95 protein-coding genes, 1 other RNA gene and 1 pseudogene (2 of these 97 only partly in view) are annotated in these 115,343 nt (G+C 27.0%); 49 read left to right on the plus strand and 48 right to left on the minus strand.

The window, feature by feature from the left end; genetic code table 4:
- Both dnaE and EXC66_RS01265 read right to left on the minus strand, forming a co-directional pair.
- Positions 1-1,784, minus strand: partial view of a DNA polymerase III subunit alpha gene (gene dnaE / locus EXC66_RS01260; protein WP_006886902.1) — the 5' portion only. It extends 1,189 nt beyond the left edge of the window; only the first 1,784 of its 2,973 coding nucleotides appear in the window; it begins with the start codon at positions 1,782-1,784; its stop codon lies beyond the left edge, outside the window.
- A 108-nt stretch (positions 1,785-1,892) separates the two neighbouring features.
- Positions 1,893-4,373: an MAG1360 family OppF-related protein gene (locus EXC66_RS01265; protein WP_006886903.1), complete on the minus strand. Its 2,481-nt coding sequence runs from the start codon at positions 4,371-4,373 to the stop codon at positions 1,893-1,895.
- Positions 4,374-4,530: 157 nt separating this feature from the next.
- Between EXC66_RS01265 and EXC66_RS01270 the strand changes: the two genes are divergently transcribed.
- The 6 genes from EXC66_RS01270 (at position 4,531) to EXC66_RS01295 (ending at position 10,562) form a co-directional block, all read left to right on the plus strand.
- A complete protein-coding gene (locus EXC66_RS01270) occupies positions 4,531-5,208 on the plus strand; it encodes a potassium channel family protein (RefSeq protein WP_006886904.1) in 678 nt (225 codons plus the stop codon).
- Positions 5,209-5,337: 129 nt separating this feature from the next.
- Entirely contained in the window at positions 5,338-5,769 is a 432-nt protein-coding gene (locus tag EXC66_RS01275) for a division/cell wall cluster transcriptional repressor MraZ (RefSeq protein WP_112579143.1), read from the plus strand.
- A gap of 2 nt (positions 5,770-5,771) precedes the next feature.
- A complete protein-coding gene (rsmH, locus tag EXC66_RS01280) occupies positions 5,772-6,677 on the plus strand; it encodes a 16S rRNA (cytosine(1402)-N(4))-methyltransferase RsmH (RefSeq protein ID WP_006886906.1) in 906 nt (301 codons plus the stop codon).
- Between the two features lie 18 nt (positions 6,678-6,695).
- On the plus strand, positions 6,696-7,868 hold the full coding sequence (locus tag EXC66_RS01285) for an MAG3720 family protein (RefSeq protein ID WP_006886907.1): 1,173 nt from the start codon (positions 6,696-6,698) through the stop codon (positions 7,866-7,868).
- Between the two features lie 14 nt (positions 7,869-7,882).
- Positions 7,883-9,208 carry a cell division protein FtsZ gene (ftsZ, locus tag EXC66_RS01290; RefSeq protein WP_006886908.1) on the plus strand — a complete coding sequence of 442 codons (1,326 nt, stop codon included), beginning with the start codon at positions 7,883-7,885 and terminating at the stop codon, positions 9,206-9,208.
- Positions 9,209-9,467: 259 nt separating this feature from the next.
- Entirely contained in the window at positions 9,468-10,562 is a 1,095-nt protein-coding gene (locus EXC66_RS01295) for a zinc-binding dehydrogenase (RefSeq protein ID WP_006886909.1), read from the plus strand.
- 446 nt (positions 10,563-11,008) lie between these two features.
- Here the strand turns inward: EXC66_RS01295 and EXC66_RS01300 are convergent, their stop codons facing one another.
- On the minus strand, positions 11,009-12,757 hold the full coding sequence (locus EXC66_RS01300) for a coiled-coil domain-containing protein (RefSeq protein ID WP_129622320.1): 1,749 nt from the start codon (positions 12,755-12,757) through the stop codon (positions 11,009-11,011).
- A 164-nt stretch (positions 12,758-12,921) separates the two neighbouring features.
- Here EXC66_RS01300 and efp point away from each other — a divergent pair, with 164 nt between their 5' ends.
- From efp to EXC66_RS01315, 3 genes are all read left to right on the plus strand, one after another.
- The gene (efp, locus tag EXC66_RS01305) at positions 12,922-13,482 is read left to right on the plus strand and encodes an elongation factor P (protein ID WP_006886911.1); all 561 of its coding nucleotides are present in this window, start codon (positions 12,922-12,924) and stop codon (positions 13,480-13,482) included.
- Between the two features lie 2 nt (positions 13,483-13,484).
- Positions 13,485-13,787 carry an MMB_0454 family protein gene (locus EXC66_RS01310; protein ID WP_006886912.1) on the plus strand — a complete coding sequence of 101 codons (303 nt, stop codon included), beginning with the start codon at positions 13,485-13,487 and terminating at the stop codon, positions 13,785-13,787.
- A gap of 178 nt (positions 13,788-13,965) precedes the next feature.
- Positions 13,966-15,105, plus strand: a complete 1,140-nt coding sequence (locus EXC66_RS01315) for a hypothetical protein (protein WP_006886913.1) — start codon at positions 13,966-13,968, stop codon at positions 15,103-15,105.
- Between the two features lie 100 nt (positions 15,106-15,205).
- On the opposite strand, the gene EXC66_RS01320 is transcribed toward EXC66_RS01315, so the two are convergent.
- Positions 15,206-18,607, minus strand: a complete 3,402-nt coding sequence (locus EXC66_RS01320; RefSeq protein ID WP_006886914.1) for a hypothetical protein — start codon at positions 18,605-18,607, stop codon at positions 15,206-15,208.
- A gap of 222 nt (positions 18,608-18,829) precedes the next feature.
- Here EXC66_RS01320 and EXC66_RS01325 point away from each other — a divergent pair, with 222 nt between their 5' ends.
- Complete coding sequence (locus EXC66_RS01325) at positions 18,830-20,461, plus strand: hypothetical protein (RefSeq protein ID WP_006886915.1); 1,632 nt, start codon at positions 18,830-18,832, stop codon at positions 20,459-20,461.
- A 229-nt stretch (positions 20,462-20,690) separates the two neighbouring features.
- On the opposite strand, the gene EXC66_RS01330 is transcribed toward EXC66_RS01325, so the two are convergent.
- From EXC66_RS01330 to EXC66_RS01350, 5 genes are all read right to left on the minus strand, one after another.
- On the minus strand, positions 20,691-22,634 hold the full coding sequence (locus EXC66_RS01330; RefSeq protein WP_006886916.1) for a hypothetical protein: 1,944 nt from the start codon (positions 22,632-22,634) through the stop codon (positions 20,691-20,693).
- Between the two features lie 139 nt (positions 22,635-22,773).
- The gene (locus EXC66_RS01335) at positions 22,774-24,708 is read right to left on the minus strand and encodes a hypothetical protein (protein ID WP_006886917.1); all 1,935 of its coding nucleotides are present in this window, start codon (positions 24,706-24,708) and stop codon (positions 22,774-22,776) included.
- Positions 24,701-25,597, minus strand: coding sequence for an ABC transporter permease (locus EXC66_RS01340; RefSeq protein WP_006886918.1), 897 nt, complete (start codon positions 25,595-25,597; stop codon positions 24,701-24,703). The genes EXC66_RS01335 and EXC66_RS01340 overlap by 8 nt, the downstream gene beginning before the upstream one ends.
- The gene (locus tag EXC66_RS01345; RefSeq protein ID WP_006886919.1) at positions 25,590-26,450 is read right to left on the minus strand and encodes an ABC transporter permease; all 861 of its coding nucleotides are present in this window, start codon (positions 26,448-26,450) and stop codon (positions 25,590-25,592) included. The genes EXC66_RS01340 and EXC66_RS01345 overlap by 8 nt, the downstream gene beginning before the upstream one ends.
- Positions 26,434-27,810: an ABC transporter ATP-binding protein gene (locus EXC66_RS01350; RefSeq protein ID WP_006886920.1), complete on the minus strand. Its 1,377-nt coding sequence runs from the start codon at positions 27,808-27,810 to the stop codon at positions 26,434-26,436. The genes EXC66_RS01345 and EXC66_RS01350 overlap by 17 nt, the downstream gene beginning before the upstream one ends.
- A 421-nt stretch (positions 27,811-28,231) precedes the next feature.
- Between EXC66_RS01350 and EXC66_RS01355 the strand changes: the two genes are divergently transcribed.
- The 5 genes from EXC66_RS01355 to EXC66_RS01375 are packed head-to-tail and all read left to right on the plus strand — an operon-like array spanning position 28,232 to position 35,145.
- Positions 28,232-30,043 carry an ABC transporter ATP-binding protein gene (locus EXC66_RS01355; RefSeq protein WP_006886921.1) on the plus strand — a complete coding sequence of 604 codons (1,812 nt, stop codon included), beginning with the start codon at positions 28,232-28,234 and terminating at the stop codon, positions 30,041-30,043.
- A gap of 36 nt (positions 30,044-30,079) precedes the next feature.
- On the plus strand, positions 30,080-31,942 hold the full coding sequence (locus EXC66_RS01360) for an ABC transporter ATP-binding protein (protein ID WP_006886922.1): 1,863 nt from the start codon (positions 30,080-30,082) through the stop codon (positions 31,940-31,942).
- Positions 31,943-31,954: 12 nt separating this feature from the next.
- Positions 31,955-33,499: a hypothetical protein gene (locus tag EXC66_RS01365; RefSeq protein ID WP_129622322.1), complete on the plus strand. Its 1,545-nt coding sequence runs from the start codon at positions 31,955-31,957 to the stop codon at positions 33,497-33,499.
- A 32-nt stretch (positions 33,500-33,531) separates the two neighbouring features.
- Positions 33,532-33,849, plus strand: coding sequence for a hypothetical protein (locus EXC66_RS01370; protein ID WP_129622324.1), 318 nt, complete (start codon positions 33,532-33,534; stop codon positions 33,847-33,849).
- A 45-nt stretch (positions 33,850-33,894) separates the two neighbouring features.
- Positions 33,895-35,145 (plus strand): GumC domain-containing protein, encoded by a 1,251-nt coding sequence (locus EXC66_RS01375; protein WP_040544605.1) that lies wholly within the window; start codon positions 33,895-33,897, stop codon positions 35,143-35,145.
- A gap of 83 nt (positions 35,146-35,228) precedes the next feature.
- Here the strand turns inward: EXC66_RS01375 and EXC66_RS01380 are convergent, their stop codons facing one another.
- The gene (locus EXC66_RS01380; RefSeq protein WP_006886925.1) at positions 35,229-36,212 is read right to left on the minus strand and encodes an NAD(P)-dependent oxidoreductase; all 984 of its coding nucleotides are present in this window, start codon (positions 36,210-36,212) and stop codon (positions 35,229-35,231) included.
- Between the two features lie 10 nt (positions 36,213-36,222).
- Entirely contained in the window at positions 36,223-37,332 is a 1,110-nt protein-coding gene (locus tag EXC66_RS01385) for an AEC family transporter (RefSeq protein ID WP_006886926.1), read from the minus strand.
- Between the two features lie 225 nt (positions 37,333-37,557).
- Between EXC66_RS01385 and EXC66_RS01390 the strand changes: the two genes are divergently transcribed.
- The 5 genes and pseudogenes from EXC66_RS01390 (at position 37,558) to EXC66_RS01410 (ending at position 41,210) form a co-directional block, all read left to right on the plus strand.
- Positions 37,558-38,745, plus strand: coding sequence for a phosphopentomutase (locus EXC66_RS01390; protein WP_006886927.1), 1,188 nt, complete (start codon positions 37,558-37,560; stop codon positions 38,743-38,745).
- A gap of 191 nt (positions 38,746-38,936) precedes the next feature.
- Positions 38,937-39,263, plus strand: a complete 327-nt coding sequence (locus EXC66_RS01395) for a hypothetical protein (RefSeq protein ID WP_006886928.1) — start codon at positions 38,937-38,939, stop codon at positions 39,261-39,263.
- Between the two features lie 18 nt (positions 39,264-39,281).
- Positions 39,282-39,716: a transposase gene (locus EXC66_RS01400; RefSeq protein WP_006886929.1), complete on the plus strand. Its 435-nt coding sequence runs from the start codon at positions 39,282-39,284 to the stop codon at positions 39,714-39,716.
- A 19-nt stretch (positions 39,717-39,735) separates the two neighbouring features.
- Positions 39,736-40,746, plus strand: a pseudogene (locus EXC66_RS01405) (nicotinate phosphoribosyltransferase); the annotation flags it as partial.
- 2 nt (positions 40,747-40,748) lie between these two features.
- Positions 40,749-41,210 carry a NanQ anomerase/TabA/YiaL family protein gene (locus tag EXC66_RS01410; RefSeq protein ID WP_006886931.1) on the plus strand — a complete coding sequence of 154 codons (462 nt, stop codon included), beginning with the start codon at positions 40,749-40,751 and terminating at the stop codon, positions 41,208-41,210.
- A gap of 161 nt (positions 41,211-41,371) precedes the next feature.
- Here EXC66_RS01410 and asnS read toward each other — a convergent pair whose 3' ends face one another.
- The 6 genes from asnS to EXC66_RS01440 all read right to left on the minus strand — a co-directional run bounded on the left by asnS (position 41,372) and on the right by EXC66_RS01440 (position 47,240).
- Complete coding sequence (asnS, locus tag EXC66_RS01415) at positions 41,372-42,721, minus strand: asparagine--tRNA ligase (protein ID WP_006886932.1); 1,350 nt, start codon at positions 42,719-42,721, stop codon at positions 41,372-41,374.
- Between the two features lie 237 nt (positions 42,722-42,958).
- A complete protein-coding gene (locus EXC66_RS01420; protein ID WP_165166778.1) occupies positions 42,959-43,765 on the minus strand; it encodes an IS30 family transposase in 807 nt (268 codons plus the stop codon).
- Positions 43,766-43,832: 67 nt separating this feature from the next.
- A complete protein-coding gene (locus EXC66_RS01425) occupies positions 43,833-44,129 on the minus strand; it encodes a hypothetical protein (protein ID WP_112579139.1) in 297 nt (98 codons plus the stop codon).
- Positions 44,130-44,311: 182 nt separating this feature from the next.
- Positions 44,312-45,328 carry an HNH endonuclease signature motif containing protein gene (locus EXC66_RS01430; protein ID WP_006886177.1) on the minus strand — a complete coding sequence of 339 codons (1,017 nt, stop codon included), beginning with the start codon at positions 45,326-45,328 and terminating at the stop codon, positions 44,312-44,314.
- On the minus strand, positions 45,329-46,399 hold the full coding sequence (locus tag EXC66_RS01435) for a hypothetical protein (RefSeq protein WP_006886176.1): 1,071 nt from the start codon (positions 46,397-46,399) through the stop codon (positions 45,329-45,331).
- A gap of 169 nt (positions 46,400-46,568) precedes the next feature.
- Positions 46,569-47,240, minus strand: coding sequence for a recombination protein O N-terminal domain-containing protein (locus EXC66_RS01440; RefSeq protein ID WP_006886175.1), 672 nt, complete (start codon positions 47,238-47,240; stop codon positions 46,569-46,571).
- Between the two features lie 69 nt (positions 47,241-47,309).
- On the opposite strand from EXC66_RS01440, the gene EXC66_RS01445 reads away from it, so the two are divergent.
- The 9 genes from EXC66_RS01445 (at position 47,310) to EXC66_RS01485 (ending at position 58,529) form a co-directional block, all read left to right on the plus strand.
- Entirely contained in the window at positions 47,310-47,621 is a 312-nt protein-coding gene (locus EXC66_RS01445) for a hypothetical protein (RefSeq protein ID WP_006886174.1), read from the plus strand.
- Positions 47,614-49,245: a DAK2 domain-containing protein gene (locus tag EXC66_RS01450; RefSeq protein WP_006886173.1), complete on the plus strand. Its 1,632-nt coding sequence runs from the start codon at positions 47,614-47,616 to the stop codon at positions 49,243-49,245. The genes EXC66_RS01445 and EXC66_RS01450 overlap by 8 nt, the downstream gene beginning before the upstream one ends.
- On the plus strand, positions 49,245-50,246 hold the full coding sequence (plsX, locus tag EXC66_RS01455; RefSeq protein WP_006886172.1) for a phosphate acyltransferase PlsX: 1,002 nt from the start codon (positions 49,245-49,247) through the stop codon (positions 50,244-50,246). Before EXC66_RS01450 ends, plsX begins: the two co-directional genes overlap by 1 nt.
- Before the next feature lie 72 nt (positions 50,247-50,318).
- Entirely contained in the window at positions 50,319-51,017 is a 699-nt protein-coding gene (rnc, locus tag EXC66_RS01460) for a ribonuclease III (protein WP_006886171.1), read from the plus strand.
- A complete protein-coding gene (locus EXC66_RS01465; RefSeq protein ID WP_006886170.1) occupies positions 51,017-53,965 on the plus strand; it encodes an AAA family ATPase in 2,949 nt (982 codons plus the stop codon). Before rnc ends, EXC66_RS01465 begins: the two co-directional genes overlap by 1 nt.
- A 37-nt stretch (positions 53,966-54,002) precedes the next feature.
- Positions 54,003-55,823, plus strand: coding sequence for an aminotransferase class V-fold PLP-dependent enzyme (locus EXC66_RS01470; protein ID WP_006886169.1), 1,821 nt, complete (start codon positions 54,003-54,005; stop codon positions 55,821-55,823).
- Positions 55,813-56,577, plus strand: a complete 765-nt coding sequence (mf1, locus tag EXC66_RS01475; RefSeq protein WP_006886168.1) for a diacylglycerol cholinephosphotransferase Mf1 — start codon at positions 55,813-55,815, stop codon at positions 56,575-56,577. Before EXC66_RS01470 ends, mf1 begins: the two co-directional genes overlap by 11 nt.
- Before the next feature lie 80 nt (positions 56,578-56,657).
- Positions 56,658-58,304, plus strand: coding sequence for a PTS transporter subunit EIIC (locus EXC66_RS01480; protein ID WP_006886167.1), 1,647 nt, complete (start codon positions 56,658-56,660; stop codon positions 58,302-58,304).
- 3 nt (positions 58,305-58,307) lie between these two features.
- Positions 58,308-58,529: a hypothetical protein gene (locus EXC66_RS01485; RefSeq protein WP_006886166.1), complete on the plus strand. Its 222-nt coding sequence runs from the start codon at positions 58,308-58,310 to the stop codon at positions 58,527-58,529.
- Here the strand turns inward: EXC66_RS01485 and EXC66_RS01490 are convergent.
- The gene (locus tag EXC66_RS01490) at positions 58,516-59,262 is read right to left on the minus strand and encodes a MurR/RpiR family transcriptional regulator (protein WP_006886165.1); all 747 of its coding nucleotides are present in this window, start codon (positions 59,260-59,262) and stop codon (positions 58,516-58,518) included. The two genes, EXC66_RS01485 and EXC66_RS01490, sit on opposite strands and share 14 nt — an antisense overlap.
- 48 nt (positions 59,263-59,310) lie before the next feature.
- On the opposite strand from EXC66_RS01490, the gene EXC66_RS01495 reads away from it, so the two are divergent.
- The 7 genes from EXC66_RS01495 to EXC66_RS01525 all read left to right on the plus strand — a co-directional run bounded on the left by EXC66_RS01495 (position 59,311) and on the right by EXC66_RS01525 (position 72,488).
- A complete protein-coding gene (locus EXC66_RS01495) occupies positions 59,311-60,153 on the plus strand; it encodes a histidinol-phosphatase (protein ID WP_006886164.1) in 843 nt (280 codons plus the stop codon).
- 176 nt (positions 60,154-60,329) lie between these two features.
- Positions 60,330-66,950: an MGA_1079 family surface serine endopeptidase gene (locus tag EXC66_RS01500; protein ID WP_112579136.1), complete on the plus strand. Its 6,621-nt coding sequence runs from the start codon at positions 60,330-60,332 to the stop codon at positions 66,948-66,950.
- 201 nt (positions 66,951-67,151) lie between these two features.
- Positions 67,152-67,856: a purine-nucleoside phosphorylase gene (gene deoD / locus EXC66_RS01505; RefSeq protein ID WP_006886162.1), complete on the plus strand. Its 705-nt coding sequence runs from the start codon at positions 67,152-67,154 to the stop codon at positions 67,854-67,856.
- 2 nt (positions 67,857-67,858) lie between these two features.
- Positions 67,859-69,154, plus strand: coding sequence for a pyrimidine-nucleoside phosphorylase (locus EXC66_RS01510; protein ID WP_006886161.1), 1,296 nt, complete (start codon positions 67,859-67,861; stop codon positions 69,152-69,154).
- 8 nt (positions 69,155-69,162) lie between these two features.
- The gene (gene deoC / locus EXC66_RS01515; RefSeq protein WP_006886158.1) at positions 69,163-69,825 is read left to right on the plus strand and encodes a deoxyribose-phosphate aldolase; all 663 of its coding nucleotides are present in this window, start codon (positions 69,163-69,165) and stop codon (positions 69,823-69,825) included.
- A gap of 44 nt (positions 69,826-69,869) precedes the next feature.
- On the plus strand, positions 69,870-70,904 hold the full coding sequence (locus EXC66_RS01520) for an endonuclease (RefSeq protein ID WP_112579134.1): 1,035 nt from the start codon (positions 69,870-69,872) through the stop codon (positions 70,902-70,904).
- Between the two features lie 93 nt (positions 70,905-70,997).
- Entirely contained in the window at positions 70,998-72,488 is a 1,491-nt protein-coding gene (locus EXC66_RS01525) for a phospholipase D-like domain-containing protein (RefSeq protein ID WP_006886156.1), read from the plus strand.
- Positions 72,489-72,715: 227 nt separating this feature from the next.
- On the opposite strand, the gene EXC66_RS01530 is transcribed toward EXC66_RS01525, so the two are convergent.
- Genes EXC66_RS01530 through EXC66_RS01540 form a run of 3 tightly spaced genes read right to left on the minus strand, consistent with a single transcriptional unit; the run spans position 72,716 to position 75,220 of the window.
- On the minus strand, positions 72,716-73,993 hold the full coding sequence (locus tag EXC66_RS01530) for an MFS transporter (protein WP_006886155.1): 1,278 nt from the start codon (positions 73,991-73,993) through the stop codon (positions 72,716-72,718).
- Positions 73,993-74,424 (minus strand): NINE protein, encoded by a 432-nt coding sequence (locus tag EXC66_RS01535; protein ID WP_006886154.1) that lies wholly within the window; start codon positions 74,422-74,424, stop codon positions 73,993-73,995. Before EXC66_RS01535 ends, EXC66_RS01530 begins: the two co-directional genes overlap by 1 nt.
- Complete coding sequence (locus EXC66_RS01540; protein WP_006886153.1) at positions 74,417-75,220, minus strand: alpha/beta fold hydrolase; 804 nt, start codon at positions 75,218-75,220, stop codon at positions 74,417-74,419. Before EXC66_RS01540 ends, EXC66_RS01535 begins: the two co-directional genes overlap by 8 nt.
- 113 nt (positions 75,221-75,333) lie before the next feature.
- On the opposite strand from EXC66_RS01540, the gene EXC66_RS01545 reads away from it, so the two are divergent.
- Entirely contained in the window at positions 75,334-76,746 is a 1,413-nt protein-coding gene (locus tag EXC66_RS01545) for a hypothetical protein (protein WP_006886152.1), read from the plus strand.
- Between the two features lie 14 nt (positions 76,747-76,760).
- Here the strand turns inward: EXC66_RS01545 and EXC66_RS01550 are convergent, their stop codons facing one another.
- The 3 genes from EXC66_RS01550 to EXC66_RS01560 all read right to left on the minus strand — a co-directional run bounded on the left by EXC66_RS01550 (position 76,761) and on the right by EXC66_RS01560 (position 79,635).
- Positions 76,761-77,636 (minus strand): MurR/RpiR family transcriptional regulator, encoded by an 876-nt coding sequence (locus EXC66_RS01550; RefSeq protein ID WP_112579130.1) that lies wholly within the window; start codon positions 77,634-77,636, stop codon positions 76,761-76,763.
- A 113-nt stretch (positions 77,637-77,749) separates the two neighbouring features.
- Positions 77,750-79,384, minus strand: a complete 1,635-nt coding sequence (locus EXC66_RS01555; protein WP_006886614.1) for a PTS transporter subunit EIIC — start codon at positions 79,382-79,384, stop codon at positions 77,750-77,752.
- Positions 79,384-79,635: a hypothetical protein gene (locus tag EXC66_RS01560; protein ID WP_006886615.1), complete on the minus strand. Its 252-nt coding sequence runs from the start codon at positions 79,633-79,635 to the stop codon at positions 79,384-79,386. Before EXC66_RS01560 ends, EXC66_RS01555 begins: the two co-directional genes overlap by 1 nt.
- A 239-nt stretch (positions 79,636-79,874) precedes the next feature.
- On the opposite strand from EXC66_RS01560, the gene EXC66_RS01565 reads away from it, so the two are divergent.
- From EXC66_RS01565 to EXC66_RS01590, 6 genes are all read left to right on the plus strand, one after another.
- Entirely contained in the window at positions 79,875-80,723 is an 849-nt protein-coding gene (locus tag EXC66_RS01565; RefSeq protein WP_006886616.1) for an N-acetylmuramic acid 6-phosphate etherase, read from the plus strand.
- Entirely contained in the window at positions 80,717-81,826 is a 1,110-nt protein-coding gene (gene nagA / locus EXC66_RS01570; protein WP_006886617.1) for an N-acetylglucosamine-6-phosphate deacetylase, read from the plus strand. Before EXC66_RS01565 ends, nagA begins: the two co-directional genes overlap by 7 nt.
- A 2-nt stretch (positions 81,827-81,828) precedes the next feature.
- Positions 81,829-82,551 (plus strand): glucosamine-6-phosphate deaminase, encoded by a 723-nt coding sequence (gene nagB, locus EXC66_RS01575; protein WP_006886618.1) that lies wholly within the window; start codon positions 81,829-81,831, stop codon positions 82,549-82,551.
- A 41-nt stretch (positions 82,552-82,592) separates the two neighbouring features.
- Positions 82,593-83,030, plus strand: coding sequence for an SsrA-binding protein (gene smpB, locus EXC66_RS01580; RefSeq protein ID WP_006886619.1), 438 nt, complete (start codon positions 82,593-82,595; stop codon positions 83,028-83,030).
- A 1-nt stretch (position 83,031) separates the two neighbouring features.
- Positions 83,032-83,417: a transfer-messenger RNA gene (ssrA, locus tag EXC66_RS01585) on the plus strand.
- Positions 83,418-83,526: 109 nt separating this feature from the next.
- Positions 83,527-85,386 (plus strand): MATE family efflux transporter, encoded by a 1,860-nt coding sequence (locus tag EXC66_RS01590; protein WP_006886621.1) that lies wholly within the window; start codon positions 83,527-83,529, stop codon positions 85,384-85,386.
- A gap of 217 nt (positions 85,387-85,603) precedes the next feature.
- On the opposite strand, the gene EXC66_RS04300 is transcribed toward EXC66_RS01590, so the two are convergent.
- Complete coding sequence (locus EXC66_RS04300) at positions 85,604-85,741, minus strand: hypothetical protein (RefSeq protein WP_006886622.1); 138 nt, start codon at positions 85,739-85,741, stop codon at positions 85,604-85,606.
- Between the two features lie 565 nt (positions 85,742-86,306).
- On the opposite strand from EXC66_RS04300, the gene EXC66_RS04305 reads away from it, so the two are divergent.
- Both EXC66_RS04305 and EXC66_RS04310 read left to right on the plus strand, forming a co-directional pair.
- Positions 86,307-86,528, plus strand: coding sequence for a DUF6788 family protein (locus tag EXC66_RS04305; RefSeq protein WP_006886623.1), 222 nt, complete (start codon positions 86,307-86,309; stop codon positions 86,526-86,528).
- A 116-nt stretch (positions 86,529-86,644) separates the two neighbouring features.
- Positions 86,645-86,788 carry a hypothetical protein gene (locus EXC66_RS04310; RefSeq protein WP_006886624.1) on the plus strand — a complete coding sequence of 48 codons (144 nt, stop codon included), beginning with the start codon at positions 86,645-86,647 and terminating at the stop codon, positions 86,786-86,788.
- A gap of 1,032 nt (positions 86,789-87,820) precedes the next feature.
- On the opposite strand, the gene EXC66_RS01600 is transcribed toward EXC66_RS04310, so the two are convergent.
- From EXC66_RS01600 to nadE, 3 genes are read right to left on the minus strand one after another with little or no spacing between them, the layout of a single operon-like run.
- Entirely contained in the window at positions 87,821-88,831 is a 1,011-nt protein-coding gene (locus EXC66_RS01600; RefSeq protein ID WP_006886625.1) for a ZIP family metal transporter, read from the minus strand.
- Between the two features lie 2 nt (positions 88,832-88,833).
- The gene (locus EXC66_RS01605) at positions 88,834-89,568 is read right to left on the minus strand and encodes a YebC/PmpR family DNA-binding transcriptional regulator (RefSeq protein WP_006886626.1); all 735 of its coding nucleotides are present in this window, start codon (positions 89,566-89,568) and stop codon (positions 88,834-88,836) included.
- A gap of 10 nt (positions 89,569-89,578) precedes the next feature.
- Positions 89,579-90,376 (minus strand): NAD(+) synthase, encoded by a 798-nt coding sequence (gene nadE / locus EXC66_RS01610; RefSeq protein ID WP_006886627.1) that lies wholly within the window; start codon positions 90,374-90,376, stop codon positions 89,579-89,581.
- Between the two features lie 131 nt (positions 90,377-90,507).
- Here nadE and mnmG point away from each other — a divergent pair, with 131 nt between their 5' ends.
- A complete protein-coding gene (mnmG, locus tag EXC66_RS01615) occupies positions 90,508-92,337 on the plus strand; it encodes a tRNA uridine-5-carboxymethylaminomethyl(34) synthesis enzyme MnmG (protein ID WP_006886628.1) in 1,830 nt (609 codons plus the stop codon).
- A complete protein-coding gene (locus tag EXC66_RS01620; protein WP_006886629.1) occupies positions 92,327-92,764 on the plus strand; it encodes a 23S rRNA (pseudouridine(1915)-N(3))-methyltransferase RlmH in 438 nt (145 codons plus the stop codon). Before mnmG ends, EXC66_RS01620 begins: the two co-directional genes overlap by 11 nt.
- On the opposite strand, the gene EXC66_RS01625 is transcribed toward EXC66_RS01620, so the two are convergent.
- Positions 92,765-93,235, minus strand: a complete 471-nt coding sequence (locus EXC66_RS01625; RefSeq protein WP_006886630.1) for a hypothetical protein — start codon at positions 93,233-93,235, stop codon at positions 92,765-92,767. It lies immediately after the preceding gene.
- A gap of 291 nt (positions 93,236-93,526) precedes the next feature.
- Here EXC66_RS01625 and EXC66_RS01630 point away from each other — a divergent pair, with 291 nt between their 5' ends.
- Both EXC66_RS01630 and EXC66_RS01635 read left to right on the plus strand, forming a co-directional pair.
- Positions 93,527-95,953: a hypothetical protein gene (locus tag EXC66_RS01630; RefSeq protein ID WP_129622329.1), complete on the plus strand. Its 2,427-nt coding sequence runs from the start codon at positions 93,527-93,529 to the stop codon at positions 95,951-95,953.
- Positions 95,954-96,027: 74 nt separating this feature from the next.
- On the plus strand, positions 96,028-97,566 hold the full coding sequence (locus EXC66_RS01635) for a TrkH family potassium uptake protein (RefSeq protein WP_112579128.1): 1,539 nt from the start codon (positions 96,028-96,030) through the stop codon (positions 97,564-97,566).
- A 48-nt stretch (positions 97,567-97,614) separates the two neighbouring features.
- Here the strand turns inward: EXC66_RS01635 and atpC are convergent, their stop codons facing one another.
- From atpC to EXC66_RS01730, 19 genes are all read right to left on the minus strand, one after another.
- Entirely contained in the window at positions 97,615-98,031 is a 417-nt protein-coding gene (gene atpC / locus EXC66_RS01640) for an ATP synthase F1 subunit epsilon (RefSeq protein ID WP_006886633.1), read from the minus strand.
- Position 98,032: 1 nt separating this feature from the next.
- Positions 98,033-99,436, minus strand: coding sequence for a F0F1 ATP synthase subunit beta (gene atpD, locus EXC66_RS01645; RefSeq protein WP_006886634.1), 1,404 nt, complete (start codon positions 99,434-99,436; stop codon positions 98,033-98,035).
- Between the two features lie 11 nt (positions 99,437-99,447).
- A complete protein-coding gene (gene atpG / locus EXC66_RS01650) occupies positions 99,448-100,302 on the minus strand; it encodes an ATP synthase F1 subunit gamma (RefSeq protein WP_112579124.1) in 855 nt (284 codons plus the stop codon).
- Positions 100,303-100,304: 2 nt separating this feature from the next.
- Positions 100,305-101,873: a F0F1 ATP synthase subunit alpha gene (gene atpA, locus EXC66_RS01655; RefSeq protein ID WP_112579122.1), complete on the minus strand. Its 1,569-nt coding sequence runs from the start codon at positions 101,871-101,873 to the stop codon at positions 100,305-100,307.
- Positions 101,874-102,419 carry an ATP synthase F1 subunit delta gene (gene atpH / locus EXC66_RS01660; protein ID WP_006886636.1) on the minus strand — a complete coding sequence of 182 codons (546 nt, stop codon included), beginning with the start codon at positions 102,417-102,419 and terminating at the stop codon, positions 101,874-101,876.
- On the minus strand, positions 102,419-103,015 hold the full coding sequence (gene atpF, locus EXC66_RS01665) for a F0F1 ATP synthase subunit B (RefSeq protein ID WP_006886637.1): 597 nt from the start codon (positions 103,013-103,015) through the stop codon (positions 102,419-102,421). The genes atpH and atpF overlap by 1 nt, the downstream gene beginning before the upstream one ends.
- Before the next feature lie 8 nt (positions 103,016-103,023).
- On the minus strand, positions 103,024-103,311 hold the full coding sequence (gene atpE / locus EXC66_RS01670; RefSeq protein WP_006886638.1) for an ATP synthase F0 subunit C: 288 nt from the start codon (positions 103,309-103,311) through the stop codon (positions 103,024-103,026).
- An 8-nt stretch (positions 103,312-103,319) separates the two neighbouring features.
- Positions 103,320-104,066 (minus strand): F0F1 ATP synthase subunit A, encoded by a 747-nt coding sequence (locus EXC66_RS01675; RefSeq protein ID WP_006886639.1) that lies wholly within the window; start codon positions 104,064-104,066, stop codon positions 103,320-103,322.
- Positions 104,066-104,518: a hypothetical protein gene (locus EXC66_RS01680; RefSeq protein ID WP_006886640.1), complete on the minus strand. Its 453-nt coding sequence runs from the start codon at positions 104,516-104,518 to the stop codon at positions 104,066-104,068. The genes EXC66_RS01675 and EXC66_RS01680 overlap by 1 nt, the downstream gene beginning before the upstream one ends.
- 117 nt (positions 104,519-104,635) lie before the next feature.
- Positions 104,636-105,904: a serine hydroxymethyltransferase gene (gene glyA / locus EXC66_RS01685; RefSeq protein ID WP_006886641.1), complete on the minus strand. Its 1,269-nt coding sequence runs from the start codon at positions 105,902-105,904 to the stop codon at positions 104,636-104,638.
- 8 nt (positions 105,905-105,912) lie between these two features.
- Positions 105,913-108,084 carry a phenylalanine--tRNA ligase subunit beta gene (locus tag EXC66_RS01690; RefSeq protein WP_006886642.1) on the minus strand — a complete coding sequence of 724 codons (2,172 nt, stop codon included), beginning with the start codon at positions 108,082-108,084 and terminating at the stop codon, positions 105,913-105,915.
- A gap of 9 nt (positions 108,085-108,093) precedes the next feature.
- A complete protein-coding gene (locus EXC66_RS01695; protein WP_006886643.1) occupies positions 108,094-108,753 on the minus strand; it encodes a uracil-DNA glycosylase in 660 nt (219 codons plus the stop codon).
- Positions 108,743-109,699 carry a phenylalanine--tRNA ligase subunit alpha gene (gene pheS, locus EXC66_RS01700; protein WP_006886644.1) on the minus strand — a complete coding sequence of 319 codons (957 nt, stop codon included), beginning with the start codon at positions 109,697-109,699 and terminating at the stop codon, positions 108,743-108,745. The genes EXC66_RS01695 and pheS overlap by 11 nt, the downstream gene beginning before the upstream one ends.
- Positions 109,700-109,701: 2 nt before the next feature.
- A complete protein-coding gene (locus tag EXC66_RS01705; protein ID WP_006886645.1) occupies positions 109,702-110,922 on the minus strand; it encodes a replication-associated recombination protein A in 1,221 nt (406 codons plus the stop codon).
- Between the two features lie 94 nt (positions 110,923-111,016).
- Complete coding sequence (locus tag EXC66_RS01710) at positions 111,017-111,766, minus strand: ABC transporter ATP-binding protein (RefSeq protein WP_006886646.1); 750 nt, start codon at positions 111,764-111,766, stop codon at positions 111,017-111,019.
- Positions 111,759-112,730: a hypothetical protein gene (locus EXC66_RS01715; protein WP_006886647.1), complete on the minus strand. Its 972-nt coding sequence runs from the start codon at positions 112,728-112,730 to the stop codon at positions 111,759-111,761. The genes EXC66_RS01710 and EXC66_RS01715 overlap by 8 nt, the downstream gene beginning before the upstream one ends.
- Positions 112,731-112,824: 94 nt before the next feature.
- A complete protein-coding gene (locus EXC66_RS01720; protein WP_006886648.1) occupies positions 112,825-113,796 on the minus strand; it encodes a bifunctional oligoribonuclease/PAP phosphatase NrnA in 972 nt (323 codons plus the stop codon).
- 15 nt (positions 113,797-113,811) lie between these two features.
- A complete protein-coding gene (locus tag EXC66_RS01725; protein ID WP_112579120.1) occupies positions 113,812-115,188 on the minus strand; it encodes a M17 family metallopeptidase in 1,377 nt (458 codons plus the stop codon).
- A 6-nt stretch (positions 115,189-115,194) separates the two neighbouring features.
- Positions 115,195-115,343, minus strand: partial view of a YigZ family protein gene (locus tag EXC66_RS01730; RefSeq protein WP_006886650.1) — the end only. Its footprint extends 217 nt past the window's final position; only the last 149 of its 366 coding nucleotides appear in the window; its start codon lies off the right edge, out of view; it ends in the stop codon at positions 115,195-115,197.

The raw sequence follows: 115,343 nt of genomic DNA on the forward strand, positions 1-115,343 counted from the left end.
TAAATGGGGTGGATTAATTCGATTTTATTTGGATTTTTTTTATTTAAAGCATATTCTTTAATGTATTCCATTGGACCAGGTCTAAAAAGTGAAATGATAGCAAAAAGATCGTTGAAAGTGTCGATCCCAACATTTGAAATAGTGCGTTTCATTCCCGGACTATCAATTTGGAAAATACCTTGTGAAAGTGTTGAATTTAAGCACATTAATGTTTTTTGATCTGAATAGATATTTGGTGTTGTTGATGCTATATAATCAAAACAGTTTTCATAATTTAGGTCTTTTTCAATATTTTGAATTATAGTTAAAGTTTTTAAGCCTAAAAAATCTATTTTTATTAATCCAAATTTCTCAATATAGTCAAGAGTTAAGTCGACTTGATTTATTTTTTCAGTTGAAAATGAAATTGGCATAATATCAATTATTGGAGTATCAGATATAATAATTCCAGCTGGATGAACACCTTTTTGGCGAGGTAAACCTTCGATATTTTTTGATAATTCTAGTAATTTAGGATATTTTTCAATAGCTATTCTGAAACGAGAATTATTTTGATATCCTTCTTCAATACTTTGACCATCAGCAAGAGTTTTAGATATTTTATCAATTTCACTCAAGTTAATATTTAAAACTCTTCCAACATCCCGAATTGAGTTTTTAGCCCCCAGGGTTTGAAATGTTGTAATTAACGCGCAATTTTCAATTCCATATTTATCAACAATATAGTTTATTACTTCTTCTCTTCGATTATCCTGGATATCAATATCAATATCAGGTAAGCTGACACGTTCTGGGTTAAGAAAACGTTCAAAATATAAATTGTATTGTAAAGGATTAACCTCTGTTATTTTTAATAGGTATGAAATAAGAGAACCTGATGCACTTCCACGACCAGGTCCGACTGCTATTCCATTTTGTTTTGCTCAATTAACAGCATCAGCGATAATTAAAAAATAATCAATAAAATCTAGCTTTGAAATAGTTTCTAATTCATAATTAATTCTTTGGTTTATTATTTCAATTGAAAAATTCTTTAAGCTTAAAATTCTGTCATTTAAACCTCTATCAATTAATTCGATAATTTTTTTGTATGATTCTTCTCTAGTTTTAAATAGCTTAGCAATTCTAGGTTTATTTGATGGAAATTCAAGGGAAATTTGTGAAACTAAATTTAAGGTATTATCAATTACTTTCTGATCTAATCCATTTTGATCAATTTCAAAATAATCACTATTTTGAAAAATTAGCTCAGCATTAGTACTTGAGTTTATTTTACGTAATGTAATTAAAGTTTCAGTTTCACTACTAAAGAGCATTTCTCTAGTTGGTGCATAAATTGTGTTTTCAAAAATAGCCACTTTATTGTTATAGTAAAAATTAGTTAATTTTGGTGCAGCAATTTTATTAGCAAAAAACCCATTCTCCAAATGATCAATAACAAAAATATCATCAGATTCTAACATTTCGACGGTTATGGTAACAGCTTTTGAAATTAAGTAATTTATTTGATAAATTTTATGCAATCCGTCTTTATTTTTTGCATGCAAAATTACTTTAACTCCATTTAACTCAATTTCCAAACCAATCAAAGGAGTAATTTTATATTTTTCACATAAACTTAAAAAATGACCTAAACCATATAAACTATTTTTGTCGGTTAGAGCTAAAAACTTAGCGTTTTTTTTAGCCGCCAATTTAAATAGTCTTTCTAGTCTAATGGTTGAGTTTAAAAAAGAATATTCAGAATTTGAATGTAAAAAAACAAAAGGATTATTATTTAACATATCTATATTTTAATTCAGTTTAACTATTTTTATATGAATATAAAAATATTTATATGTGTAAAGTGCAAAATAAACCATAAAAAAATGGACAGATGTCCATAATTATTTTTATTCTATGTCTTCATCAATAAAATGATTAGTTTTATTAACAGAATCAATTTCAGTATTTGAAGCTTGTTTTCATAATTTTAAGTTAGTGTAGTCCATATTGAATAAGTTTGATTTAGATATAACTTTTTTATTAACAGGATCATACGAAGTCATTGAGGTTTCTAAGTTTTCATTTTGAATCTTGTAAAATTGATCGATCTCTTCAGATTCAAAAGTTATACCACTAACCTTATCTAAATTAGATTTAACTTTAAGTGTTTCGATATTGTTTCAAGAAGTTCATTTTTGATAATTTTCAAAATTTGCATATAAATAGTGTTTTTTATCTTTGTCAATTTCATAAACTTCTGAATAAATTCAAGAGTAATCATCATTATGATCTTTAATAAAGTTTAAATCTGTTTCAGATAGAGCATGTTTAGAATAAGGGTGCTTTGAATTATTAATTAACTCTTGAACTTCACCAGACTCAACCAATGTATTTCTGCAGAAAATATGTACAGTATCACAAATTTTCTTAACTAATTTTACATCAGCTGTAACTAGTACGTAACTAAGCGAATACTCATTAGAAATTTTATTTAATACTCTAATAAATTCAAATCTAGTTTCATTATTATTTTTATCAAAAGTATCTTTAATGAATAAAACTGATGGATTATTCAATACTAATTTCAATAATTTAAGCTTAATTTTACTAATAACTTTTAACTTATCATATGCAGTTAAATACTCTCCAAAGTTAACAGAAATATAACTCATTGAATCAATAATTTTTTTTATAATTAAAAAAGTTCTGCTAAATTGATTGATCGTTTGATTTTTGTTCATAATAAACGCAAAAATAGAGTTAGCAAATTCGCCAATTGTTTCATTTTTTTCATATTTCTTAATGTTTTCAACATTACGGATTAGTTCGTAATTATCATTAAATTCATTTCTACGAGAATTAGAATTTTGCCTCTTTTTGATTGATTCATTAATTATAGCTAAATTGTTAATTTGGTGTCTAATCACCTCGTTATTACTATATATAAATCTTTTAATTTTTCTTTGAAAGTTTTTAAGTGTTGTTTGGAATAACTTATTTGATGAGTATTTATTTCAGCGATCTTCAGCTTGATTTAATTTTATTCATGCATCAAATTTGTTTTGTTCAACTATTTTGTTAAAATCTGGAACTTTTTCAAATTTGATTTTGTTTAAGTTCTTGATTTTTTCTTTTTTGCTTTCAATGATTTTAACTATTTCATGTTTATTTTCCACAGAAGTGTTACTATAGTTAACAAAACTGTAATAGAATTGTTGTTTTATTGCCTTTTTAATTTTTAGCTTAGTTCATTTTCGTCCCGGCTTATTCAAACTATTTAATGTATTATTGATAAACATTTTTGATTGTAATATCAAATCACTAAAAATTTCGGTAATTTTATTTTTTTCTAAATAACATAAACTATATTTATTTTTAGCTCATATTCAATAAAGTTTTTTAGTCATTAATAACTCTTTGTATAAGTCTAAATTTTCGATGCTTAATTCGGTTACATAAGACATTTTCTCTTTTATGATCAAAATTGATTTTTGCAATTTATATTGCAAATAGTTCATATATTTGATGTTGTTGTTTTTTGTGTTTTTAAGTAGTTTTTTATAAAAGTCAATTTCTAGATTTATATCACGAATAATGAAGTTATTCTCAACCTTTTTAATCGAAGAGTTATTAATGTCATTAATGTATTTAAGCCTTATTTCTACATTTTTGATTTGTTCGCTTTCAGCAATTGAATCAGGACTTTTTTCTCTTTCAATTAGTTGATTATAAACATTAAAAATTTCTTGATATAACTTAAAGTAAAATTCAAGAGAATCTCTTTTGTGTTCTTCTAGTAATTCATTAATATTTAAAATAGTATTACTAAAATCTGCTTCATTCATTAAGAATCAGTCATTTTTAATTTTTTTGGCATAGTTACTTAATTCACGAGAGAAGTTTTGATTTTCAGGAACAATTTTTTCAAGATAGAAGTGCAAAATCCTAAAAATTTGACTCTTAAATTGAATTTCATATTTTTTTGTGATCTCTTCAAAAGTTCTAAATTCATTTGGGTTAATATTAATGTTTTTAAAGCCCATATTTCAAATATCATAAATAGGAATCTCTGTATCTCTAATTTCAAGTTCATCTAAGTCAAAGAATTCAACTTTAGAAAAAATTTGCTTATTTCTGTATTCGATTTCTTCTGTCAAGGATTTAACATCATGAGAAGTATTTAAAAATGTAGTATAAGGATTACTCTTAAATCTATCTCAAAATTTACTATTTCAGAAAGTTGACTCTTTTGGATTGATCAAAATTGCACTTCTTTCTCTATAATAAATTGGCAAATACGGAATGCAAACATTATTAGCAACTCCATTTTCTAAAACGTGAATAAAAAAGTTTTCGACCTCAAAAATTTTCTTTAAGTTTTTTTGCATATTTATATTTTATAAAATTTAATTGCTTTTGTTAGATTAAGCATTTAAAATTTATGTTTAAGTTATTGGTTTGATTTTATATTTAATAAATCGTAGTTTCTAAATTAACTAATATAACTAGAATTTGTTAAAATTACATTAATGTATTGAGGTAATTATGGTAATTAAACATAAGAAAGATATTTGTGTTATTGGACTTGGAAGATTTGGGCAAGCTGTTGTTTCTCAACTAATTAAGATGAACAAGAGTGTGTTTATAATTGATGCTAAAGAAGACAATGCAAAAATATTTGATAATGAAGTTCAAAGAATTGCTATTGCAGACGCAGCAGATATGAAAGCACTAAAATCAATGAATATCGAACAGATGGAAACAGTTGTTGTTGCCTGTCCGGATAATATTGAAATAGTGGCAGCTCTATTAGAACTTAATATTAAAAATATTATTGCTCGAGCTACTAGCGCTAGACATGCTAGGGTATTAAAACAAATTGGTGTAACTCAAATAATCAGACCTGAACATGAATCAGGAATTAGAACAGCATTAATTGCAGCTAATGAAAACTTAATTCGTTTTTCTGAAAATTTACAAGAACTCAGTGATAACTTTGTAGTAGGTACAACTACAATTAAGAACCCTGATTTATCTAAAATGAAAATTAAAGATTTGGATTTTAATAAAAGAAAAATTACTATTATTCTTATTAAAAGAAACGGTAGAGTTTTAAGACCTAGTGGGGATGTTGAATTAGAAATTGATGATATTGTTTCACTTGTGGGTGAAGTTAGTGATGTTACAGCAGGTTTAGGTTGATTAAATCAACAAGGTAAATAAATTTACACAGCAACTTTATGAAAAGTTTTCATATAAGTTGCTGTTTTTATTTTTTAATCAAAAAATTTTCAATATTTTTACAAAAAAATATTAAATCATGTAAAATAGTGGTGGATAGTGGGAGGAAGTGTGTTCGGTACAGTCGAGAGAAAAATTGATGATAAAAATCGTATTGTACTTCCAACAAACTTTAGAGATTTGTTAGGAAGTGATTTTTATCTTACTATTGGTTTTGACGGTAATGGTGAACTTAGAAGTAAAGAGAACTTCATCGAATATACTAGAACTATTGAACAGCAAAGTATGTTTAACAAAAATGCAAGAGCTCTTCGCAGAAGTATTCTTGGGAGAGCTATAAACATAACGCTTGACTCTTCTGGTAGATTTCTATTACCAAAGAACATATTAGAAAACTTAGCTATCCAAAAAGATGTAGTTTTTGTTGGAGTAGGATCAATAGTTGAAATTTGATCCAAAGAACGCTACGATGAATTTGAATCAACTTATGATGATGATACAATTTCACAAATCGCACAAGAATTATCTAACCTAGAAAGTTAATTATGAATCAGAATTTACATTATTCAGTTCTTTTAAAAGAAACTATAGAGAGTTTAAATATAAAAGAAGATGGAATTTATGTTGATTTAACACTTGGCATGGGTGGTCACTCAGCTGAGATTCTCAAAAGGTTAAATAAAAATGGTTTCTTGATTGCTTTTGATAAAGATGACTTCGCAATTAAAAAAGGAAGCGAAGTTCTTAGTCAAATTAGTGATCGCTTTGCTATTATCAAAAGTGACTTTAGATATATTAAACACGAATTAGCAAAACTTGGTATTACACAAGTTGATGGAATCATAGCAGATTTAGGAATAAGTTCTCCTCAAGTTGATGATGCCTCACGTGGTTTTAGCTACAATAAAGATGCAAAACTTGATATGCGTATGGATCAAGAACAAGGTCTTGATGCTCATTATATTGTTAATAATTATACTGATGTGCAATTAGCCAACATCTTCACAAAATACGCTGATGTAAAACTTGCTATGCGAGTTGCGAAGGCAATTGTAAAGTGTAGACCAATTGATACAACTTTAGAATTAGTTGATGTTATAAAGAGTGCATATCCCGCTGCTCTACTTAGAGCAAAAAATCCTGCAAAAGCAGTATTCCAAGCTTTACGAATTGAAACTAACAGTGAATTCGAGTCGCTTGAACTCATGCTTAAAGATGCTGTTGCTTTATTAAAAAACAACTCATCATTAAGTATTATTACTTTCCACTCTTTAGAAGATCGTATCGTTAAGAATTTTTTTAAAGATTTGATTACAAGCAATCTTCCAATTAAGATGCCGATTATAGAAGAAAAAAAATATACTGCCAAACAGATAATTCCTTCACAACGTGAACTAGAAGAAAATAAACGCTCACGAAGTGCTAAATTAAGAATTTTAAGCAAGATTTAACTTGGAAGGGAGGTGGTTATGAGAAAATATTTTTTAGATTTTAGAGTTAGTAAAAATTATATTAGTTGAACGGTTCTGGAAGACTGTGATACTAAACAAAAAACAGTTAGAGCTACTGAAAAGTTAATTCCAGTTAGCTCTTCAGATATCTCTAATATGTTTAGCTCAATTAAAAAATATATTAATAATCTCCCTTTGAATAAAAATGTTATCACTAATGTAATTTTCAATGATGATGTGCTAAGTAATTTAGAAATTAAACTTGTTGAAACACATTACTTGCAAGAATGTTTTTCAGCAGATAAAAGTGTTAAGGACAATTTAAGCTTACAATTATCAAAGCATTTTCATGATAGTGAATACATACCTGTAACAATAAGTAGCTACCGATACTTAGCTCACCAAAAAATTTCAGTCAAGGAATACTTGCAATTCCCTCTTAATAAGCAATTTGATAAATTAATTTCAAAAAACTCTGCATTTGTTACAACAGATATAGAGTCGCTCAACAATATTCAAAAATTATTTGAATATAACTTTGATAAAGTTAATTACTTTATTAAAACTCAGTCATTAGCAAATAATTATAAAGAATTTGACGGATTTAACTTATTATTGGACACTGAAGATTCATACTCGTCACTTTCACTTGTTTACAATGGTGCTATCATTAAATATAAACGTTTATCCGTGGGTATGGATAAAATTTATGAGATGATTAATCAAAATTCAAAAACAAGTAAATCAAATACTGATATTCAAAATATTATTCGTTATCTAACAAGAAATAAAAACTTTAACATTCTCGATGAGGGAGTGGTGTCCATCAAAGAAATGCTTGAAGAATTTGCTTCATGTTATATAAAGTTAATTGAAGAATTTCTCTCATGTGATGAATTGAAGAATCAAAAAATCAATGTGTTAGCCTTAAGTGGTGTTTTGGCTAACATAATTGAGACCAAATTGAATCCATCAACTTTCAATCTTAATAAAGTGCACAATTTATATAAGGATAATTCCGAAAGTATATTCTTAAATAATGATATTGCTATTTTACAATCGAATATAATGACTAAACTTGATGAAGAAGATCAAAACAAAACAGTTAATACGATTACTAACAGAATTAATAACGAGATCAATCCGCGTAAATCATTTTTAAATAAAATATGATATGCAATTACTAAATAAATATTGGAGAAAACATGCAAGAAAACAACGCACAACAAGAAATTAAAAAATCAAATTTCTACAATCCATTTGACGATAATGTGGTTGAAGAAAGTAAAAAAGACGATTTAGATGAACAGTTAATTAACGAAAACACTGCAAAAATTAAATTAAAAGTTATCGGAATCGGTGGTGCGGGTAATAACGCTGTTCAGATGATGGAATTAGAAAAATATCCTTCAGTTGAATTTATTGTAGCTAATACTGATGCACAAGCACTTGCAAAAAACAAATGTCCAAATAAACTTGCACTTGGTAAAGAATCTCGTGGATTAGGTGCTGGTAGTGATCCAGAAGTTGGGCAAGCAAGAGCAAAAGAAAGCTCTCGTAAAATCGAAGAAAAAATCAAAGATGCAGATGTAGTTATTATCACAGCTGGTCTTGGAGGTGGTACTGGTACAGGTGCTGCCCCGGTTGTTGCTGAGATTGCCAGAAATAATGGTGCTCTTACAATTGCAATTGTAACTACACCATTTTCAACAGAGGGTAAAAAACGTACAAGAATTGCAAAAGAAGGTATTGAAAAACTTAAAGAAAAAGTTGATTCATACATAGTCCTTTCAAACGAAAGATTGTTACAACAATATGGTGATGTTCCTATTGATGATGCTTATACAAAATCGAATGTATACCTCAAAAATATCATTAATACCATACATGATATTCTTTATAGAATAGGTACAATTAATATTGACTTTGCTGATATGCGTAGAATTCTTGAAAAATCAGGTCTAACACTTATAGGATTAGGACAAGCATCAGGAAAAAACCGTGCAACCAAAGCGGTGGAAAAAGCATTCCAAAATAACTTATATTCAACAGAAATCTGTGGAGCTGAAAGATTCTTAATTAACATTCAATACGATAAGTCTGCAACATTAAACGAAATTAAAACTGCTGTAGATGAAGTTAATAAATTCTTAAATACAAATAGTTCAATTGATGAAGATGACATTATTATTGGTCAAGAAAGAATCGAAGGTGAAACTGACTTATTTAAAGTGTCAGTTATTGCTGGGCGTGTAATTGAAAGAAAAGATGTTGAAGCTGTAAAAGTTTCAACAAATCAAAATACAAATCTTGAAAATAATGGAATCGATATTATAAATAGTTTAAACTCAGAAAATCAAACTGAGTCACAATTAGAAGAAGTTAAAGATGAAAATGAACCATTAATTTACGACACATTAGAGATCAAAGATGATTCTGATAGTCAAGATAGTGAATTTAATTCAAACTTCTTAGATCTAGATGAAGATGAAACAAAATTTGACGAATCAAAAGTTGATAACTGATTTTAGATAGTCGATGTTAGAAGAGTACTTTGATCAAAGTAACTTAAAATTCATGAAATTTTGACAGCACCTATTAGGTGCTTTTTCATTTTAAAATATAAAATAATATATATTAATATAGAAAATAAAATTAGGTTTTATATGAATCTATTAAACTATTAAGAATGAAATAAATTCCATATTATATATGCAAAAAGTGGAAGTTATACCTTTTGTAAATTAATTTATTTATAATTTAAATGTATATTTTAATGAAAGGAATTTTATGAAATCAATTAGTTTACCAAAAGAAATGAAAGCTTTAGTTTTTCAAGCTAAAGGAAAAATCGAAATAGTTAAAAAACCTGTTCCTCAAGTTGGACCAAACGACCTTTTAATTAAGGTTACAACAACAACAATTTGTGGTACAGACATTCACATTAAAAAAGGTGAATACCCAGTTGTTCCAGGATTAACAATTGGACATGAATCAGTTGGAACAGTAGCAGCATATGGAGATAATGTTACTGGATTTGAATTAGGTGAAAGAGTTCTTGCTGGAGCTATTACACCTAGTGGATTCACTGCAGCTTGTCAATATGGACAAGGATCACAAGATGGTATTGGTGAAGTGCATGGGTATAAAGCTACAGCTGGATGAAAATTCGGAAACATCGAAGATGGATGTCAAGCTGAATACGTTTTAGTTAAAAATGCTATGGCTAACGTCGCAAAAATCCCATCAACTTTAACAGATAAACAAGTTTTAATGTGCCCTGACATTCTTTCAACAGGAATTAAAGGTTCAGAAAATGCTGACATCGTTTTAGGAGATACTGTTGTTCTTGTTGCTCAAGGGCCTATTGGTCTTAGTGCAACAATTGGAGCTAAATTATTAGGAGCTTCTACAATTATTGCTGTTGATGGTGAAGATGCTCGTTTAGAAATGGCTAAAAAATATGGTGCTACACACACAATTAACTTCAAAAATAAAGATGTAGTTGAAGAAGTTAGAAGAATTACAAATGGTCGTATGGCTGATGCGGCTGTTGAATGTTTAGGACTTAACTCAACATTCCAAACATGTTTAAAAGTTTTACGTCCTGGAGGTAAACTATCATCAATCGGAGTTTACTCTGAAGATTTAGTAATTCCACTTGACTCATTTGCAGCAGGTCTTGGAGATCACCAAATTAAAACATCATTATGTCCAGGTGGATCAGAAAGAATGCGTCGTTTAATGCAATTAATCGAAAACGGAATGATTGATACAACAAAACTTGTTACACATGAATATGATTTCGATAACATTGTTGAAGCTTACGAATTATTTGAAAGCCGTAAAGATGGTGTATTAAAAATTGCTGTAAAAGTAAGTTAATAATAATTATCATATGAAACAACCTTTATGGTTGTTTTTAAATTAAATTTCAAGCTTAATATATACCTAAATTATTATTATTGCACAAAAAAATGCAGAGAATATCTCTTCTGCATTAGTTCAAATTAGATTTAACTATTTGTTTTTATACTTATTTTTAATTAATTTTGTTGTTGTATATATTAGACCTATACCTAAAATAATTGAAATGATTAGGAAAATTATTCATAAAACATTTTTTATACCTAATTGTTTGTGATTGTTAGACAACCTAGTTTGCAATTCATTATTTTTTGTTTCTAAATCTGTTGTTTTATTAACTAACTCTTGTTTTTCTTTTTCTAATTTATTACTTTTGTCAACTAGTGTATTATTTGCTTTCGATAATTCATTGTTAGAATCTTTGAGGTTATCTAGTTGATTATTCTTTTCATTTATTTGATTGTTTAATTCATTTTTTCTAAATTAAACTCATTTAAGCTACTTTCTAAATTATTTTGAAGAGTTTGATTTTTAGATTTGAGTTGTTCATTTTCGCTATTTTTTTCTTCAATTTTTGCATTTAGCTTATTGATTTCTTCGATTTTTTCATTATATTTATTATTTGCTTGTTGAAGCTCATTTTTAATTTTAGAAAGTTGATCAATTGTATTTTTTAAGTTATTTTCAAGTTCTTTGATTCTCTCATTTTCCTTATCTGAATTATTTGAATTATTTGTATCATTTGAAAGTGATTTTAATTCAGTAACTTGTTCCTCAAGTTTAGTTAAAAATAAGAGTGTTTTTGCCTTTTTATATATTAAATCGTTAATTAATGATTCGTCCTTATTAAGTAGGTCATTTTTAATTTCTAAATCAAAACCAGCATTTCATTGATTATTTTTGAATAAAGTGTATAAAAGTTCTTGTTTTAATGGGTAATAAGTAAATCCACCAATTTTTTCATTTAGTTTTCTAGTAATTAATTTATCTAGCGATTCAATAATTTTCACAACTTTTTCTTGACGTTCAGTCAAATAACTCTTAATTGAATCGTTATCTTGTTTTGTAAAGAACTCACTTAAGAATTGAACATTATTATTTTTTCTGCTTTCAATTCTTTCATTAGTTCAATAATTTGACAAGTCGATTTTGTATTCATTTGTTCCATCAAATGAAGAACCCAAATAAAGTTTTCAATCACCATTTTTTCCGCTTGAACTATACACTCTAAGGTTTTGTTCGATTGTTTTATGTTCTTCGGATTCTTTATTGATTAGATTAATATTTTCAGCAATAAAGAATAAGTTTTGTGCAAATGCTTCTAAGATAAACAATCTCATATTCTCAGCAACTGCTTCAAAGTTATCATTAAACATTTGGATATATTGTTTAAGCATCTCTCTATTATTTTCGCCATTTTTAATTTCACTGGTTAATTCAATTTTAATTTTTTCATCATCACTAATTCAACCTATTCTAGCATTTTCATAATTAGACTTTTCATTGTAAAATAAAGACTTAATATTCGAGCCTTGTCCTTCAGGATAGAATATTGATGTATTTGATCTATAAGGTCAAGTTACTAAATATTTATCTTTAGACTCATCTTCAACATAATCATTAAAAACATTAAATCTATAGAACTTTTTATAATATTCCTTTAATTTATTGTGAGTTTGTTCTTTATTTTTATTTATTATATCTGTTTCATTCCTATTATAATTTGGCCAGTAATAAAATCACTGAATTATAGAAAAACCATAATTTGCTACATATGTACTAAGACCTATATTATCTATCCTACTAATAACTTGATCATTTAATAAATCTTGTGATCTAGCATAAACTTCATCGATTAATTTTCTATAACTTCAATAACAAAAATCATCATATTCTTCTTGTGTCAGTTCTTGATTCGAATCAAGTTTATCATAGTATTTTTTAGTTTCGTTAGATGTTTTTAGTTTTTCTTTATATACATCATATTTATTTTTATTATTAATATCAAACAAATTTTTAAATATAATTTTTTCTAAACCAAATTCTTTAGCTTTACTGATATTTTGCTCTATAAAATTTTCCACATCTTTCTTATTATATGTTGTTTTTTCTGTAGTTGTGGTTGTTTCAACACTTGCTGAAATAGTTGTTAATGTAACTATAGGAAAAATTGCATTACCAACTAGTAAAAATTTTTTATTTATTTTTTTCATATTTTCCTTATTAAATATTTTTAATATATTTTATCATTATTATTTTTTAGTAAAATTATTACACAAAATAGAATGAATAAAAAATGTGTATGAACATATAGTTTAATACTTAAATTTTTTTATTCTTTTATGTATAATATTTAAAAATATTTTAAGGAGTAAAAATGATTAATGTTAATGAATTTAAACCAGGTATAACATTTCAAGATGATGGCGATATTTTTGTTGTTTTAGAAGCACAACACTCAAAACAAGGACGTGGACAGGCTAACGTTAAAGCTAAAGTTAAAAACTTACGTACTGGTTCTACAACAATAAAATCATATACTGGTGGTGATCGTGTTAAACCTGCTCATATTGACAAAAGAAAAATGAATTACTTATACAATGATGGTGAGCATATTATTTTAATGGATAATGAAACATATGAACAAGTTGAAATTCCTCTTAAAAATGTTGAATGAGAATTAAATTTCTTAAAAGAAGGAAGCGAAGTTCAAATTCGTGTTTTTGAAAATGAAGTTCTTGATGTTGAACTACCTATAAATGTTGAGCTAAAGGTTACTGAAGCTCCAGATGCTGTTAAGGGTAACACAACAACAAACCCACAAAAGAAAGTAATTTTAGAAACAGGGTTTGAATTAGAAACACCTATGTTTGTTAAGGAAAATGACGTTATTATCGTTTCAACTGAAACTGGAAAATATGTCGGAAGAGCTAATTAGTAATGAATTTTGTAACTGTGGATTTTAATTTAAATCAATTTTTTTCAGTACAAGAAAGTGCATTTAAGGAAGTTATTAAGTACAGCTTTTTAAAAACAAAAACTGTAAAATTGGTTAATGAACCCAGAATTAGCTTTGAATTTGACAAAATGAATATTCACATTTTTTTGGAAATTAAAGTTAAATCTGATATTGAAATTGATAATTCTATTAAAGAAATTACTAAAAATATTGAGCAAGGTATAACAAATTTAATTGATACAAAACCTAAAAATATACAGTTTAATATAGTAGGATTTTTATAATTTATATAATAAAATTTTAATCTAAATACTAAAAGTTGATAATTTTTTAGACATCAAGGCAGATTGTTTTGATGTCTTTTTTACTTCAATTTTAATAAAAGTTACCCTTTCAAAAGGTAGAAATTTACACTAAAATTGTTAATAATTACAGACCAAAAAATCAATTTATAGCTAAACTATGACACAAAAAGTTGTTCAAATTAAATTAAAATACATTTATACACCTAATAATTTATCAAAATTCAAAAATCAACAGCCTATTAATGTAACTAAAAATGTTAGAATTCTATTTAATACAATTAATGATATTAAAATAGCTTCGGGAACTTCAAACTTATTCTATCAAGAAAAAAATGGTAAACTTGTTTACGGTGAAGAAGCTAAGGTTGAAATTCTTGATTTAGCTTCTTCTGGTCTTATGGATGTTGCCGAGTCAAAAAGCGATCCTATTGGATTTGTATATAACAAATTTAAAGCTAATGTTTTAAACTCTAAAGAGAAATTAATTATTACACCAGAAATAAGAAAAACATCAGCTTATAAAAATTCTGAGCTAGCTTACATGGTTGATATTCAAACGCAAACAAATAACAGTTTAGACCAAAATATTTCAACTTCAGCACAATATGAAAATCGTTATACAATTATCTTTGGTGATGATAGTGATAAAACTATTAATATTATTAATGTAATGCCGGGTAATTTTGATAATAATTTTAGTAATGACAATACTTGATTTTTAGCTGAATACGGTGGAATTGTTGAAAGAAATGATCTAACTAAAGCTATGCCAAACGCTTTAATAAACTATATTAGAATCAAATTAACCAATGACTCAAACAAGATGTATGCTCACATCGACCATTTACAAAACGCTTATGTTTCTAAGGTTTATAACTTTGAATGAATCCCAGGACAAGATTTTGATATTTATGATAGACCAGGAGGTTCAACAAGCATTCAAGGTTCTACTCGTATAGTTTGAACTCCAGATAAATTAGCAAAATATGTTGTATCTAACTATAAAAGTGTATTATACAATGAAAACGATAGACGTCTTTACACCACCCAGGAAGATGGTAATTACGGTACTCAATATACTAGACCACTTATTCAATCCAATATTGTAATTTTACCTACAGATAGTCGAAGTGAAGCTGAATTACTTAAAAATGGAAGTAAACATAAAGACTTTAACTATCGTTCTGGAGCAATTTACATCACTAATGGAAGATTAAGTAATAACTTAACAGTTAATCAATCATCAGTAATCTTTAACTCTGGAATTGAAAACTTTAAGTTTAACTTTAGAAAATAAAATGATCAGCAAGGGTATCCTTGCTGTTTTATTTTGCTAAAAACTGTTAATTAAAAATTCATGCAATTTAGCATGAATAATGTTTATAACATATTCGAAATTAACCTATAGAAGCTCTTGTGCTAGAGGTATAAAATTTAACTTCATTTTCTGTTTTTCAAATCACAAATAATGGAATGCTTTGAAGTTGATTTGCATCAGTGTTAGTTATATTTAACTTTAATGAATCATTAATATATATCTTAAAGTTAAATATACCTTGGAAATTTGCTAAAAATGGATATCTTCCTATAATGTTATATTCTTTTCCTATTGTAGATAAATCACCTTGGTTACTATTTAAAATATATGGTTTGGTATTGTTTGAATTAAATGTAAATACAAAAGAAACCTTATCATTTTGATTAAGTGTAAATTTATTGCTGTATGTTCTAGAGTTTAAAACAGTATCAAAGAATGAACCACCTAGAGAAGTAAATTTGTAATCTGTTAAATTTCTATTTGCTACTGCATTAAAACGATATGAGAAAGAACCTTTATCATCAAAAGTTTTAATGAATTCTTCGCTGTAAGCTGTAAAATCATTTGGTTTATTGATAAAATTTGCATTATTAAATAATTTTAAAAACATAATTCACATTCCATCAGAGTATGAAATATTTTTATTGTCCAAAACAGTTTTGCCTATTGAATTATTTCAAAATGAGTCAAGAACTTTTTGAATCTCATTTATTGATCCAGTATATGAGTTGGTTAATCTTAGATTTGAAATAAAATCATAGTTTTCAATGCTGTTTGAATTTTTAACTTCCGCTTTTTCAACTCTTTCATCTTTTGTAAATCTAATGATATTGTTAGGTTTTAAGCCAACTGAGTTATTTTCGTCTTGATTATATCTTAAAACTATTCTTAATTCTGATTCAAAGGTTGATGTATTAAGTGTAATAATACCATTAAATCAATCTATTTTATTTTCAGGCAATGATTCAAAGCTCTTTGATAAATCAGAAGCTAAACCAAATTTATATCTAAATAAAATATTATGAGTTTTAAGGTATCTTAAATCATAAGTTTTATTATTGTAACTAATTTGTACTTTTATTTTAATATCTTGCCCAGGTTTTAAATAGTAAATGTTGTCTATTTTATCTAAATTCACTACAGTAGCAACTAGTGATATATTTTTATAATTAGTTGGAATAGTTTTAACCTCGTTAATAAACTCATTTATCGACGCTTCAAGCACGTTTAAGTCTTGAATTGAATTTTTGTTTGTTTCATATTCAAATAGTTGATCCTTAAAATTCTCAACATAGTAATTTTTATTAGATAATTCTTCAAGTCTTATCTTTAGTTCATCAATTTTATTTTTAAGCTCATTATTATTGTTTTGATTATCATCAGTTTTTGGGATTAAAATAGTTTCAATATCGGCTAAATTATTCTTTAGTTTAGTTAACTCATCAATGACTGTATCTAGACTATTAAATAATTTAATTTTTTGATTTTCATAGGATACATCTTTCAATGATTCCCTTTGAATGAATTTCTCTTTAGATTCATCCGTTGCATTATTGAATTTATCTGTTGTTTTGATTATTGAAATATTTTTTAAAATATCAAGTAATTCTTTATTTAATGTTTGAATACTACTAAGTTTGTTTTTGAACATTTCTAATTCTTGGTAATTAGTAACTGATTCAATTAAAAATTCTAATTTTTTAATCATTTCATTTGTAAAAATACCATCTGATATAACAGCTTCTTTTAATTCTTTCTTTTTATTATTCAAAATATCTTCATCAGTATCTTCCAAAGTATCTTCAATATTTAACATTTTATTTATAGTTTGATCAATTTCACTATTAGTAGTGTCGAATGTCTCGAATGTTATTAATTTAGAGTTAAGTAAAATTGCTGAAAAATTATTGAATATTGAATCAAATTTTTCTTGTTTTTCAGGAGAAGCATTTCTATATTTATCCGAGTTTTTTATTTCGCTAATTTCATTAAAACGTTCGATTAACCTATTGATATTCTTATTTAATTTAATTATATCTTCGTTAAAAGTCTTAAACTCATTGTATCTTGTTAAATTATTTACTAGAATATTTAATTTATTATTGATTTCATCAGAAACTTTTAAGTTATTAATGTAATTAGTTATAGCAGTTTTAGCAAATTCAATTCTTTTGCTACCATTAAAATTATTCTTTAATTCAGTTAATTTACTTTTGATTTCATCAAGATTTATCTCCATATTAGTTAATTTTTTCTGATCAAAGTAATTTGAATATTTATTATATAATTCATCAAAATCTTCTTTATTTTCACTATCTAGATAATTTATATCAACTAATTCATTTTTTAATTCATCCAAAAACTCTATTATCGATCTAGCTTTATTATTCAGTGTCTCAGCTTGATTAAAAATTAAATTTAAATCTTCTACATCTGTCATTTTTTGTATATAAGAGTTTTTAATTTCATCAGAAATATATTCTAATGATTGAATCATTTCCTTGAACTTTCTGAACTTATCTTCACTATAAATTGCATTAATTACTTTTGCTATTTTGTTATTAAATTCAACATCTATTTGTTTAATTTCATCAATATCTTGTGCCTCTAAATCAATTTGATTAATTCAATTTTCAATATCATTTAATTTTTCTAATATTGTAGAATTGTTGCTATTTTCATTTTTTAATTCAGATAAGTGTTCTTTATTTTTAAAAATTTTATTTAATGATAAATTAAATGCATTTTTAATGAAACTGATTTGTTCGTTGTATTGATTTATGTATGAATTAATTTCATTTTTAATATCTTTTAACTTATCTAAATTTTTTGTTTCTATATTTAAAGTTAATATAACTAAATTTTCATTAAAAGATTCATTAACAAAAGCATATCTGTTGAGTTGATTGGAATTAATCATTTGGACTAGTTTATTCTTTAATGTATCTATATCACTAAGTAATTTATTCATATCATTTTCACTAGATATGAATGTATTAATTTTATTTATTTGATTTGCTAAATTTAAGTTGAATTCTTTTATTGTTTCTATATTAAAGTTAATTTGTAAATTCAATAAGTTATTAGACTCATTGAATAACTCAGTTTCGCTAACAATATTGTTAATTAATTCCTTTAGTGTAGTTACATTGTTGTTAATTTCAGGACTTAGTTCCTTAGCAATTTCAATAGTTTTGTAAAAATTATCAATATCTACATTAATTTTTTGAATATCAAGCTCATCTTTATTATTATTTTTTAATATCTCATTAATTAAGTTTAATGATTGACTTTTGTATTTACTAAAATATGAATTATTAAATACGTCGTCATTTTCAATTAATCTTTTGATTTGACTAAATCTTTCAAAATTCTTTTCAGAAGTTCTTCTTGTCCCTAATATAACCCCTGTGGCAATTGATGCTGTAGTTACAAGTGCCGCTGAAACAAAGGAAAATATTATAATTTTTTTCTTCTTCATAAGCATCTCCTTAATTTTGATAAATATCTTATTTATTTTATTTTAATTCTTATATATTAAGCATTAAAATACATATCTTTTTTTTTTTTTTTTCAATTACTTTTATACCTATAAAACATGGTTTAAAGTTATAGAATATATTTTATTAAATTTTGTAACTTATTAAAAAAATGTAAAATATAAAAGGATAAAACATTATAAGATAAAACAAAAGGAAATAATATGAAAAAAATTAGTAAATTAATTCTTAAAACAGGAGCTGTAATATCTACTCCAATTGTTCCAGTTATTGCTATGTCAGCAGCAACAACTAGTGAAACTGAATCTCAACAAAATACACAAGCCTTCATAACTAAAGCTTCATTACTATCAGCTAAATTCATGGATTTAATTGAATTAAGCATTAAATTTGAAGGTGCAACTGATTTAAATACTAAGGTAAAAACTTTTGTATTTAGTTTCTTGTCAAAAAATTCTGATATTTACCAAAAAATGGCAAATAAAACATTTACCAAAACAGATTATGATTCAGCCATCAAAAAGTTCAATGAAAGCACTTTAGAAATAGTTTATAATGGTTCTAAACAAGTTGTTGAAGAAGGGGATAAAAGATTAAAACATTTAAGTGAATCTGCTAAGAAATTTAGTCTAAATGGATTTGAAAGATTATATAATTCATTGCAAAAAAATGGTTCTGAATTTTCACTTAATTTTACAAACTCAAAAGGTGAACCACAAACAATTACACATTCATCATTGAAGAGTTTAGATACTTATAAGACTGAAAATAATGTAGAAAAATCGTTATGAGAAATTAAAAACAATATTTATGCTTTATCAAAAATTTCACCTGTTGTTGAACATGCATTCTACTTCGATTTTATGAATAAAATCAATGATAGAGCTAAGGAAAATAGCGAATTAAACTTAGGATTAGATGAGTTTTTATCAGGAAATGTATTCACTATTAATGATCCAGAACTTGGTGCGGGTAGTTATGTTGAACTAAAAACCAAATATTCTTCAAATCCTGAAAAATTAGAAAAAATTACAAAAGCTGAAACAGCATTTAATACATTTGTTTCAAAAATAACTAATGATTCGGATCAATCTAAAGCTCAAGAAACTCAAAAATTCATAAATGAAGATATGGCCAAATACAAAGAACAGTTGAAAAAACTTGATGATCTCATAATAAGTAAAATTTTCGAAAACACTGAACTAAGTTCATTGTATAAAAATGCCGGTTTTGCAAATCCAACATTTACTGATACTTATAAGAGTGAATTAGGATTTTCTATTGCTAATATTGAATTACTAAGAAAATTAACATTAAATTCAAATGAATATAACAGTAAATATGAAGAATTAAAAAAATATACCGATAACTTAGAAAACTATAAAGACCAACTATTAAACGAAAACAAGAAATTAAAAGATGACATTTCAAGTAAAGATAATGAATTAGCTTCAAAAAATAGTGAAAATGCATCATTAAAAGATCAATTAACAACAACTAATAATAAAAATAATTCACTTGTAAGTGAAAACGAAAAATTAGCTGCGGAAAATGCTAGTCTAAAAGAAAATAAACAAACTTTAACTAATGAAAATAATTCACTTAAAGAAACAAATACTAAACTTACTACTGAAAATACTCAAAAAGAAAGTGAATTAAAACACAGTCAAGATGAATTAGCTAAAGTTTCTACAGAAAATAGAGAATTATCTAAATCTGGAACAATTAAGAATGTATTTTGAATTATTTTCTTAATCCTTTCAATTGTTTTTGGTACATTATTCGCACTTGTTTCGCACAAAAATAGAAAACTAAAAAAAGAACTTAAAAAATAAATAAAGTATTTAGAGAGCTAAAAGCTCTCTTTTTTATAAATTAAGTTTAATATATAAACTTAAACTAAATTAGAATAATTAGTAATGCAAAAAATGCAGAAAATAATTTCTCCACACATTTTTTACTACACCCGATTTAGAGAATAATTATTCTAGACATTTTGCTGAAGCAAAATTAATTTAATGTTCTAGTATACAAGGTAATTAAAAAATGTAGGAACCCCTACATTTATGCTTTAGTTTGTCTGTAGTATTCAAAAACAACCTTAGAGTTTAAATAATCTTCTATTGGTGCTAATCCTTGATATTGAATATTAATTCCATCATCTACTCAGAAGATATCTTTAGCTATATTATCTAGATTAAAATCATCGTCAATAAAATAATTTTTATAAATAAATAACATATCTGCGTTAACAGCTGTAGCGTAATTTATGAAGTCAAAATTATCTAAATTTAGGTAATTGTGACTCATTTTATAATTTACTATTGAATTGTAATTTTCTGAATTATAATCTTTAGTATTTATATTTGCTGTTGAAAGATACCCAACTATTATATGTTTTAGTTTATTTATATCAAAATCATTGTTTTGTAATTCAAAAGTTTTAGTTAAGTCAAAATTTAGATAATCACTAAATTTATTTAGTATTCCTAAAATTAATAATTCGATAGGATTTTTATAATTTTCCACTAATTGAGAATAATTCAAATTAGATCTTGTGGTAGTAAAGTCTTTAATTATAGGATTAACCAATTCTGAAATTACATCCAAATAATAATTTTTCATCAGTGAATTATCTTGTAAATATTTTTTATAATGTAATTCGTTAATTTCGAATAAAGTAGTATTGGTTATTTTTTCAGATTCTTCTTTGTTTAAGTAATTGTTGAATAACTCACTATATTTTTCATATTGAAAGTCACGGAAGATTTTTTCTTCTGATTTAATTAATGCTTGTTTTTTAGTCTCTTCAAAGTTATTGGATGGGGAATTATGTTTTATTTCAAGAAAACTGCGGTAGTTTAATGAAAGATTCTGAAAAATATTATTACTAATAACATCCGTAAAGTAATTATTATTTTCGGGTGAATTAGTAGAGCTGAACATTATTCCGTCGACTAAGAAAATATTTTGTTTAGGTCTAATAAATCTAATTGTTTGACCATCTACTGTCTGACTTGAATTATCATTAGAATAATATGCATCAACTGCATCACCATTATACATAATGGTTGCATTTGTTGGATCACTTGGGTCAACAAGTCTATTTACTATTTCTAAACCCTCGCCTTTGAAGGTTATATGTTTGGTGTCGTTAAAATCATACCCGGTACCATCATTTATTAATGATTTAAAATTTTCAATTAATCTAACGTATGTTTCTTCACTGACTTCACCGGTAAAGTTTTCACTAGTTCTTTGACCCTCAGTACCTAATATAACATCATAAGTTGACCCATAAAGCATGTTATCTCTAAAGGCGTCAGTTATCATGTATTTGTTGTAACCAACAGTTTTTAATGCTTTAAGAATATCAATAATTTCAAACTTCTTATTATCATCATTAAGATTTAAAACTTTATTAAAATCTATTTCATTTAATAATTCTCCATCTTGACCGATTTTTTTATAGTTATCATTGATTTTTATTTTATTTATGTTATAAGTTATGACCATATCTTGAATGATATATGGAAAGAAATATTCTCAAAGATGAGCATTGATTTTATTCCCATGTTCATCAAATTGTAAATATTTGTCATAACTCTTAAGATGCAGAAATACATTATCACGTAAAATTACACGGACTGCTTCTTCGTAATTTTCTTCCTTTAAATCAGGCATTTGTAGCAATTTTGAATAATTAATTTTGCTTAGTTTACCTTGTCTTATTAATTTTGTTGCTAGAAATTCTGTTCCAATACCTAGCGCTGCATGATTATTAATCATTGCTGTTTGAAATTCATTTATCTCATTAAATTGTTTATATAAAAAACTTTTACTTAATTCTTTTTCATTATTTTTTGATATTGCAGCCTTGTAGTTATAAAAACTTGGTTTAAATTTGTTTGTTGCTTTATAAATAACACTAGCACTAAAACCAGTAAAGGTGGCAATAAGTCCTAGAGAATATAATATTATTTTTGCTTTTCGCTTTAATATTTTCATTATTACCTTTAAATGTTTTTTTATCTCTATCAATTTTTAGTCTTGATTTTTATGGTATATGTTTAGCAAAATTATACATAAAATAAATTTTATTTATCAAAAAAATGAAATTCTAAAAGTACTATAAATTAGAGCTATTTTATGATTTTGTTTGCTTGTAATATTCAAAAGTTATTTTACTATTTAGATAATCTTCGATAGGAGAAATACCTTTATATTCTATTTCATCATTTTCATCAATTCAAAGAATTTTTCTTACTGTCTCATCATGTGTTAAATCACCATTGTAAAAATAGTTTTTATATATAATATTCATGTCTAAATTAACGCCAGTGGTGTAATTTACATAATCAAAATTATCTAAATTTAAATATTTTGACGAAATTAAGTCTGAGATGAAGTTATTGTATTCTGGTGAGTTGATTTCATTTTCAGTTATTGTGATAAACCCTAAATAACTGGCAGTTTTGTTAATTCATTCTGACTTAAAGTCCGAATTATATTGTTTATCAAGAGGTATGCTTTGATCATATCCTAGTTCATCACTAAATTTATTTAAAATTTCAAACATTAATGTTTTTTCTCATGAATTATTAGCTTCTTCAGAATTATCATAAATAATTGAATCTAATTTCTCATTAAAATAGTTGCTAATAACTTGAACATAAAAATCATCAAGTGTTGATTTGTTTTCTTTAGATGCTAATTTAAAGTGTTCATTATTGAATAGTTCAACAATTTCATTAGAAACTTTTAGATAATTATTTTCAAAATATGAATTAGATTTGATTAACTCAGCAATTTTGTTTGTTTGTCAATCTTTATAAACTGCTTCTTCACCTTTAATCATCGCTAAGTTCTTGAGTTGTTTAAATGGTAAGTTAGGGTATTCTTTTTTAAGCTTTAGATATTCAATATATGCTAAATTTACGTTTTGGTAAACATTTTCTGTTAAATAACTCATATAATTTTCATTATTTTCTTTTGAGTTAGATGCACTAAACATAACTCCATCAACTAAAAATACATTTTTGCTTGGGCGCACGAATCTAATAGTTTCACCATCAACAGTGGAAGCGGCATTATCATTAGAATAGTATGCATCAATTCCGTCACCATTATACATAATAGACACATTTGTCGAATCAGATGGGTTTACAATTGTATTAACAATTTCTAATCCATCACCCTTAAAAGTTATGTGAGATGTGTCATTAATATTAAAACCTGAACCATCTTTTATCAAATCTTTAAAGTTTTTGATTAAACGTTCATAAGTTTGTTCAGTAACTTCACCAGTAAAATTTTCATCAGTTCTGCTTTCAGGTTTGTCTAAAACGGTGTCATATGCAGAACCATATAGCATATTGTCTCTGATTGCATCGGTAATAATGTATTTATCGTACCCAACTTTTCTTAATGTTTTCATGATATCAACCATGTTAAAAGCATCTTTGTTGTCAGAGTTTAATATTTTTGCAAAATCAATTTCATTTACTAACTCACCATTTTCGTCTCGTTTTTTGTATTCATCAGCAATATTAACTTTATTGATGTTGTATGCAACTATAGCATCTTGAACAAAATAAGGAAAGAAATATTCTCAAAGATGAGCGTTTATTTCATTTCCATTCTCATCGTATTTTAAGTATTTATCATAGCTTTTAAGATGATTAAATACTGATGGTTTTAAAATAACTTTAATTGCTTCTTCGTAGTCTTGTGGTTTTAAATTTGGAAGATTGAGAAATTTTGAATAATCGATTTTTGATATTTTTCCTTTAATTATTAATCTAGTTGCTAGGTATTCAGTTCCAATACCAGCAGCTGCTCTATTATTTAAAATAGCATTTTGGAATTCAGTTAATTCATTAAATTGTTTGTATAAGAAATGTTGTCCGATCTTTTCTTCATTACTCTTTGAAATAGAAGCACGATAATTGTAAAAACTAGGTTTAAACTTTTTTGAAATTTTATAATTTATCGCACTTGCTAAAATTCCAGCTGAAAGAATTGAACCGGCAATTAATGCAGTATTTCTATAAATGGTTTTTTTGAAGTAATTTTTAGACATCCATCTCACCTCCACGTAAATTTAGTTCGACAGTGTTTTCAAAATTTCCCTTTTGTTTGTCTTTGATAATAATTTTTTTAAGTCAAGTTTTTTTGCTTCTTTTGATGTGTTTATTTTTGATTCCAATGTATATCGCATTACCAAAAATAACTATAATTAGTGCAATAACTCCAAAACATAATGCTCATGCTTCGAATTGTCCTTCGTATAATTTAAGACCAAGTGTTGGTGTATTTGAAGTAGTTCTTGTGATAATAAAGTCATCAAAACTAAATACACAACAAACTACAGAAGTCATTATGATAGAGGGAATCATATATACAAAGTAAGTTTTAAATCATGATCTTATTTTTGAGTAACCTAAATCCATTGAAGCTTCGAATAAGTTGTTATTGAATTTTTCACTTCTTGGATACATTAAAAAGATTGCATAAGGTAGTGTCATGACAGCATGACCGATAACTACTCTAAAAAATCCTTCATCATCTGAACTTATAACACCAAAAAATAAAGTAAATACTAGAACTAAGCCAATGGCTGTAATATTATCTGGGTTAATAAGTGGAATATTAGAAGTTACACTTAATGAACTTCTTAGTACTCTACTCTTTGAACGATATACAGCATAAACAGAAATTAAAGATATTGTAATAACTATAATTGATGTTAGTGCTGCTAAGATTATAGAATTAATTAAAGCTATATCTCTACCTGAGTTAAAAATAGTTGTTCAATTATTAAATGTAAATTTAGATCAGGAAGTTAAGTAAGTTCCTTTATCACTGCTTTTATTAAATGTAAAAATTGCTCCCACTACAAGAGGAATGTATACAAAACCTAAAATTATAAATACATAACTTCGTTTAATTGATTCTCAAATTTTACTCATATGTAAATCCTCTCTTAAATCTAAAAATAATTTTAGGTGCAATGATGATAATAGAGTAAATACCTATGAAAATAAATGAAACTACAATAACTAAAGATGATCCTTTAGCTAAATCATATTTATTTCCTGGGTTAATTGTAATGTTGATTAAGTCACCAACCATTTGATTTTGAGTTCCATCAGGTAATAATTTAGTTGAAACTAAGAATGTAGTAGCTGTACTTAAAAATATCATACTATAACCACTTAAGATTGCTTTAAGCGAATATGGAATAATAACCTTAAAGACAGTTTTAAAAGTGTTGTATCCCATATCACTTGATGCTTCAATAATATTTCTTGGCATGTCTTTTAAAACTGTGTAAAGTGGCATTATCATAAGTGGTAAATTAAGATAGAATAATCCAAAAACCAAAAATCACTCTGAATTTAGACTATCAACATTATTTGGGTCGATGATATTCAAGAATAAAGTTCTAATTGAATAAATTCTAGCTATTGTGAAAATAGCCATAGGACTTAAAATTAAACTTATTGCATAAATTTTAAATATTTTTGATTTACTACTTGAAACAAAATAAGCATAAGGGAATCCTACAACTAAACATAGAATTGATGAGACAATTCCTATTCTTAATGAACGGAAAATAATACTTCAAGTAGAGTAAGTTTTTAATAACTCTCAGTTATCGCTGGTTGAACCATTAGGTGTTTTTAAAGGTGCAAAAGCACTAACAATAATTAAAATAATCGGAAGGATGATTAGTAATAAAGCTATTAATAAGTATGGACTAATTAATCAGCCACGTTTATTATCGGTGTTGAATAATCTTTCTTTAATTTTTGAAAACATTTGATTCGTAATCTCACTTAGGATCTTTTGCCATTAAATGGATTGAGTCAATTGTTCAACTCAAGTAAACTGTATCACCGATTTCAAATTTTTTGGCTGTTTCAACAAAAATTTCATGTCCATCATTAACAATAACTTTAATGTAGTAATAGCTTCCTCTATATGTTAAATCTTCAATTATACCCTTGATTCTTTTTGCACTTTTTACATCTTTATCAGTGATGTCAATATCTTCAGGTCTAATTAAGGCGTCTACTCTTGAGTTAATTGGAAATTCATCTTCTGAGTGAATTGTTTTGAATTCACTATTGAGCATTTTAACATTTCCACCTTTAATAAATTTAGCATCAAAGATGTTAGAATCACCTATAAAGCGAGCTACTCAAATATTTTTTGGATAGTCATAAATTTGCTTTGGTGTATCATATTGTTCAATTTTTCCACCACGTACTATAGCAATACGATCTGAAAGAGCAAGTGCTTCGTTTTGATCGTGTGTTACAAAAATGAATGTCAATCCAAGTTCTTGCTGAATATTTCTTAATAATACTTGCATTTTTTGTCTAATTTTTGCATCAAGTGCACTAAGTGGTTCATCAAGAAGTAATATCTCAGGTTCAATTACTAAACTACGAGCTAATGCAACACGTTGTTTCATACCACCAGAGAGTTGAGTTATCGAACGAGTCTCATTTCCTTTTAAACCTACTAAGTCAATCATTTCAGAAATTTTTTGATCCATTTCATCACGGGTCATTTTTCTTTTAAAGTATCTATTTTCAAAAGCTTGGGTTTTTTGGATCACATAGTTTTCTCAATATGAATATTTAAAGTCAGAATCATCTAATCAATTTTGACGTTTTCTGTATTGTAAAGTTTTAGGTTTAAGTGTTTCTAATTCTTTTTCATATTGTTCTTGAATCTTGTCAAGCTTTTTCATTTCTAGTTCAGCTTTTTTAGTTCATATTTCAATTTTTTTCTTTAATAAGCTGATGTGTTTTTCATTAATTGTTTTTTTTGGAACTCTTTTTAATTTAAGACCATATCTTATATTTCCTTCAACATTTAGATGAGGAAATAAAGCATAGTCTTGGAAGATTGTTGAAAGATTTCTTTTATATGGTGGTAGATCCTTAATATCACGGTTATTGAATTTAATTTCACCACGAGTTGCTCATTCAAACCCACCAATAAGTCTTAAAATTGTTGTTTTACCTGATCCAGATGGTCCAAGTAAAGTTACAAATTCACCTTTAGTAATTGTTAAATCAACATTATCTAAAACAACTTTAGAACCGAATTCTTTGACAACTTCTTTAAGTTCAATAATAGAATTTTTCTTTGTTTCTTTTTTTGCCATTTTAACCTCCTTAATATAATATTTAAATTCTTAGTAAAATAGGGGAGGCTAAATCGTACAAATCTTTTAAATATTCCTCTACAAAAAATGATAATTTAGGATACTGAATATCACTAAAAATTACAAGAACAAATCTTGTAATGCTCTGATGAATTTTCTTCAGTATTTTAATCATGTAAAAGATTATACAAAAAATAGAAAAAAATTACTAATTATTACTAAAAAAAATAATTATTTAAGATTTATGAATAGCTCTATTTTATAGTTGTATAAATGTTAAAATCAATTTTGTTTTTTCAAAAAAAATTTTAAAAGAAATAAAACTAAAATATTTACCATATTTTTATTAATAAAACAATACTATTGCAATGCATAAAAACATTAAATGCTATAATATTTTCATTATATTAGAAAGGGATATATGTGAAGAATGTTTAAAATGCTTCCAAGAAGAATAAAATTTTTGTTTTTCACTGGAATATTTTTAATTTTGCTCAATGTAGCTATTAGCTTGATATTACCTGGTTTTATTTCTCAATATGTGGTTTTAGCAGTTAGTTCAAGTGAGACTGAAATAGTATCATTAAAAGTATTTAATAAATTTATTGTAGCTTCAGGAACTAGAAATATGATGTTGACTGAACTTACAATAATTTCAGTAATATTAATACTTCTAGCTTTTCTTACTTCATTTTTAAGTATTGTGATTACAACCTGAGGTGGAGAAAGAAGTAGTGAATTTTTCAGAAATAAAATTTTTAATAAAATTCAACATCTTTCACTACACGATATAAACAAAGTGACTCCTGAGAGTTTAATTACTAGAATTTCAAATGACGTTGCCATTTTTTGAGAATTACTAATTAGCGCTACTAATGCATTAATTAGAGCCCCATTATTAATTATTGGTGGAATAATTTTTACAATTATGACAGATCCAAAACTTTCTTTAACAATCTTTTTATACTTACCAATTTTAATTGTTGTTTTAATTATTATGATTAAAATTAACAATCCTTTACTAGTTAAAAATCAAATAACTATAGATAAAATAACTAAAGAAGTTGAAGAAAATATTCTTGGTGCTAGATTGATTAAAACCTTTAATCTAAAAGAAAAACAATTAAGAAAATTTACTGAGCAAAATAATAAATGACTAAAATTGCAAACTAAAATTAATAATGTTTTTGCTATTGGTCATCCTATTTTCTTTGTGTTAATCAACTTAGTTGCAGTTGCAATATATGCTCTAACAGCTCATACTTTATTTAATTCAACTACTCCAGATGTTCAAGAGTTAGCTAATATTAACGTGTTTTTAGAATACATTTTCACTATATCGCTAGGAATAATTCTTTTTAGTACCTTCTTATTTGTCTTTTTTAGAGCTAAGGTAAGTTGTGCTAGAATCAATGAAGTTTTAGACTTTAAAAATCAAGACTTAAAAGTGGAAGATGGTCTTTCAATAGAACATACTGTTGATAACATCACTGGACTTTCAGTGCAATTTAAGAACTTTAATTACAAGTATTTCAAAGACTCAGAGGAATATGCATTATATGATATTAATATAGATCTTAAGCCTGGTCAAACCCTTGGTGTTATTGGCCCAACTGGTTCAGGAAAAAGTTCTTTAGCTAATTTACTAATTAATAATTATAAATATGACACTGAAGAAAATGGACATATTTTAGTGGATAATAAAGAAGTAAACAAAATTAATACTTCTGATTTACACAAAAATATAGGTATAGTTTATCAAGATGCACTACTATATTCAGGCACTATTAAAAGCAATTTACTTTTTGCTAAACAAGATGCAACTGAAGATGAAATTAACAAAGCTTTACATAATTCTTGTTCAATAGATTTTGTCCAAACTTTTGAGGATAGAACTAATCATATTGTTGAGCAACGTGCTAAAAATCTTAGTGGTGGTCAAAAACAAAGACTTTCTATAGCAAGAACATTAATCAACAATCCCAAAGTTTTAATTTTAGACGATTCAACTAGTGCACTTGATAATATTACAACCAAAAAATTATTGACTAATATAAAACAAAACTACAATTGTACAACGATTATTATTAGTCAAAAAATAAGTTCTATTAAACATGCTGATCAAATTATTGTGCTTGAAAAAGGAAGAATAACTGGTCATGGGACTCACGAAGAACTAGCGGAGAAAAATGAATGATATAAAAACACTTTTACAAATCAACTTGAACAATAATACTTAATTTAAAAAATTATTTAACAAAGGAGGAAAATGCGTAATAGTGAGTTTATTATTAACAAAAAAGCAAAAGATAAAGAATTCTCAGCTTACAAGGTTTTTAAACAACTTTTAAGTTATGTTCAAAACGAAAGAAAACGTTTAATTTTTGGTATTTTTTGTTCATTGTTCAATGCGATTTTTTATGTTTTAGGAAGTATTTATATTGGTTATGTATTTAGAAATTACTTTGAAGTAATCTTTAAAAGTGCTAATCCTAATTTAGCAATAGCAAATTTTGATATATTTCACTTTAGTATCGACTTAATTATTCTAGGTGGATCATTTATTTTATATGGTTGCTTTAGATATGTAGAGAGTCTTATTTATATAAGAATTTCGTATAATCAATCAGCTCGAATGCGTCAAGAGGTAATGGAAAAATTAATCAAAATGCCTATTTCATACTATGACAAGCAAAAAGCTGGTGATTTAATTTCTACAATTATTAATGATATTAACAACGTTTCAAATACTTTGATGAATACACTAAATCAATTTTTTTCAAGCTTTTTTAATGTTGTTATTTCAATTAGTATAATGTTTATGGTTTCAACAATTTTAACGTTAATTGCCGTTCCAATGTCACTAATTTTATTTGGCCTATCACTTCTAGTTATAAAAAGAGCACAGCCATACTTTGTTAAAGTACAAGATAGCTTTGGAAAATTAAATGCCTTTGTTGAAGAAAATATTGCAAATATGAAAGTGACAAATTCTTTTGATAGAGAAAAATTAGTTTTTGATCAACTTAAGTTAATCACTCAAGAAATCAAAAGAACTGCTTACAAAGGTGATTTAACCGCTCGCTCTGTTGATCCTTGATTCGGTTTTACATCATATTCAGTTAATTTAGTGGTTGCTGCAATTGCAGTGGCACTATATTTTGCTAAAGTGAATGTATATGGTTTAAGTTATTTTGGTTCAAATCAAAACGGAACTGCTAGTGGTGGACTTATCATTACTTTTATTGCACTAAATTGGAATTTTATGGGTCCTTTTAACACTTTATTAAACATTAATTTCTCTCTTCAAGTTGGGATCGCATCATCAAATAGAATTTTTAAATTATTAAATCTCAATCCTGACAAAGATCATACTGAAGAGATTTTCTTGGACAAAATTGTCGGTGAAATAGAATTTAAAAATGTATTTTTTAGATATAACAAAAACTCTAAAAAATACCAGCTCAATAATGCTTCTTTTACTGTTAAACCAGGTCAAACTGTTGCTATTGTTGGACCAACTGGAGCAGGAAAGACTACAATAGTTAATTTACTAAGCAAATTTTACGATTATGAATCAGGTTCAATAACTATTGATTCACATGAACTTAGACATATTGACACTGAAAATTTAAGAAACTTAGTTTCTGTAGTTTTACAAGATTCATTTTTATTCAATGATACTATCAAATGAAATTTAACAATGGGGAATGAAAATGTTACTGACGAGCAAATTATAGAAGCTGCAAAACTTACTGGAGCCGAACACTTTATTAATCAATTCCCAGAAAAATATAATACTAAAATTGAAAATAACGGAACAAACCTAAGTCAAGGGCAAAGACAATTATTGAATATCACTAGAGCAATTCTAGCAAATAGAAATATGTTAATTTTGGACGAAGCAACTTCAAATGTTGACTCTCAAACAGAAAAAGTTATCCAAAATTCATTATTGAAATTAATGGAAAATAAAACAAGCTTTATAATTGCTCATAGACTTTCTACAATCAAAAATGCTGATATTATTTTGGTTGTTGATAATGGTTATATTATTGAAAAAGGAACTCATCAAGAGTTATTAAAACAAAAAGGTTTCTACTATAATTTGTATAGTTCAAGCTTTAAATAGTTAGGAGAAAACATGAAAAAAGCTAAATATATATTATCTACTGGTGCACTCTCAAGTGTTGGACTGGCGAGTTTATGTTTTGTAAGTTGCGAAGACACTAATAGTGAAGAATATATCTATAAAACACATAATATAGAAATTAAACTATTACTTAATAAATGCTTTGAGACATTAAATTCAATGAATGGTTCACTTATTTCAGCACCAAATGACTATCCAGAGTTGATGAAAAAATTTCAAGATTTTCAAGGTAAGTACAATGAAGCTAATAAAACTAAAAAAATATCATTAGATTATTACAAAAGTCTTGTTGAATTTGATTTATCTCTTGTAAATAAATTAAATTCAAATATTGATACTAAATTAAATGAATTAAGAAATCAAGTTAAAGAATTACAAAAAGAAAAAGATACTTTAAGTTCATTGACTAAAGAGGAAGCACATGAAAAAGAGCAACTAATTAATAAATTAAATGCAGAACTAAATAAAATTCAAGGTGAATTAGACTCTATTAAAAATAAGTGAGTTCAAAGAAATTACTCAGCAAAAGATACTTTACTTGACCTAACAAAACTTACTATTGATACATTTAATGTTTTAGAAAAAAATCCACAATTACAATCATTTTATGAGGAATATAAAGAATTCTTTAAGAATGAAAGTGTAAAATATAATGAAATTTTAGACGAGGAAGATAACTACAGTAACTTAAATAGTTTTACTTACCGTATTATTCAAGCAACTTTAAGAATTTCACTAATTAATGATACAGCTACAAATAGACTAGGATTATCAAAAGAACAGTTTCACTTTCCTTTAGATCCACAAACAGCTAAAAATAATGCTTTTGATACACTGTTTGATTGGAGAGTTTCTAATTTAGAAAAATTGCTAGCACATTTAAATAACCAATCGCTAGAAATAAATGATAAAGAACAAATTATTCAAACAATTCAAACTATGAAACAAAGATACATTGAGAAAAAACAAGAAGCTAAAACAGCTTATGAACAGGTAGTTTATTTCGGTTATCTTGAACAAAACTACTGATCAGCATTAATTAAAGAAGGTTCAATCAATGAGTTTATTCCACAATTAAAAGCTGGCTTTAATGTATCTGAGATATTTAATAATGGTAAAATAACAGATCAAGAAGTAATAAAAAAGATTAATGATTTTGCTGAGCAAAATAGACAAAGAATCAATAACATTGTTAAGAAATACTGAGCAGATTTAAAATCAATATACAATTTAAAAATTTATAATTCATTATTCAATAACGCATATGATTATAAATATATTTTATATGATCAAAGTGTTAAAAGCATTAATGAAATTATGGGTAAATTATTTGAAAATTCATTAGTTGATTTAAAATTACAAGAACAATTAAATAAAGAATTTTTTGAAAGTCAAATTCTTAAGATAAATAATGAAGCTTCAAAAATTTTAAGACTTGAAAATGGGTCATACAAAGGTTTGATTGTTGACACCATTAAAAGTGTTGACGTAAATAGTCCATTTTATAATTCTATTCTTCAAAATTCTCATATTTAGATGATTCAACCAATGTATCTAAAGCATACAGAATGAGCTCAGAAAGTGTACAAGATTCTTACAATAGATATTTAGCTTTAAAAATGGAATTAGTTAAAATTCAAACTGCACTTAAGGTTTTAAACATCTGAAAAGCTCAAGAGATAAATCTTTCATCTGACAATGGTTTAAGAGAGATGATGCACTTAGATGATGAATATAATAAATACATCGAAATTTTTAATAAAACTAAAGAAGAAGCCGAAAGACTTGAGGAGTTAAGAAAACAAACTACAGAAGCTCAAATAGCTAAGATTGAAGAGTTAAAAGATTTAGTTTATCAAGCTTTTGAAGATTCTTATAGTGCGTAAAATTTAGAAGATTTTACAAATAAAAAACAAACTATTGTTAATTTATTGCAACAATCAAAAGATGGCTTGGCTGAGAACTACGGTGAAGGAAAATTATTAACCCAAAGTGCTGATTTAGATTATTTAACTAGTTTCTTTAGTGAAAAATTTGATGAAATAAGATCAATTGTAGCTCTCAGTGATGATGAAGCTAATGCTAAATTTAGAGAGATAAAAGATCTAGTTTCATCCATTAACTCAGAGTTTTCAAACGTTTTAGATTTAATCAGAGGTGATGCAAGTCAAGTTTCACCAATAGAGACAGAAACTAAGAAAAAAACACGTTTTGAAAATTGAATGAATCAAATTACTGGCTTAAAAAGTAACGCAAATAATGTGGAAGAACAAAAAACAGCTATAAAAAATATTTGATCACAATTAAATATTATTGAAAGTGATATTTATGATTATTACGATGGTTTTGGTGATGAAATATTTACTAATGCAGCATCTGCTAAGAGTGAAATAAGAAAAATAAGAAATGAAATTATAAACAGCGAAACCTTATCTAATTCAGAAATTAATACAAAATTTAATGAAGTAAACTCACAGCTAGATCTTATTATTAAAGACTTAAGGGATTTAGTTAAATCTTCTGAAGAAAAAATTGCAAAATACAATCAAGATGCAGAGCTAAATCAACCAGGTTATGAATTTAAGTTAAAAGCATTAAATGCTAAAGCAATAAATGATGTTGTATCTGGTCAAGAAATATATGTTTTATTACGTAATTTCTTCCAAGATCAAGAAAATTACGTTAAATTTAGAAACAACTTTTTAGACAAAGATGAGAAAAAACAAGTAGATCATAATGCTTATTTAATCACAACAAAAAATACAAGTGATTACATTGATACTCAAAAATATAAATCATTAACTGAAATTGATATTACAAGTATTTTCTTTAACGACGATAGAGAAAATGATGATAATGTTTCAATTATTAAATCTCAGTTTAAATCAGATTTAATGTCCAAAGAGATGGAATACTACAAAGCGTTAAATAAATTAATTTTTAACGAAGAAAATTTAAGTATTGATGAGATTAAACAAGAACTAAGCAGGACTAGACAAGCATATTACTCTAAATTATATGAAAATGGAGTGTTAATCGAAAATAATTCAAGCACAAAATTTAGAACTGATGATTTAGGTGTTAATCCTTCATTTGATAAATTCCTAGATTTAGTTTTAGAATACTCACAAATTATTGCTTCTCAAAAGGTTCTTGCAGAAATTAATGAATTAAATAAATAAAATACTAGCTTAGGCTAGTTTTTATATTTTCTTAATTTTATTTAAATAAAATAAAAAAGGATTTAATCCTTTTCTATCACAGATTACAATTTATTTTTGCAATCACCTGTATTTGTGTATTCATTAATGTTATCTAATGTGTATTCAATCATATTTAATGCAGCTTCATCTGTGTATGAACCAATGTGTGGACTAACAAGTAGTCTTGGAAATAATTCATTTAAATCTTTAATAAATTGGCTATTAGCATCAAGTTTTTTACCAAAGTATTCTGATTCATAGTTTAATACATCAATTCCAGCACCGTATAATTTATTTGAACGAATAGCTTCAATGATATCTTGGTTATTTTGGATTTGACCGCGAGCTGTATTAATTAGTACAGCTCCATCTTTCATTTTTGCTATTAAGTCCTTATTTATCATCTCATCATTTTGTCCCTTAAAATAAGGCATGTGAAATGAAACTACATCAGCTTCTGAAAGTGCTTGATCTAAAGGTAAGTATTCAATAACATCTTTAAAACTCTCATTTGGATACAAATCATAACCAACAACTCTAGCTCCAAGTCCTTTGAACATTTTAGCAGCTTCAAAACCAATTTTACCTGTTCCAATAATAGCTACAGTGCTATTTTTTAACTCTTTTGAAAATCCATTTGGATCAACAGTTAAATCTCCACTAAGGGCTTTATGTGCAAAATAAAGTGATTTTCTAGTTAGTGAGTGAGCCATTGAAACAGCTAATTCAGCGATTGCTGTTGGTGAATATGAAGCAACTCTTGCTAATTTAAGTCCTTGTTCTTTAGCATAAGTTATGTCAATGTGATCGTATCCAACAGTTCTTGTAAATAAATATTTAATTCCTTTAGATTTAACTGCGTCAATAATTTCTTTATTAACCTTATCTTGTCCTCTAACAACCACTACATCTACTCCATCAAGCAAATCAATTCTGTCAAGTGAGATAACTCCGGTTGCTAGTTTTAGTTCGTAATTATATTTAGAGCTTAGTTTTTCAAATAGTTCTCTCTCTACATCTCTAACACCAAAAAATAGTACTTTCATCTTTCTCCTTTTAGATAAACACAATATTTGATACTATTACTCAAATAGGAAGAATAACAACTGCTAGTAATGTTGATAATGCTGATGATTGTGCTGCAAATTCTTCTTGAGTTTTATATTGAATTGCATAAAGAATAACAACTGTAGCAGGTGGTACTGATGCAAAGATTACCATTGATATAGCGATTTCTTTATTAATTAGTCCACCATAGTTAAGTCCTAACATTACTAGGAATACAATAAGTGGTATTAAAATTAATTTTTGTGCACTGAAAATTCATACTCATTTGTCTTTTACAGCAAGTTTTAAATCTGATGCTGCAAGAGTTATACCAATTGCTATTCAAGTTAGTGGTGAAGCTAATGATCCTAAATATTCAACAGTTTTATAAATTCATGGAGCTGTAACTTTAAGCTCAAATCATCCTGTTTTTCCTTTTGGACCAAATGTTGCTCAACCAGGAATCATTGTTGTTAATCAACACACTAGACCGATGAATGTTGCGATAACAATTGGGTTAACAAAAGCTGTTTTCATAGCCTTTTTGATATTTTGTTTATCAACACGAACACCTGAAACCATGATGAATGCAAATGAATATAGGAATATTCTATACGCAATGTTTCACATATTTGCTGATATAACACCATCATTTGGATATAAACTTTTAATTACTGGTAATCCAAAAAATGTTGTACTTCCGAAAATTAACATCATTCAGATAATTAATGCTCTTTTTTCTGTTAAATTTCCATCTGGGTTTGCAATTTCATTGTTTTGAATTTTTGCTGAAGTTCTTTTAGCACTATTTGGGAAGAATTTAATTCAAATAATTGAACAGATGCTTAATAAGATATAGAAAGCAAATGCAACTCCTAAAATAATTCCTTGTTGTTTTAATTGTTCTAATGATGCTGTACTCATAAAACCTTGTAAAGCTAAAGCTGGTACAGAAATCGAAAGAACAACCTTACTAAGACTTCCTTTTCATTCTTTTTTAAGAACGTTCATTTTAGTTAAAACAAAACCTATTGTAATAATAATTAAAGTGGCTAGAATAGCACCTCAAAGATTAACATTACTTAAAGTTTTAGTTAAAACTTCTTTTATGTCTGTCATAATAAATAACCTTTCTAATTTTTCAATAATTATTTTAATGTTTATTTTATAAGTAAATTTACCTTGTCAATTTTATGAAAAAAAATGTGAAAACATATCCTAATGTGGATAACATTAACAATTAAATAATTAAATAAATATAGATTAAAAAAATGAAAAAATATTTCAATTATCTTAATTTTAAATAAGTATGTATAATATAAATACTATTTTTAAGGAGATAAAATGGCTAAATTTAAACGTATTTTTATGATAGTTACTGACGGATTAGGTATCGGACCTGATCGTGACCAAAAAGCATTTGGTGATAAAGGAGCTAACACAATAAAATCTGCTTCATTAGCAGAAGAATTTAAAATTGATAATTGAAAAAAATTAGGAATTGGTAATATTGCCGAATTAAATGGTAATTATCATGTTTCTAAACCACTAGCATATATGGCAAAAGTACAAGAAGTATCTAATGCTAAAGATACATTGGCTGGTCATTGAGAGATGATGGGAATTAAAACATTAGTTCCATTTCCTACTTTTACTGAAAATGGATTTCCGCAAGATTTAATTGATGAGCTTTCTAAAGCTTTTGATGGTAGAAAGATCATTTGCAATCGTTCTGGTTCAGGTACTGAAGTAATTGATGAATATGCAAAAGAACAAAAAGAAACTGGTGCTATTATTGTTTATACCTCAATGGACTCAGTTCTTCAAATTGCTGCTCATGAAGAGTGAATTGGTTTAGATAATTTAAATAGATATGGCCGTGAAGCAAGAAGAATATGTTCATCAAAACCGGAATGAAATGTTGGTAGAATTATTATTAGACCATTTATTGGTGAAGATGGAAAATATACAAGAACATTTAACCGTCACGACTTTGCTAATCAACCTAGAAAAATGATATTGAATAAACTTCAAGATAAAGGAGTAGAAGTTATTTCGATTGGTAAAATTAATGATATCTTTGTTGGTCAAGGAATTTCAAAACACTTACCAAGTGGTTCTGATGACAAAGGAATGGACATAACAATTGAATTAGCAACTCAAAAAACTGAAAATAAATTTATTTTCACAAACTTAGTTCAATTCGATTCACATTACGGACATCGTCGCGATGTTCACGGATATGCTCAAAACATAGCAAATCTTGATGTTAAATTAGGAAAACTAATTAATGTAATGAACGAGGATGATTTATTAATAATTACTTCTGACCATGGTAATGATCCACTTTATCCTGGATTTAATCACACTAGAGAATTTTTACCAGCTACTATTTATTCAAAATCTTTTAAAAATCCAAAGGTTTTACCAAATTTTAATGGTTTAGGTACATTAGGTAATATTGTTGCAAGAAACTTTGGTGCAGAAATAGAAACCGAAACTGGTGATGATATTTTTGATCAATTAGTATAATTAAAGACACTTGTCTTTTTTTATTATCTATAATAATATATTGAAGTCATATTTCTCATATTAAAAGTATTTTAATTAGATTATTTTGTTAAGGTTTTAATTTCTTAAAAATGATAAAAATTAATAATACTTAAAAAGATAAAAGCGATATATTTAGTAAAATATATAAGATAAAAATTTTGGGAGGAATTATGGATAAAAGTGTTGATTTAGAGAGAGCAAAGTTAATCGCTGAACAAATTGTAGAATTAAAAAATAATCTTAGTAATTTAAATAAAGAACTAAAAGAACTATTTAAAGATACTGATGTTCCTGTTAAAGAAATTTTATCTAGTGGAGGACAATTAGTTTATGAAATTATTAAACCTAAACCAAAATTTGACTATGTTACTTATTCTGCATTTTTATATCAAAGTTTAAAACAAGGAAAAACTTTATCCGAAGAAGAACTTGACGATCTACTCCCTCAATTTACTATTGAAAAGAATGAGCGTTGATCATTAAAAGTAAAAAAATAAACATTAGAGGTAATTAATATGACATTGAAACGATTAAATGAATTAAAAATCAAAAAAACTTCTGAGATCCGTGAAAAGTTATCCTTTATTATCAATCTAATGTTAAAAACAGAATTTGAATTATTCTTTGAAAATTTAAATAATTCAATCTTGAATAAAGACGAATTGAAGCCTCAAAGAAATGGTTCATACAAAAGAAAAATTCAAACTAGATATGGTTATCTTTACTATGATTATCCAAGAATTAGAAATTATAAATTTGCCTCTAAAATTTTTTCCAAGCACAAAGTTAAATTACCCGAATTGGAAGAATTATTAACTATTATTTTGGAAATGAATCCAATTAATCAACCTGAACTCGAAGGGGCTTTGAGAGATTTTTTTACTACCAAATTTTCAAACGAATTTTATAAAAAGATAACTCCAATTATAACCAGATACTTAATGAAATAAACAGTATTTTGAAAGGAAATTTATGATTAATATGAAGAAGTATACTGCTTCTTATTTTGAAAAAACTAAAGTAATTTTAGAAAATGAGAAACCTAATAATATCATTGTTCTACAGTTTTTTCAAAGAAAAGATAACGCTATATTAGCTGGAATGAGTGAGGTTCTTGAATTATTGGAAGCTGAAACAGATATTTCAAAATATACAATTAGATATTTACCCGATGGGTCTCACATTAATAATTTAGATATTGTTTTAGAATTAGAAGGACATTATCATGATTTTGGTATTTGAGAAGGTGTCATTGATGGAATTTTGGCTAGAAGTACATCAATAGCTTCAAATGGATATGCATGTGTGCGAGCAGCTAAAGGCAAACCTATTATTTTTATGGGAGATAGAGCTGACCATTACATTAATCAAGAAATAGATGGTAGAGCTATAGCACTCTCTGGAATTAAAAGCGTTTCAACAGATGCCCAAAGACAGGAAACTTCAGATGAAGTTTTTGGATCTGTTCCTCATGTGTTAATTCAAGGTTTTGGTGGTGATTTAGTTGCTGCTATGCAAGCATACCACAAGCATTTTCCTAATAATAAACTAATTGCATTAGTTGATTACCATAATGATGTAATTTCTGAATCAACTAAAATTTTTGAAGCTATGGGAGATAAAATTTGAGGTGTTAGATTAGACACATCTAAAAATATGGTTGATCATATGTTCGATAATGAAGAGGCTCAGTACGGTGTAAATATTGAACAAGTTAAACGTCTCAGAAATCATCTTGATAAAATAGGAGCTAATAGTTATAAAATTGTTGTATCAAGCGGATTTAATCCTGAAAAAATTGAATTATTTGAAGAAAATAACGCACCGGTTGATTTTTATGGTGTAGGTCAAAGTATTTTTAAACTTTCCAATTCTTTTTCAGCTGATGCTACTATATTAAATGGTAAACCTGAAGCTAAAGAGGGTCGTGGTTACAGACACAATCCTAATTTAATTGTTTATAAGTCTAAAGGGAGATAATTATGATTTTTGATAAGTTTACAAACATGCATAAATATAAAAATATTAGTAAAGAAATTGAAACCGCTTATAAATGATTGAAAGAAAATGATATAAAAACCTTTGAAAATGGAAAACATCACATAACAGATAAGATTTGGTTACTAAAAAAAGAAGTAAGGCCTACTGATCTAAAAGACTTAGTTTGTGAAATGCACTATGAAACAATTGATATTCACTTATTTTCTGGAGTAGATGAGCTAGTTGTATTTGCCCCACAAATAGATCTATCTGCAAAAGATATTATTAAAGAATACGATAAACAAAGCGATACTGTATTATTCAAAATTAAGAACAAAGAGACTGTTATGAATTTAACTGAAGACTCGTTTATGTTATTTATGCCATTTGAAACACACTGTCCAGGTATAAATCCTAATATGGAAGTAATAACAAAATACATTATTAAAATTAAAGTATCTTAAAACAAGCACAAGTACAAAGTTTGTGCTTTTTTATTACCTGTATTAATATAATTGATTTAATAATACAAAGATTTATTTGAGTATTTAGCTAAATATTTTGAAGTTTAATTGAATAAAAATATAAAAAATATCACAAACTTAGTTCATGATATCTTTATAAATTACATTCTGATATTTCCGGCAGTTCTTGGATATGGAATTACATCTCTAATATTATCAACACCAGTTACATACATTACTAAACGTTCAAACCCTAATCCAAAACCGGCTGAACCGCTATCACCAAATTTTCTTAAATCTAAGTATCAAGCTAGATCATCAGCGGGAATATTTAACTCATTAATTCTGTTTAACAATTTATTATAGTTAGCTTCACGTTGAGAACCACCAATTAATTCTCCAATTCCTGGCACTAATAAATCAAAAGCTGCAACAGTTTTTTTGTCATCATTTTGATACATGTAGAATGCTTTAAAATCTTTAGGGAAGTTAATAACAGCTACAGGACCGTTAAATAACTGCTCTGAAATGTATCTTTCATGTTCGGTTGCTAAATCTAAACCGAATTTAATGTCTTTATTTTCGAATTTATCTTTAACTTTTTCTAATTCTGCAATCGCATCCTTATAATCAATAATTTGTAATTCATTGTCTAAAAATTTATTTAACCTATTAATAAGTTCTGGATCGTGATGTTTAACTAAATAATCAAATTCAAATTTATTTTTAGCTAAAGTGTTTCTAATAACAACTTTTAGCATATCATCAGCAAGATGAATAATGTCATTTAAATCATAAAAAGCAACTTCTGGTTCAACCATCCAAAATTCTGCGGCATGTTTTTTAGTATTTGAGTGTTCAGCTCTGAAAGTTGGTGCAAAAGTATAAACTTTATTCATTCCAATTGCATATGATTCAGCATGAAGTTGTCCAGTAACACCTAATGTTGATTTTTTACCACCAAAGAACGGGTTTTTAGAGTTATCATCAACATTAAAAGTTTCACCAGCTCCTTCTCCATCATTTGAAGTAATAATAGGACTCGACATGTAGTAAAAATCATTTGCAATGAAATATTTGTGAATTTCTTGTGCTAGTGTTGAACGAATTAACATTGTTGCACGTAAAATATTTGTTCTATGTCTAATGTGTGGTAATTCTCTAAGTAATTCAAGAGAAATATCTTGGTTTTGAATTGGAAAATCTTCTGTATTTTTCAACAACTTAAACTCACTAACAACTAATTCTATCGGTTGAGGAGCACTAGGTGTAGCAATTAAAGTTCCTACAGCTTCAATGGCCGCTCCAATTTTAACTGTATCTAATAAACCAAAGTCAAAGTTCTCACCTTTGATAACTAATTGTAAGTTATTTACAGTTGAACCATCATTTAAATTTATAAAACGCATTTTATTATTTCCACGGTTTGATGAAACTCAACCTTTAATCTTGAAGTTTTCTCACTTGTCGTAATAATTTGGTTTTAATAAGATTTTTTTAACTGAATGCATTTTATACTCCTTAAGCATTAATAATTATTTTTTATATTATACTAATAATTTTTTTATTCAATTCAATTAACTAGTATAAAAATTAAATTGTAAAGTGGAAAAGTCATGCGACCATTATTTTTATTTAAAGAGCTTGAAGTACGATAGTGCTTCAATATTTATAATTATATTGATTTTTTAATTAAAAAAGCACATCAAAAGAATCGGTCATGACCGATTTTTAAATTTTTTTCAATATTATTTTGAGATAAGTAATAAATATTCGTTAATTCTATTGATCATTATTTGAATTTGATCATCAGAAAATTTGTCCATTGAAATACCTTTAGCAATATATCTTCTGATATGTCTATGAATGTTCTCGATAGAACCTTTTTGATATGAGCAGTACGCGTCACATTTGTATAAATTGTTTTGATTAATAACTTCGTGTAACAACACGTTCTCGGAGTCGTTGTCAATTGTTAAAGTTTTGATTTTTAATGCGTTATTTTCAATAATTTTAATCAATGATTTTTTAACTGCTAATGAAGTTTTTAGTGACCTAACTGAATAGAGTCTTCTAGATTTTCTATCTAAGAGAGTAACTAAACAATACTTGTCCTCACGTTTGCCAATAACTGTATCAAGTTCGTAATGGCCTTCTGTAGTTCTATTGTTAGCTTCCTCAGGTCTTTGATGAATTGGAATTGCATTTTTAAGAGAACTTTTTTGAGTTTTAACAGTTCTCTTTCGGTATTTTCCTACCGAAAGAAATTGCAAAATATCTATAGATAATGAAAACTCATTTGACTTTAAGCACTTATATACAGTGCTTGTCGTAGGACAAGGACTATCAGGGTAATGTTTTTTAAATTTATTAACAAGTGCTTTAGCAGAAACTTTTATGGCTCTTTTTGTAAAATCCTTACTAAATCGATTTTTTCTAAAATAGTCAACTTCTTCATTTCAAAATCTAATAAAATCTTTTCATTTGTTTTGAATAGTTTTTGAGTGAAGTCTAGTTCTTCTTGACCTATAAAATATCAAATGTTCAGCTAACAAATTAAAATCTATATAGTTAACATAGTTAATATAATTGTCGCAATTGCGACAAACTTTCTTAAATTTCTTAACAAAATCACCTTGATTTGTTGCAGAAATTTTTAATAGTTTTTGGTTGAAATCTTACAATGTTTGAAACTTGAGAAATGGTTTTATTTTGCCCTATTAACCTTAAACATTCATTAAAATGAAGAATACTCATTTGATTCTCTTTCAATAGTCTTGTTTTTAAGACTTTCGAATGTAATAACCTAATTTCTTCATCAGAATTCTTTATCAAATAATGATTGTTAGGAAGATGTTTTTGTTTAGTTTTTATACACACAACTTTTTCAAGAGAATTTTTAATATTTGCTATAATCATATTGGGTCCTTTCGTATTTTTTGTTCACTATTATTTTACTAAAAGACCCGATAAATAAAAACAGTCATGCGCTAATGGTCGCATGACTTTTCTATTTTACGATAAAAATTAAATGAACGAAATGTATTTCCAAGTTTCGTTTTCCTATGTTTAGACAAAAATGACACCTTTGGTGTCAAAATTTATTTATGTCTTTTTAAGTAAAAAGCGATTATTTTTTCAATAGTCATTTTTATATATTTCTCATTGTTTTTTAAGTAGTCAAGAAAATCGTTATGTATATTTAGTTTCTTTTGAACTTCAAAAATTTTATTGATTATCATCATTTTTTGTAAATCATTACCCTTGTGTATTATGTTATGACAAGAGGGACAAAGAGGTACCAAGTTCAAATAAGAGTTTATTATTTCGGTATTTAATTTTTTAACGTTGTACATATTTCTGAAGTGTTCTCTTGGTATAAAATGATGTAAATGTAATGAAGTTAATGATGGATTTTTCTCAAAGGAATCTCAATTAATGCTGTCCTTGTTTATACATATATTCTCATCTACAGAACATATACATCTATTAGGAAATAAATCAAATACTTTTTTTCTAATTCCTGGTGCTATTTCTAACGCTTTATAAACTATCTTAGGATATGGTTCAAGTGGTATTTGTTTTATAAATCTTTCGCAAAAATCTTTTAATTTATTTATATCATCAGTAGATTTTAATGCATCTTCTGAAACATAATAAAAATATTTAGATTTTTCTTTCCTTCTGTTTGATACAGTTTTAATTTTTATTCCATAATTCTCTTTTCAACCATTTACTGGAAAAAGATCTTCAAAATGAAAATTTAGAAATGAATTACTAGAATAATCACTAAAACAATATTCTTCAAATGATTTTCCTAAAAAAATGTAGTAATATTTTTTACCAAAATGTTTAGCTATAGAAACTAACATGCAATCAAAATTAAAATTCTTAACTCATCTTAAAAATTTGTCTGATCTTATTCTTATTTTTGTTGGATCCTTAGTTAAACACATAGATTGTATGTTAGCAAAAACAATTCTATCATCAGTTATTTTGGGATAAGATTCTCTAATTATTTTCAAAACATCTGATTTTAAAAATAATTCTTTGTTTTCAATAGTATTAATATTTTTTTCATCATTTAAAATATCAATTACTCATGAATAATTAGGCATTTAAATTTCAAACTCCTTAAAAATATCTTGAATTAATTTACTTGGAATATGACTTGCTGGACCAGCCTCACTTAATTGTATTGGTGTTTTTTTATCTTTTTGTGAAATTTTAGATTTACTTTGTTTCATAACAAAATCTAAACCACCCATACCAGATTTTACATTTCTAGCCTTTATCATTTTATTTATAGATGAGATACCAATCATTCTACTATCTAAACTTTTAGGAACTTTAGTATTTGGGTCATCTTTTAAGACATAGTATTTTACTCCGTCAATTTCTTCAATTGTGTATGGAGGTTCAATTTTACCTTTTAGTAGTTCCATTTTAACATTACTCAAAAAATATGTTGGTTTGGTTGTTAGAAAACCATATTTACCATAAGAAGCTTCATTTAAAAAGCAATTTTCTGGATTATAAAAATCTTTTCTGTTCAATGTTATGTATTTTCAGATTAGTGATGATTTAGGGTTTTCAATATATCAATATTTTGGTTTAAAGTTTTGGATTAATTCAATTGAATTATCAACACATTTTTTACCTAATTTAGCTATATATAATTGTGTATCAGCATCAAGATTTTTTGTAAAACCACTTTTTAAAAGTTCAAATTCATTTTTTGATCTAAAAATTAATTTTGTTCTATCATTATTATATTTTCAAAAGCAAGTTCCACCACCTTTCATATTCAAGACACAACTGAAAGACTGACACAACGTAGATGAAACGATTATGTCAGGTTTTTTGATTTGACCTGATTCAATCATTTTTTGAAATATTTCTGTGATATTCTTTTGTGATAAGTCAATTCAAATATGATTTTGTCTAGTTGGTTCAGTAACATCAAAAGTATAAATTTCATAATCATATTTTTCATTATCATTCAGTGCTTTAAATACTGAATTTTGACCACCACCAAATAAATCTCAAACAATAATTTTTTGTTTTTTATTTAAATTAGGAACAACGTTTTTATTAATCAAATTAATTTTTTGCTCATTGTGCGAATGAATATTTAATTCAGAGTATGTATTATAATTATTTTCTATATCATTTAGTTTATTTTTCATTTGTTCCTTTCTAAATAATTAAATTTTAAAAATTATGAATTTACCGAAATTTAGAAATAAAAATTGGGTAAAAACATAATTTTAAATCCTATTTATTTGTAAATTAATTATACAATATTAAATCTTTAATTTGTGGAATCGTAAAAATATTTGCTAAAAATGTGAAACTTTAGTTAAAGTTAGCTCCATGATCATAAAGAATATTAAGAAACTGATTTTTTAAATATTTATTGATTTGTGCTCCTGCACTTTGAATGTACAAATTATAATCATAAAAAAGATTAAAAATTGATTTTAAATCTTCTGTTGGAATAATTTCATATGCGTGATTTTGACATAAAAAACCACCATTATAAACTTTAAAATCTACAATTCTTTTTATACTTTTACACTCACTACAGTAATTAAGTATAGGTTTAATTCCAAAAAATTGAATCAATTTACTAAGTAATACGGTTATTAAAAAATTATTTTTTCCTTTACCAATATTGTCTATAAAATAGTTGTAAAAGTTAATCATATTGTTTTTTGAATTAAAATTTTGTAATATTTTGCATATTAAAATTATCGTTTTTATACTGCTTGAACTATTTTGCTTAACTTGTTTAATAAGTGTAGCTTTTTTTAGCTTCCCTACACTTCCTTTTAATCTAGCTTTAAAGTAACTAATTTCAATGATAGAACCAAGAAACAAATTATAACGATTCTTACTACTTACTTTGGTTAAACCAAAAGCATAAAGTTGCAAAATACCTTCATTAGTGAGAAATGTTAAAAAGCTTTTATTATCATCGGAATGATTTATTTTTAGTAATATAGCTTTACATTTTGTTTCAGACATAAATATATTATAATTTTTTTAAAACTAATTTAAAATATTGTAAGTATTTACTTACACAAAAGAGGCATAATGGATTTAGAACAAGCAAGAGAGATTTTTTTACAGGTTTTAAGTAGCATCCCTGGTATTGTAAGTATTCATGAAATTAATTTAAACAGTGAACAATCTGAGAGCGAGACTGATAAAAATATTTATGAGATATTACAAGTTGAAAAACTTCAAAAAGGGTGACGCTTTGGATGCTCATTAAAAATTTTATATGGACTATCAGCTAAAAGCATTGTAAATCAAATATATAAACAACTTAAATTTATTTTAAGTAACAACAAAGAAAAACTTTATGGTATAAACATCTTTATTAAAGGAGTACATTATGAGTAAGAAATTAGATGGTAAGCTGTTTGCTCAAGCAGTTATTTCAGGTTCTAATGCTCTTGTGAATGCTAAGAATAGAATTGATGCATTGAATGTTTTTCCTGTTCCGGATGGAGATACTGGAACAAATATGGCTTCTACTATTCAAGGTGCAGCCTCAAAAATGAATTTTGAGCAAGCTAACTTAAGCAAAATTTCAGATGAAATTGCAAAAAATATGCTTCTAGGGGCACGTGGTAATAGTGGAGTTATTTTAAGTCAAATTTTTCGTGGTTTAGCTAATGGTTTTGTTTCAATTAGTGCAGCTAGCACCCAAGATTTAATTTTTGCTTTTACTGCTGCGACCAAAAAAGCTTATAGTGCAGTATTAAAACCAATAGAAGGAACGATTTTAACAGTTATTCGCGAAACAAGTGAAATGCTTTCTAAAGAATTTAAAGATCGTAACGATGTCGAGCTAGAGGAATTTTTTAAAAAAGTTGTAGATTTTGCACGTATTTCTTGTGATAATACGCCAAATAAATTAAAGACACTTAGAGAAGTTGGGGTTACTGATAGTGGTGGTGAAGGACTTTATACTATCTTTAACGGAATGTATCAATTCTTTGCTGGAAAACCAGTTGAAATTTCTCAAAGCAGTGAACAAATTGATAAATTTATTAACGATACTGAAGTTTATAATGGTGAATTTGGTTATTGTACTGAATTTATCATAGATTTATCGAATCCTACAAGTTTTAATAAAGAAGAATTTACCAAAAGTATTGGTGAAATAGCAACAAGTTTAGTTGTAGTTAATGATGATAATATTCTTAAAGTTCACGGCCATACAGTTAAACCGGGTGATATGCTTAACTTTGGACAAAATTATGGTGAATTTATTAAGATTAAATCTGAAAATATGACGCTACAAGCCAATAACTCAAAAGCAACTGCTGAAGACCTAAAAGAATCTAAAGATGAACAAAAGAAAAGTCTTTGTGGAATAATTTCATGTAATTTGGGTACTGGAATTATCGAAAGAATGCGTGAATATGGTTGCGATTATATTATTGAAAGTGGTCAAACACAAAACCCAAGTGCACAAGATTTAATTGATGCTATTAACTCTGTTAATGCAGAAACTGTGTTTGTTCTACCAAACAATTCAAACATTTTACTTGTATCTCAACAAGCAGCTCAAGTGGTAAATGATAAAAACGTTATTATTATCCCAACCAAAACACAAATCGAAGGAATTACTGCTTTAATCAATTTTAACAAGGATAACACAGCTGAAGATAATCAAGAAATTATGCTAGAAGCGATTAAAGATGTTACAACTGGTGAAGTTACTAAATCAGTTCGAACAACTAAACTTAATGGTATAAACATTAAAGAAGGTGAATTTATTTCAATTACTCGTGGTCAAATTATTGCTTCTTGCGATACTCATTTAGAAGCTTCTAAGAAACTAATTACTAGAATGGTTAAGAAAAATCACGAAATTATTAGCATTTACTATGGTGATGTAGCTAGTGAGTCTGATGCGATTGAATTGCAAAATTGAATCGAAGGAAATTATGATATTGAAGTAGAAATAATTAACGGTAACCAACCTAATTATCAATTTATTATAGGTGTTGAATAATGAATTTTAAGATTGCATTTGATGTCAACGGAAACGATAAAGGTGTAGAGGCTTCAATTAAAGCTTCGCTTTATTTTGTAAAAGAAAATCCTAACATAGAAATCATACTTGTTGGGGATAAAACTCAAATTGATAAATACTTGGTTGAACAACATAAACAAATTAGTGTTATTGACAATCCTAATACCGTTAAATTCGATGAGAATATTAGAAATATGCTTCGTGAAAATACTTCTATGAAAGAAGCTATTAATTTAGTTAAAAATAATCAAGCTGATGCAGTAATTAGTAGTGGTGATTCTGGTTCTTATTTAGCTCTTTGCACATTTGTTTTAGGTAGACTTGAAGGAGTTTCTCGCCCCGCTTTTATGCCTATTATGCCAACAGTTAAAGGAAAGAAGTTTTTACTTTTAGATGTAGGTGCTAATCTTAATACTAAAAGTGATTTTTTAGTTGAATGAAGTGTTATAGCGAATGAATATGCTAAAGTTCTTTTAAATTTGGAAAATCCTAAAGTTGCATTATTAAACATTGGTACTGAGGAATATAAAGGCCTTGAAATTGCACGTGAAGCACATCAAAAACTTCTACAAAATAAGAATTTAAATTATGTTGGATTTCAAGAACCTAGAGAGATATTGAATTACACAACAGATATTGCAGTTATTGACGGATATGGTGGAAATTTAGTGCTAAAATCTCTTGAAGGAGCTATACTGAGTTTTAAAGACTTAATAAAAGAAAACATAATGAAGAAAACTTTAAGAAAAATAGGCTATTTATTTCTTAAAGGAGCATTTAAAGATGTATCTGAAACATTAGATTATAGAAATGTTGGAGCTGCTTGAGTTATAGGGTTAAAAAAATTAGCCATTAAAAGTCATGGTTCAAGTGACTATAAATCTTATGTGGGTGCATTAAATCAAATTAAACTAGGTTTAGATAAAAATTTAAATCAAAAAATTTCTGATTCTCTTAATATTTTTTCATCAACTAAATAGTTGATGTTTTTATTACTTATATTTATAAAATAAAATATTAAAATATATAATATAGAAATAAAGTAGGGACAAATGGACATAATAAAAGCAAAAACTTTAGATGAATTTTTTCATTTTAATGATATAAAGCCAAAAAATAAATCATTATATATATTGGCACTGACACACCCATCCAAAAGTCAAAATAATAAATTACAAAGTTATGAGCGTCTTGAATTCTTAGGTGACTCATTACTTCAGTTTATAACAACATCTTATATCTACAAAAAATATCCAAAAATGTTACAAGGTAAAGGTACATTATTACGTTCTAAAGTTGTAAGTACAGCATCACTTTCAGAAATTTCACAAATGATTGGTCTCCCTAAATTAGTTTATTCAGCAGGTGGTGAAGCTGCTAGAGAAGTAAAGTCTTCATCAAATGTTCAAGCTGATTTATTCGAGTCGATCACTGGTGCAATTTTTGAGGATTTAGGTTTAAAAGAAACTATAAAATTTGTTGGCAAATTTTTATATCCTGCAATTGATAAATTTTACAATAAAGAAAATAAGGATGCTAAAACAGTATTACAAGAAATTTTTCAGTCGATGAATAAAATGTCAGTTGTTTATCAAGTAGAAACCCTTGATGAAAAGCACTTTGTTGCTAAAGCGATTCATGATGGTATTGTTTATGGAGAAGGAGTTGGTTTAAGTAAAAAAGAAGCGGAAATTAAAGCTGCTGAAAATGCACTAAAAAAACTTAATCTTGAAACCAAGGAGAACAAATAATGAAATTAGTTAAAATCGAAGCCCATGGATTTAAATCATTTGCAGATCCAATTACTTTAAGATTTGATGGTGGAGTGTCTGGAATTATCGGACCTAACGGTTCAGGTAAAAGTAATATCAACGATGCTATTAAATGAGTTTTAGGGGAACAATCTTCACGTGAATTACGTGGTGATAATATGGATGATGTAATTTTTGCTGGTTCTAAAATCATTCCAGCTATGGATAAAGCATATGTTACATTAACATTTGATAACCGTGAACATTTATCTAAATTTGAAGAGGATTACATATCAATAACTAGAAAAATCACTAGAAATAAAGGTAGTGAGTATTTTATTAATGGTGAACCTTCAAGACAAAAAGATATTAAAATGATTGCGATGGAAACTGGAATTGGTAAGTCATCGCTTGCAATTATTTCCCAAGGTACTGTTGCAGAGATTGCAGAAGCTACCGATGAACAAAGACGTGGTATATTCGAGGAAGCTGCTGGAGTTTCTAAATATAAACTAAAAAAAGCTGAGACTGAACGTAAACTAGAGAAGACCTCTCAATCGCTAAGTCAAGTTAAAACAATCATTAACGAATTAGAAAGACAAATTAATCCGCTTAAAAAACAAGCCGAGAAAGCACAGTTGTTTTTAGAAAAAACTGAACAGTTAAAAAATGTTGAAATAGCACTTTTAGGTAGAGATATCACAGTTGGAACAGAAAAGTTAAATGTTTTAACTGAGAAACTAAGAGGTGTGGATGAAACTAAGGCCGACTACAGAAAACGTATTGATGAATATAACAAAAAATGCTCTAAATTAAGTATTGATATTAGCGATCTTAGACGTAGTATTAATGAAAAAAATGGAAAGATTACTGCTTTAAGAGAAAGTTATAACGCTTTATCAATTGCTGTAGAAAAAGAAAAACAAAGAAAAGAATTAATTGCATCAGGTCAACTAAGAAGTAATAATTCTGAAAGACTTAGTGCTCTAAAGGATTTAATCGAAACTTCAAAGCACCAATTAAAAACTTATGAAGAGCAACTCAGTGAATTAATCGCTAAAAGAGATGAATTTGAAAAATTAAATGAAACTCTTAGAGAAGAAAAAAGAAGAATTGAATTAGATAAAAACGAAAAAAACAAGAAAAAAATTGAAATAGAAACTAATATTAGAATCTTAAAACAACAGAAAGAAACTCATAGTAATCTATTTAAAGGAACTAAAACAATTCTTGATAATCAAAGATTATTCAAAGGGTATAAAGGTTTAGTGGCTGATTTGATTGAAGTTAATAGTGAATTTCATACAGCAATAGACACAGTTTTAAACAACGCAACACAATATGTGGTAGTTAGAGATAGCGAAACAGCAGTTGAAGCAGTTAATTTCCTAAAGAAAAATCGCGGCGGAAGAGCAACATTTATTCCAATGAGTTCAATCCAAGCTAAAAGTGTACGCGATGATCATCTTTTAGCAATTCAAGGATATCCTGGTTTTATTGGTATAGCATCTGATTTAGTAAAATATGCGCCTGAATTTAAGCTTCTAGCTAAATTCTTACTTGGAAATATAATCGTTGTTGAAGATGTTGAATCAGCTAATAAAATCTCTGAAATAATTGATAAAAAATACATGATTGTAACTAAGGATGGTGATACTATAAGAGTAGGTGGTGTTGTTGTTGGTGGAGAAAAAATCAACAACACTAATTCACTACTTGGAATTGATGAACAAATCCTTAAATTAGAAAATTTACTTCCACAAATTAATGAATATCTTGATGCTAAAGAGAATTTATCTTACGATATTTCTAACAAAATTGAGCAACTATTCAGAAATAAAAATGAAATTGATAAACGTTTAGTTTCAATCTCTGAAGCTAAGAAAAATATCGAAAGACAAAATATCGAATATTCAAATGAATTAAAAAATTTAACTACTGAAGAGATTAAATTTAACGATCATGTTAGTGATGTTAATGTTGTTGATATTGAAGTGGTTAAATATAAATTAGACGAAATTGAATCATCACTTAAAGTTGATTATGCACTTTTAGAAAGATACGAATCAGATTTTTCTAGATATACAAGCGAAAAATCAGAATTAGAAAGTTTATTAACAGATTTAATTCAAGACTATAGTGATGATTCTACTAAGTTTGAATTAACAAAGCGTTCACTTGAAAATGACAAATTTAGACTTACAAATTATTACAATTTAACTCATGAATATGTTCTGGCTAATTATGTGCTAGAAATTGATCCTGAAAAAGCCAGAGAATTTGTAGATAAAACACGCGAAGAAATTGAAAAAATCGGTAATGTAAATATAGAATCTATTGAACAACTAAACATTATTCAAGATCGTTATGATTTAATTAAGAAAAATAATGACGAACTTGAAGAAGCTAAGGAAACAATTATTGCTACTATAGCGGAGATGGATAAATTAATTATCACTAGATTACTAAATATTGTTCATGATGTTAATAAAGAATTTGATGAAATTTTTAGAACTATGTTTGGTGGTGGAAGTGCAAAAATATACTTCACTGATAAAAATGATATTCTCAATAGTGGAATTGGTATTGAAGCACAGCCTCCAGGCAAAAATATTAAAAATCTTAAACTCTTCTCAGGAGGAGAAAAATCACTTATTGCAATCTCGCTACTTTTCGGAATCTTAAAAGCACGTCCTCTACCACTTTGTATCTTAGATGAAGTAGATGGTGCACTTGATGAAGCTAATGTAGTAAGGTTTGCAGAATACTTACAATCACTTAAAAATAAAACACAATTCTTAGTCATTACTCACAGACATGGTTCAATGTCGCGTATGGACAACCTCTTTGGAGCAACTATGCAAAAACGTGGAGTTACAACATTCTTTAGTGTTGAATTAGCTCAAGCTAAAACTATGGTTGATGATGTAAAAGTTGAACAACAATAATATTAAATTGTTTATCATTTGTTAATTGAGGAGAAATATGATTAAAAACGCAATAATCTTTGCTGCGGGTAAAGGTAGTAGATTAACCACTTACACAAAGCATGTACCTAAACCGTTAATTAAAATTTTAAATAAAGAAACTGATGAAGATGAAGCTTTAATTGAAAGAAATATTAAGTTTCTTCACCAAAGTGGGATCAAAGATATTTATATTGTAGTTGGTTATTTAAAAAAACAATTTAACTATTTGACTAAGAAATACGGTGTTACTTTAATTGAAAATGACAAGTTTGAATATGAAAATAACATCTCTTCTTTGGCTGTTTCAATTCAACACTGAGGTGATACATTATATATAGAAGGAGATATTTACTTAACAAGAAATATTATTCCAGATTTAATTGAAGAAATTAAACAATCAAACTATAAGAGTATTTATTGAGGTGCTGAGGACGAACATATTAATGAAACATGTTTTATTTTAAGAAATAATTTAATTGTAGGTCAATATGCTAAAAATATGATCAAAGGTGATTTAAAATGAACCGGATTAGGATATATTAACAAAGATTTTGGTGATTATATGAGATCGCGTTTTGAGGAATATTATTCAATTCCTGAAAACAAACAAAATTATTACGAACAGTTTTTATGAAGTCTTGGTCAACCAGTTGAGTGTCATAAAATTGATAAATCGAATTTTTATGAAATAGATAATTTTTATGACTTAATAAGTGTTGATGAACGTTATAGAACACATGATTTAGTGAAATTATGAACCCCCGGTCCAACAAACATAGATCAAGAAATTAGTGATTTAATTCTCAAAGGAATTGTTCATCATCGTTCAAATTTAGCTGAGTTTTATATAACAAAATTACATGATAATCTAAAAAAGATGTTTAATACAACTAAAGCCACACCAATAGCTATAACTGCCAGTGGAACGGGAGTTATGGAATCTGCTGTAGTAAATTTAATTGAGTCTACGGATAAAGTAATTTTAATTTCAGTTGGAGATTTTGGTGATAGGTTTTATGAAATTCTAAAACTATATATTAAAGATCATAATAATATTTTCTTCTTCAGATATCCTGATTATTCAACTTATAATATTGATGATTTCAAACACTTAATCCCTGAAGTTAAAGCTGTATTTGTTACGCACCACGAAACAAGCACAGGAGTGCTAAATAACATTAGTGAATTAGGAAAATTAACAAAAAATACTGATGCTTTATTAGTTTGTGATTCAGTATCTTCTGTATTGAATGAAGAATTTAATTTTGATGATTGATCTGTAGATATTGCATTCGCTTCTTCGGCAAAAGGTTTTTCAATTTATCCAGGTCTTTCAATTGTATGTATTTCAGAAAAAGCCGAAAAGGTAATTCAAAAGTGTACAACTCCAAGATATTATTTTGACTACAGAAAGTACTTAAAATACTATAGAGATTATAAACAAACTCCTTTTACACCCGCAATTAATTTAATTGTTTCAATGTCTGAATCAATTGATATTATGAATAATACTTCATTGCAAGTAATTAATCAAAAGAAATGAGAAGTATTCAATTATTTAAATGATGAACTTGAAAAATTAAATTTTGTTAATAAAGTTCCTGTAGAGCTTAGAACATGTTCAATGTTGTGTATGGAAGCTCCTAAAGGTATAGATTGTGAAAAAATGAGAAATTATGTATCAAGCAATTCAAATAATTACTTTGAACTAGGGAGAACCGAAAAAAGACACTCAGTAATAAGAGTTGGTATTTCTAGATTAATTACTATTGATGATGCTAAAATAGTTGTAAAAAACATTAAAAAATTTATTGAAAGTGAAAAAAATGAAAAATAATGAATGAGATACTCAATATTTACATAGTAAACATGTAAAACTTAAAAGTCTTCTCAAAGAATTAATTTCAATTTTTGAAAAAAACAACCTTAAATATGTTGCTTATTATGGAACATTATTAGGTGCGATCAGACATAATAACATTATTCCATGAGATGATGATGTCGATTTAGTAATTGATTATGATACTTTAGAATTCTTAATTAAAAACTACCCAAACTTAGTCAAAGTAGGTAAAAATTCAAATAATTTTCTTATGATGGCTAAATATACTCATGATCGTGAAGACGAAGTAGATGCAACATTTATAGATCTTTTTGTAGTTGTCCCAACAAACAAAGAAAAACTAAAGAAATTTAGAAAACTCACAAATAAATTAAGATACTTTAATTATTATGCTAATCGCAAAGTAAGTAAAGAGTTGTGGCATATTAAAATTTTAAGATTTTTCTTTTTCTGAACTAGAAAGCTTCCAAAGTTCACTTTAGAAGAAGCGATTAATCAAGTCAGAGATACAAAAGTTCAGGAAAAACAATTTATTATCACTTGACCTGATTATGCAAATATGCAAAAAACAACTTTTCCTCTTGAATGGGATTTTTTTGACTCTGAGTTGTGCAAATTCGATGATTTTTATATTGCAGTACCTAAAAAATATAATGATTTTTTAGTTAAAGAGTACGGCAAAAATTGACACATTCACAAAAAAACACTTCTCTCTGAACACTATGGTATGTATGATGTTAAGATTTAAGTAGGTTATGCCTACTTATTTATTTTCCAAAAAGGAAAATCATTCTATATCCAACTAAGTAAAATTTAATCGGAGGTATAATGACAAAAGCGATTAAAAATACTTCTACTACTTTTTTCAAAAGTCTTAGAAGTGGTCTTGAACGTTTTGGTAGAGCTATGATTTTGCCGGTTTCAATAATTCCTTTATTAGCGATTGTTGGAGCTCTTGGGTATATTTTAGCATCTGTCGGACAAAAAACTGGAATTTATGGAACCAGTTTAGCTTATAAAACATTCGCTGATTCAGTTAAAATCATTGGTATGGCACCAATTTATAACCTTGATATACTATTTTCTATAGGTTTAGCTGCTGGATTAGCAAAAGATGAAAAAGTTTCAGCGGGAATCTGTGGTATCGCCGCATTAATTGGATTCTACTTTGCTGGCTATGCTCTTTTGGAAATAGGAAAATTGAAGTCACTTCTTGATGTTAATATTGTTGGTAAACTTCAAACTATTAATCGTTTCGGTAAATATTCAACAAGTTTTGACTTAAATGCACTAGGTGGAATTCTTGCTGGTTATTTAGCTTATGGAATTCACAAAATTACATATAAATTACAATTTCCTACATTTATTTCGTTCTTTGGAGGACCTAAATTTAGTCCTGTAGCTAGTTTATTAACTGCTTTTATTGTTGGTTTCCCATTAACTTACCTTTGAATTTATATTTATAAAGGTATTGCCGCATTAGGAAATGGAATAAGAGCTTCAGGAGCTTTCGGTTCATTTTTATACGGTTCAACTAACCGTTTACTATTACCGTTTGGTCTACACAACATTCCAAACGCAATTCTTCGTTACACAGCGGCAGGGGGGACATTTACAGCCGCTGATGGTCATGAAGTAACAGGATTTTACAGTATTTTAATTGAGAAAATGAGTGCTGGACTTCCAATTAATGCTACTGATAGTATGATTAGTAATGGTACATATCCAACTAATATTTTCTCACTTCCTGGAGCTGCAGTTGCAATGTTTTTAGCTTGTCCTAAAGACAAAAGAAAACAAGCTGCTCCGATTATCTTTGGTGCTGTTTCTTCATCAATTCTTAGTGGAGTTACTGAACCAATTGAATTTACATTTATATTTACTGCACCAATTCTTTGACTAGTACACTGTTTACTAACTGGTTTAGTATACATGACTATGTATCTAGCAGGTGTTGGAATGATAGCAGGAACTGGTGAAGGAATAATTACATACTTGATTTATAACTTACCTTCATATCAAAATATCTCAAGAGTTTGAATGTTATTTGTTCTTGGTCCTGTATTCTTTGCGGTATACTTTGGAGTATTTTACTTCTTAATTAAACAATTTAATCTTAAAACTCCAGGACGTGATGAGGAAGCATTTAAATTGTTCACTAAGAAAGATTTCAAAGAAAAATTAAATAGTTCATCAAATCAAGTTGTTTCAAATGACAAGATTAAAGATGAAAAAATAGAAGATATCCAAATGGCCCAACAGCTATTAGAATTTTACGGTGGATTTGAAAATATAAACGAAATCTCATGTTGCATTTCTAGATTAAGAATATCAGTAAAAGATAAGTCTCTTGTAAATAAAGATGCAATTATTCAAATAGGTGCAAAAGGTGTGGTTGAATCAGGAGAACAAGTTCAGTCGGTTTTTGGTGCTAAAGCAATGGTTTATTCAAGAATCATGAACAACTTAAAATAAAATATGAATCTAATTATACTCTTTGCTGTTTTTGCAACCTTTTTCATTTGCATTGGAATATTTTTACTTCTTTTTAGAAGGAAAAATAAAAATAAATACAACGTTGATGAAAATGCGAAATATTCAGAGAAAATCTATCAAACATTTATAAAAAATATTCCAGCAATGTTTATTCTTGCTGGAATAGTATTAATTGCTATATTAATTAAAGCTATATTGAATTAACTAATAATGAAAAGAAGATTGTACTTAATAAACTAAAAACTATTGGATTTATTTTTTCAGAATCAACATATTCTGAACAGTTAAATACCTTGATATTATTTTTGTTTTGAATATTTTTATTAGAAGTAAAAATAAATCCTTTATTACTTTTGTTGAATGCTAAATTTGCTGGTAAAACTGTTTCTATTGTTTTGTAGCTATTAGAAACACAAATAACATAACTCAATTCATCAGCATTAAAAGCATTTGCATAATTAGTTGAAAAATCATTATCCTTAACTATATTGATGCCCATTCGTTTTAGACTTATATAAAATTCTTCTATGTGTCTATTAGAACCACCTGAGGCAAATAATAATATTTTATTAGCTTTATTAATTTCTTTAATAATGCTCTTAAAATTATAATTTGAAATTTTACCTGTAAAATCATTAATAAGTTTAGCTATCTCGGTGTTAGTAATTTGCTTTTTTAAGATTTTATTTGTGTTATTCAAATATTCGGTTAAGTCAAGCTTAAAACTTTCAAATGAATCATAACCTAACTTTTTAATAAATTTGCTTATTGTTGATTGTGAACAATATGTTAATTCACTTAAGGTATCTACACTAATTAGTTCAATTCGATGAATATTTTCTAATATTATTTTAGAAAATTGACCAAATGCACCTTCAATATTAGTACTATATAATAATTTCTTTATTAAATGACTTTTCTTATAGTTATTTATCATAAAAAAATTATATCTAATTACCAATTTTATCATAGAAAGAGAGTTAATATGAAATATGATTACCACATTCACACCTTTTATTGTAAACATTCCGATTTAACTGTAAATGAAATAGTACAGGAATATTTTAAAAATAACTTTATTGAAATTGGAATTAGCGACCATATCCCTTATAAAGGAGATTTGGACTCAAAAGATAATTCAAGAATGTACTACAAAGAGCTAGAAAGTTATATAAATGATATTAAAATTGAACAAGAAAAATACCAAAATAAATTAAAAATAAATATTGGTTTTGAAAGTGAATTTTTTAGTAGTCAAATTCAATGGTATAAAGAGTTATTATCAAGAAAAGAAGTTGATTATTTAATTCTTGGAATTCATGCTGTTGAAAATCTTGATGAAGAAAATAATTTTAATCGTAATTGTACTAATAAAGAACAACTTAAGAGATATTGAAAAGCAATTAACGAAGGTATGAGAAGCGGTTTATTTGCATATGCAGTTCATCCTGATTTCTATATGAAATCTTATCAAGAGTGGGATGATGAATGTGATGAATTGGCTAATAAAATTTGTGATTTAGCAAATGAATTAGATTTCCCACTAGGATTTAACATTAATGGTATATGAAAAGGTCCTAGACAAATAGGAAAAGTTTTTAGAAATAAATATCCAATTCATGAATTTTGGAAAATTGCAAAGAAGAAAAATGTCAAAATTATTCTCGAATCAGATGTACATCACAAAAAACAATTATATGACACAGAAATAATTAGTAAAACTTACTCATTAATAAAAGAGTGAGGTTTAGAAGAACAACTTGTATCTAAATTAGATCTTGAAAAATATAAGAAAAATTTAAATATTAAATATAATCTCGGTAAATAATTTTAAGTAGGATATACTACATATATAGAGTTTATTCATATAAATAAACTTTTATGATATTAGTATAAACCTACTTTTTTTATAAAAAAGCAAAAATTTTATTAATAATTTCATCTTTTTACTCTTTTAAGTAAAATTCAAATATATAGTATTTTAATTAAGAAAAAGGAATTGTTATGAATAAAAAGAAAAAAGTTATTATTTCAAGTGTTGTGACAGCAACTGCTTTAACAATTACTGCTAGTTCAACTACTGCATTATTACTTAATAAAAATAAAACAAATGTTGAAAATAGCAATAAAACTAATTTATTAAATGAATTAAGAAAATCATTAAATAACATCAATAAAAATAATTTAATCGAATATAAATTGATAGCAAACAATTTACCAATTAATCTTGTTTATAAAAATCAAATAATTGAAATTGATCAGGAATTTATTTCAAATGAAAAAATAACAGAAAAAGATATAGCAGAATTAAATAACAAGTTAAATATTTTAGTAAAAGAAGTAAAAGAAAAGTTAGCTAAAATAAGACTATTTTTCACAAATTTAGAAAAACTTAAAGAAGATAAAGAGATTTTCTCTAAATATAATTTAGAGTTATCTTTAATAATAAATGAGAATAATAATACTTTAAGTGAATTGACTACCATCGAAGAAATAGATAATTTTATTAAGAAACTGTCGAACATATACCACCAGCAAGAAGAAACTAAGAAAGTAATTTTTGACAATGTTCTGGCTAGTAATACTAGTTCAAAAATTCAAAATATATTAGATAATCACACAAATAATAAACTATTTAACCAAGTGTTAAATGAACTTAATCAATTAAACGAAAACATAAAACATAAGAAATTAAATAATCAAACTTTCATTAATTTATTTGATGAATTAAACAATAAATTAACAACATTAAAAAATAAATTTAATGATTATGAGCTAAAAATTAATAATGTAAAAAATAGAGTATTGTTATTGATTGAAACAATTGGAGAAAATGAAGATATTTTACCAGCTAAAACTTATATCAATAAAATAGATTTATTTAATCAAGACAGTTTTTATGATCTTGAAAGTATACTTAATACTTTAAGTGAATATGAGCAAAAATTTCATGAAATTCTAACTAATAAAAATGATAACAATTCAAATAATAGTAGTGAAAACGAATTATTATTAAACAAATTTAATGAACTTAAAACTGAAATATTGGAAGACTTAAGTGAAAATAACTTTGAAATATATAGAGAAGTAAATGAACAAAAAAGTAATTTGATTGTATCTTTAGAAAATCTGATTAATTCTTCAAATTTATCTATTGATTCATACACACAAATTCAGCTAGATTTTAATAATTTAATATTAAAAACTAATCAGATTAGTCAACAATGAACTAATGAAGTTAATAAATTTAATGATTTAATAAAACGAATCGATGAGATAAAAAAAGTTCTAAATAATGAAGAAGAATTAGCAAAACTTCAACAATTTAACGATATTGTGTGAACTAAGAATAATTTAATTAGTGAGATAGTTCTAAAAAACTCGCAAATTAAAGATATTTTAAACCAAATCGATACTAATAACAATCAAAATAAAGAACTATATTTAATAAAATTAAAACAACATTTATCAAATCTACAAAGCTTATTGCAAGATTATCAATCTAATGAAGATATAAAAAATAAATTATTAGAAATAATTAATGAAGTAAGTCAAAAAATAGAAAATAATGACTTTACATATCCAAAAATTTCAGTACTAGAAGAATATATAAATGATAATTTATCTATTATCAATCAAACTATACATAACAATTTAGAAAAACTTAAAAATGATTTATATGCTCAAATAAATGCTAAAGATTTTGTGAGTCAAAATTATAAAAATAATTTTAAGCAAAAAATAAACACTATTGATAATTTTAATGAGTTGTCTTCCTTTTTTGATAAAACTATTCAATTAATAAATAACAAGATTTATCCCATAATTGATATATTAAACAATCAGCTAAGTGATAATAAGTTTAAGTATATAAATTTTGCAGATAATGCACAAGAATTTAATGAATTAGTCAAAATAATTGAAACAACAAACTTAATTGTAAATGACCAAACTAGAAAATACATTTTTAATTATAATTCAGAAGATTTAGAAGATAACATTAATAAATTTTTATCTCTTTATGATCAATTAAATGGTGAAACTAACTTCAATAATAAGATTTTAATAATAACTAACTCCTTAAAAGAGTCAAAAATTTCAGATCGACTTATTAATTCAACAATAAATGAATTAAATAATTCGCTTAATCTTGAAGTTTTCAATAATAAATTATTTCAAATCAACGAACAAATATCAGTTCAAAAAAACTTAATATCCTTAATTAACGAAGTCCAAAAATTTATTAATTCTAATGAATTTAGTGACTATACCAACGAATCAAAACAAAATTTCTCAAACTCATGAAATAAGTTAAATCCACTTAAAAACAATAAATTAGAAAAATTTTTTAATAACTCTGAAATTGATCAATTAAGTGATGAAATTAAGAGATTAAAAAAACAATTAGTCACTAATAATGAATCAGAACTACTTAATGAAAAAAATAGAATTAAAGACTTAATAAATAATTTAGGCTATATAACTGATAAAATTTCTAAAAATAATCATGTTGATACTTTAAATTCAGTCTCAGAAATAAATGCTTATTATCAAAAATTAAAACAAGAAAATGATCAACTTAGCAATCAAAAATATGTTGAAAATTTATCTAAGACAGTAGTATTAACAATAAATCCTAAACTTGAAAAAGCAAATTTAGTAAATCATTTATCTTCATTAAGTATTAATAAAAATAATATTAAATTATTCTTAAATTTTAATTTAGCTAACGAAAATTTAGAAGAGTTAATTAAGCAAAATAAGCTAACTTTAAAGCTTGATCAAGAAAATAGAAATAAATTATTAATAAGTTATAAATCGATTAATCCTGAAACTGATCTTGAAACAACATTAACTAAAGAGTTAATTTTCACAAATGACATCAATCCAGTGATAGATAGCACAATTAGTGAAATAAGTTCTAAGAAACTTGAAGATTATTTTGAATATGATTCATCAAAATTAATTTCATTAAATAGAAATAATATTGATACAAATTGATTTAAAGCAAAAAATAAAATAGTTAATAACTACTTCACTTTAGATTTAAAAGAAAATAGCTTTAGTTATGTAAGTCAAGTTGGTAAAAAATATCTTGTTGCTAAAGCACAACTAAAGTGGAATGATCAAGTATTAAGTGAAATAAAATTGGTTTCAAATCAAGTTGCCTATGAAAAAAGTGAAGATCCTGTTGACTTGAATTTAGTTGCTAATGCTTACTACAATCAAACAAGTTATGCAAAAAGCGAGTACAAAAAAGTTAATTTTTCTGTATTTAAAGAAATATATGATAATAATTTAGATATCTTTGGAGTATTAGATAGTAATAATCACTACTATAGTTTTCCTAGCAATCTAACAGATCCTAGTCCAAAGGGTTTTGACAGAGTTAAAGTAATTAGAAACATATTAAGTAAATTGATATCTTATAATGAACAAAAGTATAATTTAAATAGACTTTACAATTACTCAATCAATAATGAAAAAGGCTTTATTTTAGCTGAATATGAATTTACAAATAAACAAACCAATGAAATTTTTTACTCAAATTATTACTTTAATAATTTAGCTATAGCAAACTCTAAAAAAGATTTAGAAGATTTAAATTACATTAAAAATATCTTTGAAGATGCTAAAAATTCAACAAATCATTCTAATCACACAACCAATTCTAATATTTGAAAAGAATTAGTTGTTCTAAATAAAAATATAACTCATAGTAGTTTTATTGCATCCGAATACAAAAGAGTGTTTAATGAAGTTTATCAGTTGCCAAAAAAAGGAAGATATTCAATAATTTTGGTTAATGATAATTCTAATACTTATTCAAATGTTAATGGATGAGCTAAATTTAAGATTGGAATAGCTAAAGATAATCAATTAATTAACGATCCTAATTTACAGACAAGTATTTACTTAAGATTTTTCAAACCAGTAACTTTTAATGATTATTTACCACATAATAATAATCTTACTGTTGCAGATTTTTCAAACCTAAATAGAGACAAAGAAAATGATAAAAATTCATATTTGAGGGAAGTGAATAAAATTAATTCACGTAATTTCTCTCTTAAAAAAATGGATTCATATTCAGTAATTGATCTAGATCTGCTTGATTATGAAAAATCTTATTCTCAATTAAATTACTTATTGCAAATTGGTCCTAATTCTCCAACTCAAAATGATAGTTCCTTTGTTGGAGAATTTGATTCAAATGATAAGAACTCACCAACTGTGCAAGCAACATTTAAAAATAAAGATTACAACATATTTAATCCAATGGATTCAAACTCAGAAATAACTAATGAAAAACTAAATGAAATTAAAAATAAGTTTTTTATTTATTATGTAGATGTAAGAACTTCTTCAACCACTAGATACACAGAAAAAGATAAAATTACATTTAAGTTAGGATTTATAAATAAAGAAGATCCAACATTTAGATTTGTCTCAGAAAATTCTATTACTTTACAGAACCTAAAAAATGAATTAAAAGAAGAATTTTATCCTAAAGCTGCTATAAATAATATTCCAAGTGATTTTATTTCATTGCAAAACTCATTTGGGTCAACAATTAAAGCAAGTTGATTTAAAGAACAATTTGATAGTGGTAATGAGATACTTCAAAAAATTGTTGTTAATGATAATTTAGTTTATTCACCTTTAACTGGAGTAGTAAGATTTAAAGCTAATTCTCACACAGGTTCATGAAAATTATTTAGAAAAGAGAATTTCTCGGTTGCTAAAATTGTTCAAGTTGATGATTATAATGGAACTGCTTTAGTCAAATTAAAATATATCGATCCTGAATATAATTATGAAGTTATAAGTGATGTTTTATATTTAGTTGAAGGTTTCGAGCATGTTCAAAGTGCAACTCAAATTGATAAAACTAACAAAGTCACTTATATTGATTCATTAATAACAAAAAATAATTTAAAGCAGATAATTGCTCCAAATAATTTAGTCTCACGTAAGCGTGAAGTTGAAATGAATTTGAATGATGCGCTTTGAGAAATTAATCAAAGTAGTGCTAGTTGAATCTTGAAAGAGAAATATTTCAGTGATATTATGAATAATGCTAATAACAGTGAAAAGAAAATTATTTTAACTTTATTTGCAGGTAATGCATCATGAGATCCAAATCGATTTGCTCGTCTTACAGGTGCTGACGCAAGAAAAATTACAATTGACTTTGAAGAATTAAAATCAAAAAGAAAATTAACTTATCAAATTGATGATACTGTTGTATATAAAAATTCTAATGTTAATATTGATTTAAACAGTACAGTTTCATACACTTTAAATGTAACTTTAATAGATTCAGGAATTCAATTTTACTTAGAGTTAAACGATAAAAATCAAAAAATAATTACTCACGATATAGTAAAAAATCTTAATGCTCATGCTTTTGATCGTGTGGAACCTACACAAAGTAATATTTTTGACAATTCACGTGCATTTTACGTAGATAATTACGCTTCCAAGATATCTATTTACTATGAAAATCATCAGGTATTTGAACGTTTTGATGATATAAGCACAAACTTATTTAGCTATAAAAATATGACTTATAATCAAGAAAATACACCTATTATTTGATATGATCCAAAAGATTCCGATGATTTATTTAAATATAATCCTAATCAAAATGTTATTTTTAACTTGAATAATGGTTATAAATTCAACACTGAAATTATTAATTTTTCCAATAAAAACAATAAAGCAATCCAAAACTTAATGGCTCGTTCTGTAGCTTTTAACAGAGGTGGTGCTTCAATGTTAGCAAAAGTTAATGATGATCATAATGATGGGAAATTCTATTTAATGACTAACAATCATGTAATCGGTATTTCATCAACAACAAATGATTCGCCTTCAAATAAACCAATTAATTTACTAATTACTCGTAGTGGATTTAATTATGCAAATAACGTAGATGCAGGTTTTGGGTATTGAGATGGACTTTATGCAGATAGTGTTAGTGCAACAGTTGTTTGAACAGGTAAAGGTGTAAGTGATCAGAAAAATAATGATGGAACTTCAAGAGCGAGTGACGCTGATATTACAATTTTTACAATTGATATTAATCAATTAATAGATAAATTCTATAAAAACGGACGTATTGAAAGTGCTCTTTGATATGAAAATTGAAAAAATTTAGAAAATGTAAAGCTAACCAAAAGAAAATATCAACTTTATACAGCTAATGCTGAGCGTAGATTTTCATTGATAAATAATCATGTCGACCAAGTTTTATGAAATGGTTTCCCTTATGGTAAACAAAGTGGATATATTATCAATCGCCATGATCCGTTGATTGATTCAGGATCTAATTTCTCTAAACAAGGTAACTTTATGCCTACCTATTATAATGCTGGGAATTCAGGTACAGGTGTTTTTGATCAAAATAACACTTATGTTACAACAATTAACTCAGGTGCACCATTAAAATTCTTGCATGCTCCAAACTATTACACTAACAGTACAAATTATTTAGGTATTTCAAGTAGTTTTGATGAACTTCTAAACTTAGCAAATACCGGTAGCTTTGCTCATAATGTTGTTAAAATGATGATGGTTAAACCACATGAATTTGAACTCCCTTGATTTGCCAAAAAATAATTAAATGTGAAATTTTTTTCATTAAATAAATAGATTCATATTATTTTATGTCTTTATGCTAAAATTTAAAAGATATATTAACTTAATATTTTATTAATAATGTAATACAAAAAATCTTAATGAAATTTAAATTGTAGAGAAATTTAGTTAGTGTTTCACTAGCCAGTAAAATATTAATAAAAAACAAATTAAGGAGATAATATGACACCACACATTAGTGCCAAAAAAGAAGATATTGCCAAAACAGTTATTATGCCAGGAGATCCACTTAGAGCTGAATTTATAGCTCAAAAATTCTTAGATCCTGGGTATAAAAAAGTAAATGTTGTAAGAAATATGTTTATGTATACAGGTACATATAAAGGGAAACCTATCACTATTGCAGGTAGTGGTATGGGTTGCCCTTCTATTGGGATTTATTCATATGAGTTGTTTAAATTCTATGATGTTGATACAATTGTTAGAATTGGATCAGCTGGTTCATATAAAGCTGATTTAGGTTTATATGAAGTGGTTTTAGCAAGCGAAGCTATTGCTGATGGAACTTCATTTAGAAAATTAGTTTTAGGAAAAGATGAATTAATTGCTAAACCTTCATTAGAATTAAATGAAGAAATTAAGGAAATAGCATCTAAGTTAAATATAAAACTAAACATTGACAGAATACACTCTTCAGATGTATTTTACAGTTCAGTTCCACTTGAAGAAAGAATTAATTCAACCAAAGCATGTTGTGTTGAAATGGAATCATTCGCTTTATTTACTAACGCAGAAAAGTTAGGCAAAAAAGCTGCTTGTTTATTAACTATAAGTGATAATTTAATTACAGAAGAACTCACAACTGCTGAACAACGTCAAACAGCATTCACAAAAATGATGGAGATCGCACTTAATTTAGCGAAATAATTATGAGGGCTGTTGATTTAATCGAAAAGAAAAGACATGGTCTTAATCTTAATAAAGATGAAATTGAGTTTTTGATTGGTTCGTATGTTAAAAATGAAATTCCTGACTATCAAATTTCAGCATTCTTAATGGCTGTAATGTTCAATGGAATGAATACAGAAGAAATTGCTACATTCACTAAAGTAATGATGAATTCAGGGAAGATTATGGATCTTTCAGAAATTCCTGGGATCAAAGTTGATAAGCATTCAACGGGTGGAGTTGGAGATAAAACTACTCTTGCGGTAGCACCTATTGTTGCAGCTTGTGGTGCACCAGTAGCTAAAATGAGTGGTCGTGGTTTAGGTCACACCGGTGGTACAATTGACAAATTAGAATCAATTCCCGGATTTACTGTTGAATTAAGTGAAAAAGACTTTATTAAACAAGTTAAAGAACACAACATCGCAGTTATTGGACAATCAAATGAATTAGTTCCAGCTGATAAGAAAATTTACGCTTTAAGAGATGTGACTGGAACAGTTGAGTCTATTCCGCTTATCGCATCATCAATTATGTCTAAAAAACTTGCTACAGGTTCAAATGCTATATTACTTGATGTAAAGTGTGGTAATGGGGCGTTCATGAAAGATCTTGAAAGTGCTAGAGATTTAGCAAGAACAATGATTAATATTGGTAAAGAACTAAATGTTGACGTAAGAGCTGAAATTACAAATATGTCAAGACCTATCGGAAGAGAAATTGGAAATAAGAATGAAGTCTTAGAAGCTATTTGAACTTTACAAGGAAAAGCACCAGAAGATTTCAAAGAATTAGTATATTCTTCATGTGCAACAATTCTAGAACAAGCTAAAATTGTAAAAACTCATGAAGAAGGACTTAAAAAAGTTGATGAAGTTATTAAGAATGGATTAGCTTTAGAAAAATTCTATGAGTTTGTCAAACTTCAAAATGGTGATGTTGAAGCACTAAAAGATCCTAAATTTTGAAACCCAAAACATTCACTTGAAATCAAATCTGAAAAAGATGGATATATGGAAATATTCGATTCATTGATAGTGGGTATCACAGCAATGAAACTTGGAGCCGGTAGAGCTAGAAAAGAAGATTCAATTGATAATGAAGCTGGAATTACAATTAATAAAAAGACTAATGAATCTGTAAAAAGAGGAGATGTGATATTTACCCTATACTCTTCGAATCCAATTAATCCTGAATTAGTTAGCGAATTAAAACAAGGATATAAAATTAATAAAAACAAAGTTGAGAATAAAATCATTCTTGATAGACTAAAATAGGAGAAATTATGAATTATAATAAAATGATTGACCATACATTTTTAAAAGCTGAAGCAACAACAAAAGAAATTGATAAATTAATTGCTGAAGCTATTAAATATGATTTTAAAACTGTATGTGTAAACTCTTCATGAGTTAAATATTGTAAAGATAAATTAAAAGGTACAGAAATCGGAATTACTTCAGTTGTTGGATTCCCTCTTGGAGCTATGATTACACAAGCTAAAGCTCATGAAACTAAATTAGCTATTGATCATGGAGCAGATGAAATTGATATGGTTATTAATGTTGGACGTTTCAAACAAGGTGATGATGAATATGTTCTTAACGACATTAAAGCTGTTAAAGCTGCTTGTGGTTCAAAAATTCTAAAAGTTATTATTGAAACAGCACTTTTAACAACAGATGAAATCAAAAGAGCAACAGAAATTGTTATGAAATCTGGAGCTGAATTTATTAAAACTTCTACAGGTTTCTCATACAGAGGAGCAACTTTAGAAGATGTTCAAATTATGAAATCAGTTTGCGGAGACAAATTATTAATTAAAGCTGCTGGTGGAATTTCAAATATGGATGATTTAGTTAATATGTATAATGCTGGAGCTACAAGATTTGGTACAAGCCGTTCAGTTTCTATTGTGGAAGGAAAAGAAAGTAAAGGTGGATACTAATAAAATTTCCAGTAAAAACTGGAATTTTTTATTACATTTATAAAATGATAAAAAATAAATTATTAGTAGTTGGTTCTATATTATTATCATCTACAACAATGTTAGCAATTTCTGCTGCATGTTCAAATAACAAACAAGAAGTAAAACCTTCAAACCCTTCAAATGGTACAGAAACTGGAAACCCAACCAAGCCAAGTGAAACTAAACCAAGTCAACCCGAAAGTCCTAATAAAGACAAAGAAAACGTAGTTCAAGTTTCTAAATATTTATATGATAACAGTGAAAAAGCTATGGAATATTATGCTCCATTAAATGGTCTTAGTGGGGATGAATTGATAAAAGCGATTATTACTTTACAATGAAGTAAAGCAAATGATACAAGTACAAATTACGGTTCACTCCCAGGATTTTATAATAATACTGACACATTTAAGGATATTTTTTATGAGAAAGATAATTCTATTTTAGATATTTATAGTGAAAATCCAAACGGTACTGATCCTTACACATTTAGCACCTATGCAACAATTGATGGTGCGAATGAAGGAGATGGAACCAACCGTGAACATTTAATACCACAATCTTGATTCAAAAGAGTTGAACCGATAAGATCTGATGCCCAATTTGTATGACCAACCGATATCAAAGTAAACAATATAAGAAGTAATTATCCACATGGAGAAGTTTCTAATGTATCTTATACTTCATTAAATGGATCAAAATTAGGAATTAGTAAAACTGGAAAAAATGTTTTTGAACCTATCGATGAATTCAAAGGTGATATTGCTAGAACTTATTTATATTTTGCTTTAACTTACGCAAACCAAGACATTTATAATAAAAACGAAGTCTTTTCAAGAACAACACCAACACATTTAAATGATGAATATCTTCAAATTTACTTAAAATGAAATAATAACGATCCTGTTGATAGTTTTGATATTCATAGAAATGATCAAATTTATAAAAATTATCGTGCAGTAAGAAACCCATTTATTGACTACCCAGAATTAACTAAGTGCTTATTTGAGGGTAAAACATTTGTAAATAAGGGTTTACTAATTGGTATGACTAAATAAAATTGAAGCATAAATTATTGTTTATGCTTTTTTATATAAAAAAATTTTTATAGAAAATAATTGAATATAATTTAATAAATAATTAGGAGAATCATGAAAATAAAACATTTAAGAAAATTTGCTTTATTCATCCTTGTTTTAGTAATTTTGAGTGCTTACTTTTTAGGTGTAAGCTACGTTTTCTTTATGATTAACCGTTCATTTATTTTCTTAATTGCATTTAGTTCATATTTATTAAATTTAGTTATTATCATTTTATTACTTAATCAAAATCGTCAAACTTATGCAAAATTTTCTTGAATATCCATAATGCTTATTTTGCCTATAATTGGTCATATTTTATTTTTAACATATGGGCTTACTTATTCAAACAAAAAAGAACTAAAAATTAATGACGATAAAAAATATTTAATAACTAACTACTGCAGTCAAGTCCAAAGCTGCAAAAGTGTTTTAGATCAACTACAAAAGATGAATAAAACAGTTGTTTTATCTGCAAATTTTGAATTTTATAATGAAGGATGAGTGTATTTTAAGCAATTAAAAAATGATATAAAAAATGCTAAATATTCAATAAATATAATTTCATATATTATAAAAAAATCCGAAATATTCGATGAAATGCTTGAACTTATAGAGCAAAAATTAAAAGAAGGGGTCAATGTTAAATGATTAATTGATTACTTTGGATCAGGAACAATACGTGATAAAGTTTTTAAGCGATTATCTAGAAAATATAAAAATTTTGAATACGCTTACATAGGAAAAATTTTATATCCTTTCATAACTAGTCAAAGTTTTTATAGAAATCATCAAAAATTTATAATAATAGATGATCAATTTGTTTACTCTGGTGGTAATAATATTTCTGATGAATATATTTCATATAGTAAAAAGTATGGACATTGAATTGATTTTAGTTATAAATTTAGTGGCAATTATACTAATACATATATCGTTCATTTTGCTAAATTTTGAAAGATGGTTACAAATAAAGAAATTGAATTGAATCTTAAGTTTAACAATGATGATTGTAAAAGCGATAATAGAGCTTTATTGATTTATGATACTCCCCTTATTAAATATTCAAATGTTGAAAATGCTTGAGTGAAGTTGTTTGCTAATGCTAAGAAAAAAATCCAAATTAGCACTCCATACTTTAGCATCACAGAATCACTTAGAAAGCAGATTATATCAGCTTTGTATTCTGGAGTTGAGGTAGAAATATTTTTGCCTGGATTTCCAGATAAAAAAGTTGTTTACCAAGTAAGTTTAAATGAAATTTCTGAATTAATGTCTTTTGGATTAAAAGTCTATATTTACAAAGATCATTTTTTACATAGTAAAATTGGATTGGTAGATGATAAAATCGCTTGATTCGGAACAAGTAATATGGACGCTAGAAGCATGTTTGCTCAATATGAAACAACTGACATTATAGAAGGTAAATCTGTCAATGAGATTAAAAAAGTTTTTCAAGATTATAAAAATAAATCGATTGAATTTACTAATTACAATAAATTTAATTCTAATAAAAATATTATTAAAAAATTATTTTACAAATTATTAAAACCACTGATTTAGGTGTTAGAAAAAAATGCAATTACAATAATTGCATTTTTTCTAGTTTTGGACATCTCTTCAACGATAGAATTTAATGTTGTATTTTTTATTTAACTTTGTTTCAGAAATATATACACTCAATCCAGCTAAAATTCCAATTAAAGCTACAGCACAACCAATGATTATAATTATTTGATAAGCAATCGGATCTGTGGCGTAATCACCAACATTAAAATCTGTAAATCTTCCTATATTATGAAGTGAATCAGTACTTCAACTTTATAAATACTTGTAATACTTGAACCAATTTGACTCATTCAAGCATCAGAACTAAATCCAATTAATGATAAAATTGCTGTCATTGAACCATATGAATTTTTTGGAGTTGTGATTTCAGCTTGTTGAGCAAATCTTAAGGTTACCATTATTCATGAACATGTGATTATAATCATGAAAAGAATATTCATCGTTATAAACATAAATCATAATAATCCACGACTATAATTTACATAACTATTATTAAAGAAACCTGGCATGAATACAAATATTAATGTAAGAATTAAACCTAAACTTGTAACTATTATTAGAAGTAAGATAAATGACTTGAATTTATCTCCTAACTTCATTAATAGTCCACCAACAAATAATCTCAAGAAATAAATTCTTACTGCAAATAATATTGTTAGCACTGCAATAGGAATACCTAACGCTTCTCTAATAGTATTAGATAAAAGTTGATTTAGATAGTACGTAAAGGTACTTTGGAATGAATACATCCCTAAAAGGAAAATAGATAACATTCAAACTTTTCAGTTACTTAGTAATCTTAAAATTTTCTTAAATGATTCTTTATCTTCTTGTTCTTTTCTATATTCTTTTACATAAAAGACAAGTCCAAAGAAAAGAATAAATAAACAAACACTAAATAGTAACATGTAAAGACCTACAAACAAGCTTGATTGTTCGATAGATTTACCATCAATTAAAGTTATTACAATAAATGCAACAATACCTGTAAAAACAAAACCTATTATACCGACAAATGAACCTTGAACTGCAAATGCAAGCCCTTGCTCTTCTTTAGATGTTTGTTGTGAAACAAGTCGTCAAAGAGGACTTCAGAAAAATGGAGTTGTACTAATAGCTCAAACAAAGAAAATAATATAGTATTGATATTGTAGTAAAGCACTCCCTTGAATTTGATGACCGAATATAATTAATAAAGCGAATCAAACACTCATAAAAAAGGTTAGAGCAACACCGATGATTAGTAATTTTTTGTTTGAAAACTTATCTGCTAATCAACCGCCTGGTAATTGAGTGATAATTGTAACTCAACCAATAATAGCAGAACAGCTTAATAATACTGATTCATCAACGTGCATGTACTTGTAAAAGTTTGGTATAGCAGATTTCATATAGTATGGAAGGGAAACAATAAACAGATCTAATGATGCTAAAATTATTAAAGCTAAAATTTTTTTAAAACCAAGATTTTTGATTTTTTGTATCAATGATGTTTCCATTATTTTACACTCCTAAATTCCGAGTCTCTTGGATTTTTAAATGAAATAGCTATATCTGTAATGTAGAAACCTAAAACTAAAACAAATTCTAATGTAATAAAAATCCACACATTTACTAACGTAGAAATATCTGTTATATTTCATGGTTTAAAATTGATTATTAAAATAGCTGTCATTACACCAAGTAATGTGAATATCAGTTTTGTTATTCCTGATATTTTTTTACCTAGATAAAATCTATCAATACCGAATAAACCTGTAAAAATTGATAGAATAATTAATTTTTTTCTCGAAAGAGTCTTATTAATTCCACGAGTTCAATACTCTGGTATAGTTTTTTCCTGAATTATTCCATTTTTTAGTTTTTCTTGAGCTTCGTTAATTTCATTTTTAATTTCTTCTTCGCTCAAAAATAATTTAATTTTACTCATTAAAAAATCTTTCTACCGCTTGCAATACATCAGTTTTATTTTCTCTTCATGGATTATGTCCACAAGCGTTAATTTTGTACATTTTAGTCTCTGGTTTAATTCTTTTAAAATACTCTCATATTTTCTTTTGATTAACAATATTATCAGATTTACCACAAAGTAATCCGATAGGTTTGTCAATTTTTTTTATCATCTCTTCTTGATCTTTTAATATTTTTTCTTCCATGAATTGATGACCTACCTTAAAATAATCGTCCATATATTGTTTATGTTCTTCATATCATTTAGCTGAGTTAGCTCTAAATTGTTTATCTCTAAGCGCCTTAAATCATCTATGATATGAATATCTAACAAATGTTATTTTGGATAATAAACTGCCTTTAAAAAAGGCATACTTTAATTTTTCACCAATTTCTAATGTGGTGAAATTTGCTGGAGCGATCAATAAAACTTTATCAATAATTTCTTTAATTTTTTCGTATATCATTGTTGCAATTAGTCCTCCCATTGAGTGACCAATTAAATAAATATTTTTTAGTTGCTTATTTTTAATAAAATCAACAACAACATCACAATATGCATAAATATCATTTAACTCTTCGCTGGTTTGACTTTTACCATGAGCTGGTAAATTTATTGAATAAATATTAAATTGATCCTTGAAGTGTTCAGTGATTGCTTTAAGATTATCAAAATCTGCTGTAAAACCATGTATTATAAAAATTGTTTTATCTTTTTTGTTATCTAATTCAAGTGTTTCAAGCTGAACATTATTATATAAATAAATACTTTTCATAGTTTTCTCCTATAATAATTTTACTAGAATGATTTAATAAATTCGATGTGGAAATATTTCTGAAAACCTCTATTGCACAAAAAAATTTAACTATAATAGATTATGGAGGTTAAATGATTCAGAAAATCACTTTATTTAAATCAACCAAGCCTGTATTGTGAAATATGATTGTTTTTGCAGTTGCGATGGTCATTTCACAATCAGCAATTGAATGTTTTAATGTTGTAAGTACTTTATTTACGCTTAAAGCATCGGGTAGTGTGTGAGCTTCTGCTTTGGTGCAGATCTTTAGATACATTCCAACTTTATTATCATTTGCAATTGCACCAATAATTATTAAAAAATTTAATAACAGGCTTTTAATTGTTATTGCAGAATATGTTAGTGCTTTTGTTATATTATTCGTTTGTCTAATTGGTTTTATCTTTGGAACACAAAATATTACAAATTCAGAAGCTAAAAATGTGAAAGCTATCACTTACACTGTTTATGTTGCTGTTATTATTTGAAATATTTTTAATTCAGTAAGATTTTTAGCTCTTAAAAATATTGTTTATCGTCTTTCTCAACACGAAAGTAATATTAATATTTTTAACAGAATTAATAATTTTGCCACTTCATTCTCTTATTTAGCCGCAGCTTTAGTTAGCTTAGGACTTATACACATCCTTTCATATGAATATATTTGTTTAATTTTAGGTCTTACATACGTAGTGAGTGCGCTATTATATAACACATTTGTAGTTTTTGATAAAAATGTAGAAATTTCATCAAAACCTAAAATCAAGAAACATTCAAAAACATTTATTTATACAGCAACAATTTTAATTTTATTAGCAGTTTTCTCATCCATATCATTTGTTCCTAGAATCGGAACTAATACTAACTTTGTAATTAATTTGTTTATGGAAGCTAAAACATCAAATTCAGTTCAACATTGAGTAACAATCTACCTAATTGTCGTAGGTGCAGCTTTATGCTTAGGTAGTTTAGTAATCTTTTTATTAGGTAAGAAAATCCTTATATCAACTTCGATAGCTTTTGTAGTTATTACCCTTATTTCAGCAATTTTCTACATTTATGCCTTTGGTGGATTAAACGCTAATGTTGGTGTTATTGCCTCAGCGGCTAATAATACTGGTGCAATACCGCATACAGTTACATGAGCACATCAAAATAAAAATATAATGTTAATTATTTTCCTAATTTCAACATTTATTCAATACTTTTTATTCAGTATGTTCTTACCGGTTTATTATGACTATTCATATCGTGCAGTTCCAAGTGAAAAATATGCATTTTTTGCAGCAATTACAATGATTTTATTTCAATTAGTTGCATTCGCTTTTAGTTTAGGTATGATTAGTATCTTTGAAAAAATAAATTATCAAACTAGTTATTTAGTATTTGCTATTACTTTAGCGGTTCTTGTATTAGGTGCAACAATTGTAAGTATGATGCTTAAAAAACGTCAAAGAGCATTTACAAAAGATCATAATCTTAAACCTGAAAATGAAATGCTATAACAAAAAATCAAGTTTTATAGACTTGATTTTTTGTTATCGTGTTTATTATTTCAACTATTTCTTTCAATAGTTATATTTTCAAAAATATCTTTGTCATCATGATCAATCCTATTAGCAATATAAAAATAAATTAAATCAGCGAAAAAGAACATCGAAATTTTCGAACCTATCGAACCAATTCTTTTAGTTTGATCAAGCGAATGTAATTGAATGATATTTCTAGCATTTAGTTTTTCAATATTTTCATTTTTAGTTCATATCGAATAATATAATTTATATTTCTCACAAATATCACGAACTTTTAATACCTCTAAAGTTTCAAAACTTCTTGAAATAATTGTTAAAAAATCATTATTAGTAATTGTTTTATAAATTCCAAAGAAATCATGAACACTATTTATTGAAGTTGCTAACATACCTGTTTTACGTAAGTTATATGCTAAGTAGTCACACACTAGACCTGATTCACCGATTCCGAAGAAAATCACTCTTTTGGAACGAATTAAGAACTTTAAATATTGCCCTATATCTTCATGATGTGCGACAGTCCAATCATATGATTGCTCAGAAGCATATTTAAAGTGAGTTCAGACATTATTCAAGATCTGTTCATAAGTTAAATCTTTACCTTCTACTATCTTAATATTACCGTATTTATATGTACTCTTACGCTCTGATATATAAATTCTAAAGTGTGAATAAGATTTAAAACCTAATGCTTTAACATATCTTGTAATTGTAGGTTGTGAAACATATAAATGTTTAGCAAAATTAGCTATTGAAGTTTTTAAGAAAAAATCAGGATCTTCTTCAATAAAATTGGTTATGTATTTATAAGTCTCATTACTAGAAATTTTATCTAAATACTTAACTTCAATTAGTTGCTTCATATTTTAATTATAAAATTTAATGCTGTTTTTTAGGGAAGTTTATTAAAGTTTAACTGATTTGTGAAAAAAATTTTTCATAAAAAATAGGAATTAACCTATTTTTTATATTTTTATTATTCCAAAGATTCGCCTTTGTGTGAAACAATTTCGTTGTTTAAAGCTTCTGCTTCAACGCCTATAATTGTTTGAATTGAGGTATCACTAATTCTAGCAACACCCATCACACCTGATTTTTTAAGTGCTTCTAAATCAACTTTAGCTCCATCTTTTACAACATATCTTAATCTTGTTGAACAGTTGTTGTATTCAGAGATATTTTCTCAACCACCATAAGCCTTAACAATTTTTTTAGCTCTGGTAGATAATTGAGTTAAATTTTCTTCTTTTGTGCTTTCGGTTTCTTCTAAAATAATACCGTTACCTCTACCTGGTGTAGAAAGATTTAATTTTTTAACTAATAGCATTCCACCAAAGAAGTAAGTTGCACCACAAACTGCACCAATTGGGAAGATTCATAATGGGTGAGCAAGAATTGCTTTAGCACCTGTGAATCCACTTTCTCTAATAATGGCAAGAGATTTGTTGAAGCTTAATAAGTAATCCATGAATCCAGCACTGAATCCGAATCCTAGTTGAATACCAAATACACCTGTAATAAATGCGAATACACCAGTTAGAATAGCATGAATTAAGTAAATAAGAGGAGAAACATACATGAATGCATATTCAATTGGTTCAGTAATTCCACTAATAAATGAGATTAAAGCTGCTGAACCATATAAAGCAAACACTTTAGATCTTTGAACTTTGTTTTCTGCTGTTAAAGCAAATACAAGAACTAAGGCTGGTAAACCAAACATCATTGTTGGGAAGAATCCAGCTTGGAAGATTCCACCTGGGTTATTTTTAGGAACACCATTTAAGAAAATAAAGATATCACCGTGTATTGTTTTACCACCAGCATCTACTCATTCACCTAATTGGAATCAGAATAAGTTGTTAGGAATGTGGTGTAATCCAAATGGAATTAATAAACGGTTAATAAATCCATATACACCCATAATTGCAGCTTTAGCAAGATTGCTATCTTGACTTGCGGCTTTTTGAAGACCTACTGAAACAATATAAATTAAATAACCGATTCATGGGAAGATAAGTCCTCATACAAAAACAAATAATGAAACCACAATAATTGCTAATGCAGGGATAAGTCTTTTTCCACTGAAGAATCCAAGAACTTTAGGGAGAGCAACTCCGTTTGCTCTGTTGTAAATTCAAGAAATAATTGAACCTACAATAATACCATTAAGAACATTTTGAACCATAGCTGCATCGAATTTGCTTCCGAAAATTGATCTAAATCCTGTAGCTCCTTCGATACCGAAGTTAATTGATCCATAAATTAGGTCGATTGTTGAACCTAATAAGTTATAAAGAACAAACATACCAACAAATCCAGCAAAGGCGGCTTCACCACGATTTTCCTTTGTAAATCCGAATGCAACACCAATTGCAAAGATCATAGGCATATTAGCGAAAACTGCATCACCAGCTCCAAAAATTCATTTTCCAACGAATGCAGAAAATGCAGTTGTGCCAGGAATATCAGCACCTATTCTGAGTAGAATAGCTGCAATAGGAAGAACAGCAATTGGGAAGAGTAAAACTCCGCCAATTCTACTCAACTTCTTCATTATATTTTTACCAAAAGAATTAGTAGAATGTTTAGAGGCAATTGTTTTAGTCATTATTTCTTACCTCTCTTTCTAAGAACAAAACCGTTAATATAGACTGTTAAAATAACAGAAACAAATAATTCAACGATTGTAATTAAGGCAATTGAGGCTATCACATTAGCTCTAAGTTCTTCGCTAGAAGGCTTATAAACACCAGTTACAATAACAGTAACAAATAATAGCACTACAAATAAAAACCACAATATTGTATAAATTTTTTGACCAATATGCAATTTATTAAAACTATTTAATATTTTTGCCATATTTTCCTTTCATCATCCGAGAACACCCACTGTTCTCGCTTAAATTATTTACTTTACAGCCAAGTTTATATTTAATATGAATATTAAATTCATAAAATTTGTGCAAAATATTTTAAATCTTTTAAATTGTGAATTATTTTTTCACAAATGAGAGTTTTAACAAAAATATAAAAATATAATATTCACATAATTTCAAAACACTTATATAGATATTATTATTTATATGAATAAGGAAAATAATGAAACAAAATTTAGATAAGAAATCAATTAGTGAATTAATTGAACTATATTGAATCAATCAAAAAGATATTATTGAAAAATTAATGAATAAAAATGACATTCTAGAAAAAATAATAAATCTTTCAGTAAATGCAATAAAACATAATGGACGTGTAATTTATATTGGAGCAGGTACTAGTGGAAGAATTGGGATGCTAGATGCTTTGGATATTTTACCAACCTTTGGTGAGAAAAATTGATTTATTTACCAAATGGCAGGTTCAGATGAAGCTATTTTAAAATCACTTGAAGGTTATGAGGATGATTTTGAATTGGGTGCAAAAGATGCAATTAAATTAAAAATTAATCAAAATGACCTACTTATAGGTTTAAGTGTTTCGGGCAATACTAAATATGTAAATGGATTTTTTAGTGTGGGTACGGAAAGAAAATCTAAAAAAGTTTTAATCACCGAAAATAAAGACGGTTTAATTTCACCTAATTCAGATATTGTTTATGAATTTGAATCCAACCCTGAGTTTATCCAAGGTTCCACAAGGCTTAAAGCAGGTACGATTCAAAAAATTTTACTTAATGCTATAAGCACAATTACAGCAATAAAATTAAACAAAGTTTATGATGATTTAATGATTGATTTAACACCTATAAATGAAAAATTAGTTCAAAGATCCATTGAAATTGTCAAACAAATTACAAACGCAGATTTCGAAATAGCTAAAAATACTTATTTGGAAGTTAAAAATGTAAAAGTAGCTTGTGTCATGATTGCTAAAAAAGTTGATAAAATAAAAGCGAGTGAATTATTAGTTAAATATAATAATAATTTAAGAGAGGTTTTAGAATGTTAATTAAAAATGTGAAAATTGTAAATCATGATAAAACAATAAATAATGCAGATATTTTGATCGAAAAAGGAAAAATTAAGCAAATTACTGAAAAAAAAGGTACTGCAAAATATTTAGCTGTTCCAGGCTTTATAGACACACATATTCATGGTTTTTATAATGAAGATGTTATGAATGGCCAAAAATCCTGTGAAATAATTTCACGTGAATTAGCTAAAAGTGGTGTTACTTCATTTATGCCAACCGCTATGACTAATGATTGAGAAGTGATATTAAAATCACTTACTGAAATTGCAAAGAATGAAAATTGAATATCTAAGTCTTTAGGAATTCACATCGAAGGACCTTTCATTGGTGAAACAAAAAAAGGTGCACATAAAAAAGAGTGATTAAAAATAGCAACAAATGAATTAATTGATCAAATGTACTATGCTAGTGAAACTAAACTGAAGAAAATTTCTTTTGATCCATTGAACGTCCCAATTGAAGTTATGAAACATATGATTGAGCTCGGAATTATTCCATCGATTGGTCATTCTTCAGCAGATTTTCAAAAATCACAATTGTATTTTAGTAATGGATGTAATTCAGTCTGCCACTTGTGAAATGCTATGAGTGGTGTAGATTCAAGAAATCCAGGAATGGTTCAAGCTTCATTATACAATGACAAACCATATGTTGAGCTCATTTGTGACTTAAAACACATCGCACCAGAAACAGTTCTATTTACAATCAAAAATAAAGGCGCTGATAAAATAATTTGTATCAGTGATGCAATTAAACCAGCATATTACAAAGATGGAGATAATATCTCTGGAGGAATTCCAGTAACAAAAAATGGATTATTAATTACTTTAAAAGGAACTAATACTATTGCTGGAAGTGGAATTTCTATTCATGATGCATTCAAGAATTTAGTTTCTCTTGGTGTAGCTCTAGAAGATGTTGTAAAGATGACTTCCTATAACTCTGCAGTATATCTCAAAAGAAATGATATAGGTAGAATTGAAGAGAAGAAAATTGCCGATATTGTAATCATGGATAAAAACACTTACGATATACAAGAAGTATATATCTCAGGTAAAAAATTAGGAGAAGAAATTTAATTATGAAAACAATTATTTGTAAAGATTATGAAGAAGTATCAAAAGTAGCTGCAGATTTTTTTGAAAAACAAATTAAAGAAAAACCAAATTCAAAACTATGCTTTGCTACAGGAAGTTCACCGATTAAAACTTACCAAAATTTAATTCAAAGAGTTAAAGAAGGAAGAATCAGTTTTAAAGATATTACTACTTTTAACTTAGATGAGTATGTTGGAATTCCTTATGATAATAAATGCTCATATCACTATTTTATGAATGATAATTTATTTAATCATATCGATTTAAAAAGAGAAAATATTAATTTACCCGAAGGTTTAGGTGATTTAGTTGAAAATGCTAAGAAATATGAACAAAAAATCAAGGATATGGGTGGTATTGACTTTATGATTCTAGGAATTGGTACAAATGCCCACATCGCCTTTAATGAACCAGGAAGCAAAAAAGATGAAAGAACTAGAGAAGTTAAACTTACACCTAGTACTATTGAATCAAATAAAATATATTTTGATAATCCTAATGATATTCCTAAAACTGCTATTTCAATGGGGATCGGTACTATTCTTGAAGCTAAAAAAATTATTTTAATAGCTTCAGGTAAATCTAAAGCTGATGCTATTTATAAAACATTAAACGCACCAATTTCTGAAGATGTTCCTTCAAGTTTTTTAAGAGAGCATAATGATGTTACTTTAATTATTGATGAAGATGCTGCAAGTTTATTATAATGTTAGAGTTAATCTAACATTTTTTTATATAATTATTTAGTATGAAAATTCTAAGTAGTAATAAAAGAGATCTTCGTAATTATGAAATTATTGATAAATATGAGTGTGGAATTTCTCTACAAGGTTGAGAAGTTAAAAGTGCACGTGCTACACATGTTTCACTTACTAATTCATATTGTTCGATTTATAAAAATGAAATTTATCTCAAGGATGCATATTTTGGAAAATATATGGATGTCAAATGTGATGAGTATCAAGATCGTAAACTTTTAATGCATAAACGTGAAATTGTGAAGTTAAAATTTGAGAATGAGGCTAAACAACTAACAATTATCCCTACTAAAATCTATTTTAATAACCAATCTAAAATTAAAGTTGAAATCGCATTAGTAAAAGGGCTCAAAAAATATGATAAAAGAGATAAAATTGCTAAAGAAGAAACTGAAAAAAGACTTAGAAAAGTACTTCAAAATTACTAATGGGGGTGTAATGGTTTCGACATGCATAAACTATTAGTTATTGCAGTAGTTTGGCAGACTATAATGCTTCTAGGTATTTCTTAAACGGAAATAAAGAAGAAAAAGCTGAATACTCAGCATGAAATCCAGCTTTTGCTGGAAACACAAGTCTAGCATTTGCATAATTAAGCAATTCTAGCTGCACTCAATTTTTCCTGTGAATTGATGTGTAGGTCTTACAGGATAGTTTAAGTTGATTCTAATAGACTTAAATGAAATTTATTAGGAATTATATTAATATGTTTGATTATTTAAGATTAATATAATTTATTAAAAAATAATATAAACTGTAGACATAGCTAAAAAATTTATGTGTGGACCCGGGTTCGACTCCCGGCATCTCCACCATTTTTTTATTTTAAATTTGTAATAACTCAAAATTTAATTAAAATATTAATTAAAGTTTTATAAAAGATTAAAAAAGTAGTAATATTATTTACATCAAAGGGGGTTGCCAATGAATTTTTTTTGGTTAAAAAAAGAACAAAAAAATTCAAATGTTACAGATAAACAAGCTCGTGCTAAACTACTTTTTGAAAACACACCAGTAAAAAAAGCAATCTTTATAGTAGCTATTCCTGGGTTAGCCACTTCATTAATGTTAGGTTTAGCCGCTTTCTTAAACCAAATTTTTATTCTAAATTTTGTTCCGGATACAATATTTTTACTAAATACTACAGCTCATGGAGCGTCACAAAGTGGAATTCTATATGATTACTTACCAAGTGGATATGTACATCTTAATCGTGAACAGTTTGATTTAATTTATAATGCATATAACATCATAACGCCAATTAGTGATCGAATAAATGAATTAAATACTAACCAAGTTAGTTCGATTGCAGTTAATGCTAATGCACCTTTTACAATATTTAGTAATTCAATAGTTTTTTTAATACCTGTTGGTACTAGTGTTTATTACACCAAATGTGTTTCGAAAGGATTTGAAAGAACTGGTAAAGATTTATGAAGTACAGCATTTTATGCAACAATTGTTTGCTCAATTTTAGCAACTTTAATTATGTACATCACTTTATGAAGTGGTTTAGTTGAACAAATCGCTTCAAGAACTAAGTTTGAATCTTCATCTCTTTATATGATTGACAGAAATGCTGAGTTACTGTCAAAATTTAACGAGTGAGGAATTTCGAATTATAAACCAAGCCAAATAATTCAACAATACTATAATTCTGCTAGAGACATTAGTATAAGTTGAGCAAAATTATACATTTATATTTACTGTGGTGGAACTCTTATTCAAGGTATGTATTTACTTCTTAGTTATTTAATAAGAGCAGAAGGTAAAAATGTATATGTAATGTTTTGAGCTATAGTTGCGAATATATTTGACGTTATATTAAATGTATTGTTAATTCGTGTTGCTAAAATGGGTATATTAGGTGCAGCAATTTCAACTATTTTGGCTTGAAGTGTTAATCTAATAGCTTATGTTATTTATGTTTATAAAAATAATAAATCCCAAACTACATGATTAAGTATTCATCATTTAATTAACTTTAAATTTAGATATAAATTTCTTGGACCAGTTGGACTACTTGGTTTTAGTGGATTTATCCGTTCAGTTGGGGTTGCGGTTGGTTCATTAGTAATTACATTATTACTAACTAAATTACCATATAGCAATGGTGCATCGAATGTATATCTTTGAGCTAAAGCATCACCAATAATAACTTTATTTTTCTTAGCATTATTTGGAATTGCTGATGGAGCTAGAAGTTTATTAAGTTATGCTTACACCAAACGCGATGTAAATAGAGTAAAACAAGTTTATTGATATGCCTTAATGATATCTTTTGGATATGCATTGATAGTTTATACAATAGTAGCAATACTAGCACCTCATTTCTTATACTTACTAAGAGTTGAACCAGAAGTTATGAACAAAGCTTGTATTTATTTAAGAATAAATATGCTTAGACTTGCATTTTACTCATTTGCTACAGGTGCTATGTTACTATTCCAAGGAACTAATAATATTAAAAACTCCATTATTGCCACCTCTATGGAAGGATTCCTTACATTCTTTATCGTGATGGGAATTAGTGTAGGATTTGGATTTTTATTAAGTAATTATGGAGTGGATGATTTTAATTCAGCTTTAGTTATTTCAATAGGTTATGCAAGTAATAGTTTAATTGCTGGATTAATCAACTTCACTATTAGTACTATTTATCTAAAGAAAAAGATCCCTAACATCGATAACATTAAGCTTAGTTGAAGTAGAAAAATTGAGCATAAATTCTTCGCCGAAGCTGAACTTTATGAAAAACAATATCTTCAAAGCACACAACATTAGTACTCACTAATGTTTTTATTTATCTTTTTTTAAGTAAATAATAATTAGAGTTTACAATAATATTATTTGAGTAGATACTTAATGTTTCTACTTTTTTATATAAAAAAGTACTTACATCATAAGTGCTAATTCATCTTGTTTATTCATGTTTTTTCTTGTTGTTTTCTGATTAACACTTTATGAAGTTCATTTTAATTAGGTTTATATTTAATTTTTCTTAAATCATCGACTTTCAAATAATGCTTACTTTCTTGTGATATTTAGTATTTAATTTTTGATAACGGAATGTAATTTCACAATTTCTAATTAATCATTCTTCATCATTTTTCATATTTGAAGCATATTCTCTTAACATATTAAATTCAAGTGAATTTAAAACATTTATTAATTCGTTGAAATAAGAGAAATATTAATAAGCATTCAACTCCTTAAACTCATTGTTTGGAAATACTCAATAATCCTTTTTAGATAATCCTTAAATATGTAAAGTACCAGAATATAATTGATTACCTAACATCCAATTAAGTTATTCAAATCAGCTTCATTATAATCTATTAAATTATCAATGTCATCTTTTTTCATATATGTCGCCTACTATAAAACTTGTGAAACTAGCACTAAAGTGGATAATATCTCAGGGCGGGCATCCTGTTTTTAGATGGGATATGGATAATATCTTTATACGAACAGACAATGCTGGAAATATAAAAACAGATAAAGAAAAGTTAACAAAAAGATAGGTGGAGTAATTGCGGCTATCATGGCACTTAATAGAGTAATAATATGCGAAAACCAAAATGCTAAGAGCGGGTTATGACAGTAGAGGGATTTTGTTTAAGCTTCCATAGAATTTTAGAATTAATTAAAGAACAAATATAGTGTAATAATTTAACGAATTTTCCTAAAAAGGAGTGAAAATAATGGTTATAAACTATAATGAAATACAAAAATTACTCAGAAGTCGTACCGATCTTCACGCTAGATTGGATTTGATTCCCTATGATGGAACACCTAAAATTAAGGATCGTGGTGTTGGAAAATATTTATATGTTAGAAAATGTGTTGCTGGTAAACTGACATCAACATATGTAAGAGTATATACCGAAGAACTTTATAACTTACTACTTCGTAATACTAGATAAATTAGAACAATAAAAAAAGAATTACGTCATATAGAAAAAGGACTTGTGGCACCGGATATTCGGAAAACAAGTTATCAGCAGATGTTATTAATAATATAGCATTTGATAGGGCGAATATGAAGATGAATATCTATGATCAGGGAGTTTTAGATGGAGTAGCTACATCTTTTCCCCAAACGCAAGAAATTATAGATAATGGAAAAGTTTCAGGTATGACAGAAACTGATGTGCAGAAAATCTTAAATTTAAAACATGCATAGGAGTTTATTTTGGATAAAGATGTAGCAGCAAGCAAATCGGACTATTACATGCTTTATCATATTGCGAGATTTGTTAATTAAGGACTTTTTGTTAAAGGAGGTCGTATACGTGGAGTACCAGTTATGATTGGTGGGTCCTCTTATGTGGTGTCATTAGCAAATTAAAAAGATGTGAAAGACAAAATACAAAAGATTACTGAAGGAAATGATGATGCTATCGATGCTGCAATCAAGTTATGTATATATACTGTATGAAAGTGCAAATATTCATTGATGGGAATAATAGAGCATCTATTGTTTTTGCTAACCACTATTTAATATCTCATGGAGGAGGATTTTTGGTTATTCCTGAAAAAAAGTTCTGTAATTTAAAAAATTACTTGTGAAGTATTATGAAGGAGAAGATATAACTATTATTTCTGATTTTATGAAAAATAGTTATTGAAGAACGATGCAAAACAAAAAACACTATTAGGAAACTTTATGCACGATAACATATAAATTTATTCACCAAATAATATTGTAAATACCAAGACATTTTCTTATTATTCCTAATTCTCTGTTCAATTTACTTTTTCTTCTTTTAATTGTTGATTTTATACATTTTTGTATTAACTTCGATGTGTGAAATCAACAAGATATAAGTAGTTTATTAAATAAGTTTTCATTCTATATTTACAAGTATTAAAAGTTTTGAAGTACACAAATTCATTTTTTTATGTTTGTTTTGTACTATAAAATTTTGCAATGATAGCACAATAAGAACAGGAGAATTTACTATATAACATAATACTTAAAAAATTTGAAGACATGATAGATTAAAGGGAAATATTGTAAATAGACTTGTTTTTTTATTATTTTAAACTAAAAAGTTCAAACACAAGTCTGTATGCACCACAAAGTAGAACTAATTTAAATTTTTACACTATCTTTTAATTTGTTATTTTGTTCAACTATTACAGATAATTTTTGGGACTTATCTAAATTGCTTGCTAAGTCAAAAAGTAAAATAAAAAATAGCAATAAATGCTATTACACCGGTGAACTTCCATGTAAATGGAATGAAAGAATAAAAATACTTATTATTATTCCGGCAAAGAGGAATATTAATGTTTTTACTCAGCTTTTCTTATCAAAATTTGAGTGGTAGAATTCAGGGAAGAATTCAACAAGAGAAGTAAATAAGAATATTCCTCCAATTAGTGATTGCATAGCTGCGTAAATTACTCAGTTTTGTAGAATATATTTACCAATAATTGAACCAATTAACATAAATGGTAAGAATAATAGTAAACCTGAAATAGAAATTAAAACTGCTTTTCATTTACTATAACCTGCTTCTCTTAGTCTATAGAAGAAGATTATCTCTTCAGGAATTAAGTGAAGTATAAGTGAAATAATAAAGGCAATAGTAATATCATTTGAACTACCTTCAACGATTAAACTAATACTATTACCTAAAATAATTCCTTCAGGTATTCTATGTGTTAAAAGTAATAAAAGAGCAACAAATTTTAATTTAGATTCACTTTTTTTATTTATATCTTTAGTTAATTCAACTGAATCATGTTTATTAAAAATAATATCTGGATGAGTGTGTGAATGTACATTTGATTTATCATGATCGTGAACGTGCACAAAAACACTCATTTGTTTAGAAGCTAGAAGTTTTTTATTAACTTTATAAGAAATAATATATTTTATGAAAAAACTTATAAATATTCCTATTAGTGAACCACCTGCAACAATTAAAATATTACTAATATAAACATAATTTTCACCTCAATCTCTTTGAGAGTTTACTGAAGAGATCTCTAATGCTTCTCTCATAAATCCAAAAAGAGACATAACTATGAAAAAGCCAGTTACAAAAGCATATAAATAAGTTTTGGTTTTGTTGTTTAATTGCTTAAAGAAAAAAGGAAGTAATAATGAAATAAAAATTGGTATTAATAAAAGGATAGCCAGAAAGATAAATACTAAAAGTATTTTAGTTTCTAGTGAACCAACTAAATTACTAAGATATTCAATTTTTTGAAACATTATTAAATTTCTATGTTGTGGTAAACATCTTGAACGTCATCATCTTCTTGAAGATCGTTAGCGAAGTTTAATAATTTTTCTTTTTTCTCATCATCTAGAGCAATAAATAATGATGGAATATATGTGATTTCACACATTTTAAATTCAGTAATTCCTAAATCATTTTCAATAGCTTTTCTTAAGTCATTGAAATTTTCAGGTGCTGAAGTAACTTCGAAGATATTATCTTCAACAATGTGTTTAACATCTTCTGCTCCTAATTCTAGAGCATTTAATAATAAAACATCTTCCGAAATTAACGAATCATCAATTTGTATGATACCTTTTTTCTCGAATGGATAAGGAATTTGACCTGTTTTTCCTAATGAAGCATTTTGCTTCTTAAAGTAAGCTTGAATATTTGAAGTGACACGATTAATATTATCGCTTAAGGTATTAACTATAAATGTAACACCGCCACCAACAGTAGCATTGAATAATGTTTCGATGTATGAACTTGAATTTTTATCTCCTTTAGCTTTTTGAATAGCTCTTTCGATATTATCCTTAGGCATATTCTTAGCTTTAGCTTTGGAAATAGCTAATTTTAATGCTGGGTTTGATTCAGGATCTGGCCCGCCAGCTCCTGAAGCTGCTACATAAATTTCTTTTGATAATTTTTGAAATATTTTCCCTCTTGCTGCATCTTGTGCACCTTTTCTGTGAGCAATATTTGCTGAGTGTGAGTGTCCTGCCATATTTTTCTCCTTATTTTTTATTAATTTCTAGCGGTTTATAAGCACTTTGACGTTTATGTTCGCTATTTTTATGCATTTTTTCTATTTTTTCAATAACTTTTTGATCTAAATATTTGTTTATTATAACATTATTATCAATATGATCTAAGTAAAAATCTAAATCATCATAACTAAAACCTAATTCATCCTCATCTGATTGTCCTTCTCATAATCCTGCAGAAGGTTTTTTGTTAATAATTGAATATGGAACATTAAGTAATTCTGAAAGGTATTTAACTTCAGATTTAGTTAAGTGAACAATGGGTAATAAATCAACACCACCATCACCATATTTAGTGAAATAACCAGTAAAGTATTCATCTTTATTATCTGTACCGCAAACTAAATATCTCTTTGATTGTGCTAATGCATAAAGTGTTGTCATTCTAAGTCTAGGTTTAATGTTTGAAATTGACATTTTATCTTCAACATTAGTTGCAGCTAAAATAGAATCAAAAGTATTTTTTAGCTCTACAGTAATAAATTTGGCGTTTTGACTTTTTTCTAGTTCTTTTATATGAACTAAATCATGATCCATCTTATCAATAGGCATGATTACACCTAAAGTATCATTTGGAAATGCTTTTTTACATAAAGCATACACAAGAGCTGAATCAATTCCACCACTAATTCCGACAATTAAACCTTTTGAATTAGATTCCTTGACCTTATCCTTTAAGAAATTTACTATAGTTTCAATATAGCTTAATGCTATTTCTTTATTAAATTCTCTTTCTCTTCCGTTATATTTTGTTAATGTTGTTTTCATAGATGAATAAATTATAATAAAAAGTTTATTTATTTGAAAAAATAACTTAAAAATACTTGTTTTATACCTTGACTTATACACTAAAAGTGATAAAATAAATAAACAATATTTACCATGTAAAGTGAGGAATAATGAACAAGAAATTTGAGGCTATAGTAATAGGTGGAGGACACGCTGGAGTTGAAGCTACTTTTGCACTTGCAAATAAGGGACATAAAGTAGCTTTGATTAGTTTTAATTTAGAAAAACTTGCGATGATGCCATGTAATCCATCTATTGGAGGACCTGCTAAGGGGATTATAACTAGAGAGATTGATGCTTTAGGTGGAATGCAAGGATATTTTGCAGACTTAGCAATGATTCAAATAAAAATGTTAAATGAATCTAAAGGTCCGGCGGTTAGAGCTATAAGAGCTCAAATAGATAAAGAAAAATATTCTAAAATTATCAAAGAAAGTTTAGAAAAACATCGAAATATTACTTTGATAGAAGCTGAGGTTTCTCAAATAAATGTAGAAAATAATAAAATTATTGGTGTTACCACTAGAGATGGAGAAGTTTATGACGCTGATGTTGTAGTTTTAACAACAGGCACATACATGGATTCAAGAATTATTAGAGGTAAAACAGTATTTGAATCAGGTCCAGATAACGAAAAAACTACAACTCTAATTTCCGAATCATTAAGATCTTTGGGTTTTGAACTTCAAAGACTTAAAACTGGTACTCCACCAAGAATTTTTACAGACTCAATAGATTTTAGTGAAGTCCAAAAAGAAGAATTGAGTAACATTCAACTTAATTTTTCTGAACGTTCAAACATAAAATTACCCGAACAAATTTCTTGTTATTTAACATACACAACTCCTGAGACTCATAAATTAATAGAAGAGAACGTACATCTTTCTGGAATGTATTCTGGTGTAATTAAAGGTGTAGGACCAAGATACTGTCCAAGTATTGAAGATAAAATAATGCGTTTTATTGATAAAGAAAGACATCAAATTTTCTTCGAACCAGAAACTAAAGAGGGTGATGTGATGTATATTAATGGTCTTTCAACTTCTTTACCAGTTGATATCCAAGCAGAATTAATTAAAACAATACCCGGACTTAGAAATGCAAGAGTTCAAAAATGAGCATACGCCATTGAATATGATGCACTAAATCCTCTTGATTTATATCCAACTTTAGAAACTAAAAAGATTAAGAATTTCTTTTGTGCTGGACAAATAAATGGAACAAGCGGTTATGAAGAAGCTGCCGCTCAGGGACTTATTGCTGGAATTAATGCAGCATTAACTTTAGAACATAAAGAAACTTTAATTCTTAAAAGAAATGAAGCTTATATTGGTGTATTAATTGATGATTTAGTTACAAAAGGTACAAAGGAACCTTATAGAATGTTAACAAGTAGAGCTGAATATAGATTACTGTTAAGAAATGATAATAACGATTCAAGATTGTACAAAATTGCTTACAATGTTGGTCTAATTTCAAAAGATGAATTTGATAGAATTGATCAAAAATATAAATTAATTGATCAGAAGATAAAAGAACTTGAAAACACTTTTTTATCAACTAAGGATCCTATAGCTCAAAAATATAATGTAGAAAATAGTACTAATTTAATTAAATTAATTTCTAGACCTGAAGTGGATCCAAAAGATGTGTTACCTGATTTTCCTTTTATAAACGAATTAACAACTATAATCAGACTTGATGGATATATTAAAAAACAATTAGCTGAAGCTAATAAAATGCTCAAGTTAGAAAAGTATAGAATACCAGAAAATATTGATTATAATGTAATTCCTAATATCGCAACAGAAGCTAGACAAAAACTAATTAAAATTAAACCTATCACCATAGGACAGGCTTCAAGAATAAGCGGAATTAATCCATCAGATATTCAAATGCTTTTATTTTATATTGAATCTAATAAGAAAAATGAAAATTAACATTATAGCAGTTGGCACATTAGAAAAAGATTTTAAAATTCTATATAGTGAGTATATAAGAAAAGTAAATTCTTATGCTAAAGTTAATTTAATCGAGATAAAAGAATCAAAAGAAAATAATATAGAAGTAAAAAAAGCAAAAGAAACTGAGATAATTCAAAGTAAAATACCAAAGAATTCACCTGTAGTATTATGCAGTTTACAAGGGAAAATGTATGATAGCATTGAATTTAGTGAAATCTTTAATAAGGATAATATAACTTTTATTATCGGTGGTAGTGATGGAGTGCTTGAAGAAAAATTTGAAAATGTTACTAAAATTAAATTTAGTAACATGACCTTTCCACACCAACTTTTTAGGGTTATGTTATCTGAGCAAATTTATAGAGCTTTCTCAATAATCAATAATAAAAAATATCATAAATAATTATATTTGTGAACTCAATGCACTATTTTTATGGTGCATTTTTAATATATTTTCGTTACTAACTAATGTAATTAAGGAAATATTTGAGTTCATAATTTCTTTTTCTGAAGTAATTCTATTGATTATTTCTAAAATACAAACTTGAGTTTGCAGTTCAATTTCTTTTGTGCCTTTTTCTCAGTCAACTATATAATAAAATTCATTTAACATCATTCGATATATATCATTTAATACTAGTGTTTTTTTAGTACCATTATCATAATCTATATTAAATAAGTCTTTGTTAATTACGTAATCTTTTATGTTTCTTTCGTGAACACCAATAAAAAATACTGAGTCTCTATCATTAGCAATAGCTAAAATTTTATCTGGAAAATTTTCTAACTCCTTTTTAATTCTATTTTTAAATTCATTTTTAATTTCTAAAATTTTTACCAAATTATGGTTAATAAATTCATGTTTTTGTTTCATAACTTAATTGTAAATTTTTACAAGTTCATAAAAATACTTATTTTTTTCACATTTGTTAAGTAATAGTATTTTTTTGTTTTAATTTGATGCTAAATATTCCTTGATAATAGTGATTTTAGAATGTTTCATGTTTTTGTATTTTATTTGTTGCTAAAAATACACAAAATTTATTTTTTTATAATTTCATTTTTTTAAAAAAATTGACCTAAAAATGAATTTTATGGTTGGCAAAAATGTGAAAATATTTTAAAATTGTCCTTTTTGCATTAAAGAATATATAATTATTATGTTATGAAAAAGAAAATGAAATTATTAAAATTAGTATTACCAATTGCAACCGTTACTCCTGCACTTTTGAGTGCATCATGTTTTGGTGGTGAAAAAAAAGAAGTTAACCCTGGTGGAGGTACTCAAGGAGGTACAAATAAACCTGAAACACCGGGAAGCGGAACAGGAACAACAACACCTGAAAATCCAAATACACCAGGTGGTGGTAATGTTGACAAACCTACTACTCAACCAGTTAAATATGCTGAAATAATTAATTTATTCAATTCAAACTCAATTTTCAAGAAGACAATTTCTTATAGTGAATTTTTAAAATTTACTAACCAACAAGGAAAAGAAACCGGTAGAATAGATCATTACATTAATAATGATGGTACAACAACTATTAAAATAAATAAAGATGCTGCTGTATTAAATGAAGATATTTTTTCAGATGAATTATTAAAATTAAATGATTTTACTGTGAATTTCAAAAAAGAAACAGATAAAGTAGGTTTTGGTTATAGAGATGAATTTCAAAAGGGTTATGAAATCGCTGATGAAAACTCAACCGCAGAAAATGCAAAAAGTTCTTCATCAAGATTAGTGTTTAAAGTAGATAGTGAAAATGAAACAATTACTATCCTAAGTGTAGCTCTCTATAAATATATCCCTAATAAAGGGCTTATATTGCTAGTTCCTGCAGAAAAAGACTTTGTTATAACTGTTGATCAATCAACAAAGAATAATGTAGATAATAGTGCAAACAATAATGAAAACAATAATAGAGATAACTCAACTGAAACACCTAACACTCCTGAGCAACCAGAAAATAATGGTTCAGAAAACAATTCTTCAGAAAGCGGTAATGAAGGCTCAAATTCAAACGAAAATTCCAACAATAATGATGTCAAACAGCCTTCAGCAAATTTACCCGAAAATTACGAAAGCCTATCTGACGTAGAAAAAATTTTATATTTATACAATAATGATTTAATTTTCAAAAAATATATTTCTGAAGAAGATTTTGAATTATTAAATTCTAGAAGCAATAAGAGAATTGACTTTGATAACAAGACACTTAGTTTTACTATTGGGGGAAATAAAAAGGATCGAATATCATTTGATACAGACATTTTCTCTGATGAAGTTAATCTAATTTTTAACTTTACAAAAAACGTAAAACGTTTCGAAGGTAAAATTGGATTATCATATATGGATAAGTTTAATATAAAATATCTTAATCTTGATAATAGAGAAACTGTTAAAGGTGCATCCTCAGCGTCAGGGAGATTTGTATATGAAACTGATGCCGAAAAGAAAACTGTAACTATTAAACAACTAGCAATTGTTGAATTTTCAAACCAAAAAGGATTTAAATTATATTCTGAATTAGATAATTATAAAGATTTTACAATTAAAGTCGGAACACATGAAGAATTAGAATCGCAAGAAAATACTAACCAAGGTGAATCTACTGGAGATAATACTACTACAGACACAGATAAAACTATTGTTAATAAATTTGAAGAAATTAAAAAATCTAGTGAATTTAATCAAATTGAAGTTGATATAAACGCATTACCACTTGTACTTCAAAATATATTAAATAAATTAAATAAAGTTAAAACATATTCATCAGAACAAGGTTTAGAAAAAATTAATCTACTTGAAGCAAAAATAAACGAAAGTATTGAAAAAATTAACTCTCTTAAAAATGATAAATTACCTAAGATTTTCAAAAATCATATTGATGCGATATTAACAAAAGATAATATTCTAAAAATCAATCAAATTTTAGAAAAATCTGAATCAGAAGAAAGATTGAATTATGATTCAATTAATATTCAAGAAGGTAACTACTTAGCTGTTGTTCAAATTATTACAAGCATTTGAGAAAAAACAATCAAGATCGTTGTTGATGCAAATAATAAAACTGGTACTGGAGCAACAAAACTAAATGACATATTTATAAAAGCTACTGGTGCTAAATTAAATTCAATTTATCAAAAAGCTTTAACAGAAATTTACGCTGATATTAAAGCATTAAATTATGGTGAAACTAAAACGGAGTTTGAAGAACTTGTAAATAACACCAAATATCTTGATTATGCTGATGAATTACATTCACTTAAACAATTTGAAATTTTATTGAATGATACTTTAACATCATCTAATTTAGTGTTAAATAAATTCAAAGTAGAATTAAATGCTCTAAAACAAAATTCAGAAGCAAATGCAGATAAAATAACTTCATTAAATGCTAAAATTTCATCACTTCAAAGTGTTCAATTCCAAGCTAAAACATTCTTGAATTCTCAAAAACAAGAATTAGAAACATTAAAATCATTAACATTTGATCAATTAACTCCTGAACAACAAGGTTCATTAAGCTCATTAAAATACAAGTTAATGACACTTAAAACACAACTTGAAAGAAATATGAAATAAAAATAGCTTCGGCTATTTTTATTTAATTTAAAATAATTAATAGTTATATAATAAAATAATAAATAAAGGTAAATATGAAAAAAAATATTCAAAAAGCAATAGATAAGATTTCTTCACTAAAATCAAGTATTTCACATCAAAAGTGAATTTTTGTTGTATATGTACTGATAGTCTTTTTATCTGCTATATTACTTTATAGTCCAATAACTCAAAATTTAGAATCTGGTAATAAAAGAGCTACATTTATGGATGCAATATTTACTACCGCTAGCTCATTTAGTGATACAGGAATTCTAACAGTACCAACATATAGTCAATGAAATGAATTTGGGCAAGCAATCATAGCTCTACTTATTTTGCTAGGTGGTATTGGAGTTTTCTCGTTAAAGTTATTTTTAATAAATTGACTTTTCAGAAAGAAAAGTATTAGTTTAAATGAAATAAATTTAGTTAATAGCGAAAGAGGTTCACATAATGTATCACAAACTATTAGATTAGTTATAGTTAGTCTGAAATTTTTACTTTCAGCTATTGTAGTATTTTCATTTATTTTAACTTTATATTTTTATTATTCAGAACCTACTCAAACAGAAGGAATGAAAGAATTTTTTAATAGTAAAGGTATAACTTTTAACAATCCACATAGAAATTTCCTTCTTAGCTTAAAATTTGGTATTTTCCATTCAATTTCAGCAATTAACAATGCTGGATTTGATATTATTGGACCAAATTCATTGATGCCATATTACTTAAATTATTTTGCACAAATAATGTTTGTAATTTTATTTCTTCTTGGAGGATTAGGTTATCCAACTATTTATGATATACGTAAATTTATATCGCACAAAATAAAAAGAAAAAGCGGTAAATATAATTTCAGTATTTTTACAAAAGTTTCAACCTTAACATATTTAATTACTGCTATTATAGGTTTTTTAATTACATTTTTATTTGAATATTTCTCTAAAGATCCTAATACATTTTGAAATTATGAATTTCATGGTAAATCATTCTATGGAAATGATTGACAAAAAACTTTTGCCATTTTATTTAATATACTTTCAACTCGTTCTTCTGGATTTGCAACTACAGATTTTAATCATTTTACTAGTGCTAACACAATAATATATTCAATTTTTATGTTTATTGGTGCAGCACCAGCCTCTACCGGAGGTGGAATAAGAACAACAACATTTGCAATTATTATTTTAAGTGTATTTACAAAAATTATTGGACTACCTAACATACGTATTTTTAAACGTTCTATTCCTAATGAAACAATCTATCGCTCTACCCAAGTGTTTGTGATTAGTATTCTTCTAGTTTTGATTATTAGTTTTATATGCACAACTAGCTCACCTGTTTATAGTGGTAAAGGTAGTGAATTTAACAATTTTTCAAACTATCTGTTCATTACTTCTAGTGCCTTCGGTACTTGCGGCCTATCAAGTGGACTTGATTTAAAAGATTATAATATAGCAAGTAAAATAGCACTTATTATATTAATGTTTGTTGGACAATTCGGAATTAGTTCAACTCTATTATTATGAGGTAGAAAACGTAATTATAAAAATCATTTCAACTATATAGAAAGCGATGTTGCAATAGGTTAAAAAAAAAAAAAAAAAACGCTCGTAAATTAAATTACGGCGTTATTTTTATTATTTATGAATTTCATTGTATGCATCAATTTTCGAAATTGCTTTTTTAAGTTTTAATTCTACCTTAGCCATATCTGGACCGATACGATTACCTTGTTTAAGTAATTCTAATGCTAATTCGCGATCTTTTTTAGCTCTTTCTATATCTATTTCATCGTATAGTAGAATATCATCAGTTAAAATATTAATTTCTGAACCATTACAATAAATAAGTCCACTACCTACAAGATATTTTTCATAATTTTTACTTTTTTCACTATTAATTTCCAATTTTCCAGGTTCTATATTTGAAAAAAATGGAGCGTGATTAGCTTGAAGACCGATAAAGCCGTTTGCTGTTTTTAATGTGACAATTTCAACTTGACCATTATAAACTTCTTTAATTGGTGTAGTAATAACTAAATTAATAGTTTTCATTCTATTTATCTTCTTTTAGTTTGTTGTAACGTTCTTTAACTTGTTCGATGCTTCCGGCATAACGGAAAATATCTTCAGGATATTCATCGTATTTACCTTCAAGTATTTCCTTAAAGCTTCTAATTGTATCTTCAACTTTAACAAATTCACCAGGAATACCCGAGAATTTTTCAGCAACATTAAATGGTTGTGAAAGAAAATTACGAATTCTACGAGCTCTAGCAACAATTTTCTTATCTTCTTCACTAAGTTCACCCATACCTAAAATTGCGATAATGTCTTGAAGTTCTTTAAATCTTTGAAGGATACTAATAACTCCTTGAGCAACCATGTAGTGTTCTTGACCAATTACAAGTGGATCAAGCAAGCGTGATGAACTCTCAAGCGGGTCAATTGCTGGGTAAATCCCAAGTGCTGCAATATTACGATCTAAAACTGTTTTTGCATCAAGATGGGTAAATGTTGTTGCTGGAGCTGGGTCAGTTAAATCGTCTGCTGGAACATAAACAGCTTGAACTGAAGTTATTGAACCGCGTCTAGTAGATGTAATTCTCTCTTGTAGTTGACCCATCTCTGTTGCTAGTGTTGGTTGATATCCTACCGCACTAGGCATACGACCTAACAAGGCAGACACTTCTGAACCAGCTTGTGTAAATCTAAAGATGTTATCAATGAATAAAAGAACATCTTGATTTTGTTCATCTCTAAAATATTCAGCCATTGTCAAACCAGTAAGTGCAACCCTCATACGTGCACCAGGGGGTTCATTCATTTGACCAAAAACTAATGCTGTTTTGTCTAAAACACCAGCAGCTTTCATTTCGTGATATAAATCATTTCCTTCACGTGTACGTTCACCAACACCAGCAAAAACAGAAAGACCACTGTGTTGTGTAGCAATATTATTGATTAATTCTTGAACAAGAACAGTTTTACCAACACCAGCACCACCAAAAAGTCCGATCTTTCCACCTTTAGCATATGGTATTAATAAATCTATAACTTTAATTCCAGTTTCAAGAATTTCCGAAGTTGTTTTTTGTTCTTCGTATGAAGGAGCAGCAGCATGGATAGGTTTACGTTCAACATCGACAAGATCTTCCATATTATCGATTGGATTTCCTAGCACATCAAACATTCTTCCGAGAACTTTATTTCCTACAGGAACACTGATTGCTGAACCAGTATCTATTACTTCCATTCCTCTACTTAGACCATTTGTAGAAACCATCGCAATAGATCTGACTGTATCATCTCCCATGTGTTGTGAAACTTCTAATGTATAAGTTTCTCCATTGTGTTTTATTTCTAAAGCATTTAGTAACTTTGGTAAATTACCTGGAGTAAAACGAACATCGACAACTGGACCTAATATCTGAACAACTGTTCCAATATTTTTCTTCATTTATCCTCCTATTATGTAGCATCAGCACCAGAAACTATTTCTGTAATTTCTTGTGTGATTAAACCTTGTCTTGTACTATTGTATTCTAAAATTAGAGTTTGCTCAATCTCGTGAGCATTATCAGTAGCATTTTCCATAGCATTTCTACGTGAAGCCATTTCTGAAAGCTTTGACGAAGAACCTAGAGCATAAATTAAACTACTCAAATAAAGTGGAATAGCATTTTTTAGCACTTTTTCTGCACTAGGTTCGAATTCTATTTCAGTATGAACGCTTTTATGATCGTTTTTTACTTCAAATGGAAATAAAGTTTTAACATCTGCATCTTGAATAACATTATTGATAAATTTAGTATAAATAACGTTGATTTTCTTAATTTTTCTTTGCTTGTAAAGTTCAAAAGCTTCAGCGGCAATCAAACTTGCTAGTTCATATGAAAATTTGGTACCAATTTCGTCAAACGATCTAATAATATTTTCTATATTTTTAGTAATTTTATTTGATTGTGAGATTCCTTTATTTCCTAGTAAAATTACTAAATCATTTTCTTTAACTCTAGTTCTAGATAAGTTTACAATATTAGAATTATATGATCCACATAAGCCTAAATCACTAGTTATGATAATATAAAGATCACTATCATTTCTTTTCTCTGCTGGAAAAAGAGTTTCTAATTCGGCTTTACTCATGTGGTTCATAATATCACCGAAAGTGTTTTCAAGAGAATTTTTATAATTTTGAATATTATCAAATTCTTTCTTTATAACTCTTAGTTTAGAGGCACTAACCATTTCCATAGCATGTGTAATTTTCTTTGTATTAGCAACTACGGAAATACGGTTTTTTAAACCATTTAAATTTGGCATTTTTAAAATTCCTTATTGTATTTTTCAGGAATGCTTTTATAAATCATTGGATCATAATTAGGGATAGTTAAAATTATTTGTTTTACTATTTTAGCTAAATCAAATGCTATTTTTTCGTATAACTCATCAGTTAAAACAGTTTCGTTAGAAATTTCAGCAAAGATATCTGGGTGATGCTCGATATATTTTATGACTTCTTCTTTATAAACATGTATGCTTTCTTTTGGTAATGGGTTAATAATTCTCTCTTTAACTCCTAAAAGTAATACAGTTTGTGTTGCTTGTGTAAGCGGTGAGTATTGCTCTTGTTTTAGTAGTTCATATACTTTTGCACCATGGTCAAGAATTGTTTTTGTTGATTCATCTAAGTCTGAACCAAACTGAGCAAATGCTTGCATTTCATTGTATTGTGCTAAATCAAGTTTAAGAGAACCTACAACCCTTTTCATTGCTTTAGTTTGGGCTGATGAACCTACACGTGACACAGAGAAACCAACATCAACAGCTGGTCTTTGTCCTGAATTGAATAAACTTTCCTTAGTAAATATTTGACCATCTGTAATAGAAATAACATTAGTTGGAATATATGCTGAAATATCACCTTGTTGAGTTTCTATTATTGGTAATGCAGTTATTGAACCACCTCCAAATTCTTTAGTTACTCTAGCTGCACGCTCTAGCAATTGAGAGTGCAAGTAGAAAACATCACCTGGGTACGCTTCACGACCTGGCGGTCTTCTAAGAAGTAATGAAAGCGTTCTATAAGCAATAGCATGTTTTGATAAATCGTCATAGACAATTAAAACATCTTTTCCTTGATTCATTCACTCTTCAGCGATTGTAACTCCAGTATATGGAGCTATATATTGTTGTGGAGCCAATTCACTTGCGCTAGATGCAACAATAGTTGTATACTCAAGGGCACCAGAATCTGAAAGTTTTTTTACTATTTGAGCAACTGTTGAGTTTTTTTGTCCAATTGCAACATAAACACAATAAACATCTTTTCCTTTTTGGTTAATAATTGTATCGATTGCAATAGCGGTTTTACCAGTTTGGCGATCACCTATTATCAATTCACGTTGTCCTTTACCTATTGGTATCATTGAGTCAATTGATAAAATACCAGTTTCAAGTGGTTGATTTACTTCCTTACGAGTCATAACGCCGGGAGCAACCTTAAAAATCTCACGTTTTTTGTTAGATTCAATTGGTCCTTTACCATCGATAGGGAAACCTAATGAGTTAATTACACGTCCTAAAAGTTCATCACCTACATTTACAGAGATAACCTCACCAGTACGCTTAACAATATCACCTTCACTAATTGAGTTTGCATTTCCAAAAACGGTAATACCAACAACCTCTTCTTCAAGGTTTAATGCTAAACCATAAACATCATCATTTATTAAAACTATTTCTGAATTTTTTACTTTTTCAAGCCCATTAGCTAATGCAATACCATCACCAATAGAAATAATTCTTCCAACTTCTGCATAATTAGTTTTTGATTCATAGTTTTTAATACGATCTTTAATTATTGCTGAAATATCATCAATTCTGTTAGCCATCTAAACCTCCTTATCTTCATTTATAAAATTTTTAAAATTAATTAAATCCGCACTAACGTTTCTACTAATAATTTGTGAACCAATGTGTATTTCAAAACCACTGATTAAATCAGGATTAATTTCTGTTTTTATTTCAACAACACCGTTGTAGAATTTTTCTAGTTTTTCTCTAATTAATTTTAGTGTTTTATCACTAATCTCCATAGCAGTAATAATCTTTGCAAAATGAATATTAAGATCATTATTTGACATTTTTAAATAGTGTGATAAAACTTTTTCTAATAAATTTACGTTTCTTTTTTCGATCATAACTTTAATTAAGTTAATTAAATCTCTATCATAGTCTTTGAAAACATCATCTAAAAAATCAAATTTCTCTTTGTTAAGAATTTCAGGATCATTTAAGAATTTGATCATATCCTTATTTGCGTTTAAGATATCTTTAAATGTACTTACTTGACTATGAACTTCTTTAATTTTATTGCTTTCCTTTGCTATTTCATAGTATGCAATAGCATATCCGACAGGATTAGATTTTTGTAGCATTATTTAAGATCCTCAATTGTGATGTCGCTTTTAAGGAATTCCTCAATAATTTCTTCGTGATTTTCTCTTGATATTTCTTTTTTAACAATTTTTTCTGCTAATTCAATTGCTAAAGTTGCAATTTTATCTTTTGCATGTTGATTAAACTCTCTTTTTTGAGCTTTAATATCAAGTTTTGCTTCTTCAAGTAATGTTTTTGAATCTAATTTAGCTTTTGCTGTATAAGCGATAATAACTTTTTCAGATCTAATTTTAGCATCGTTAACAATCTTATTTGCTTGAATATGAGCATCTTGTAAATGTTTGTTAGCTTCATTAGTCTTAATAATAGCTTCTTCTTTTACTTTAATTGATTCATCAATGTTTGATTGGATAAAATCGTGTCTTTGCTTTAACATTTTTTTAACTGGTTTATAAAGAAAATGTGTTAAAAAAATAAATGCAAGTGTGAAAGAAATTATTGTGGCAATCATCATAGGAATATTTGGGAATAATCCTACAAAACGTTCCGAAATAGATTCTTGTAAGTTATTTGGGGCATCTATACTGTCATGCAATACCTTTAATGGTATATCAATTAAGTTGTTATTTAGCATTTTTATAATTATTTAAATAAGAATAATAAAAGAAAGGCAATAATTAAAGCATAAATAGAAGCAGATTCGGAAATTGCCATACCAACAATCATCATGTTACGGATTTTCCCTTCCGCTTCAGGGTTACGTCCAACTGCTTCAGCAGCTTTACCAGCAGCATAACCTTGACCAAGTCCTGTACCAATAACCCCAAGCATTGTAATACCAATACCAACCGCAACAAGACCTCTACTTGAGGTATTTTGCGAGTTATTTACAGTTTCTTCTGCTAATTTAATAATTGGCTCGTATATCATTTTTCCTCCTAATATAATTGTGGATTTGTATTTATTATTTTTTTGTTTTTTCTTGTTTTCTTTTCGGGAGTATTTGCTTCGCTTACTCAATAAATTGTTGTTAGTAAAGAAAATACATATGCTTGAATTAATCCACCGAATAAGTCAAAATATAAGTGTAATAAAGGTGTGATAAATGGAGCAAAGAAATATCATTCATGATTAGACATTCCTGGTATTAATGTTCACATATAACCACAAACACTATAAATCAAGAACATTAAAGTTGCACCACCAATAATATTACCGTAAATACGAAAGCTTATCGATATTAGTGGCGAGAAATCACCGATAATATTTAGCGGATTAATGTATTTTTTAAGCATACGTCATTTTTGATAAGTGATTTTTACAGCATAAATACCTAAAAATGTTGAAAGACCAAGAGTCAATGTTACTGAATATGAAGTTACAATGGGTTCCAAACCAAAGATTACAACTCAGTTTCCGATAAAAAGAAATGTACCAAGTGTAAAAATATAAACTTTTGATTTAGGAAGTTTTCCACCGGATGTATTTTCATATTGGTTATCAATCCCTTTTACATATGCTTCAGCAATTAAAGCAACACCTTTAGGCGCTTGATTCGGTTTAACTTTTTTAACCTTGAAATAAACTAATAATGAAATTATTATACATATCAGAACCGTTACGAAAAGAGATAATAATTGTGGTTGATTTCAAGTATTTCAAATTCCATTAATTATTTGTTCCACTAACCCTCCTTTCTCTTTCTCTTAATTATTTTGTTAACTACTAAATCAATGATTATACTTATATATATACTACTCAAACCAGCAAGATAACTAAAAAAATTAATTTTAGTATCAATTATTTGAATAAATTCAATATTATAAAAGTAAATTGAATTAGCATTAATTGAAAATAAAATTCACGTTAATATAAGTATAAATATCATATTAAACATAAATCTAATAACAATCATTAAAATTGCACTTGAGCGTCCTTTGTATAGACTTATTTGTAAAAAAATATCATCTACTAAAAATATAAAAAAAACACCAAGGACACCAATTATAAAACCGAAAATTAATGATATTTTTTTAGTTAAAAACGATGTTATAACTAAAGCTAAAACAACTGTTAAAATAAGTGTAAAAAATATTATTATAAATATTTTACTATCTGTTAATTTTTTTGATTTCATATGTATTAGTGCAAAATGATTATAAAACTTTTTCTATAAATTTATAAAAAAATTTTGCATAATACTTTTTATTTTTTTTAAAAAAAATAAAAACCGAATTTAATCGGTAAATATAGACTAAAAATAGTGTTTTTTTATTGGATAATCTGTTGTGAATTCTTTAACTTTTTCTTTAATTTGATTTACCTCTGACAACACACTTGGATCATTATTTGTAATTAAGTTATAGTTAGACAAAATATAATCAATTATCTCTGCTAATTCTTCTCATCTATCAAAATCTCTAGAAGTCATAGCAGCTGTACCAAGTCTAATTCCGCTAGCTAATGTTGGTGATAGAGTATCAAAAGGTATTGAATTTTTATTTATTGTAATATTAAACTTTTCAAGAATAACTTCAGCATCACGTCCGGTGATATTGTAGCTTGAATTAACATCAATCATGAATAAATGATTATCAGTTCCATTAGAAACTACTTTTACACCTTTATTAATAAAATATTGAGCAAATCTTTTTGAGTTTTTTACAATATTCTCTCCATAAGTTTTAAATCCAGGTTGTAAAGCTTCATAAAATCCCACAGCCTTTCCAGCAATAGCGTGAAAAAGAGGACCACCTTGGTAACCAGGGAAAACTCAACGATCAACTTTTTTTGCTATTTCAGGATCGTTAGTCATAATTATTCCTCCACGAGCACCACGAAGTGTTTTATGTGTAGTTGAAGTTATAATATCTGCATATCCAACAGGTGATGGATGAACTCCAGCAACAATTAAACCAGCGATATGAGCGATATCAACCATCAATTTTGCACCAACTTTGTCACATATTTCTCTAAATTTTGCAAAATCAATGATTCTTGGATATGCTGAATATCCAGCGATAATTAAATCAGGTTTTTCATTTTGAGCTTGCTTAAGAATCTCATCATAATCTAATAAACCGTTTTTGTCAAGTTTATAAGATACAGCATTGTAAAAAATTCCGCTAAAGCTAATTTTGTATCCGTGAGTTAAATGACCTCCACAATCAAGGGAAAGACCCATAATTTTCCCACCACTAGGTACTACTGAAGCTATTGCAGCAGCGTTTGCTACACTACCTGAGTAAGGTTGAACATTAGCATATTGAACATTAAAGAGTTTTTTAAGTCTTTCAATTGCTAAAGATTCAATAATATCGACATTTTCACAAGAACCATAATATCTTTTTCCTGGATAGCCTTCACCGTATTTATTTGTTAAAACTGAGCCCTGAGCTTTAAGTACATTTTCTGAAGCATAATTTTCAGATGCTATTAATTCAATGTGATTTTCTTGTCTGATTAATTCATTATTAATAGCATTTTGCACATCAATATCATTTAATTTTATTTTTTGGTACATAATCACCCCTATTTATTGTATTTATTATTAATTAATTCGATTTCCTGTTCATTGGCATAAATTCTTAAGGTTACATTTTTAGTATTTTCTTTATGGTATTCATCAATTTGAACAACATCAAAAATCTTAGCTATGTTTTTAATTTCATTTATTTTATTAGTGATATTTTCATATTTCTCTAATGTGAAAGTTAAGTCAATTGTTTTAAGTGGTTCATAATTAATATCAGTAAATTTGATTTTTTGCGCTGCATTATCTAACATAATTTCAGCATAGAATGCATTTGTGTTATCAACTTTTGGATGAATTTTACCAATTCAACCAATTAATTCATTATTAGATAAGATCTTTGCAGAAACATTCGGATGAATCATTTCATTATCTTTAAATGGAATGAATTCAACATTATCAAGCTTAAAGATATTTATAATATCTTGTTTTAACTCAAAAAAAGTTTTAATTGTTGAAGCAAATCCGCAAACAAATTTATTGTCATTTATCATTCCAATTTCAAAAATATTTAATAAGTCAATTTTTCTTTTTTGATTGTATTCTATTACTTCTTGAAGTGAAACTGAAATACTGTTTCTAATTTGTTCTCTTTCTTTTGAAACAAAAGTTAAAAGGGAAATGTTAGAGTCAAAATTAAATGGGTTTATGAAATTTTTAGCCTTAGAAATTAGTGAGAATGTTCTAACTTCTTGATATCCATTTGATTGAATCAGATTTTTGAGATTATCTCTAGTTTTGGTTAATAAAGGTTTGATATTTGGTTGAATTGGATCGAAATTATTGTAAGAATAAAATCTAAATATTTCTTCAATTATGTCTTCAAAGAATTCAATGTCATAACGGTAGTTAGGAACAATAACTAAATCATCTACAAATTTAAATCCTAATTTTGAAAGTTTCGAAAATGTATTGCTAAATTTATCTTTTACTTCTTCAACTGTAACACCAGCGTATAGTGCAAGTTTTTCATAATCCATCTTAATTTCTTTTTTGGTTAAATTTAACGGTAAGTTTATTATGTTAGATAATTCAAATTGTGCTAAATTTTTTCTTAAAAAATTAACTGCTCTAACCAAAATTTCAGGTGTAATAACTCTTGATGCTTGATTTGATGAGTTTGACTGCATTTTAATTTCTTTAGCGCTATGTCTAACTTGTGAAGGATTAAAGACTCCAATTTCAAAAGCTAAATTAACACTATTTTGGGTTACTTTAGTTCTCTCTAGACCCATTACTGATGCTAGAGAAATTTCACCATTTTCATCATAAATAGCTAACACATCTTTAACTTCAACATCTTTATTTCCTAATATTTGTGTTTTACCAGTAAATAAATCACAAGAAATATTGTTTCCTATTTTATCTCTATCATATACATGACATGTTGCACCAGTAAATAATAAAGTTAGATTGGTTAGGTTAACAAAAAAACCTAAATTAGCATCTATATCATGCTTAGCCAAAAATAATCTAGTTTCTAAATCACTTTGAATATCATTTGTTTTTTTAACTTCAAAAAATGTTAACTCATGTGCTAAATTTTTGTTTACTGTTATTTTTGAATCAAAAGAGTCTTTAGTATCAATAAAATTAAAATTAAATTCTTTATCATAATAGGCACTAATTTCGTTAGCTAAAGTGAAGTAAGAATTAGCATCATTTCTATTAGCTGTAGTACTGATATCAATAATATAATCATCTAGTCCTAATTTTTTTATTGGATCATCACTCAAGGTAGCGAAATTTTTAGGTAAAACTAAAATATGATCTCCATTTTTATCAATTAAGTCATGTTTATAATTTAATTCGCTTAGTGCTGCAAACATACCTTCAGATTTAATTCCTTTAAGCTCTTTTTCTGTAAAAATTAAATCATTTTTACGTGAACCAACAGGAAAAAATACCACTAAATCATCTACCTTTAAGATCGTATCTGTAGTTTGGATTGTACTAATACCATCTTTGTGTTTAACTGTTGCTACAGTTAGTCGCTTATCGTTTGGATTTATATATAAATCTTGAATAATTCCGAATTTTAATCCTTCAATATCAGCAAATTTTTCAATGCTTTCAACTTCAAAACCTAAACTATTAATAACTTTAGTAATTGAAGGATCTAAATTGATCTCTGGTAGTAATTCTTTAAGTTTGTTTAATGATATTAACATATTACTCCTTTATTTTGTGCTAAAATCAATTTCTTGTTGATTTAACTCTTTTAATCTTTGGTTTATTTTTAAAAATAAATGTCCATCTTTGAAACTTTTATTATAAGAAAGCGGACTTGGATGAGACAAACGCAGCATTTTATTAATTTTAATATTTGCTTTTAAATATGTTTCATAAGCTTTATTCCCTAAAGCAACATAAACTACATTTTCATTAGCTTTATCAACTTCTTTTAATACTTGGATTATAAAGTTTTCTCATCCAAAATTCTTATGTGAGTTTGCTTTTCCTGAAGATACAGTTAATTGGGTGTTTAATAGCAAAACACCTTGTTTAGCTCAGTTATCTAATGAATTTGATTTAAGTAAAACTTCTGGATAATCTTTTTTTAATTCAAGAAAAATATTTTGTAAGCTTTTAGGTCTTTCTTTTTGATTCATACTACTAAAAGCTAATCCATCAGCAAATCCTTTAGATGGATATGGGTCTTGACCTAAAAAAACTACTTTGGTTTGATTAACTTGAAAAAACTCAAAAGCTCGAAACATTTTTGTTTGTTCTGGATAAATTTCACCTTCTTTTTCAGCTTGAGAAAGTTTAGAAATAATTTTTTGAAAGTACTCTTTTTTACCCTCAGATTGTAAAATATTTAGTCAACTATCTTTCATTATTAAATTGCTCCAATATTCTTAAGTCGTTTTTGTATAAATCTCTAATATCAGAGATACCATATTTAATCATTGTGATTCTTTCAATTCCAACACCAGCAGCAAAACCATTTAATTTTGGATCTGTATAACCTGCAGAATTTAAAACATTTGGATGTAACATTCCAGCTCCAAGAACTTCAATTCATCTGTTTTTGTAGAAAATATCCACTTCAACTGAAGGCTCGGTAAAAGGGAAATAGCTAGGTCTAAGCCTGATTTCAAGTTCCTCTTCAAAAACATAACTTAAAAGTGATTTAAGTGTTCAAATTAAATTAGGAAAACTAACTTTACCAACACTAACAAAATCAACTTGAGTAAATTGGTGAGAGTGCGTTGCATCATCTTCATCATTTCTATAAACTTTTCCAATAGCATAAGTTGAAAATTCTTTATTTGCGAACCTTTCTAATTCTACCGCTGTAATACCAGTATTATGAGTTCTAAGTAAGGTGGTTGAATTAATATAAAGTGAATCGTGCATTGCTCTAGCAGGATGATCTTGAGGAATATTTAATCTTTCAAAATTATATAAATCACTTACAATTTCACCAGCTTCACTTTGGAAATATCCATGTTGGTTAAATCAATCTTTAAGTCTATTTTCAACAATGGTAATAGGATGAAGTGAGCCGACTTTATTTAATGGTTTAGTAACATCGATAAATTCGCTATTAATTTTGTTATTAATATTTATTTCTTTAATTCTCTCTTCAGCGAGCTTAAAGAATTCTTCATATTCATTTCTTAATTTACTAAGTTGCATCCCAACTTCTTTTTTCATTGATGGTTCACATGTTTTGATTTTAGTTTGTAATTCAAAAATCTCACCACCTTCAGAATACACTTTATTTTTATAAATTTTTAAATCTTCTAAAGTGTTAATATCATCTAATTTTAATTGCATTATTACTCCTGACTGTTAAATTTTTTAATTTGTTCTCAGTATTGTTTAATTTTTTGTTCGTTAGAATTAGCTCCAAATTCATAAATTTTGGTATTAAGTAGTTGTTTAGGTAAATAATTTTGTTTTACATGATTGTTAGGGAAATCATGTGGATATTTATATCCAATCCCATCACCTAATTTAGAAGCTGTTTTATAATGCGAGTCTTTTAAGTGATTTGGAATTGGGTAAATTTTTCCGTCTTCAATTAAATTTTGTGCATAACTAAATGCTTTATAAGTTGAATTGCTTTTTGGACTAAGTGCTAAATCTACAATTGCAAAACCTATTGGTAAATTAGCTTCAGGAAAACCTAGTTTTTCAACTGCGTCAAATGCTAAATTTACTCTTATTGAAACATTTGGATTAGCCATACCAATGTCTTCATAAGCCACACAAAGCATTCTTCTAAATAATCCTTGGAAATCACCACTTTTAAGAATTAAAGCCCCATAATATAAAGCTGCATCTGGATCACTACCTCTAAGAGATTTATGAAAAGCACTTAAATTATTGTAATGAGCACTTGACTCCATATCGCTGTAAAAACTAACATTTGGAATGATTTTTTTAATTGTTTCTTTATCAACTTTAGTTTTTTTGTTATTTATCATTGCTAACATTTGCAAGTTATTTAATGCACTTCGATAATCGCCTGCACCACTACGACTTAAATCAAGCAATTCTTCATAACCTATATCTAAGTATGGAAAGTGTGTTTGAACAACTTTTTCTAATGCTTTAGCGATTGTGTGTTCATTAATTTTCTCAAATCGCACTATTTGCATTCTACTTCTTAAAGCAGGATTAACTCTAAAATATGGATTTTCGGTTGTGGTGGCATATACAATTATTTTGTCAAATTCTAAGTAAGAAAGTAAAATGTCTTGTTTATCTTTATTTAGGCGATGAATTTCATCAATAATTAAAATATCACTATTATTAATTTTGTTCATCAAGTCATTTTTTGATTCGATTGTTGAATTAAAGTAACTATATTTTAAGTTCATATCATTAGCTAAGGCTACCGCTGCACTAGTTTTTCCAGTTCCACTTTCACCAAAGAAAATAAAACTAGTAGCTAATTTATTTTTAGCTACTTCTTTTAGTAACTGTACAGTATTTTCTTGACCTATAATTTGATCAAGAGTTTTAGGGCGTAGTTCATTAGCTATGTTATACATTACATTTAATATTTTATTATTTTATTTAAAATACCTAAATTAAATTAGCTCAAAATACTTAAAAATAAGAAAAAAACATCAAAAGATGTTTATTCTATAATTCAACGTTTTTAATGCTTTGAGTTATATCTCTTATAAACAATTCAAGTTCATCGTCATTAACAAATTTTTCTTGAATATTTGTAATATGATCACTGATTACACCGTCTCTAAGAACATATATTTCATTAGTTAGCTTTCTAATTTCGTTTGAGTCATGACTTATTAAAAGAATTGTTCCATTATATTTGTTAATGTAGCTCTCGATAATTTCTCTAACTTTTATTTTTGTATCAGCATCAAGACCTGCAGTAAATTCATCTAAAATTAGTAATTTAGGTTTAGAATATAACACAAAAAATAAATCAACTTTCTTTCTTTGTCCACCACTAAGACGATCATATCTCATACCTAGATAGGATTTAATTTGTAAAATTTCATATAGTTTACCAATAAAATCCATATCCAAAATATCTTTGAAGTTTAAAACTAAAAGTTTATATAAATCTTTGACAGTTGGTTTTTTTAATTCAATTTCGTTTTGAAATTGTAGGGCTATTTTTTCTTTAGGTGATATTAAATAATCATAATTATAATTAATTTCTCCACTTGTAATTTCTGAGAAGCCAGCAATAATTTTAGCTAGAGTAGTTTTACCTGAACCATTTTTACCCACTAAAGCAATTCTTTGTTGTTCATTTATATTTAAGTTAATTCCTTTTAAGACCTCTATTCTTTCTTTTTTTAATAGAGAATTTTTAAATTCTTTGTGTAAATCTTTAATCTCTATAATTGTCTTACTCATATTTTCCGCCTTTTTTGAAGTGATGATATGCTAAATAACCTATCATTGAACTTGTTCAAATTCCTCTAAAGACTCATAAAATTATTTCAGCTTGTTCTGTTGTAACAAAATTAAACCCATTTTTATTACCAATATTTTTTATAAACTCAGATGTTTGAATAAATTCTAATTTAAATGGATTCATCAATACATAGAATATTGAGTCAAAGATTGTTAAAACCGTAGCAAATTGAGTATTTAAGGTCGATTCATAGTCAAAACTAATAGATCCAAACTTTAAGAATGCTTTTACAATTGGAATCACAATTGCAAAAAACATAACAGGAAACACAATTACATATGTTGCTTTTTGAACAAATTTTCTATCCATTTTGTATCTAAATAAATCAGTAATAATATAAGTAATTCCTGTTATAAAAATGTAATACATTATAAAATAAATTACATTAATTAATTCATTTTTGAAGAAATTTTGATTCAATGAGTATTCTTTATTTATGCTTGAAAATATTACTGTAACTAAATCAAGTAAGATAAACACTGAAAGTGCAAAACCAAAAAATATCAACGATGAAATAAGAGGTATATATTTAATATTTTTCTCTTTTGTCGTCATCAATAAAGTTCTTCTGATATATGTATTTCTAATTTTATATTGCATACTTACAAAAAATAGGGCTAATGGTAATATAAAATATAATCCATTATTCGCAATTAAAAATGTTACACCTGAAATAGTTCCATTGTTTAATCATGAAATAAAACTTGAGGAGATATAATAAATAACATTTATATTTGCGTATTTTGGGTTTTGGTTTTTATTAAATAAGATTATTAATCAAGCAAGTAGTCCTAAAACGATTAAGAAACCTAGGATTATTGATAAAGTTATAATTCACCCTAAGTTTAATTGAACTCAAATTTTACGTTGAATTTGTTTTCTTATTTTTATATCATTTTTCATATCTTAATTCTACCTTAATTTATTTTTTTATATATTACAATTCTAATTGTATACAAAAATATATATAAAAAACGTAAGTAAACTTACGTAATCTTTACTTGGTTTCACTTTGATATCTAATAACCTCAGCATTACAGTCAGCAACAAGAGCATCAATTTGGTCAAAACTATCTAAAATACATCCCGAAGCACGGTCATGTCCACCACCGTTTCATTTACGAGCCACTACATTAACAAGTGGTCCATTTGATCTAAGTTCAACTCTTATCTTATGGTCTTCCTCTTCAGTAAATTGTACTCAAATTGGATAACCTTCAATATTTCCAATAGAATTAACTCTAATTGATGATTGAGGTGTTTTATTGAATTTTAATGTTTCTTCAAGAGAGTTTTTAATATATGCAACTTGACCATTAACTTTTAAGGTTGAAACTAATCAAGAGTTAAATTGAATTTCATTTAATGATGTTTTAGAAAGATTTGAATGAATAAAATCACTTTCAAGTCCGTTTTCATACAAGTGTGCAACAAGTTTAAATGTTCTAGCACTTGTTTTATCGTATAAAAATCTTCCTGAATCTGTATTAATTCCTAAATATAGTAAGTTTGCTGCTTTTTTTGTAATTTTTCAATTATTAACAAATGCTAGTTGAGCTATCATTTCATCAGCAGCAATATAACTTGAATCAACTCACTTAGAATTTTTATCAAGATCATCATCATTTGGGTGATGATCAATTCTTAAAGTTTCTGGAAAGAGATTTTTATCTAAAACTTCTCTACATTCAATTCTCTCTTTAAAATTAGCATCAACAATAACTCCAAGTGATTTAGATAAGATTTCATCTGATGGAATTGGGTCATGAACTATGTCTAAAAATGAAAAATTGCCTTTAGCATCACCAATAGCATAAACTTTCTTATTAGGATAATTTGTTTCAAGTAATTCTTTAAGTCCAAATTGACTTCCTAAGCAGTCACCATCAGGTCTAATGTGGTGAAAAATAACAATTGAATCGTATTTTTCTAATAATTCTGTTGCGATCTTTTCATTACCTACTAACATATTAATTCTCCTTTTTTAATTATTTAATTTAGCAAATTCTACTAATGTTGAAATTAATGCACCTTGTGGTTCTCCTTTTACTTCAGCAGTAAAAGCTACATCACAATGAATATATGGGATATTATTTGTGAATTCTTTAAGGAACATTGCAGCACTATTTGAATCAGATTTTGATGAGCTTGAGTAATTATTTAAATCAGCAACCTTAGATTCTTTATTTGTTTTGTGGAAATCATCATGTAATGGCATTCTTCAAACTTTTTCATGACTAATTTGGGCTGCTTTATTAAATAATTCTCATTTTTTATCATCTGTTGATCAAACTCCACTATATACAGAACCTAAAGCATAACTTAATGAACCTGTTAATGTAGCAACATCTACAAGTTGAGTTGCTTTAAGTTCGCTAGCACCATAAAATAGTCCATCAGCAAGAACTAAACGTCCTTCAGCATCAGTGTCAGTTACTTCTACTCATTTACCAGACATGGATTCATAAATATTCTCTGGAAGTGAAGCATCATTAGCTAATCTATTATCTGTTATCATCATAACTGCTGTAGCGTTTGTTTTTAATTTTAATTGTGCAATCGCTTTAATTGCATATGCAACAATCACTGAACCGGACATATCATATTTCATTCCGTTCATATGATAACCTTTTGTGTTAACTCCACCGGTATCAAAAGTAATACCTTTACCAACATAAACGTTATGTTCTTTGCTTTGAGGATTGTTTTTGTATTCAACTACAACAACTCTAGGTTCATGAGTACTTCCTTTATTAACTGAAAGTAATAGTCCCATATTTAATTCTCTAATTTGTGCTTTAGTTAAAACCCTAACATGTAGATTTTTGATATCCTTAAAATCATCAACAATTTTTTCAGCAAGTTGTTCCGAATTAAGGAAATTCTCAGGCATTATTTGTAAATTTCTGCAATCATTTATTGACTGAGAAATAATTGTTACTTCATTAAATAATTCTTTGTATTTTTCTGGATTTTCAATTATTAAGTTAAAATTATTTGTTTTTTCTTTTTTAGGTTTTTCTTTATCTTTTTTGCTACGTTTAAATAAGCTAAAAGTATCAAAATAAAACACAGATGTAAACAGTCTAATTAACTCTTCAATTTTTAAATTATTTGCCAAAAATGAACTTAAATTAATATCTACATTCTCTTCTAAAGAAAATATTTTTGATATCATTTTTTTTACTTCATAGTAATTGAATTTATCTTTATCAAAGTATAAATAAGCATTATTGCTTGATTTATCAACAACAAATAAGCCATGTTCTTTTCTTACGAAATTAGGTTTATTGGATTCAAAAACTGCATTAACTAATAAGTTATTCGAATTAGTTTGATTAACCAACTTTAGTTTTTTCATATTATTTTACCTTTCAATTAAATAATTGTCAATAGCACATTGAGCTGCTTGACGATACGCTCTAATCAATCCACCGGCTCCAAGTTTTATTCCGCCAAAATAACGTACAACAACAACTAAAACATTCTTAACGTTTTTTAGTTGAATTAAATCTA

The sequence above is a fragment of the Mycoplasmopsis anatis genome, from assembly GCF_900660655.1.
In the GTDB taxonomy this organism is placed as follows: Bacteria; Bacillota_I; Bacilli_A; order Mycoplasmatales; family Metamycoplasmataceae; genus Mycoplasmopsis; species Mycoplasmopsis anatis.